Genomic DNA, 81,813 nt, shown 5'->3' with positions numbered 1-81,813 from the left:
GGGAAAGGTCGGGGAGGGAGCGGATGTCTGCGGCTGGCCGGGGGGTGCGGAGAACGCGAGTGTCAGCGCGACGAAGGACGCCGTGATCGCTGCGGCAGCGATCGACCCGATGCGGGTCGTACGGCGGGCCATCCACGGAGCTCGTTCCGATACGAGTTTCTTCATGCGATGTTCCTCCAGGTTGTGTGGAGCGACGCATACGCGGCCGGTAGCAAACCCCTCCCGACCCGACCGTGAGCCTGCAATGGCAGGTCAGGAGCGCAGCGGGTGACCGGCCGTGGGTTCACAGCATACGTCCGGGTACGCGTCGTATCCGGTAGCGACAGCCCGGCGGGGCACCGGATCTTCTCGTCTCGGACCGGTCGCTGATCGCGCCGAGACAGATTCCACATCCGCCTTTGTTCCGGGAGGACGAATTTCGGGCGGAACGCCGGTCGAGGTGGGCGTTCGGGGCCTACCGTCCGTGGTGTGACGAAGGCGCACGACGGTGAGGTCGGTTCGGGAGAATATGTGGCCCGGATCGCCGCGCGGATGAATGAGCAGGTGACCGGGGTCAGCTCGCTCATCAAGGATGCGCTCGAACAGCTCATACCGGAGTTGCGGGGGGATGCGCGGACGGTGGAGTTGCTGGGGGCGAGTGTCGAGGGGAATGTCGACACGATTCTGCATGCGCTGCGGCACGGCATCGCGGTGGAGCGGATCACCGCGCCGACCGCCGCGCTGGAATACGCCCGGCGGCTCGCGCAGCACGGGGTTCCGGTGAACGCGCTGGTGCGGGCGTATCGGCTGGGGCAGCGGCGGTTGACCGAGCTGGTCTTCGCGGAGTTGCACGCCATAGATATGGAGCCGACCACCCGGATCGCGGTGATCGAGGAGATCACCGACGTGCTGTTCGCCTACATCGACTGGATCTCACAGCAGGTCGTCGCGGTCTACGAGGAGGAACGCGAGCGGTGGCTGGAGAACCGGAACAGCGTGCGCGCCATGCGAGTCCGCGAGATGCTGGCCCAGGACACGGCCGTCGACGTGGACGACGCCACCGCCGCGATCCGGTATCCGTTGCGCCGGCATCACGTGGCGATGGTGCTCTGGTACCCGGACGCCGACTCCGACAGCGACGACCTGGCCCGGTTGCAGCGGTTCGTCCGTGAACTGGCCGGTGCCGTCGATGCCGCCGCCGCTCCGCTGTTCGCCGCGGCCGACCGCACCAGCGGGTGGGTCTGGTTGCCGTTCACCTCGGATCCCGGCGATCCGGCCGAGCAGATCCGCCGGTTCGCCCTCGGCCGGCCCGATACTCCGCACATCGCGATCGGGGCGGTGGGGGTGGGAGTCGACGGGTTCCGCCGGTCCCACCGCCAGGCCCAGCAGGCCCGCGCCGTGGCGGCACGGCGCGGGCCCGAGGACAAGATCGTGGCGTCCACCGATCCCGGATTGATGGCGGTCGCCTTACTCGGCGGGAATCCGGCCGCGGTCCGGGACTGGGTGGCCGACGTTCTCGGTCCACTGGCCACCGACACCGCGAGCGATGCGCGGCTGCGCGACACCCTGCGGGTATTTCTCCGGACCGGGTCCAGTTACAAGGCGGCCGCGCAGGAACTGGATCTGCACTACAACTCGGTGAAATACCGGGTGGGCCGGGCCGTGTCGCGGCGTGGCCGGCCCATCGCCGACGCCCGGCTCGACGTGGAACTCGCACTGCTGGTGTGCCACTGGTACGGCAAGACGGTCCTCACTCGCTGACCATCGAACGCGCTCCGAGGTCTCGGCGCGTGATCTTTGTCTCGCAGAGACAAGACTTCGGCAGTAATTCGTCCACGGACGACGGTGTGGTCCAGCTCACTGATTCCTAGCGTTGACGTATCCGTTCGACACCGAGGATTCAGGACCCGTCCATGCACCTTTCCGAGTTGCCCGACCTTCGAAGCCGCCACGATCCCGGCGCACCCTGTGTGGCCGACGATCAGGTCGAGTTGACCAACGCCGAATTCGCCGACGCGGTGCGGCGGGCCGCCACCGCGTTTGCCGCACAGGGAGTTTCGCCCGGTGACGTGGTCGCGGTGATGCTGCCGAACACCGTGACGCTGGTGGTATCCCTGTTCGCCGCATGGCGTCTGGGCGCCGCGGTGACGCCGGTCAATCCGTCGCTCGTTCCGGCCGAGGTCGGCTTTCAGGGCGCCGACGCCGGCGCCAAGGTCCTGGTCACCGATCGGCCGATGGATATCGGGATCACCGTGCTCACCCCGGCCGAGCTCACCGCGACCCCGCCCGCCGATACCACCGCCGAAGTCCGCGACGACGCGCTGGCCCTGCTGGTCTACACCAGCGGGACCACCGGGCGGCCCAAGGGCGTGATGCTCGACCACGCGAATCTGAACGCCATGTGCGCCATGGTGATCGGCGCCTTCGAACTCACGGCCGCCGACCACAGCCTCCTGATCCTGCCGCTGTTCCACGTCAACGGGATCGTGGTGAGCACCCTCGCCCCGCTGCTCGCCGGTGGGCGCACCACGATCGCGGGCCGGTTCGCCCCCGGCACGTTCTTCGCCCGGCTCGAACGCAGTGGCGCCACCTACTTCTCCGCGGTGCCGACCATCTACACGATGCTGGCCGACCTGCCGCCGGAGGTCACCCCCGATACCTCGGCGGTGCGTTTCGCGGTGTGTGGCGCGGCGCCTGCCAGTGCCGAACTGCTGCGGAAGTTCGAAAGCCGTTACGGCATATCGATCGTCGAGGGTTACGGATTGTCCGAGGGCACCTGTGCGAGCGTGGTCAACCCGCTGCGTGGCCGCCGCAAGCCGGGCACGGTCGGTCTCCCGCTGCCCGGCCAGTCCATCCGCATCGCCGACCCGGACGGCACACCGGTCGCCGACGGCGCCGCGGGCGAGGTCCTGATCCAGGGCCCGAATGTCATGCGTGGCTACCTGAATCGGCCGGAGGACACGGCTCGCACAGTTGTCGACGGCTGGCTGCGCACCGGCGATATCGGCCGGATCGACGAGGACGGCTATCTCGTCCTGGTGGACCGCGCCAAGGACATGATCATCCGGGGCGGCGAGAACATCTATCCCAAGGAGATCGAGAGCGTCGTCTACCAGCTGCCCGAGGTCGCCGAGGCCGCGGTGGTCGGCCGGGCCAGCGAGCTCTACGGCGAGGAGCCGGTGCTGTTCCTCGCCCTGAATTCCGGCGCCACTCTCACCGCCGAACAGGTGCTCGCCCATACCCGGCGCAATTTGTCGAAATACAAACTGCCCGTGGCGATCACTTTCCTCGACGACCTGCCCAAGAACGCCGTCGGCAAACTCGACAAACCGTCGCTGCGCCGCGTGCCGACCGCCTGATCCGCCCCCACGAGAAGGAGATATTCCGATGGGATTCACCAAGCCGGATCTGCCGGCCGTCGATCCGGACACATTCCTGCAGCAACCGCTGATGGAGCGCATGCGCATCCTCGGCGCCGATTGGGCCGAGAACGGCTTCGGCTCACCGAAAATGGTGCATTGCGTCTACATCCTCAAGCTGATCGTGCTCTACGCGATCGGCGGAATCACCGTGGCCACACTGACTTCCGGCCTGCCGGCGTTCTGGCATGTCGCCGAATGGTGGAATCAGCCGATCGTCTATCAGAAGGCCGTCGTCTGGACGGTGCTGCTGGAGGTTCTCGGCCTCGCCGGTTCCTGGGGGCCGTTGGCCGGCAAGGTCAAACCGATGACCGGCGGCATCCTCTTCTGGGCCCGACCCGGCACGATCCGGCAACGCCCGTGGGCGTGGATGCCCGGCACCGGCGGTGATCGCCGCACCTGGTTCGACGTCACCCTGTATCTGGCCCTGCTCGCGAGTTTGGTGATCGCGCTGATTCTGCCCGGCGCGCACAGTGATTCGCTCGCGGCGGTACTTCCGGACAACACCTCCGGGCTCATCGCGCCCGCCGCGCTGACGGCGCCGATCGTGCTGCTGATCCTCAACGGCCTGCGCGACAAGGTCGTCTTCCTCGGCGCCCGCGGCGAGCAATATCTGCCGGCGCTGATCGCGTTCACGGTGTTCCCGTTCGTGAACATGATCGTCGCGTTGAAACTGCTGATCGTGGTCGTCTGGGTGTGCGCCGGCTTCTCCAAACTCGGCAAGCATTTCTCCAACGTGGTGCCGCCGATGGTGTCCAACAGCCCGTCGGTGCCGTTCAAATCGGTGAAACGCGCGCACTACAAGGATTTCCCGCGCGATATGCGTCCCTCCGGCATCGCGCATTTCATGGCCCACGTCAACGGCACCTGCGTGGAGATGCTGGTTCCGCTGGTGCTGTTGTTCTCCACGAACAAGTGGGTGACCCTGGTCGCGGTGCTGATCATGGTGATCTTCCACCTCTTCATCGTGTCCACCTTCCCGCTGGCGGTGCCGTTGGAATGGAACGTGCTGTTCGCCTACGCCACCGTCTTCCTGTTCCTGGGCTTCCCCGCCTGGAACGGATACGCCGTGTGGGACATGTCGCCGGTGTGGCTGGTCGTTCCGGTGGTCGCCGCGCTGCTGTTCTTCCCGGTGCTCGGCAATCTGCGGCCCGACAAGGTCTCGTTCCTGCCGTCGATGCGGCAGTACGCGGGCAACTGGGCCTCGGCGGTGTGGACGTTCACCCCGGGCGCCGAGGAGAAGTTGAACCGGGTGACCCGCTCGGCCCGCAATCAGATCGATCAGTTCATCGAATTCGGTTACGAACCGCAGTGGGCGGAGATCACCTTGCAGAAGACGATTGCCTGGCGCACCCTGCACAGCCAGGGGCGGGGCCTGTTCTCGCTGCTGATCTCACGGCTGCCCGATATCGATTCGCGCACGGTCCGGGAGGGGGAGTTCCTCTGCAACTCGATCGTGGGGTTCAATTTCGGTGACGGCCACTTCCACGACGAGGAGATGATCCGCGCGGTGCAGGACGAGGCTCGCTTCGAACCCGGCGAATGTGTGATCGCCTGGGTGGAGTCGGAGGCGTTCGGCAGCGGCGTGCAGCACTACAAGCTGATCGACGCCGCGCTGGGCGTGATCGAACGCGGCACCTGGAATGTCGCCGATGCCGTCGCCGAGCAGCCGTGGCTGCCCAACGGTCCGATTCCGTTGCGGCCCATCTGGGTTCGCCCGGTGCAGACCGAGCCCAGCCAGGACGATTTCGGAGTGGTGGCGTGACAACCGCACTGGTGGTCGGCGGCGGGCCCAACGGGCTCGCCGCCGCCGTCGCCCTCGCCTCCGAAGGTGTCGAGGTCACCGTGCTCGAGGCTGCCGAGCAGATCGGCGGCGGTACGCGCAGCAGCGAGGCCATCGTTCCCGGTCTGCTGCACGATCACTGCTCGGCCATCCACCCGATGGCCGTCGGGTCACCGTTCCTCGCCGGCCTGGGGCTCGACCGCTACGGACTGACCTGGCGGTTGCCCGAGATCGATTGTGTGCATCCGCTCGACGACGGCAGCGCCGGGGTGCTGTACCGCTCGGTCGAGCAGACCGCGGCCGGCCTCGGTCGCGACGGCTCGCGCTGGCGACTGGCATTCGACCGCCCGGTGCGCCGCTACGACGCGCTGAGCGAGGACATCATGCGCCCGCTGCTGCGCGTACCGCATCACCCGCTGACGTTGGCTCGCTTCGGGATACCGACGCTGCTGCCCGGTTCGGCCTTCGCCCGAGTGTTCCGCACCGAGCAGGCGCGGGCACTGTTCGGAGGCGTTGCGGTCCATGCCTTCCGGCCGCTGCACCATCCGCTCACATCGGCCGTCGGCCTCGGCATCCTCACCGCCGGTCATCGGCACGGCTGGGCGGTGGCCGAAGGCGGATCACAGGCGATTGCGGATGCGCTGGCGGCGCTGCTGGCGGAGCTGGGCGGAAAGATCGAGACCGGGGTGCGGGTCGAGTCGGCGGCACAGTTGCCGCCGGCCGACATCACCATGTTCGATCTGGCGCCCGATGCCGTCGCTCGTATTCTCGGCGATCGGTTACCGCGACGAGTTCGGCACGCGTTCGCCCGTTTCCGGCGCGGGCCCGGGGCCTACAAGGTCGACTTCGCGGTCGCCGGTGGGGTGCCGTGGACCGCTCCGCACGCGCACCGGGCGGGGACCGTGCACCTCGGCGGGACCTACGCGGAGGTGGCCGCCGGTGAACGCGAGATCCACGCTGGCCGGATGCCCGAGCGTCCTTTCGTACTGGTCGGGCAGCAGTATCTGGCCGATCCACAACGTTCGGCCGGTGACATTCACCCGGTGTGGAGTTACGCCCATGTGCCCAACGGCTATTCGGGCGATGCGACCGAGGCGATCATCGCGCAGATCGAGCGGTTCGCCCCCGGCTTCCGGGAACGCATTGTGGGACAGGCGGTTCGCTCGACCACCGAGATGGCCGTGTACAACCCGAACTATGTCGGCGGCGACATCATGACCGGCGCCAAGGACATTCGCCAGCTGATGTTCGGACCGCGAACCACGTTGTCGCCCTATAGCCTCGGCGTTCGCGGCATGTACATCTGCTCGGCAGCGACCCCGCCCGGACCGGGCGCCCACGGCATGTGCGGCGCCAATGCCGCCCGGCTCGCGGTGGCCGAACTGGTGGACCGGTAGGCGAGCCGCTCCGGCGGCTCGGAAAACTCCGGGCCGTCCTCACTTCAAGACGTTGACCGCCCGCGCGATGACCAGTGCCGCGGTGATCAGCGACAACGCGGATTCGGCCATCATCAGCGTCTTGGCCCAGCGCGTCATCGGCATCACATCGGTGGGGCTGAACGCGGTGGCATTGGTGAACGACAGGTAGAGGTAGTCGAGGAATTCCGGCTCCCAGTCGGCGGGGGAGAGCTCGGGATTCTGCATCTGGACGAACAGGAAATCGGGTAGCTGTTCGCGGGCGTGCGCCCGTGCGGCCGGGCCGCCGCGATCGAGTTCCCAGAACCAGAGCGCGAATACGGTGACGTTGGTCAGCCAGATCGCCGCGCCGGAACCGAGCAGGACCGGCGGATCGTTGCTGAGCGTGCCGTTGATCAGGCCGGCCACCAGCCGGAACACCGACCAGGCGGTGGCGATGCCGAGCAGCGCCGACAACCCCAGGCTGCACCAACGCAGCCAGATCTCCTCACGGTCCAAGCGCACCGGGCTACTCGCCACCAGCACGATCAGCAGCACCGTTTCCAGCATCGGCAGCAGCCAGACCGGGCGCAGCTGAAAGTGATCGGGTAGCAGCACTTGCAGGACGATGATGCCCACCATCGCGGCCGTCGCCGCCCAGCGTGATTCGCCGGCCGTGCGGCGTGCCCACGCCGGAACGTCGTCGGTGTCGTTCTCGGAACCGCTCACCCGTGCAGTATTGCCCGCTGCGTGCCCGTCGGCAGCATGGCACGCGCTCGGGTCGCTACCGGTCGGTGGCCGCCACGTCGCCCACCGCGAAGACGTCGTCGAACCCACGACGCGCAGGGTCGGCAGCACCCCCGATGACGACCCGAGGTCCGGTCATGCCGCTCGTTTCCGCGGCGGCAGGGGAACGAATACCGAAACCCTGTGCACCACATCCCGATACGCCGGCCGCCGCTGCAGGCTGCGCTGTTCCATCATCGGAATGCTGACGCCCACGAACATCGCCACCATGGTCACCACCCCCGCGAGAACCCACCAGCTGCCCGGGGCGGCCGCGAGCCCGAACAGGCCGAACGAGAGCCAGACGCCGCACTCGCCGAAATAGTTCGGATGCCGCGACCACGCCCACACCCCGCGGTCCATGACCTGGCCCGGCGATGTGGTGGCGGCGAAGCGATGCATCTGCAGGTCGGCGACGGTTTCCAAGGCAACCGCACCCGCACCGATCACGACGGCGACGATATCGAGCGCACCGAACGGTTCGCCGGCGCGCGTCGCCACCACGTACACCGGAATCAGCCCGGCGAACACCTGCAGCGTCGGAAAGACGTGGATTCCGAACAGATCCGCGACGAAGGCGAACCTGCCCGCTCGTTCGCGCACCATCGGATAGCGCCAATCCTCATGGTGCATACCGGGAAAGGTCGTCACCCAGTTGGCGGTGAGCCGCACCGCCCACACCAGCATGACGGCCATCATCAGCCACCAGCGGGTCGTATTCGACGGCTCGTCGCTGCGAATCCACCAGTAGAAGGCCAGCAGGGGCGGGATCACGCTCCAGTACGGGTCGTAGAAGCTGGAATTCCGGTAGATCCGGCTGAATACGAAGATCACAACCGTGGCGATCAAGTCGGCGATCAGGCCGTTCAACCACAGCTGTCCGGTATCCGGCCCCCACAGCAGCCAGGCGAGCCCCGCGACGACGGCTACGACATAGGCCAGCGCGACTCGAACCAGGGCGCCCACTCTGCTCATGAGCGCACTCTAGGCATCGCGCGGCCGAGCGGAGCCGGATTCGGACAACAGCCGCAGCTCCGCCGAATCGACGCACGAGAAATTCGCCCTAGCGGGAAACGAATCGATCCAAGCGGCGCCCGGTTTCCTCGGTGTGGATGAGTGCCCCGATTTCGGTGCGCTCCAAGCCGTACCCGTCTCCGGTGCCCGCCGCGTCGATACACCGTTTGGCGGCGGTGTAGGCATCCGCGGGAAGATCGGCCAGGCGTTCGGCTAGCGTCATCGCCGTGGCCGCCGCATCGTCGACGGCCCAGTGCACGAGGCCGAGCCGCTCGGCCGTCGTCGCGTCGATCAGCTCCGCGCCGAGAATCAGCCGGTACGCGGTGGCCGGTCCGACCAGGCGGGTAAGCCGCTGAGTGCCACCGGCTCCCGGCAGCAAACCGATTCCGACCTCGGGCAACCCGATCTTCGCGGTAGCGCGCGCGACCCGGAAATCGCAGGCGAGGGCGAGTTCGAATCCGCCGCCGGTGGCCGCACCGCCGATCTCGGCGATCGTGGGTTTTTCCAGTGCCGCCAGGGCCGCGAACGCATCCTGCAGCAGCAGGCAGAACTTCTCCAGCCGCACGCCCCGGTCGGGCAGTTCCCGCCACGAATCCATCATGGCGATATCGGCACCCGCGCAGAACACCTTCGCCGCACTGCGCACCACGACCGCACGCACCGCCGGATCGGCGCCGAATTCGGCTACCGCGGTGGCGAATTCACCGGCCTGTTCCTCATCGAAGGCATTGACCGGCGGGCGGTCGAGGGTGAGGACGCCGACGGCGCCGGTACGAGACAGCGTGACCGACAAGATATTTCACTCCATGAGATGTCGATAGCGCTCGGCGACTCCGGGGGCGAGCACGGTGGGCAGCACGAAACGCACCTGTGCCCGGATGTACTGCTCGACGGTGTAGCGCGGCGCGAAATGCCAATGTTTGAGGGCCCAGGCGTGGGCGAGCATCATCAGGTTGAAGACGACGAGATCCGGATCGAGGTCGTTCATCAGACCCGCCGCGATACCCGCCTCGACGGCGGCCCGCAGCGGGGCGGAGGTTTCGACCTCGAGCTCCTTGATCCGTTCGCGGCCCTCCGGATCGAGGGTCCGGCTCTCCCGATAGGTCAGGACCACGGCGTCGAGATTCTCGTCGACGATTTCCACGTAGTGCCGGAAACCGGAGACGAGCCGCTCCACCGGATCGTCGCCGACCGCGTCCATGGCCGGAGCCAATTCGTCCCGGAAGGCGTCGAGAATATCGACGATCGCCGCGAGCAGCAGGTCTTCCTTACCGCCGAAATACTTGTAGATGAGTCCGACGCTCACATCGGCCTGATCCGCGAGCGCCTGCATCGACATCTGATGAAAGCCCGTGGTCTGCATGACGGCGACGGCCGCGTTGAGGAGTTGGCGCCGGCGCGAGCTGGTTCGCACCGCGCGCACCGCCTCCTCGAGTTCCATCGGTGCGGATCGCTTCGCCATCGGGCATACCCTTCCGTATCTGCGCAGTCGAATGAACGACGGTTCACTCAACTCTAGAGTGGTCCACCGAAAATCAGATGCCCAGCTCCTTCGCGATGATCGTCTTCATGATCTCGGTGGTGCCGCCGTAGATGCTCTGAATACGCGCGTCGACGAAGGCCCGCGAGACCGCGTATTCGCGCATATACCCGTAGCCGCCGTGCAACTGCAGGCAGCGGTCGGCCACTCGCATCTGTAATTCGGTGGTCCACCATTTCAGCCGGGCGGCGCGGGCCGCGGTGAGGCCGCCGGAAATGTGTTCGGCAAGGCAGTCGTCGAGGAAGGTCCGCGCGATATCGAGTTCGGTCGCCAATTCCGCCAGCACGAATTGCGTGTTCTGGAAGCTCGCGATCGAGGCGCCGAAGGCCTTGCGTTCGCGCACGTAGTCCAGGGTGTGCGCGAGCACTCCCTCGGCCGCCGCGACCGCGCCGACCGAGAGCGACAACCGCTCCTGCGGCAGATTCCGCACCAGCTGATAGAAGCCCTCGCCGTCGGCGCCGAGCCGGTTCGCCACCGGCACCCGCATCTCGGTGAAGGTGAGTTCGCTGGTGTCCTGGGCGTGCAGGCCGATCTTCTCCAGGTTGCGGCCGCGGCCGAATCCCGGTGTGTCGGCCTCGACGACCAGCAGCGTCAGCCCCTTGTGCTTGTCCTCGCCGGTGCGGACCGCGACCACGAACAGGTCACCGTTCTGCCCGTTCGAGATGAAGGTCTTGCTGCCGTCGACCACGTAATACTCGCCGTCGCGTACGGCGGTGGTGCGAATGCCGGTGAGATCGCTGCCCGTACCCGGTTCGGTCATGGCGATCCCCAGGACGGTCTCACCGGTGACGACGCCGGGCAGCCAGCGGGCCTTCTGCTCCTCGTCGGTGAGATCGGTCAGATAGGGAAGCACCACATCGTTCTGCAGGGAGAACGCGATACCCGCCGCGGCCGCACCCGCCCGCGTGATCTCCTCGATCACGATGGCGTGGTAGCGGAAATCCTCGACTCCCGGCCCACCGAAACGCTCCGGGACCGGGAAGCCGAGCAGTCCCAGCTTGCCCGCCTCGGTGAACAGCGATCGGTCCAGCCGGCCGGCGTGTTCCCAGTCCTCGTGGGCGGGCGCGACCGTCTGCCGGACGAAATCGCGGACCACGGAACGGAATTGGCGGTGTTCGGAGTCGTACTCCAGTCGTGCGTTCATGGGACCTCTTGTCAGCGGAAGGCGTTCTGGCCGGTGAAGGCCTGGCCGAGCACGAGTTGATGCATCTCCGGCGTCCCCTCGTAGGTGAGGACGGATTCGAGATTCACCATGTGCCGGATGATCGGATATTCGAGCGAAATACCGTTGCCGCCCAAAATGGTTCGCGCGGTGCGGCAGATCTCGATCGCCTCGCGGGTGTTGTTGAGTTTGCCGAAGCTCACCTGTTCGGGCCGCAGTCCCACCGAATCCTTGAGCCGGCCCAGATGCAGCGAAAGCAGTTGGCCCTTGTGCAGTTCGACGGCCATATCGGTGAGTTTGGCCTGGGTCAGCTGAAATCCGGCGATCGGACGTCCGAACTGATTGCGCTGCATCGAATAATCGCGAGCCGCTTGCCAGGCCGAGCGCGCCGCGCCCATCGAACCCCAGATGATGCCGTAGCGCGCCTCGGACAGACTCGACAGCGGCGCCTTGACGCCGCGGCCCTCGGGCATCATCGCCTCGGCGGGCAGGCGCACGTCGTCGAGGACCAGTTCGCTGGTGATCGAGGCGCGCAGCGACAGTTTGTGTTTGATGGTGTGTGCGCTGAAACCCTGGGTGTCGGTGGGGACGATGAAACCGCGGATGCCCTCGTCGGTGTTGGCCCACACCACCGCGACATCGGCGATCGAGCCGTTGGTGATCCACATCTTGCGCCCGTTGAGGATCCAGTCGTCACCGTCGCGCTTGGCGCGGGTCTGCATGGCCGCCGGATCGCTGCCCACATCCGGTTCGGTGAGGCCGAAGCAGCCGATGATCTCGCCCGTGGCCATACCCGGCAGCCACCGCTGCTTCTGTTCCTCCGAACCGTTGTTCCAGATGGAGAACATGGCCAGCGAGCCCTGCACCGAGACCAGCGAGCGGATACCGGAATCGCAGGCCTCGAGTTCCAGGCAGGCCAGACCGTAGTGCACGGCCGAGGCGCCGCTGCATCCGTAACCCTCGAGATGCATGCCGAGTACACCGAGCCTGCCGAATTCGCGGGCCAGATCGCGCGCGCCGGGCAGATCGCCGGCTTCGAACCAGTCGGCGATATGCGGGGTGATGTGCTCGGCGCAGAAGCCGCGCACACTGTCGCGCACGGCCCGTTCGTCCTCGGACAGCAGCGAATCGATGGCCAGCGGGTCGAGTGCGTCGAAGGCGGGGGGACGTTTCGCGCTCATGCGTCTTCCTTGTCCGGATAGGTGAACAGGCCGGCCGCGGCATCGTCGCGGGCCTGTTCGGTGAGTTTGTAATGCAATTTCTTGCCGGTGGCCGACACCGGCAGCGAATCCACGAAGCGGTAGGCGCGCGGGCGTTTGAACGCCGAGAGCATGGGATGGGTGCGGCAGTGCCGGTCCAGTTCCGCCACGCCCACTCCGGGCTCGGCGGCGACCACATAGGCCACCACCACCTGCCCCCAGCGCTCGTCGGGTATGCCCACCACCAGGCAATCGTCTACGCCGGGATGTTCGTTGAGCGCCTCCTCGACCTGGACGGGATGGACGTTCTCGCCGCCGGACAGCAGCATGTCGTCCTTGCGTCCGACGATGGTGACGAATTCCTCCTCGTCCCAGGTGGCGAGGTCACCGATATACAACCAGCCGCGATGGAACTTGCGGGCCTCCTGATCGGGCGAGTCGACGTAGGCATTGGCGCCCTTCGGTGAGCGGACGATGACCTCGCCCACTTCCGTGCCGTCCTTGGCGACGGTCTCCTCCGGCTCGGCCAGCCGGTCGTCGAGTACCCGGACCACCGCCACGTCGTCGTCGATGCACGCGCGCCCGGCGGTTCCGGCCATGGCCGGCAGATCGGACGGGCGCAGGAAGGTGTTCCAGAATCCCTCGGTACTGCCGTATCCGTTGAAGATGTTGGGATTCAACACCTTCTGATAGCGCAGCGCCGCCTCGCGTTCCAGCGGAGCGCCCATCGTCACGATGCCGCGCAGGCTCGACAGGTCGCGGCGCCGGGCCTCCTGTGCGTGGGCGAGCATGGCCAGATTGGTCGGCGCGCCGATGAGGAAGGTCAGGCCGTAGCGCTGCACATGATCCAGGGTGGTGTCGGCGTCGAAGGCGCGCATCGGTACCAGGGAGGAGCCCAAGTAGAACGTGGGATTCGGTCCGGCGCAATACAATCCGCCGCGATGGAACCACGGGGTCATGTTCAGCGTCTTGTCCTCGGGCGACATCGGGAAATGCATGATGACGTCGTGTGCGCTGAAGATCTCCACCAGGCTGTTGAGCGGCACGCCCTTCGGCATCCCGGTGGTGCCGGAGGTGTACAGGCGGGTGGTCTCGTCCCACACCGTGCGATCCGGCTGGAGCGCCCGCGCCGTCGCCGCGACCAGGTCGTCGAAGCGGACCGCGCCCGGTAGCGGCTCACCCGGTCCCACCGCCACCAGCAGACCGGGCCGGAACTCACTGCGCTCCAACGCGTCTCGCACCATCGGCGTGAGGTCGGTGTCGTAGACGAAGACCCGCGGACGGTTCGAAGCGAGGATGTAGGACGTCTCACCGGCGGCGAGCCGGAAGTTCATCGGCGAGCCGACCGCTCCGGCGGCCTGCGTCGCCAGATAGAGCTCGGCGAACTCGACCCCGTTGAACAGCTGATATGCCACGACGTCACCCGTCTCGACACCGGCGTCGGCGAGGCCGGTGGCCAGCCGGTCGACGCGGTCGCCCAGTTCGGCGTAGGTGACGGTCGTCCCGGTCGCCGGATCCTCGATCGCCGGGTGCTGGGCGTAGCGGTGGACGTTGCGCCGGAAACCGTTGAGGTAGGTGAAATCGTGTTCGAAGTACTGCCGGTAGGCATGGGCGTCGTACATCTGGTCCTCCGAAGTCGGCGCGGCGCTCAGCCGGCCATGGTGAGTCCGCCGCTGACGCTGAGCACCTGACCGGTGATGAACGACGCGTCGGGGGAGGCGAAGAACAGAGCCGGGGCGGCGACCTCCTCCGGCCGGGCGAGGCGGCGGAACGGAATCGCCTTGATCAGCGCCTCTTTCAGCTTCTCGTCCTGGGCCTGGAACAGCGGGGTGTCGGTCGGCCCGGGGCAGACGCAGTTGACGGTGATCGAGTAGCGGGCCATCTCGCGCGCCAGCGATTTGGTCAGGGCGATCACTCCGCCCTTGGCGCCGGCGTAGATGGTTTCCCCGGAGCTGCCGACGCGCCCGGCGTCGCTGGCCAGGTTGACCACCCGACCGCCGCCGGCCTCCACCATGCCCGGCAGGAACGCGCTGCACATGTGCACCGGCCCCAGGTAGTTGATCGCGACCACCTTCTGCGCGAATTCCGGTGTGGCGTTGAGGAATTTGTCGGTGCGGTCCCAGCCGGCGGCATTGACCAGGATGTTCGGCACCCCGACCTCGGCGTGCACCCGATCGCGCAGGGCCTGCACCTGCTCGGCGTCGGCGATGTCGACCTGCATGGCGAAGATGTGGTCGGACTGCTGTTCGGCGGTGCGCTTGGCGGCGTCGAGATCCAGATCGGCGGCCACGACCCGGTCGCCGCGGGCGGCCAGGGCCAGGGTGATCGCCCGGCCGATACCCGAACCGGCTCCGGTGACTACCGCAATGGTGTTGTCGCTCATCGTGTTCGGCTCCTCAGTTACCGGTGACCGCGCGGGCGGAGGGGAAGTTGGGGGCGCGCTTCTCGCGCAGGGCGGTATAGCCCTCGGTGACATCCGGGCCCATGAAGCAGAGCATTTCGTAGGCGGCGGACTGGTCGAAGATGGGACCGGCCTGCTTGAGCCAGTTGTTGAGCGCCTTCTTCGTCCACCGGATGGCCAGCTGGGAACCGCCGGCGAGCTTGCCCGCGACCGCGAGCGCGTCGTCGAGCACCTGTTCGCGCGGCACCGCGCTGGTGACCATGCCGATGCGCTCGGCCTCGGCGCCGACGACCATCTCGCCGGTCAGCAGGTAGTACTTGGCCTTGGCCATACCGGACAGCAGCGGCCACAGGATCGCCGCGTGATCGCCCGCGGCCACGCCGAGCTTCACGTGCCCGTCGCCCAGCTTGGCGTCCTCGGCGCAGATCGAGATATCGGAGAGCAGCGCCACCACCAGCCCGGCGCCGACCGCGACGCCGTTGATCGCGGCGACGACCGGCTTCTCGCAGTTGATCATGTTGTAGACCAGGTCGCTCATCTCCTGCAGCATGTTCGCCACCCGCTCGTGGTTACCGGCCATGCGCTCGACCATCGCCAGGTCACCGCCCGCGGAGAACGCTTTGCCGGCGCCGGTGATGACCGCGACCCGGGTTTCGGGATCGCCGGAGACATCCGTCCAGACCCGGGCCAGCTCGGCGTGCATCTGCTCGTCGGCGGCGTTGTATTTCTCCGGCCGGTCGATGGTGATCAGCAGGACGCCGTCGTCCAGGCGTTTGAACGTGAGCTGGGAGTAGGTCGAGAAATCCATTGCGCTTCCTTCTGCTCCGACGAGTCGGCGAGCGGACCACCGCCGAATGAGTGAACTAGCATTTGTTGTGAATGAACGTACATTCACCACGCGAGTGTGTCAAGGGCCACACTCGTCGGTGGATGCCCGCCGGGCGGCCCGACGTGCGGATTCACCGGTTGCCTGACAGGGCGGGCGCCGGGTGCGACGATGATCGGCATGGGCGATTCCGACGATCAGTGGTACTACTGTCTCAAGCATCACCGCGCCGAACAGAGCAAGCGGTGCTGGTTCGCCGACCGGATGGGGCCGTATCCGGACCGTGCCACCGCCGAGCGGGCGCTCGAGATCGTGCGCGAACGCAATGCCCGCGAGGATGCCCGCGACGGGAGAGACTGAGCCGCTCGTGCCCTCTCAGGTGGGTGGGCTACGGTTCTCCAGAGCACGTCGTGCCCGGATCCGGGCACGCGCAGTCAGGTCGAATCGAGTGGAGGGCGACTTGTGAAGGTGACCGTGGTGGTGCCGACCTACAACGAGCGGGAGAACCTGCCGGTGGCGGTGGAGCGGCTGACCGCACTACCGGTCGCCGATCTGCACGTTCTGGTGGTCGACGACAACTCCCCGGACGGTACCGGTGAGGTCGCGGACAAACTGGCCGCCGAGCTGCCGTCCGTGGTGGGTGTGCTGCACCGGACCGAGAAGGACGGCCTCGGCCGTGCCTACATCGCCGGCATCACCGCGGCGCTCGACCAGGGCGCCGACGTGGTCATCCAGATGGACGCCGACCTCTCCCACCCGGCCGAGGTGATTCCGGCCATGTTGGAGAAGCTCGAGACCTCCGATGCCGGTGTGGTCCTGGGATCGCGCTACGTCGAGGGCGGCTCGACCGCGGCGGAGTGGAAGTGGTATCGCAAGGCCCTGTCGGCCTGGGCGAACTTTTACGTCAACGCGATCCTGCGGCTCGGCGTCAAGGACGCGACCGCCGGATTCAAGGCGTGGAAGGCGGAGACGCTGCGGGCCATCGATGTGGCCTCGATCCACAGCAACGGTTATTCGTTCCAGGTCGAGATGAACTACCGCACGATCAAGCAGGGTATTTCGATCGCCGAGGTGCCGATCCGCTTCGAGGAGCGCACCAAGGGCGCGTCGAAGATGAGCCTGAAGGTGCAGCTGGAATCGGCGCTGATGCCGTGGAAGCTGCTGTTCGGCCGTCGCGTCTAGCGGCTGGGGCGTTAGGGGGCTGGGGGCGTCCGGCACCTAGGGCACTGCCTCCACGGCCGCATCGTCCGGCCAGTCCAGCAGCGTGTCGATGAACAGCTGCCGCACGCGCGCGATGTCGGCGTCCATGTGCTGCGGATCCCAGCCGCTCACATCGATCGGTGCCAGGACCGCCACATCCACCGTGCCCTTGCGCACGATCGCCGAATTCCGCCAGGCGATTTCGCCGGAGTTGCGGATGACGAGCGGAATGATCGGCACCCCGGCCTCGATCGCGATATGGAAGGCGCCCTTCTTGAAGGGGCCGATCCGCGGCGTCATCGAGCGTGTGCCCTCCGGCGCCACCACGAGCGAGAGCCCGCCACGCAGGGTGTCGACGACCGGTTCCAACGCCGCCTTCGCACTCGTGGTGTCGGAGCGATCGATGAAGGTGGCCTCGGCGAATCGCAACAGCGGGCCGAAGACCGGGTTGGTGGTGACCTCCTTCTTCACCACCGCGGTGAATCCCGAACGCAGCACCGCGGCCAGCACCACCATGTCGAACTGGCTCTGGTGATTGAACAGGAAGACGGCCGGACGCGGCTGCCGGGCATGCTCGGCGCCCACCACCCGCACCCGTACGCCCGTGGTGCGCAGGGTGGTGTCGGCGGCGGTGGCGATCATGGCGTCGGCCATCGCCCGGTGGCGGCGGGTGGCGGCGCGGGAGGCGACCCCGAAGGCGGCGCCGCTGAGCAGCCCGGTGAAACCGACCGCGGTACGGGCGAAGTCGGTGACGCGGGCCGGTTCCCGCGGCTTGAAGGTGAGGGTCGGCCAGTCGCGTTCACCGGCGGTCATGGACATGCGCGGTCCCGGATTGACCGCGACCGGGTGGCCGACGGTTTCCAGCAGTGGGATATCGGGGGCCGCGTCGGCATAGGCGTAGCTGTCGGCGGGATCGATATCGTGTTCGGTGGCGAAGCGCCGTACCGCCGCGGCCTTCTCGTTGCGCCACAGCGGTTTTCCCTCGGTGAAGCCGGTGAGGACGCCGTCGGCGGTGGCCATCGCGGTGTAGAGCGCGTGGTCCACCCCGAGTTCCCGGGCCACCGGTAGCAGCTGGAAACGGGTGAGGCTGGTGACCATCACCACCGTGTGCCCGGCCCCCTCGTGCTCCCGGACGAGTTGCCACGCTTCGGGATACACGTGCCCGTAGACGGTGCTGCGGAACAGTTGTTCGCCGAGTTCGGTGAGCTCTTCCTCGGTACGGCCCGCCCACACTCGGGCGAGGCGCTGCAGGAAGCGCTCGTACTCACCCTCGGTCCGCGAACCGCGAATGCTGTACAGCAGCGTGTCGGTCAGTGCCCGGCGCGAGTCGCGTCCGCGCAGCAGGCGCAGCGGTGCGGCGGCGGGAGCGAAGCCCGCGACCACCGTTCCGCCGAAGTCGAATACGGCCGCCACTCGCGGGCCCTGCGGCCCGGTCCGGATGGCGGAAATCGCTTCGGAAAGGTTCACACTGTCCCCTGCGGTGCGCGGCTGGACGGATCGAGAGCGGCCGCACGGGAGATGCGAGCGCCGATGGTGCGCAGTTCGTCGGCCAGCTCGCGGCGACGCCGCGCGAGATCCGGTGTGCCCGGATCGAGCAGACCGTAGTTCTCGGCGAGTTTCACCGCACTGGAGAACAATTCGGACGATACCGATTCGGTGCTGTGCAGCCGCTGCTGCAGCAGCATCTGGCGTCCGACGGCCAGGCATTCGTCGATGAACTGTTTGCGGTCCAGCGGTGCGGCCGGATCGGCGGCGGCCAGGCGCTCGGCCACCACGAGCTGGGCATCGAAGAACGAGCGCACCACGCGGTGCGCCATGATGAATCCCGAATCGGCCAGCGCGCAGACCAGTTCCGCGGCACTGCCGCGCTGCTCCCAATCGCGGTCCACCAGGAGCATCTCCGCGCTCATCTCGGCCGCGAATTCGATCCGGTCGGGGAAGAAGAACTCGAATTTGAGCAGATCGCGCAGCCGGTAGGCGGCATCCCAGATGGCCTCGATACCGGGTGCGGCGCCGGCCTGCTGGTCGGCCACCTCCAGAATCGCCAATTCCAGAATCGCCCGGTTCACGAACCAGTGCACGGCACTGTTGCGATAGAACGCGGCTTCCAGATGGGCGCCGGCCTCGATCGAATACACCGGTTCCAGCCCGCCCCGGTACACCGTCACCACCTTGGCCAGCGACAGCTGTTCCAGAACCACCGCCAGACCCTGATCGTCGCGCAGCGTATCCAACTCGCCGGTCGGCAGCGCGCGGCGTGAGATGTAACCACGGACCGGCTCCAGCGTCTGGCGCACCTCGCCGAGGGTGAGTGCGCGCTCGTGCACACCGAGCAGGGCCAGCGTCACCAGCGCGTTGACCGTGACCGGAGTGACCGCGTTGATGCCGACCGCCACCTCGAAAGCCAAGCGCTGCACGGCTTTGCGCTGCCGGTCCGACACTTCTTCCGGATCCGGAGCGAGCGATTCCGCGATCGGCTGCATCGGATCGCCGTGGGCGGCCAGCCGGTCGCGCGCCGAGAGCGGCGCGCCGAAACGGACGTAGACGCGCCCGGCGGAATGTTGCTGGCTGCGGATGTAGCGGGCCAGCCAGGTCAGCCCCTCGGGCTTCTTGGCGCCGCCGACCTGTTCGGTCGCAATGGATCCCAACTCGTTGAGCCGTTCGTAGGTGATCGACACCGGCACCAGCATCACATCATCGATGCGCCGCGAACGGATGGCCGAGGCCAGGTAGTTCAGCAGTCCGAACCGGGGCGGGCGCAACTTCCCGGTACGGGTGCGCCCACCCTCGAAGTACCACTCCAGATTGAAGCGTTTGGCGAGCAGATAGGCGAAGTACTCCTCGACCACGGCCTTGTAGATCTCGTCGTCGCCGAAGCTGCGGCGAATGAAGACGGTGCCGGTGCGACGCGCGATCGGCCCCATCGGCCAGAAACCGAGATTGGCGCCGCCGATCACGTGGTTGGGAGGAAAGTCGTTGCGCGCCAGCGCGTCACCGAGGACGAAGGCATCGACATAGGAACGATGCGAGGGCAGGAACACCAGCGGGTAGTTGCGATTGAGGCGCCGCAGTGCCGCGAGCCCGGACCGGTCGCAGTCGATCCTCCAGGCCGAGGCGTGCACCGGCCGCATCGCCTGGGTGAACAGATCCGAGATCAGCCGGCTCTGCGCGGCCACGAGTTCGCGCAGCGCCTTCTCGGCCCGGCGGTACACCTCGCGCGGTTCGGTTCCGGTTTCGGTGGCGATCGTGTCGAGGCGGCGCAGGAAGTCTGGGGAGTCGAGAATCTCCTCGACCACCATCCGGGGAACCTTGTACCGGTCGCCGATCACCGATCGTTCGGCGCGTTCCAGCGCCACCGTGCCCGCACGGACGATCGCCCGCGCGAACGGTTCCGAACTTTCGGCGGCCCCGGGGTTGTTCGTACGCAGATCGCTGAGCCGTGCGGGCTGTCCGGTGAGAATGAGATGCCGGTCGGGCGCCTTGTCCACCAGCCGGCGCTGCAGCAGCCGGTGGGGCCGGCGCGGATTGCTCAGCAGCGCCAGATCGGCGAAGGTGGTGCGTCGCACGCCGTCTCGTTCGGGCGGCAGCCACAGCACCCGGATCGGGATCACCAGCGGGTCGTCGCGGCGGCCGACGAGCCGGGCGGCGATAGCGGCGGCGTCCAGGTCGATCTGCGTGACGGGAGCGTCGATTCCGAGTTCGGCGGCGATCCCGCCCTCGGCGAGCCAGCCGCCGATCAATTCGCGTTCCACCGGCGACACCGCGTCGACCAGGGCGACGGCCGAGCGCGGCAGATCCTTCGCGGTACTCGGAGCCGGATTGCCGGCAGCGTGATCGATCATGGCGGGCCCCTCCTCGACGGCGCTCCACCATTCAAGCTCGCGGAAGCATATTCGCGCAGGAAGTTGACCATGACGCTCGCAAAGCGATTCCGATGTGTGCTCCGGCACAATACCGAAAAGGACAGGTAATGCTAACCTCACCTCTTGTAGTTAGGTAAGCATAACCTTGGAGGAACGGTGTCGACCACGGACGAGCGGGTGCGAAACGGTTACGGGGACGATCCGGGGGCGACGGGGCAGCTGGCAACGGGGGCGGAGGTGACGGGCACGGCGTCGGCGATCGCACCCGCCGACGCCATGGCGGCGCTCGCCGCGGCCGACCGATTCGGCGAGTACGTCGGTTACGAGGGGCCCGACGGCTGGGTGTTCGCCGCCGATCCGATCGGCAGCATCGAATTGGACTCCGGCGAACTGCGTGTCGAATGGGAGGGCCGGTCCACCGTCGAACCGTGGCAGGGCCGCCCGGCCGCGGTGATCGAGGCGGCGCTGGCCACGCTGCCGCTGTGGGGTCGCAACGCCTACGGCTGGATCGGATTCGAATTCTGCGCCTGGGCGCTGGGCGCCGATGCGCACGTTCCGGCCCGAACCACCCTCGCGCAGCTGATGATTCCGCGCATCGAGGTGCGCATCGACGCCTCCGGCGTGCGGGTGTCCGGTGCGACGCCCCGCGAGACCGCGGAGATCCACGAACTGATCGCGCAGGCGAGTGCGACACCTCCGGCGTCGGCGCGGCCGGTGGATGTCACCATCGATCCCACCGACTATCGCGGCCGGGTCCTCGAGGCGGTCGACGAGATCCGGGACGGGCGGTATCAGAAGGTGATCCTGTCGCGAAAGGTGGATCTGCCCTTCCCCGTGGACGTTCCGCAGACCTATCGGCTCGGGCGCGCCAACAACACGCCCGCGCGCTCGTTCCTGTTGCGACTGGGCGGCCTGGAGGCGGCCGGATTCAGTCCCGAGCTGGTGGCCTCGGTCGACCGCCACCGGGTCGTGACCACCGAGCCGCTGGCCGGCACCCGCGCCTTCGGTCGCGGCGAGACGGCCGATGTCGCCGCGCGCGAAGAGCTGGTGGGTGATCCGAAAGAAATTGTCGAGCACGCCATTTCGGTGCAGACCTCGTTCGGCGAGATCGCCGCGGTGGCCGAGCCGGGCAGCACCGCCGTCTCCGATTTCATGGCGGTGCGCGAACGCGGGAGTGTGCAACATCTGGCCTCCACCGTGCGAGGCACCCTCGCCGAGGGCAAGAGCGCCTGGGATGCGCTGGAAATGCTGTTCCCCTCGGTGACCGCCTCCGGTATCCCCAAGCGCACCGGCGTGGACGCGGTGTTCCGTCTCGACCACGACGCCCGCGGCCTTTATTCCGGTGCGGTGGTGACCGTTTCGCCGGGCGGCGCGCTGGAGGCCACGCTGGTGCTGCGGGCGATCTACCAGACCGCGGAGGGCGCTTGGCTGCGCGCCGGAGCCGGCATCGTCTCCCAGTCGCGCCCGGAGCGCGAATTCACCGAGACCTGCGAAAAGCTGGGCAGCGTAGCGCCTTACGTCGTCGAAGCCCGATAGAACGAGCCCGGCGGGACCTACCGCCGGGCTTTCTCGTACCGGAGGGGCCGTGGGACGAGAGTTCGGTACGGCGGTCAGGCTCGGTTCGGCGCGGTCGCGGTCTGCGTGTCGTAGCGGGCCCGCAGCACCTTCTTGTCGATCTTGCCGACGGCGGTGAACGGCAGCGCGTCGGCCTGTTCGAGAAGGTCGGGCAGTTTGTAGGTCGCCAGGCCGCGAGCGGTGAGGAACTCCTTGATCTCGGCCAGGCTCGGCATCTCGCCGTCGATCACCAGGACGGCACAGACCTTTTCGCCGAGGGCCGCGTCGGGCAGTCCGACCGCGGCCGCGTGCCGGACCGCGGGATGGGCCAGCAGGTGTTCCTCGAGTTCGTCGCAGGAGACGTTCTCGCCGCCGCGATTGATCACATCCTTGATCCGGCCCGAGACGATCAGATGCCCGCTCGGCAGTTGCCGCACCAGATCACCGCTGCGGTAGTAGCCGTCGGGGGTGATGGCGCGGGAATTGTGTTCCGGCGCACGGTAATAGCCGCGAATGGTGTACGGACCACGGGTGAGCAGTTCGCCCTCCTCGCCGGGTGCGACGTCGTTACCCTCGCCGTCGACCACGCGGACCTCGTCGGCGGGGGAGAGCGGGCGGCCCTGGGAGATCAGAATCGTTTCCTCGGCATCGTCGAGGCGGGTGTAGTTGATCAGTCCCTCGGCCATGCCGAACACCTGCTGCAGGGTCGCGCCCAGGGCCGGAGTCACCTCGCGGGCATTGACCTCGGCCAATTTCGCGCCACCGACCTGCAGCAGCCGTAGGCTGGACAGGTCGGCCTCCTCCCATTCCACCGCGGCACACCACAATTGGGCCAGCGGCGGGACCACCGCCGTCACGGTGACGCCGTGGCGTTCGATGGTCGCGAACGCGTTCTCCGGGCTCGGGTCGGCCAGCATGACGACCGACGCGCCCGCGGCGACCGCGCCCAGAATGCCCGGGCAGGAGAGCGGAAAGTTGTGTGCGGCGGGCAGTGTCGCCATGTACACGTCGTCGGAGCTCAGTGCGCAGATTTCGGCGCCGGCGCGGGCGTTGTAGTGGTAGTCGTCGTGGGTGCGGGCGATGAGTTTCGGCAGGCCGGTGGTGCCGCCGGAAACGAGCATCACCGCGATACCGGACGCATCGACTTCCGGCAGCGAATCGCCTTCGCGCGCAATCGTTCGCAGATCGACGTAGTCGCCGGGATCGCCGAGTACGAAGATCGTGCGCAACGACGGCACCCGCGCGGCCACCGCGGCCGCCAGTTCGCGGTAGTCGAAGTCGCCGGCCTTGTCGGCGACGATGTAGCCGGCGGCCCCCGACAGCCGGGTCAGATGTTCGATCTCGGCCTGCCGATGCGCCGGCAGGGCCAGTACGGGCACGATCCCGGCGCGCAGCAGCCCGAACAGCACCTCCACGAATTCGGTCACATTGGGCAGTTGAACCACTACGCGGTCGCCGGGCTCGAGTCCGAAGGCGAGTAGCCCGTGGGCCGCGCGATCGGCGCGGCGATCGAGTTCGGCATAGTCGATCGGCCCGCTCTCGGTGTGCAGGGCGGGACGCCGGGGCCCGCGGCGGGCGGCGTCGCGCAGCAGCTCGCCCAGCGGTTCGCCGCGCCAGTAGCCCGCGGCCCGATAAGTTTCGGCGAGTTCGGCCGGATACGGTACGTAACCGTCGAGCAGGTCCTGCTGAGCGGGGGATATCGAAGTCACGGGTAACGCCTCACCGGTCGAGCTGCGCAGTGTCGAGCTGCCTTAGATAGGTTAGGCAACCCTATATCAGGTGAGGTCGTGTCGCGTCACGGGCGACCCGAAACGCCACGGCCCGGCTCGCGACAACAGCGCGGAGCGGCCGGTGCCCGCCTAGACTCGTGCGGGTGAGCGGTTGGAACATCTCCGATATTCCGGACCAGAGCGGTCGCACGATCATCGTGACCGGCGCGAACAGCGGACTGGGCGCGGCCACCACCAGGGCCCTGGCGCAGGCCGGTGCGCAGGTGATCATGGCCTGCCGCGACGAGGTGAAGGCCCGGGCGGTCGCCGACACCATCGGCGAACGGGTGCAGGTGCGCAGGCTCGACCTGGCCGACCTGTCCTCGATTCGCGAATTCGCGCGCACGATCGAGGGCGCCGATGTGCTGATCAACAACGCCGGCGTGATGGCCCTGCCGCTGCGCCGCACCGCCGACGGCTTCGAAATGCAGTTCGGCACCAACCATCTCGGCCATTTCGCGCTGACCGGACTGCTGCTCGACAAGATCTCCGATCGCGTCGTCACGGTATCCAGCGGCGCCCATATGATCGGCCGCATCGACCTCGCCGATCCGAACTACCAGCATCGGCGCTACGAACGCTGGCGTGCCTACGGTCAGTCGAAACTGGCGAATCTGATGTTCGCCTACGAACTCCAGCGCCGCCTGTCCGCGGCCGGTTCGCCGAAGGTCTCGGTCGCGGCCCATCCCGGCTACGCCAGCACCGAACTGCAATCGCATACGGAGTCGTTCCTGGACGCGATCATGGCCCTGGGCAACCGGATTCTCGCCCAGTCGGCCGAAATGGGCGCGCTACCAAGCCTTTACGCCGCCACTGCGAAGGTCGAACCCGGCGCCTTCTACGGCCCGACCCACCTGGGCGGCCTGCGTGGTTATCCCGAGCGCTGCGGCTCCTCGGCCGCCTCCCGCGACGAGGTCACCGCCCGCCGCCTCTGGGACCTGTCCGAACAACTCACCGACGTGACCTACTCGTTCGCCCGCCGCTGAGCCGCTTCGAATCGGTGTGATCGGCATCACTTCCGCGGATGTCACACCGGGTGGGTGCTGCGCCGTCATCTCTGTGTAGCGACGCCGCGAAGCGCGGCTCACTGTGTACAGGAGGATGGTCATGGAACCCCGTTTCGCTCTGTTCAGCAACGAGATCGCCGCCAAGTTCGTCAAGCGGATCGGTAACGCCGGCCAGGTCGTGGACAACTCGCCGCTGCCCAAGGCGACGCAGGAACTGGTCAAGCTGCGCGCCAGCCAGATCAACGGCTGCGGCTTCTGCACCGATATGCATTCCAAGGATGCGGCCGCCGCGGGCGAGACCTCGGTGCGGCTCAACCTGGTCGCCGCGTGGCGAGAGGCGATCGTGTTCACCGATGCCGAGCGGGCCGCGCTCGCGCTGACCGAGGAAGGCACCCGCCTCGCCGATGTCCACCGCGGCATCAGCGAGGAGACCTGGCAGCAGGTGCGCAAGCACTACGACGACGAGCAGATCGGCGCCCTGATCTCGCTGATCGCGCTGATCAACGCCTACAACCGGCTCAACGTCATCGCGGGCACCCCGGCGGGCACCTATGAGCCCGGCATGTTCTGACCGCCGCACGCGAATTCGGGCCCGGCACAGGATCGTTCGATCCCGGCCGGGCCCCGTCGCGTCCGCCGCGCCTGTGGGGACCGTCACGTCCGGCCACCCGGTCGAATCCACTCCCGCCGCGCCCCTGGTACAGTCACCCTCGTGCAGCGCGCGTATTTCTGGTTTACCAAGCCGGCCCCGGGTGGGTCGGTCGGTGACCCGCGCTGACCTTCTCCCACCCCGAGCCGGATTGCAGACCGGCTCCACGGGATCTCGTTCGGTGGGTCGGCCTGAGAAAAGGAACCCATCATGACCACCGCAGCCGATGTCGATGCCTCACACAGTGACCTCGACGATCAGCGCACGCTGAGTATCAGTCCCCTGCTCTCGCCCGCCGAGGTTCGCCGCGAGCATCCGATCGACGATGCGCTCGCCGACACCGTGCGGGCCGGCCGCGCCGCCACCGTGAAAGTCCTCGACGGCGCCGACGACCGCCTGATGGTCGTCGTCGGTCCGTGTTCGGTGCACGACCCCGAGGCCGCTCTCGACTACGCGCGCCGCCTGGCCGCCAAGGGCGCCGAACTCTCCGATCGTCTGCACATCGTGATGCGGGTCTACTTCGAGAAGCCGCGGACCACGCTCGGGTGGAAGGGCCTGATCAACGATCCGCATCTGGACGGTTCGTTCGACGTCAACACCGGTCTCGGACTGGGGCGGCGGCTGCTGGTCGACATCACCGGTCTCGGACTGCCGGTGGCCTGCGAATTCCTCGATCCGATCACGCCGCAGTACATCGCGGACTTGGTCTCCTACGGTGCGATCGGCGCGCGCACCGCGGCCAGCCAGGTGCACCGGCAGCTCTCCAGCGCGCTGTCGATGCCGGTCGGGATCAAGAACGGCACCGACGGTGATGTGCAGGTGGCCGTGGACGGGGTGCGCGCGGCCGGGGCCAGCCACGTCTTCCCCGGCACCGACCTCGACGGTCGCTCGGCGCTGATCCGCACCAGCGGCAACCCGGACTGCCACGTGATCCTGCGCGGCGGGAGCGCCGGCACGAACTACGACGCCGCCTCCGTCGCCGAGGCCTGCCTGCGCCTGGAGAAGGCCGGGCTGCCGCAGCGAGTGGTCGTCGACGCCAGCCACGGCAACAGCAACAAGGACCACAACAAGCAGGTCGACGTGGTCACCGATATCGCCGAGCGCATCGCCGCGGGTGACCGCGCGGTGGTGGGTGTGATGATGGAGAGCTTCCTGGTCGCCGGCCGTCAGGACCTCACCCTCGGCCACGCCGACGATCTGACCTACGGCCAGTCGATCACCGACGCCTGCCTGGACTGGGAGACCACGGCGGCGCAGCTGGACCGCCTCGCCGACGCGGTGGCCCGGCGCCGCGGCTGAGACAGGCTCGCGGTCACCTTCGTTCGCGGCTCGGGGCGAAGGTGACCGCTCGATCGTGCGCCGCGCCGATCACACGTGGGCCGCGTGCAGACGGCGGACCGCCTCGTCGAGTGTGTCGTCCCGCTTGCAGAATGCGAAGCGCACCAGGCGGTTCCACGATTCGCGGTCGTCGGCGAACACCTCGATCGGGACCGCGACGACGCCGAGCCGCTGCGGCAGCTCCCGGCAGAAGACCAGTGCGTCGGCCGAACTCAACGGGCTGATATCGGCGCAGACGAAATAGGTCGCATCGCTGCGCTTGACCCGGAATCCGGCATCGGCCAGTGCCTCCGAGAGCCGAATGCGCTTGTCGGACAGGCTGTCACGGAGATCGGCGACCCACTGCTGCTCGTGTTCGAGGGCGTAGGCGACCGCCGGCTGGAACGGCCCGCCACCGACGAAGCTCATGAACTGCTTGGCGGCCAGCAACCCGTCGATCAGTGGTGCCGGGCCGCACGCCCAGCCGATCTTCCAGCCGGTGACGCTGAAAGTCTTGGCCGCACTGGAGATCACAATCGTGCGCTCGACCATGCCGGGCAGCGTCGAGATGCTGATGTGGGTGTTGCCGTCGTAGACGAGATGTTCGTACACCTCGTCGGAGACCACGATCAGGTCGTGCTCGCGAGCCAGCTCCGCGATCGCCTCGAGGTCGGCCCGGGACAGGATCGCGCCGGTCGGGTTGTGTGGCGAATTCAGCAGCAGCATGCGGGTTTTCGGCGTGATCGCCGCGCGCAGGCTGTCCAGGTCGAGGACGAATCCGTTGCCGTCCGGCACCAGCCGCGCGGTGCGGCGGGTGGCGCCGGCCAGGGCGACCACCGCGGCGTAGGAGTCGTAGTACGGCTCGATCAGCACCACCTCCTCGTCGGCCTCCACCAGGCCCAGCACCGCCGCCGCGATCGCCTCGGTGGCGCCGACGGTGACCACGACCTGCGATTCGACGTCGTAGTCCACCCCGTAGCGGCGCTTCCGGTCCGCCGCGATCGCCCAGCGCAGCACGGGCATCCCGCGCCCGGGTGGGTACTGGTTCAGTCCGTCGGCGATGGCGGTGCGGGCCACCTCCAGCATCGCGGCCGGGCCGTCCGAATCGGGGAATCCCTGGCCGAGGTTGATCGCGTCGTGGCGCACGGCCAGCTCGGTCATCTCCGCGAAGATCGTGGCGCGGAACGGGCGCAGGCGGGCGACGGTGGGGATGGCTGGCATGGTCCCAACGTAGCGATACCGCCGTCGTGCCCGCGGCGCACACCCCGGGCCGGGGATCGGGGCGATGCTTGCCGCCCGTTCGCTACGGTTGCGGTGCGATAGCGAAAGGCTATGTTTCACATTTCATTCGGGCTTCTGACCTGCATGGTTGTGCGGTTTCCTGGTGACAGCTAGCCTCCCCGTGTTCTATCTCACAACCACTTCGGTGGTGGCTCGAAAGGGGCGATGTATGGCCTCCTATCTCGACCTTCTGCTGCATCCGGCGGCGGGAACGGTCCTCGGATACATCAACGACACCCTGCACAACATCTTCAGCAACGATTGGGGCTGGGGATCCTCGACGCCGAACTGGGGTACCGGATCGTCCACGGGCAACTGGGGACTCGGTTCGAGCACCCCGGACATGTGGACCGGTTCGTCCACTCCGTAGTCACGAGCCGCCGGGACGCTCGATGCGTTCCGGCGGCTACGCCGGATCCCGGGGCAGGCGAATGCCGCCGAGCTTCGCGGGATTGGCGACATCGTAAGTGCCCCAGACCAATCCGTCGCGGACGGTGAAGCCGACCACGCGCGGTGGTGATCCCGGCGCACCGTTGCGCGGAGCGCGCTCGTGCAGCAGCAACCCGAGTTGGCCGTTGACGCCGACGAATTCGAATCGATCGGAACCGGTGGGCGAGAGTTCGGCCTGTTCCACCTGATACATCCGGATGAGCCCGAGGACGAACCGCGCGATCTTGTCCGCGCCGACGATCGCCCGCGCCGCCGTCTTCGCGGTGCCGCCGGTATCGCCGATGAACACCGAATCCGGATGCAGGGCCGCGACGACCGCCGCCACATCGCCGGAATACAGCGCCTCGAGCAGTCGCTGGACGGCGGCCAGATGTTCGGTGTCCGATACCGGTTCCGGGGCCGCGGCCAGGGATTTCCGGGCCCGGACCGCGAGCTGGCGGGCCGCCTCGGGCGTCACCTCGAGCAGTTCGGCGATCTCGTCGAACGGCACCGAGAACCCGTCGTGCAATACGAATGCCACCCGCTGCGGCGGCGTCAGGGTGTCGAGGACCACCAGCGCGGCGAAACGGCAATCCTGCTTGCGCACCACCGATTCCAGCGGATCCGGCAGGCTGGAGGGCGTCACGCGGGTCACGATCGGCTCCGGAAGCCATTGTCCCACATAGCTTTCCCGCCGGAAGGCGGCGCTGCGCAGCCGATCCAGGCAGATCCGGCTGACCACGGTCGTCAGCCAGGCGCGCAGGTCCTCGATCTCGGACTGATGGGTGGTGGCCAGCCGCAGCCAGCTTTCCTGCACCGCGTCCTCGGCGTCGGCCACGCTGCCGGTCAGCCGATAGCCCACCGAGAGCAGATGCGCCCGATGAGATTCGAACAAATCGGCGAGCAACGCGGCAACCATTGGTCCGATTCTACGGTCGCCGGAAATCCGCTGGGCCACCGCTGGGTTGCGTGCCAGCATGAAGCCGTGGAGGACTGTGAACTGACCGACGGGACGGTGTGGTTGTCGCGCCCGGCCGAGGCCGATATCGACGCGATCGTCGCGTGCTGCCGGCAGCCGTCGATCCCGGAGTGGACGACGGTGCCGGTGCCGTATCGGCGGGCCGACGCGGTGGGATTCCTGACCGATATCGTCGCGCCCGGGTGGGCGGCCCGCAGTCCGGTCTGGGCCGTGCGCACGGCAGCGCAGGGGCCGGTGGCCGGCATGGTCGGCCTCGAGGCCGGGCCGCAGCCCGGGGCCGCCGAGATCGGCTTCTGGCTCAGCGACGCGGTGCGCGGGCGCGGGTTGATGACCCGCAGCGTCCGGCTGGTCTGTGATTTCGCTTTCGCCGCCGAGGGGCTCGGCCTGGCCCGCATCGAGTGGCGGGCGTTCGTCGGCAACCTCGCCTCCGCCGCGGTGGTGCGGCGGACCGGCTTCCACTACGAAGGGCTGCTGCGTGGGGCGGCTGTGCAGCGCGGCGTGCGCAGGGATTCCTGGGTCGCCGGGCGGCTGGCCGGCGACCCGCCGGAGCCGGCCACCGACTGGCCGCCCCTGCGCGGGTCCGGATCGGCGCTCTGACGCGTCCGGCTGCGAGTGCACTCACAGCGAACATCTGCCCAGCTCGCGTAGGGTTGATGAAGGTTTGTCGGGGGTCCCGGCAACAATGTGGGACGTATTCCTCGTGCGCAGGGGGCGCAGGGGGCCGGCCCGAGAATCTGGAGGAGGTGCCGTGACGGACGGACCGCTCATCGTGCAGAGCGACAAGACCCTGCTGCTCGAGGTCGACCATGAGCAGGCCGATGCGGCCCGGCAGGCGATCGCGCCGTTCGCCGAACTCGAACGCGCACCCGAGCACGTGCACACCTACCGGGTCACGCCGCTGGCGCTGTGGAACGCGCGGGCGGCGGGGCACGACGCCGAACAGGTCGTCGACGCGCTGGTCAGCTATTCGCGTTATGCGGTGCCGCAGCCGCTGCTGGTCGACGTGGTCGAGACCATGGCCCGCTACGGGCGGTTGCAGCTGGTCAAGCATCCCGCCCACGGCCTGGTGCTGGTGAGCCTGGATCGCGCCGTGCTGGAAGAAGTGTTGCGGCACAAGAAGATTCAGCCTATGCTCGGCGCCCGCATCGACGACGACACGGTCGTCGTGCACCCGTCCGAGCGTGGGCGGATCAAACAGATGCTGTTGAAGATCGGCTGGCCCGCCGAGGACCTCGCCGGCTACGTCGACGGCGAGGCGCATCGCATCGATCTGGACTTCGCCACGCACGAATGGCATCTGCGCGACTATCAGGAGCTGGCCGCCGACTCGTTCTGGGCCGGTGGTTCCGGTGTGGTGGTGCTGCCCTGCGGGGCGGGCAAGACCATGGTGGGCGCCGCCGCGATGGCCAAGGCCCAGGCGACGACGTTGATCCTGGTCACCAACACCGTGGCAGGTAGGCAGTGGAAGCGAGAACTGCTCGCCCGCACCTCGCTGACCGAGGAAGAGATCGGGGAGTACTCCGGCGAGCGCAAGGAGATCCGCCCGGTCACCATCGCGACCTATCAGGTGATCACCCGCAAGACCAAGGGCGAATACAAGCACCTGGAACTGTTCGACAGCCGCGACTGGGGCCTGGTCATCTACGACGAGGTCCACCTGCTGCCCGCCCCGGTGTTCCGGATGACCGCCGACCTGCAGTCGCGGCGCCGGCTCGGGCTCACCGCGACGCTGGTGCGCGAGGACGGCCGCGAGGGCGACGTGTTCTCGCTGATCGGTCCGAAGCGCTACGACGCGCCGTGGAAGGACATCGAGGCCCAGGGCTGGATCGCGCCGGCCGACTGCATCGAGGTACGGGTCACCCTCACCGAAGCCGAACGCATGGCCTACGCCACCGCGGAACCGGAGGAACGCTACAAGCTCTGCTCCACCGCGCGCACCAAACTCCCCGTCGTCGAATCCATCCTGGCCCGGCACCGCGACGCGCCCAGCCTGGTGATCGGGGCCTATCTCGATCAGCTCGACGAACTCGGCGAACACCTCAACGCTCCGGTCATTCAGGGTTCGACCCGCACCAAGGAGCGTGAGGCGCTGTTCGACGCTTTCCGCAACGGTGAAATCCCGGTCCTCGTGGTCAGCAAGGTCGCGAACTTCTCCATCGATCTGCCGGAAGCGTCCGTGGCCGTGCAGGTTTCGGGCACCTTCGGTTCCCGTCAGGAGGAGGCCCAGCGTCTGGGCCGGCTGCTGCGCCCGAAGTCCGACGGTGGTCAGGCGCATTTCTACTCGGTGGTGGCACGTGACACGCTGGATGCCGAATACGCGGCCCACCGCCAGCGTTTCCTTGCCGAACAGGGGTATGCCTATCGCATCACCGATGCGGACGATCTGCTGGGCCCGGCGATCGGGTAGGGCAGCCGATCGGGCCGCGGTGGGCGCGCCGCTGGGTTACCGCTGCCGGACAGATGTGAGGATTTGACACGTGCGACGCTTCGAATTCGCGGTCGACCGCGAACATGCCCGGGCGGTGAACGAAGTCGTCCGCGATATCCGGCGGCTGCGGATCCTGGCCTTCACCGCGGCCATCGTGCTCGGCCTCGGTACCGCGGGGCTGATCTGGCTCAATCACCCGTATTCGTTCCTCCTGGCGGTGGCCTTCGCATTGGCGACCATCACCGCGCTGTTCGTGGCGCTGTGGACGCCGTACCGCTCGCGCATCGAGAAGTTGTACGCCGAGGGCGAGCTGGTCCCGGCCGTGGTGTCGGGACGGCACCCGAAGGGGATCACGCTGCTCGCGCTGGTGAACCTCGCCAAACCCGGCGCCGTGCCGCGCTACGCGCTGATCACCCGCGTCGTACGTGCCCTGCCGGGGCACGACACCGACGCGGGGGAGCAGGTTCCGGCGGTGACCGTGCGGGCTGATCGCGCGCCGCGGTCGGTCGGCGATCTGCGCCAAGCGGTGAGCGCCATGCCGATCGCCTGGGGCACCCGCGACCTGGGCGTGATCGAGCGCGCCCGGACCGCGATCAGCGATGTGGAATGGAAATTGCTGGCCGACAATCTCGGCCTCGCCGAGAAAGTGGGCCGCGTCGATTCCCAACGGCTGCTGCTGGATCCGCAGCAACTGCCCGAGGAACTGCGCGGGTGACGTGTGTGGCGGTTCCGGCGCGCAGCGGGGCCGACTAGCATCGGCTGATGGTCGGCACACCGTGCCGCGAAAGGGGTGGAGGGTCGATGAAGTCGCATGCCTGGGCACGGTGTCTCACGGCGGGAGCGTTGTGCGGGGTGGCGCTGGTGCTCCCCGGCCAGGTGCAACCGATCCCGGTGCTGGCCCAGACCGCCGCCGATCCGTTCACCGGATCGCCCGGCCTCGGCGACCCCTACTATCCCGACGACGGCAACGGCGGCTACGACGTGCAGCACTACGACGTCGCCATCGATTACGACCCGCCGAGCAGGCATCTCGCCGGTACGGCGCGGATCGACGCGGTGTCGACGCAGCCGCTGCGCGCGTTCAACCTCGACTACGCCGGGCCCGCGGTGTCCAAGGTGTCGGTGAACAACCTGCCTGCGGGCTTCACCACCGGCGGTGAACACGAACTGACCGTCACACCGGCGCTGCCGGTGCTGCCCGGGCTGCCGTTCACGGTGACGGTCGACTATGCGGGTAACGAATCCGACGACCCCGATTCCGGCTGGACCATCTCACCGAGCGGTGGTGCCTTCGCCGCCGGTGAGCCGCATTCGGCGACCACCTGGTACCCGCTCAACGACACACCCTTGGACAAGGCGACTTTCGACTTGCGGGTGACGATTCCGCAAGAGTGGCAAGCGGTTTCGAACGGACTGCGAATCAGCGATACCGTCGCCGGCGACAAGCGGACCGTGACGTGGAGTTCGAAACATCCCTCGATCGGCTATCTCACCACCGTCGCGATCGACCACTTCGATTTCCTCGAACAGCGCCGCGCGAACGGCACTCCGCTGATCAGCGCCTTCGCGCCGGGTGCGGACAAGGGCAAGGCACTCGAGCAGCGGCTGCCGGAGGTGCTCGATTTCCTCGAATCCCTCTACGGCCCGTATCCGTTCGAAAGCGGCGGCGGTATCTACGTCGACACCGACCTGCACTTCTCGCTGGAGACCCAGACCCGGCCCATCTACGCGCCGTGGACCGATTTCAACACCGTCGTCCACGAGAACACCCACCAGTGGTGGGGCGATTCGATGTCGGTGCGGAACTGGTCGGATGTGTGCCTCAACGAATGCTTCGCCAGCTATACCGCCGATTATCTGTGGCCGGAACGGAAAGAGGGTAAGGATGTCGACGCCCTCTACCGCCGCACGATCGCCAAAACCCTCGACAAGCCCGCCTACTGGGAGATTCCGCTGCAGAATCCCGGCGCCGGAAACGAATTCACCACGGTGTATTCGCGCGGACCGTTGTTCCTGCACGCCCTGCGCCACGAACTCGGTGACGACGTGTTCTTTCCCGCCGTAGCGCAATTCGTGCGGTCCCATGCCTACGGTAACGCTTCCATGCCGGAATTCCGCAGCTTCATCCAAACGAAGACCACGACGGATCTCAGCGGATTCTTCACCGCCTGGCTCGACACCACCACGCCGCCGCCGGACGAGTACCTGTACCCGGGTTCGCTGCGCGGCTGATCCGCTGTTGCCGCCGAAGATGATCGGCGGCAACCTGTTTCGCGGTTACCGGTCCAGGTCGTCCACGCGCTGCTGCGCCTGCTCCAGTTCGGTATCGGCTCGTCGCAACGCCGCTTCGGCGGATGTCACCCCGGCGGCGGCGAATCGGCGGGATTCCTCGGCCTGCGCGAGTTCGTCGCGCAACGCGGTGATCCGCTCGTCCAGGGCGGCCACGTCGGAGCGCTGCCGTTCGAGGTCGTCCGCCGTCGAATCACGTTCCGCCCGAGCGGATTCCAGCGCTTCCCGGGCGGCGGCCAGCTCCTCGGCGCCGATGTCGGCCGGTTCCTCGGACCGCTCGTCGGGAACGGCGGCCAAGGCGGGCCCGGCCGGGCCGAAACCGGCGTAGTCGACCGCGGCGGTCAGCACGCCGGCACGGACCTGGTCGGTGACCTCCGGATCCGCCAGTGCCGCATTGAGGGTCTGCGCGACCTCACGCAACACCGGCTCGGTGAGCTTCTTCCCCGCGTCCGAGGCGAGGCGAGCGGCCTTGTCCGTCAACGCGTTCACCGCTTTGCGGCGTTGGTCGGCGAGGGTGCGCATCCGGTCGGCGGACAGGGTGCGCTGCGCCTCGCGCAACGCCTCGCCGAGATCCAGCAGTGCCCCCAATTCCTGGGTTGCCTTGTGCGCCAGCAGATTCACCGACCACGCCGCGACGGTCGGACGCCGCAGCCGCGATATCGCCGTGGCCAGCTGTTTATCGCCGTTCGCGCGCGCGGTGCGGGCCGCTTCGTCGCGAGCGGCCACGAATTCGGCGGGGTCGAGGGCATAGAGCTCTGCGGTCGTCTGCTCGAGCTTCATGCTGCAGAGCGTAACGATTCGGGCGAGGATATCGACTACAGATCGCGCGTGTGCGGCTGCGCTCGCGGATATTCGAAAGGTGTATCGGATCGTGAATTATTTCGGGCTCCTGCTTCTCAACCACCTGCTGCCCAGCATCGTCAACTATTCGCTGATGGGTATGTACGGCCTGCACTCGCTGCATATGTGAGGCGGGACCCGCCCGGCAGGGCGGGCGGGTATCCTCCCCACCACGTTCGCCATTGGTGAACGGCTCGGCGAGAAAGGTTTTCGTAGGTGAAGTTCGCAGGACCGAGACCGCTCAAGGGTCTCGTGCTGGCGCTCATGGCGGTCGCCGCCCTGACTGTGACCGGCTGTTCGATGTTTTCCGATGCGGCAAAATCCGACACCGCCCGCGCGAAGGTCGGTGACTGCATCAACGTGCTGGAGGGATCGCCCGCAGATTCCAAGACCGAGCCGGTGGATTGCTCCTCGGCCAAGGCCGTCTACACGGTGAAATCGACCTCCGACAAGAAGCAGGACTGCGGGGCCGAATACTCCTCGTACGAGGAGACCTTCAACGGCGGTACCACCGCATTCCTGTGCCTGGCGCCCAACCTCAAACAGGGCAGCTGCTATCACGAGGACAAGACGACCGGATACTCCTACGCCGACTGCGACTCGGCGGACGCGACGGTCAAGGTCGTCAAGCGGGTCGACGGTCAGAACGACGAATTCCTCTGCGATGCGAATTCGACCTTCCTGACGCTCTCGGAGCCCAAGACCACGTTCTGTCTGGCCAACCCCAAGAGCTGAGGCCGCTACGAGCCGCGGTTCACGGCTCGACCAGGGCCACCGACGCGATCCGGTGCAAGGTGAAGTGCCGGATCGCGCCGGTGTCCGGATCGGTGGCATCCAGCTGGCCACCGGCCACCCGCACCGGTTCCACGATGCGCTGGGTGGCCACGCCCTGGGCGTCGACGTAACCGATATGCACCGGGCGGCGCACCCGCACCGCCAGTTGCAGCAGCGCCAGTGTGGCCGCGGTACTCGTGCGGGTGCCGTCGCTACGCACCCGCTGCCCGGACCGGCTGCGGGCGGCCTTCTCCCCGGCGCGCAGTTCGCCCACCAGAAGCCGCAGCTGTTCGGCACTGGGCGGGGTGGGCCGCCAGGCGTGGCGTTCGTTCGGCCGGGTGGACAGCCGCGCCCCGCGCGGGCGCAGATCCACGATCGCCCCCGACGAATCCTCACCGGCCGGACTGAACCCCGCCGCGCGCAGCTGCTCGAGCACCTCGCCCAGCGGCGCCTGCGAGATCGCCACCGTCGGCGCGACGGCTCGCAATGCCAGCTGTCCCGCCACGGGTGCCGCCAGCACCTCGGCCAGCAACGCCGGATCCTCACTGCGCACGAACGATTGCGCCATCCCGACGCGCAAGCGCCCGTGCCTGCGTGCCACGTCGTCGATCAGGTACGTCAGCGATTGCGGGACGGGGGTGCGCGAATGGGCGGTGAACAGCTGATGCAGTTCGGCGGCGGTCATGCCGGCGTCGAGCGCGCGCCGCACCGACCCTTCGCCGATGCGGTAGACGGTTGCCGCGCCCGCGGATTCGATATCGGCGACCAGGGCGATGCGCTCCCGCAGTTCCGGCACGAGCGGCCCCGGGGCGACCACGGTCAGATCGGCTTGCACCAGCACGTGATCGACCGGTTCGGGCAGGGCCGCGTCCATTTCGGCCTCGGCGTCGGCGACGGTGCCGTGCAGCAGCGCCCGGCCCGCGGAGGTGAGCGCGCCGCGGCCGACCACCCCCAGCGCCGCCGCTTCCGACAGCGTGCGCTCGACCGCCTCGATGCGGAAATGCCTGCGCCGCCGCGGCATTCGCCAGCTCAGCACCCGCGCCACATCGGCGGCCGTGATCGCCGTACCCGGCGGGAACTCCGCGGTCACCGCCAGGATCGCACGCCGATCGGGGACCGCGTGCGCGGTGCGCAGCTCCGCCGAGAGGGCGGCCAGCGGCTTGTCGTTCACATCGCGCAGGCCGATCATCCACGGGAAGCGGTCCAAATCGAGCCAGGCGTGCGCGAGCACCGCCCACCGGCGCGCCGCCGGGCCCTCCAGCCAGCCGTCCGAGGCGATCGTGGGGGCCCAGAAATCCTCACCGGCGTCGTTGTCCGGCGGCGGCTCGGGAATTCCCTTGTCCAGCAGCCGGGCCGCGGCCAGCACCTCCACGAGCAGCCCTACCCGCGTCTCGTCGAGCCCGGTCTGTTTGGCGATGCGCCGCAGTTCTCGCACCCCCAGGCCGCCCGCCCGCAGCACCGGCGCCGGCACCTGGGAGACAACCTCGAGGATGTCGCCGGCGTGGCGCAGCAACTCGCCGACCTCACCGGCCGCCGCGGCGTTCACGTCGGCGGCGGAGTGCTCGCGGGTCTGTGGCTGCGGGGGCGTGAGCACGTGGGGATCGGTGACCGGTTCGCGCCGCAGCACTTGGCCGACGGCCGGAGGGAGTTCGACGGTCTCGTCGTCGATCCAGATCAGCAGCCGGCGGGCCAGTAGCCGCTGGATGGGCCGCTCCGCATCTGTGCCGGGCGCGGCGTCGCGGGTGCGGCCGCGGGGGCCGGTGGTCGCGAGCTTGTCCAGCAGAGCGCGTTCGGCGCCGCCGATCTCGCGCAGCGCCGTCTCGATCTCAGGCTCTGTCAGTGCGTCGGGGAGTTCCGTGGTGGCCCCCATCGGCCACGGCAGGGCCTCCGGCGCGGCGGGCACGACGAACAGTTCCTCGGTGCCCCACACCACCGCGCGCTCGATCAGGCGCGCGAGCGCGGCGTCGACAGCGACGGCGGATACCCGATCGGCGAGCAATTCGTGCAGGCGCCGGCGCGGCAGCGGGCGCTCCTGGCGGCCGCCGCCGAATGCGTTGTGCGCGGCGAGAGTTTCGATTACGGCGAACTCGAGTGTGTTCAGATCGTCGGCGGCACGCAGCACCGACGCCCGCTGTTCCGCGCGGGCGGCCAGTACGGTCATCGAACCGGGCAACGGCACGGCGAGGTCGGGGCGCAAACCCAGCAGCCGGACCAGATCGTCGTCGCTGCGGGAGCTCAGCCAGTCGGTGAGTGTGCCGAGCTCGGCGGGTCCGGCGTCGGCCCCGGAATGCGTCCCGGCGCCGTCGTCGGAGGCTCGGGCATCGGTCGTGGTCATCCAATCCAGACTACGGCGAGCGAACATGCCAGAATGAGGCCGTGGTGAACAAATCGAAGAAACCCTACGTCGACAACGGCTGGCCCGAGGTGGACCACGGTGACCACGCGGTTACCGAATTGTCGTCGACCCGTTCCGGTGGCCTCTCGCCCTACGGTGAGGACACCGAGTTTCCGGTGCCGGCTGACACCCTGCCCTACGTGCATCCGCACACGGTGGTCAACCGCTGACGCGAACACGAAGAAGACCCGCGTTCCTGTAATAGGAAGGCGGGTCTTTTTCGTATCCGGGGTCCCGTATCCAGGCGTCCTATCCGGGCGGACATCGCCGCGCTCGCGTCGCAGGCAGGCCGTCGGCGGGCATACACGCTTCATGCTCCCCGGAAACGCAGGGAAGGCCCGCATCGCGAGATGCGGGCCTTCCCTGCAGGGGGAAACTATGTGAGCGGTCTAGTTGGGCAGCAGGCCCTTGTTCGCCTCGTAGAAGTTCACGATCGACGGATCGAGTTTGGCGCCACTGGCTTTGAAGGCGTTGTACGCGTCGAGCGCCGGTTGCGGCAGCTGCACGCCCTGCGCCTGTGCGGCGGTGACGGCCTTGTCGACGGCGGAGAACACCTGCTGGTTGCCATCGGCAGGGGCCTGGGTCGAGGCTTCGCTCTCGGCGGCACCCGGCTGCCAGCGCGGGGACTGAGCGGGAGAAGCGGGCACCTCGCGCTGAGTGGCGCTGCCGTGCAGGCCGAGGCTGGAGGAGCAGGAAGGCCACGCGCCCCAACCCTGGGTCGCGAGCACCTTCTCGGCGACCGCGATCTGCTGGTCGCGGCTGGCCTGGTTGGCGGAGGGGGCGTACTGCGTGCCGCCGTGAGCGGCCCACGTCGACTGCGAGAACTGCAAACCGCCCTGGTAGCCGTTGCCGGTGTTGATGCCCCAGTTACCACCGGATTCACACTGTGCGAGGCGGTCCCACTCCGAATCGGGAGCCGCGGCGGCGTGTCCAGCGAGAGCCACACCCGCGCCACCCATGATCGCGGTGGAGACAGCGACCTTGGCGACGGTGCGACCGGTGTTGGTCTGCTTGCGATGGCGTCCACTCATATCGGGTCGTCTTCCTCTCGTACGCGCCTGCGAGGTGAGCTGTCGGGTTCGGACTGAGAGGCCGTCCGGTCCCGGCTCGCCGGGACTTCACCCCAAGGGATCGGTCGTTGCCGGCCGTTCCCGCTTCCTGCGGAGGCTTCGAAACTCGGTTGAGCTCCGAAAACCTCTGTGGGAACGTGGGTTCCCCGCCCTCGCCCCTGGTTCCGTCGGGGTCCGTACCCGCGGGGCGAGGCTCGGTGCGGCGGGCCGGTGGTGCCGGGATGTCCCGGCTGCGATAGACGGTACGACGATCCGGCTGAAAAATCACTATTTGGTAACCGGCGTGTATGGCCGGTCGCGCTGTGCCGCAAGACCTTCCGAATCGGCGTCTGTGCAGGTGAGTACGGCGTGTCTCCGCCGAGTGCGGGTCGTGACCGCGGCGTTATCGCGTCGTTATGTGACGAAGGTCACACGTGTAATTGCCCGGCGTGTTGGGGAAACAGTCAGCGGGCGCGTCGCCCCGACCACAGCGCGAACGCGATCGCGAGCAGCAGGCCGAGCGGGGTCGCCGCCATCGCCACCAGATACAGCCACAGCGGCGGGTCGGCGTCGGTCAGGATCGGCGTGAGGAAAATGGCGACGATCGCGAGCACGCCGACCGCGAACAGGCCCACGGCCACGCGCAACAGCACGTCGCTGGAGCCCCGGGGCGCGCGGGGCGAGGAGGAGTCCGGCATGGGTGCACCGTAAAACGGATGTGCTCGCCCTATCCCCACCGGGGTAGACTCGAACCAATCGCGTCCTGCATAGCTGTGTGGGGCGCGTTCTTTTCGCACAGAGATAGGTTCCGGCGTTTCGCCGGAACCTACGTCCGTGTCCGGGTTCGTTCGTGACCCCGCTGGATTCGGACGGACCGGACAACGATGACGAACGGGTGAGCGCAGTGCCGACCGGCAAGGTGAAGTGGTACGACGTCGACAAGGGCTTCGGCTTCCTTTCCCAGGATGAGGGTGAGGACGTCTACGTTCGGTCGTCCGCCTTGCCCAAGGGTGTCGAGGCGCTCAAGCCCGGCCAGCGCGTGGAGTTCGGAATGGCCGCCGGTCGCCGCGGCCCGCAGGCGCTGAGCCTGAAGCTGCTCGATCCGCTGCCCTCGGTGCGCAATGCGCAGGGCCGCAACGACCGGGTGCGCAAGGAAGCTCCGGCCCATCCGCGCAAGGCGCCCGACGACCTGCACGGGATGATCGAGGACATGATCACCCTGCTGGAGGCGACGGTGCAGCCGGAGCTGCGCAAGGGTAAGTACCCCGATCGCAAGACCGCGCAGCGCATCGCCGAAGTGGTGCGCGGGGTGGCCCGCGAACTCGATCACTGAGTTCGCGAGCGCCTGATTCGCGAGGAAACCGCGGTCACGCCGCCCTGATCGACCACGCCTGATACGGCGAGAACGCTTCGTTGCCGGCCTCGTCACGCACGAGCAGCAGCAGTTGCACCTCGACGCCGATCAGGCGCAGGTTCGGTTCGGGATGACTGTCCACCGTCACGGCCAGGGTGCCTTGCGGGTAGTCGCGGTAGGATGCCAGGTGCTGCACGGTCTTGCCCGGATTGTCGATCTGCTGGTACTCCAGCACCATCACCCAGGGCGCGTCGGCGATGTGCCGGGGGAGCGACAGCTGCACCGGATAGCCCAGCGGCGGATTCAGTTCCGCGGTGATCTCGGTGCGCCTACAGTCCGGGGAGACGCGGCCGTGCGGATCCGGTTCGCCGATCGTGCAGTACAGATAGGGCGGAACCGTGACGGTCTTGCCGTGCGCATAGGCGGTGACCGTGGGATCGGCCTCGTGCGCGTTGTGCACCGCCACCGCCACGATGCCGGCGACGGCCGCGGCGACGACCAGAACTGCCGCCAGGGCCAGCGCGAGGATCGTGCGGGTGCTGGGCTTGGTCACTGTGGCTGTTTTCCTGTCGCTAGGGGGACTTCCTGTTTGACGTGCTGCGGACGGTTACCGCCCAATCCGGGGAGCAGCGAATGCCCACGGTAGCTCACGAAGGTTTGCGCCAATCCGAGCGCCAGGACCGCGGTGACCACCGCGAAGCCCTCCCAGTACACGGTCGGCAGCAGCACGCCGCCGGCGCCGCCGACCACCCAGGACAGCTGCAGCACCGTTTCCGAGCGCCCGAATCCGGAGGCGATCGATTCCGGCGGCAGATCGTCCTGGATCGAGGCGTCCAGCGAGACCTTGGCCAGCGCGCTGGCACAGGCCGCCACCAGCGCCGCGACCGCGGCGCCGACCAGGTTGTCGAGCAGCATCGCGACGACGGCGACGGCGGTACACGCCGCGGTGCACTCCACCACGATCAGCGAGGGCCGGCCCAGTTTCAGCCGGGCGCCGGTCGCATTGCCGACGAAGTTGCCGATCGCCGCGGCCGCGCCGACCAGTCCGAGCATCGCGGCCTGCTGCACCGGGCGGTGTTCGGTCGATTTCGCGACGAAGGCCACATAGAAGGTGAGGAAGCCGGTCAGCACCCGGATCGCGCTGTTGCCCCACAGTCCGGTGACCACCGACCGGCCCAGCGGCTGCCGGCGCCGACCGGGTTTCACCGCGGACTTCTCACCGCGGTCCAGCACCTCGGTGCCGTTGCGGCTGTGGTAGCCGAGGGTCGCCGGCACCTCGCCCTCGGTGACCTCGACCCAGGACGGAATCCGCAGACTCAGATAGGCCCCGGCCGCCGCGATCAGCGCCGCGAACATCAGCGCGCCGACGGATCCGGCCACCGCGGCGACCGCTCCGGCCACCGCGCCCGCACCGAGCGTCCCGCCGACCAGGCCGAATACGGTGAGCCGGGAATTGGTGCGGACCAGATCGATACCGGGCGGCAGCACCCGTGGCGTCACCGCGCTCTTGAGGACCGCGAACGATTTACTCGAGATCATCATGCACAGCGCCAGCGGATACAGCGCCCAGCTGTCGAAATTGAAGATCAGCAGGATCGCGAAGACCACCCGGATCGCGAACGAGGTCGACAGCGCGAGTCTGCGCCCGCGTTGCAGCCGGTCCAGCAGCGGGCCGATCAGCGGCGCGATTACCGCGAACGGCGCGATCGTGATCAGCAGATACAGCGCCACTTTGGTCTTGGATTCCGCGGTGGCACTGGCGAAGAACAGCGTATTGGCCAGCGCCACCGCGATCGCGGCGTCGAGGGCGAAGTTGGCCATGGTCGCGTAAACGAGTGCGGTGAGCCCGGATTCGCCCGCGCCGTCGGCTCGCGCCGCGCGCTGGAAGGTGTGGAAACCCTTCTCGGTGAGGTGCCTGGTGCGCATCGCCATCACGCGCGTCACCGTCATCTTGCGAGGGACACGTTGGCGTTCGGCGATTCTCGCGTCCTTGGGTCGGGGGCGCTCGGCTGCACTCGGTGCCTCGGGGGCCTCGGGGGCCTCGCCGGAGCGGTCGTCGCTGTGCGATCCGCGCGGCGGAAGGGCCCGCGGTGGCTCACCCGTCGCCATGCGCCGGGTCACGAATTCGGGCACGTCCGGTTCACCGCCGCGGCGCGGCAGCGGAGGCAGGGGCGCGGACGACGGGGCGTGCGACGACGGGGTGTTCGGCGGCGGGTAACGGTCGTAGCCGGGATGCCGCCGGGTAGCGGGATACTCCTCGCCGTCCCACGGACCGGGTTCGGTGCCGGAGGGTTCGCGGGAGGCAGTCACATGTCGATTCTCTCGCACTCGGTCGGCGCGTGGACATCGGCCGGGCTGTGATCCGATGCGTGTCGGCCGCCGTCGTGGTGACCGCCGCGCTCACATCGGGACGAATCGGACCTCGAACATGGTCGGCCAGTACTTTCCGGTGATCAGGAAGTGGTCGGTGCCGGGGAGCTGGGCGATGCCGTTGAGGACGTCTGCTCCGGTGCGCTCGGTGGGGCGCAACAGGCCGCCGGCCTCGATCTCGGCGAGTACCGCGCCGCCGACCGGGTCGATGTGCAGGATCTGATCGGTCGGCCAGACGTTGGCGTAGATCGAACCGTCTGCGGCGCAATCGAGTTCGTTGAGCCGGGCGTCGTGATGGCTGGTGAGCCGGATCGTGCCGGTGGTCGCGAAGGTGGCCGGATCGCGGAAGGTGAGGGTGTCGCTGCCGTCGCTCATCACCAGGCGGTCGCCGCGGGTGCACAGGCCCCAGCCTTCGCCGTCGTAGTGGACGCGGCGGCGTTCGGTGAGCGTTCGCGGATCGCGGGCGAAGGCGGTCTCGTTCTTCCAGGTGAGTTGCCAGACGGTGTCCCCGGCGCGGGTGATGCCCTCGCCGAAGTAGGCATCGGAGAGTTTCGCGGTGGCGATCGGCGCGCCGGTGGTGAGGTCGGTCGCCCGCACTCCGGAGTCGCCTTCCATCCCGGTGCTCTCGTAGAGAACCGGGCCGTCGACCTCGAGCCCCTCGGTGAACGCGGTGCGGTCGTGCGGGCGGGTGGCGACCACCTCGACCCGCAGGCGCGGTGTGTTGTCGTCGCGCTCACAGGCCGCGGCGGACAGCATTGTGGACGCCGCGATCAGCACTGCTGCGGCCGCCGCACGGCGTTGGCATTTCATACGGCAAAATGTAGGACGTGAGCGCAGTGTCTGTTTCGGAGTCCGGCGTGCGACCGATCCTGGCGGGGGCGGTCGACCTGGCTCGCCGTGCGCTCCTGGAGTTGCAGCCCACGGGTGTGGGCGAACATCTGGGCGTCACCGGCGAGAACGAGTGTGCGGCGACCCATCACTTCGCGGCGACCCTGCCGGGGTACCGCGGCTGGCGGTGGGAGGTCGTGGTCGCGGCCGCGCCCGATGCCGAATACGCGACGGTCAGCGAATCCGCGCTGCTACCCGGGCCGGACGCACTGGTGGCGCCGGAATTCGTGCCGTGGGACCAGCGCATCCGCCCCGGCGATCTCGCGCCCGGCGATCTGCTCGCCCCGCGCGTCGACGATCCGCGCCTGGTGCCCGGATATCTGGAGACCGGCGACCCGGTGGTCGACGAGGTGTGTGAGGAGGTCGGCCTCGGCCGCCGCCAGGTCCTCAGCCGTGAGGGGCGCGTGGAGGCCGCCGAGCGCTGGTACTCCGAATTCGGCCCCGACACCGAGATGGCGCGTTCGGCCCCCGGAACGTGCGGAGTGTGCGGATTCTTCGTGCCCCTCGCCGGTGCGCTGCGTGCCGCCTTCGGCGTCTGCGCCAACGCGATGGGCGCCGACGGCCGGGTGGTCCACGTCGAATACGGCTGCGGCGCCCACTCCGACACCGAATTGCCCACCGGTGCCGGCTCCCCGCTCTACGAGGCCTACGACGATGCGGCGATCGAGGTCGTCCCGGCGGAGGAACTGAACGCGCGGGACGGGGCCGCCGAGGCCGCGGCGCCGTCGACCATCGCTCCGGAGGCGTCGACGGACCTCGCCGCGACGGAGCCCGATACGGCCGCCGCTGAAGACACCGCCGCCGAGAGCGCGCCGGAAGCCGTCGAGGGCGACGAGGCGTCGGAAGCCGGAAACAACCAGCCTTCGGATGTAGCGGACAGTGTGGGCGACTCCGGACACGTCTCCGCTGCCGTACCGGAAGCCGTTGCCGCCGAGGGTATTTCGAGCACCGTCGAATCGCAGTCGGACGCCGCGAACGACGTCTCCGCGACCGGCGCCGGCGGGGCCGCGCCCGAGGTATCGACTGCCGATGCGGCCGCCCACAAGACGTCCGCGGCCGACGCCGCTCCGGAAACCTCTGCGGCCGAGGAACCTTCGAACGCAGCTGTCGCCGAGCCCGCCGAATTCGGTGCCGTTCCCGCTGCTGATACCGCTGAGGGTGCGCCTGCGGACCCCGCCGGCGCGGTCGACGGTGAGGCCGAGAGTCCCTCCGCGACCGGCGATTCGGCGGCCGCGGCCACGACCGGCGAGGTGGGCGCTGCCGCCGACCGCCCCGCCGCCGAAGCTGTCGAGAGCGCCGGCACCGAGACCGGCGGAAACGCAGCGGCCGGGGACGATGGCACCGGGCACGCAGGCGCGGAGGCCGACGCCGGGAGCGCGGACAACGCGGGAGAGGCCGCGCCGCGCGGTGATTCCGGTGACGCGACTTCCGGTGTCACGCGTTACAGCGATGCCTGGGCGGTGTCCGCGGTGCGGGTGCAGCCGGGTGAGACCGGGGCGGCGGAGGAGAACTGACCAGCGCGAGCGGGGGAGCCGTAGGGGTGACACAGGATCCGTTCGGCACCGCGGACTTGCGTGCGGGAGTACTCACCGCATGGCGGAATTCGCCGACTCGGCTGCGCGAGGACGCCGCCACCGAGGCGGATCTGGTCCGGGCCGGATATCGCGATCGGCTGCTCACCGAGCTGGCGCAGAACGCCGCCGACGCCGCGGTCAAGGCCGGGGTCTCCGGCCGGGTGTCGGTGCGGCTGCGCGGCCGCGCCCTGCATATCGCCAATACGGGTGCCCCGCTGGATCTTTCCGGTGTGCACGCGCTGACGGCCCTGCGGGCGTCGGGCAAGACGGGTACTTCGGTCGGCCGGTTCGGTGTCGGGTTCACGGCGATGCTCTCCGCCGGTGACGAGGTGGAATTTCGCTCGACCACCGGGTCTGTGCGATTCTCTCGTGCGCAGACTCTGATCGAACTGCGCGACAACGGTATCGACATCCCCGCCGGTGCCGACGGACCCGCCGTCCCGGTATTGCGCTTGGCCTGGTCGGTGGCGGTCGCCCCGGAAACCGGTTTCGACACCGAGATCGTGGTCTGGTTGCGCGAGGACGTCGACGCCGCGGAACTGCTCGCGGCCATGCGGGCCGAGGCGGTGGATCTGCTGCTGGAACTGCCGGGCCTGCATTCCATCCGGGTCGAGGACGACGAATCCTGGCGTGCGGTGGAGGATGCGGGCAACGGCCTGCAGCAGGTGAGCATCACCGCCCCGTCCGGCGAGGACTTCCGGTGGTGGCAGTACACCACCGCGCGGGCGCGCTGGCTGCTCCCGCTGCGTGACGGCCGGGCCGTTGCCGCGACCGCCGATGTGCTGCGGGCACCGACCCGCACCGACGAGGAACTCTCCCTGCCCGCCCTGGTGATCGCCGATATCGCCCTGCAACCGGATCGGCGCCGCCTGATGCCCGGCGCCCGGGTGGCCGAACTGGCCGAGGGCTATGCGGATTTCGCCCGCGCCCTGCCACCGCAGGACCGCCTGGTGCTGGTTCCGGCGCCCGGTTTCGCCCGCAGCGAGGCCGACGGTCTGCTGCGCGAGGCCCTCGTGAACGAGTTGCGCGAACATCCCTGGCTGCCGGTGCTCACCGATCTCCACAGTGCGCCCGCCGATGTCGACGCGGCGATCACGCCGCCGGATATCGATGATGTGATGCGTACCGGTGTGGCGCCGCCGCCTGCCGACGTGGCCGAGCTGTCGACCACTGGCGGGCCGCGCCGCGCCGACGCGGCGCCGAATCGCGCCAGCGTATTCCTCGGCGTCACAACCGAACTGGCGGGTCTGCTGGCAGGTCTGCTCGGCCCGCTGGTGATCCCGGAGCTGTCCGGACGTGCCTGCGCCGAACTGCTGGGTGTGCTGGACGTACATCGCATCGGCCTGGCTCGCGTGGCCGAACTGACCGGAAGTGTGCAGCGCCCGCCGCAGTGGTGGTATTCGCTCTACGACGCGCTGGAACCGTTCGTGACCGATCCGCTCGCTGCCGAGGAACTGGGCGCGCTGGCCGTGCCGCTCTCCGACGGCCGCCTGGTCACCGGCCCGCGCACGGTGGTGCTCGACGATCAGCTCGAGGAAGCGGTCGCGGTGCCGTGGGCGCGGCTGGTCCACCCGGAGGCCGCGCACGAACTGCTCGGCCGGCTCGGCGCGCAGCAGGCCGGGGTCGAGGATCTGCTGACCGATACCGCGCTGCGCGCCGAACTGGACTATCGCTCCGACGACGAGGAACTGCGCGAGGCGGTGCTCGGCCTGGCCGCCCACCTGCCGCCGGACACCACCCTTCCGACCTGGCTCGGCGCCCTCGAATTGCCCGACGAGACCGGCGAATTGCGCCCGGCCGACGAACTTCTGCTCCCGGATGCCCCGCTGGCCGAGGTGCTGATCACGGATTCTCCGTTCGGCACGCTCGACACCGCGATCGCGCAGCGGCATCCGGCGGCGGCCCTGCGCGCGATCGGCGTCGGCTGGGGTTTCACCGTCGTCACCGAAACCGATCCGACCGGTCCCGACCACGACCTCGACGACGAGGACCGCTGGTGGCAGGGGTTGCCGGAGGATCCGCCGGAGTTCGCTGCGGTCCGGGATCTGGATCTGGTCGCCGACGACGCCTGGCCGCGGGCACTGCGACTGCTGCTGGCCGAACCGGCCACCCGCCGTCTACTCGCCGACCGTGACGGCTACACCGTCTGGTGGTTGCGCCGCCACGCGCGGGTCGGCGATCGCCCACTCGGCGTGTATCAGGCCGGATCGGATCCGGTGTTCGCCGACCTGCTGCCCGAACTCCCGGGCTTCACGGCGGCCGATTCGGCAGCCCTCGACGCCGTGCTCGCCGACCCCGCGAACATCACCGCCGACTTGGCCGTGGCCCTGCTCGACGCACTGGCCGATCCTGCGAAAAAGCCCACCCCGGAAGCGGTTTCGCAAACCCATCGCCGGCTCGCCGCGGCCGTGCCGCATCTGGATCTCGACGAGATCGGCGTGCCGGAGCGAGTGCGTGCGCTCTCCGGAGCGGTGATCGATCCGGATCGCGCGCTGGTTCTGGACCGGCCCTGGCTCGGTCTGGCGCTACCGGCGGATCGCCTGGTCGCCGGCGATATCGAGCATGCGGGCGAACTGGCCACGCTGCTCGACGTGGCCGCTGCCTCCGAGGCGGTACATGCCGAGGTGCTCGGCACTGGAAAACGCACGACCTGGGCGGACGAACCGCTGGGTGTGCTGTTGCGGCTGCAGTTCGGCCTGCCGCCGCTGGCGGGTGAGCTGGTCCTGCACGATCGGCTGGAGGTCCGGCTCACCGGCGCCTACGAGGCGACCGTGGGCGTTCCTTGGTGGCGCGCGGGCGACACCACCCACGTGCAGCGGCAGCCGAGTTCGTGATACGCGGCGCGGCTATTTCGCGTAGGTGGTGATCATTTCCGCGAGCACGTCGAGCTGGGTGCGGACCGCCGCGCTGTCGTCGTCGACGAGCCAGCGCAAAACGATTCCGTCGATGACGTTCAGGGTGAATCGGCTCAAGGTCTGAACCGGAATTCGCCATTCGGTTCCGGTGGCCACGCGCCCGTGCTCGAGCACATCGGCGACGGTGGCGTCGTTGAACAGATACTGTTCGCGCGCGATCGCGAGTTTCGCTGGGGTCTGCTCACTTTCACGCAGAGCGTAGGTGGTGGTTTCGTAGGTGAGCAGTTGCCGTTGCGGTGTGGATTCGATGTTCAGCCAGAGCAGTTCCAGGCTGGCGCGAACCAAATTTTGAAGGGATTCTTTTCCACTTCCGACTTCCTGCCAGACCGTTTCATTGGTCTCGACGGAATCGCGCAATTCCATCGCCAATGCTTTGACCAGTTCGGTCATCAGCGCATCTTTGTTCTCGAAACAGTAATGCACCACACCGAGCGATACCCCGGCCGCCTGCGCGACATCGCGTGTAGTTACCCCGGCGACGCCCTTTTTCTCCGCGAGGCCGATGGCGGCCTCGATGAGGTGGGCTCGTCGTTCTTCGACGCTCAATCGGGAGGACACGGAAGCGAGTTAAGCCGCCGGGACGCGATGAGTCAATTCGCACACTGTAAAGTCGGCGCGCTCGGCGTGGCGCGGGCCGGCGGGTGTCACAGCCCTTTCTGCGCGCCTTTGTCACCCCTGCGGGCGCCGCGGCGCTGAATGACGAAAATGCTGTAGCCGAGCAGTCCGACTCCCAGTCCCATCAAACAGATCGGCCGTGCGTCGGCCCAGCTGTCGTTGCACCAGACCACGACGGTCGCCACCAGCCACACCAGCGAGCCGACGGCCAGAACGGGACGCGGATCGGTCAGCCGCGGCGGGATCTCGGGCACCTCGGGGGTCACGAAGTCAACGATAGCGGCGGGAACGGCGGACCACATATGTGGTGTCACGTATCGTTTTGCTCTGTGACAACGCCATCCGATATCCGTGCGCTCGCCGGTGAACTGTCCCTGGCGGTCGTGCGGCTGACGCGCCATCTGCGCGGCCGTCGTGCCGAAGCGCAGATTTCGCTCACCCAACTGTCGGCTCTGGCGACCCTGGCCAGAGACGGGGCGATGACTCCCGGCGTACTCGCCGCCAAGGAACGGGTGCAGCCACCGTCGATGACCCGAGTGATCGCCTCGCTCTCGGAGTTGCAGCTGGTCAAGCGCGATCCGCATCCCACCGACGGCCGGCAGGTCATCGTCTCGCTCTCGGACGCCGGCAAGGCGCTGATCCAGGACGAGAACAACGCCCGCGAGGCCTGGATGTTCGATCAGCTGTCCGGCCTGACCCCCGATCAGCTGCGGGTGCTCGACGACGCGGTCGCGATCATGAAGCAGTTGGTCGCCGACTCGGAGTAGAACGTCCGGCGCTCAGGCCACGAAAGCGTGCTCGCTGGAGACGATTTCGCGCCCCAGCGGCATCAGCGAGACGGGGATGAGCTTCAGGTTCGCCCAGCCGAACGGAATCCCGATGATGGAGACGAACAGCGGAATGCTGGTGACCAGGTGCCCGATCGCCAGCCAGAACCCCGCGAAGATCACCCAGATGATGTTGCCGATCAGCGAGGGAGCCCCCGCGCCCGGCTTGGCCACCACCTCCCGGCCGAACGGCCACAGCACGTAGGCCCCGATCCGGAACGACGCGATCCCGAACGGGATGGTGATGATCAGGATGCAGCAGAGGATTCCGGCCAGAAAATAGCCCACCGCCAGCCAGAACCCGGCGAAAATCAACCAGAGCACATTCAGTACGAACCGGATGAGGGTCACGTATCCAGCATGCCAGGGCGGTGCCGTACCCACCAGATGTGAACTGAGCGCGTGTGGACGAGCCGCTCAGAAGAACCAGCCGAGCACGGGTTCACGCTCGGCCCGGAAAGCGCGGTCCACATCCGCGACGATCCGGGAGCTCTTCGCACGCACTCGGTTCGCGACGGCGAAGGTGCGGGCTGAGTAGGCGCCGAGGTAGAGGCTGCCCAGGACGTCGATGCCGAGTTCGAGGTCGGGGGTGCGGGTGGTGGGTTCGCATTCGGCCCGCCCGTCGCGCACGCGCAGGGCGAAGGTGCCTCCGGCGTGGCGGAACGGGTCGTCCACGGCGACAACGACATCCAGATCCGTTTCGTAGTCGCGGGCGGACAGGGCGGCGGGGACGTCCATCGGCCGTGCCCACAGGCCGTCGTGACGGCTGACGGTGCGGACCAGGCGGGAGTCGGTGAGCAGGTGGGGCAGCGGGTCGTCGTCGCCGATGGTGGCGGTGACCGTGTCCACCAGGTCCAGACCGAGCAGGGCACGCCACAGCGCCGCATGCGCCTCGGTGGTGACCGCGCGCAGTTCCACCACCTCGGCGGTGAGTCTGCGCGGCTCGGAGTTGTCGTAGCGGTAGAGCGCGTACCCGTCGGGATGGGTGAGCGCGAACAGGGCGGCCTGGCCCCCGCTGCCGACCAGCTGGATCAACCACGCCGAATGCGGGCGCGCCTGGGCGCCGGGCACCAGCCGCCGCCAGCGGTCGTAGATGCCGGGCACCACGGTGATCGCATCGTCGAGCGAGCTCAGTGTCACGCCACCGGGATCGGGCGCGGTGGGCCGGAATTCGGCGAAGCGGCGGTCGATGGTGACGCGGTTCTCCACGACACACGGCCCGTACCCGAATCGTCCGTAGATGGTGGCGCGGCTGGCGGTGAAGATGGTCAGCGGCAGCCCCGCGGCCTCGGTACGCTCGTGCAGTTCGGTGTACATCGCGCGCAGAATGCCGCGACGGCGATGGGTCGGCGCCACCGCGACACCTGCCACGCCGCAGACCTCGACGGGATGCGGACCGGGCACCGTGAGCGTCATCGTGGTGTCCCGGGTGTGGCCGACGACGCGGTCGCCCTCCACGGCGACGAGCGCACGCTCGAGCGGGAACAGCTTCAGCCGCTGTGCGGTGACGACCGGATCCTCCCGGGGCGACGCGCCGAAAGCATTCGACAACAGCAGCCCGATACCGGGGAGGTCGTCCTCGGTCGCGGGCCTGAGCGTGACCTCTGCTGCGATCGCCATACCTCGACCATCGCACGCCGGCAGGACCCTGCGCACCCGGATTTTCCCGACGGGCCATACCAGGCTGTAGCCGCAAGTACCGCTACCGCTCGAGTCGTACCGAACAGTGCTGAACCTCCTCCGCGAGGGTGCACCCTGAGGGTTTCGGCCCAGGGGGCCGAAACCCCGCCGAAGCGAAGCGAAGGCAGAAATTGCGAATCCGGGCCTGCCGTCCCCTCCGAGGCAGGCCCGGATTCCGGCGGCCCGGTGTCGCCTCCGCGCCACGACGATGATGGTGCCGGGCGGCGCTAACGAGTCGCTCAACGTGCGCTTGTAAGGGGCCGCGAATTGCGGTGCCGCACAGTCTCTCCAGTGCGGAGCACGTGAAACCCTCTGCGGCGCACAGGCCCCCGATATGCACGAAGCCCGCCTCCCTCGGAAGGGGGCGGGCTTCGGATCAGCTACTTCAGCGACCGGCGATATCGCCGTAATCGCGCGCACCGTAGCCGGTGTAGATCTGGCGCGGGCGGCCGATCTTCAAAGGCTCGCTGTGCATTTCGCGCCAGTGCGCGATCCAGCCGGGCAGCCGGCCCATCGCGAACAGCACGGTGAACATGCGGGTCGGGAAGCCCATCGCCCGGTAGATGACGCCGGTGTAGAAGTCGACGTTCGGGTACAGGCGGCGATCGACGAAGTAGCTGTCGGTCAGCGCGGCCTCTTCCAGCGCCTTGGCGATATCGAGCAGCGGGTCCTGCACGCCCAGCTTGCCGAGGATCTGGTCGGCGGTCTTCTTGACGATCGTCGCGCGCGGGTCGTAGTTGCGGTAGACGCGGTGTCCGAAGCCCATGAGCTTCACCCCGTCTTCCTTGTTCTTGACCTTGCGGATGAAGTCTTTGACCGCGGCATCGACGGTGCCGCCGTTGATATTCGCCTTGATGTCGTCCAGCATCTCCAGCACGGCCTGGTTGGCGCCGCCGTGCAGGGGACCCCACAGCGCGTTGATGCCGCCGGATACCGAGGTGAACAGGTTGGCGTCGGAGGAACCGACCAGGCGCACGGTCGAGGTGGAGCAGTTCTGCTCGTGGTCGGCGTGCAGGATCAGCAGCATGTCCAGCGCGGCGGCGACCTCGGGGTCGACCTCGTAGGGCTCGGCCGGGAAGCCGAAGGTCATGCGCAGGAAGTTCTCCACCAGGCTCAGCGAGTTGTCCGGGTAGAGGAACGGCTGGCCGACCGACTTCTTGTAGGAGTAGGCCGCGATGGTGGGCAGCTTGGCCAGCAGGCGGATGGTCGACAGCTCGACCTGCTCGGGATCGCGCGGGTCCAGCGAGTCCTGGTAGTAGGCCGAGAGCGCGTTGACCGCCGAGGACAGCACCGGCATCGGGTGCGCGTTGCGCGGGAAGCCGTCGAAGAAGCGCTTGAGGTCCTCGTGCAGCAGCGTGTGGCGGCGGATCCGGTCGGTGAAGTCTTCCAGCTGTGCCTGGGTCGGCAGCTCGCCGTAGATGAGCAGGTAGCTGACCTCGATGAAGTTCGAGCTCGCGGCGAGCTGCTCGATCGGGTAGCCGCGGTAGCGCAGGATGCCGGCCTCACCGTCGATGTAGGTGATCGCCGACTTGGTGGGCGCGGTGTTGGTGAAGCCCGGGTCGTAGGTGACGTACCCGGTGCTGGCCAGCAGCTTGCCCAGATCGATTCCGTCGTTGCCCTCGACGGCCTGGGCGACAGTCATGGCGTATTCGCCGCCAGGGTAGGAAAGTACCGGCTTGGCGTCGCCTGCGCCGTTGGCGTCCGAAGGCGTTTGCGCGACTTTGATGTTCTCAGCGGGCACGGAAGGATCCCTCTCAGGCTAGAACCGTAGGCGACGGGCGCGGTCGGCGTCCGGCGCACTTACCTCAACGCTAGCCGCTCACCGGTAGCGTCGATCCGTGAGGGTCGTCATCTGCTACCTCACGGTCACATGTGTGCGATGTGAGCTCGCGGGCCCGATCGTGCTAGGGGCTCGCGCGGGTGCTCACGAGTGCTGTTCGGCCGGAATCTCGGCGTGGACGCGGGGAACGCGGTAGCGGACGAAGGCGGGGAAGACGGCCGCGGCGATCAGCACGCCGATCACCACCAGGACCCCACCACCGGCCGCCGCCACGGCAGTACCCATGGCCGCGGCCGTGAAACCGTGGGCAACATCACCGATCCGGGGCCCACCTGCGACGACCACGGTGAACACGCCCTGCAGCCGCCCGCGCATGTCGTCGGTGGCCACCTCCTGCAACATGCTGGTCCGCAGCGCCGCGGAGAACATGTCGACCGCACCGCCGAAGGCCAAGCACGCCAAGGCGATCCACAGGCCGACCCCGATGCTCAACCGGTGGCCGGTCGCGCCGACGGCGAGTCCGAAGCCGATCATCGCCGCACCCCACAGCGCGATGCACACCACCACGGCCATGCCTTGGCGCCGTACGTGGCCGAGCCATCCGGAGAACACGCCGCCGGCGACCGCACCGGCCGACATCGCGGCGAAGAGCAGGCCCAGGGCCACACCGCCGGTCACCGGATCGCCGAAGGTGTCGTGCGCCATCTGCGGGAACAGAGCGCGCGGCATGCCGAAGACCATCGCGATGATGTCGACGGCGAAGGAGGCCAGCAGGATCGGCTGGGTGGACAGGTAGCTGAAACCCTCGACGACGGTGCCCAATCCGGCCTTCCGGGCGACTCCGGTCGGCGGGACGGCGGGCAGTCGCCACACCGCCCACAGCGTGGCCAGCAGGGCGACCGAGTCGATCAGATACAGCATCGACAGTCCGGTCACCGGGATCAGCGCACCCGCGAGCACCGGCCCGGCGATGGCGCCGAACTGCATGACGGTCATGTTCAGCGAGTTGGCCGCCGGCAACAGGTCACCCGGCAGCAGTCGCGGAATGATGGCCGCGCGGGTCGGCTGATTCATCGCGAAGAAGGCCTGCTGCACCGAAAAGAGCCCGAGCACCAGCCAGACGTTGTTCACCCCGGCGGCGGCCTGCAACCAGAACGCCACGGAGGTCAGCCCGGTGCCGACGCTGGTGATCAGCAGGAGGGTGCGCCGGTCCATGACGTCGGCGACCGCCCCGCCCCACAGGCCGAAGACGATCAGCGGCACCAGGCCGAAGACGCCGGCCAGCCCGACATATCCGGAGCTGCCGGTGATTTGGTAGATCTGCTGCGGAACCGCGACCACCGAGAGCTGGGCTCCGATGACGGTGACGATATTGGTGACCCACAGCCGCCGGAAATCGATGTCGCGCAGCGGTGCGACATCGGCGAGCACTTTCACCATGGCCGAGCTTTCACCATGGCGCGGCGCCGGTCCGCGTGGACGATGCGGCCGGCGGCCGTCTTCCAGAAATCATCCCATGAATATAGCCGGTAGCGGCCGATCCGCGACTCGGGCATATCGCCCGTCGTGGCGGGGATTCCGGGTCAGGGTTGCAGGCGTTCGATGCGGGCCGAGCCCATCGCGGCCGGTCCGTCCGGCAGCGTCACCCGGATGCGGTTGTGCAACCGGCTGCGCCGGCCCTGCCAGAATTCGATCTGTTCCGGACGCAGGATGTAGCCGCCCCAATTGGCCGGGACCGGAATCTGTTCCACGCCGTCGAAACGGTCCGTGACGTCGGCCAATGCCCGATCCAGATCCTCCCGCGAGGCCACCGGGCGGGATTGGTGCGACGCCCATGCCCCCAGTTGCGAATTGCGCGGACGCGAGCGCCAGTACGCCGTGGTCACCTCCGAGGAGACCTGGTCCACCCGGCCGCGCAGCGTCACCTGCCGGCCCACCTTCGGCCAGGCGAAGGTGGCCGACGCATACGGCACCGCGTGGAGTTGATCACCCTTCGCGGAGTCGTAATTCGTGTAGAAAGTCACACCCTCGGCGGACACTCCCTTGCACAGGACCGTGCGCGACGCGGGACGCGGGCCGGCGTCGGTGAGCTCGACCGTCGCCAGCACCATGGCATTGGGTTCGGTGATGCCGGCGTTGGTGGCGAGCTCGATCCAGTTGCGCAGCAACGGTTCCCAGCCGTCGGCCAGCCAGCTCTCGGTCAGGTCCGGATCGCCGCCGTATTCGGCCCGCATCGCGGCGATGTCGACATCGACGCGCGGGACGGCGCCGAAGCGATCCGGCAAAGTCGATGAATTCGCGGTCGCAAGACCCGTTTCGCCCCCCGCTGAGCCCGGTGAATTCTGCTCCTCGCGCATGGTCCAAACGTTACTCCCCAGTACTGGGGGGATAAGGTTGCAGGTGATCGGCCGGAGTGGCATACGGCCGCACAGCACCGGCCCGGCCGAGCCGGGAAAGCACCACCCGGCCGAGCCGGGAAAGCACCATCGCGTGGCCGCCCACAGATCGTGCGGCCCGATTTGCAAGGAGAGTCACAACATGACTACCAGCGCTGCGGCTCCTACTGGTCCGGCCGTGCCCCCCGATTTCGTCAGTGGCCTGGAAGGCGTGGTGGCGTTCACCACCGATATCGCCGAGCCCGACAAGGACGGCGGCGCGCTGCGCTACCGGGGTGTCGACATCGAGGACCTGGTCGGTAACCACGTCACCTTCGGTGACGTCTGGGCGCTGCTGGTCGACGGCCGCTTCGGACAGGGACTGCCGCCCGCCGAGCCGTTCCCGCTGCCGGTGCACACCGGCGATGTGCGCGTCGACGTGCAGGCCGGTCTGGCGATGCTCGCCCCGATCTGGGGCTACCAGCCGCTGCTGGACATCGACGACGCCACCGCCCGCGAGAACCTCGCGCGCGCGTCGGTGATGGCCCTGTCCTATGTCGCGCAGTCCGCGCGCGGCATCTACCAGCCGGCCGTGCCGCAGAAGGAGATCGACGAGGCGAGCACGATCACCGAACGCTTCATGAAGCGGTGGAAGGGTGACCCGGATCCGCGCCACGTCGAGGCCATCGACGCCTACTGGGTGTCGGCCGCCGAGCACGGTATGAACGCCTCCACGTTCACCGCGCGCGTCATCGCCTCGACCGGCGCCGACGTGGCCGCCAGCCTGTCCGGCGCGATCGGCGCCATGTCCGGCCCGCTGCACGGCGGCGCCCCCGCGCGGGTGCTGCCGATGATCGAAGAGGTCGAAAAGACCGGCGACGCACGCGCTCTGGTGAAGGGCATCCTCGATCGCAAGGAGAAGCTCATGGGCTTCGGCCACCGGGTCTACCGGGCCGAGGACCCGCGCGCCCGGGTGCTGCGTGCCACCGCGAAGCGGCTGGACGCGCCGCGCTACGAGGTCGCCGCGGCGCTCGAGCAGGCCGCGCTGGCCGAACTGCGCGAGCGTCGCCCCGATCGCGCCATCGAGACCAACGTCGAGTTCTGGGCCGCGGTGATCCTGGACTTCGCCGAGGTGCCCGCGCACATGATGCCGGCGATGTTCACCTGTGGCCGCACCGCGGGCTGGTGCGCGCACATCCTCGAACAGAAGCAGCTGGGCAAGCTGGTGCGCCCTGCCGCGATCTACACCGGACCGGCGCCGCGCAGCGCGGAATCCGTGCCGGGTTGGGAGACCGTCGTCCGGTAGTCCGGGCCCGTCGCCGTTCGAGCGCCTTCGCAGTTTTCGCTGCGGAGGCGCTCGTCGCTTCTCTGCCGTAGCATCTGCTCGCGTGGTTGGAGCAGAACTGTCGCGACGTCGGCTTCTGGCAGTGGGCGCGGCGGTAGCCGCGGGTTTCGCCGCCTCGGGATGCGCTACGGCCGAAGGGAATTCGCCGGTCAAGACGATCATCTCCACGGCGCCGCCCGCACCGGCCCGCACATCGGTTCCGTCGGTGGCGAGTCCGGCATCGGCGTCGCTACCGGCACAGCCGGATCCGGCGGCCGTGGCCGCGCGCTATGCCGGTCGGCAGCCCGCCGGATGGGGAATGGACCTGCCCGGCATCATCACCTCGATCCCCGCGCAGGGTAAGCAGATGGCGCTGACCTTCGATGCCTGCGGCGGGCCGGACAACGACGAGATCAACACCGAGTTGATGAATTACCTCGTCGCCCACAACATTCCGGCGACGCTGTTTCTCAACAAGCGCTGGATCGATGCCGACCCGGGCAGGGCCGAGCAGCTGGCCGCCAATCCGCTGTTCGAACTCGCCAACCACGGCACCCGGCACTGTCCGCTCTCGGTCACCGGCCACGCCGCCTACGGCATCGCCGGCACCTCGTCCCCGCAGCAGGCGATCGACGAGGTGTGGGGCAATCACGAGCGGCTCACCCGGCTGCTCGGACATCCGCCGCGGTTCTTCCGCGCGGGCACCGCACACTACGACGACGTGTCGGTCGCGATCGTGCGGGATCTGGGGGAGACTCCGGTCGGTTTCAGCATCAACGCCGATGCCGGGGCGACCTTCACGGCCGCGCAGGTGCGCACCGCGATGTCGGCGGCACAGCCCGGGTCGATCTCGATCGCCCATATGCACCGCCCGAAGTCGGGTACCGCCGAGGGGATGTCGGTGGTGTTGCCGGTATTGCGTTCGCGCGGTTTCGAATTCGTCAAACTGCCCTGAGCGGGCCTTTCGAACCGGATTCAGAGTTCGGCCGAGGCCTCCCAGTCCACCGCCACCGACTCGCCGCGATCCACGGCGAAGAACGCGACCTCGAGATGCCGGCCCAGATCGACCAGTTCGATCGCCGGCAACGGCACCGGCTGCACGATCCGTACGCGCCACGGCCGCGGTTCGTCCCAGGCGCGCAGTTCCAGATCCAGCCGTAGCACCGGATCGTCGCGACCCGAGTAGTCGGCGGCGATCGGCGTGGCCGCCAGCACCGTCGCGTCGGCGCGGCGGCCCGCGGACAGAATCTTCGCGATGCTCACCCGCGTCGCCTCCGCGACGCCGGGCACGTACAGCACCAGTCGCTCGCGATCACCCGGATCGACGCGGCAGCCGACCACGTCGCCCGGTTGCATCGACTCCCGCTCGGCGTCGCTCACTCGTTGCCGCATCCGGGTCTCGTACGGCGGTACGCCGTCGAGTTGGATGCGGACCCAGAAGCGACAGCCGGGTTCGACCCGGCCCGCGGCATCCGCCCGCTTCCGCAGGCCGTCGACGCGGGAGGCCGCGGAGGCGGAAGTGCGGCAGGGGCGGACCCCGAGAATCGTCGCCGTTCCCGGCAGGCCGCGCAGCAGCAACTCGTGCCGTGCTCCCTCGGAGAGCATGCCGGTACGCAGCATGTTCCCGGCCCGCTCGAGCCGTGTGGCCAGGCGTGCGCGCAGACCGTAGCGGCCGCTGGCGGACCGGGCCGATCCGGCTGCGCCGGCCGAGGGGACCGCGGTCGATCCGGGTGCCGCGGATGCGGCGGAGATGCCCGTCGAGTCCGGTATCTCCCGCCCTGCCATACTCATTGCCCAACGGTAACGGTCCGCCGGGCGCCGACATGGTGATACGGACATATGCGCGGTTTCGGCAAGCCTGTCGCATCCGTCCGCGCAACCCCGACCCACCCACGCGCGAGACCCACATCACGCTCTAGGCTTGAGCCCATGACCGCTGCCTTTCCGAGCATCCCCGACGATCTGAAGCCCGCCGACGGACGGTTCGGCTGCGGCCCGTCCAAGGTCCGTCCCGAACAGCTGCGCTCCCTCGTCGAGGTCGGCGCCGCCGTGATGGGCACCAGCCACCGTCAGAAGCCGGTCAAGGACGTCGTCGCGCGCGTCCGCACGGGCCTGCGCGAGCTGTTCTCGCTGCCCGAGGGCTACGAGGTCGTGCTCGGCAACGGCGGCACCACCGCGTTCTGGGACGCCGCGGCCTTCGGCCTGATCCGGGACCGTTCGCTGCACCTGACCTACGGTGAGTTCTCCTCGAAGTTCGCCGCGGTGGCCAAGCGCAACCCGTTCATCGGCGATCCGATCGTGGTGTCCTCGGACCCGGGCACCGCGCCCGAGCCGGTCTCCGACCCGGTCGCCGATGTGATCGCGTGGGCGCACAACGAGACCTCCACCGGTGTGGCGGTTCCGGTGCAGCGGCCCGCCGGCTCGGACAACGCGCTCATCGCCATCGACGCCACCTCCGGCGCGGGCGGTCTGCCGGTGAATATCGCCGACGCCGATGTGTACTACTTCGCGCCGCAGAAATGCTTCGCCTCCGACGGTGGCCTGTGGGTCGCGCTGATGAGCCCGAAGGCTCTGGAGCGAGTCTCCGAAATCAAGGATTCGGGTCGTTACACTCCCGAATTCCTCTCGCTGCCGATCGCGATCGACAACAGCACCAAGGATCAGACCTACAACACCCCGGCGCTGGCCACGCTGCTGTTGTTCGCCGATCAGATCGAGTGGATGAACAACAACGGCGGTCTGGACTGGACCGTCAAGCGGACCCTCGATTCCTCGTCGCGGCTGTATTCCTGGGCCGAGTCCAGCGAATTCGCCACGCCGTTCGTCGCGGAGCCGGCGCACCGCTCGCAGGTGGTCGGCACCATCGACTTCGACCCGTCGGTGGATGCGGCGCAGGTCGCAAAGGTGTTGCGCGCCAACGGCATCGTCGACACCGAGCCCTACCGCAAGCTGGGCCGCAACCAGCTGCGCGTCGGCATGTTCCCGGCGATCGACCCCGAGGACGTGTCGCAGCTGACCCGCTGCATCGACTGGGTGGTGCAGCAGATCAGCGCCTGATCACGACAGCGCTCGGATAAAAGCTCGCGAAAGTCGCGGAATTTCGTCACCGAAATCCGCGGCTTTCGCGTTTACGCTGTTGTGGTGCGCGCCAACCGAAATCGTGCCGGAAGTTTGCCGGGGCGTGGGCCGGTGAGCGTGGAAACAGAGCAGATTAGTCGTCCCCGGTACCGCGGCGGTAGATTTCAGGCCGCGTGTCTTGCCACACGAATCTCAGAAGTGCACTACTGTTCCAGAACGTGGGCGGTGTCGCGAGCTAGTTGGTGCTCGGCGCAGCTGTGATCGACGCAGCGATAAGGAGGTAACGGTGCGTGAACTTCGAGTGATCGGATTGACGCCCGATTCCGCGCACATCGTGTGCGTCGATGCCGAGACCGGGCAGAAGTACCGGCTCGCCGCCGACGAGAAGCTGCGTGCCGCCGCGCGTGGAGACCTTGCCCGATTCGGCCAGATCGAGATCGAAACGGAGGCGACCATGCGTCCTCGCGATATCCAGGCTCGGATCCGTGCCGGTGCGTCGGTGGAGCAGGTCACCGAGGAGTCCGGCATGCCGGCCAGCCGGGTGGAGCGTTTCGCCTACCCCGTGCTGCTCGAGCGTGCGCGCGCGGCAGAGCTGGCGCAGAAGGCGCATCCGGTGCGCAAGGACGGTCCGGCGGTGGAGACGCTGATCGAGATCGTCTCGGCCGCCTTCGCCGAGCGTGGGCACAACATCGATATCGCGGAATGGGACGCCTGGAAGGACGAGAAGAACTACTGGGTCGCCCAATTGCAGTGGCAGGCGGGCCGTTCGGTGATCGCCGCGCACTGGCGTTACCAGCCGGACGCGCACGGCGGCTCGGTGGTGCCACTCGACGATCCGGCCTCGGACCTGATCGATCCCGATTTCGGTCGCGCCCTGCGCGGCCTGGCCACCATCCTGCCGGAGCCGACCCCCGAGCCCGCGCCGGTGGTGGAACCGGTGCCGGCCGGGCCCGTCCAGACCACCGCGGTGGCCGAGACCGGCCAGGCCGGTCTCGACGAGTACTTCGAACAGCGGGCCGCCGTGGGCGGCACCGCGGTTCCGGTCAGTGCCAAGAGCACCGTGGCGGCGAATCCGTCGAGCACGACGCCCGCGGCCACCACCCCGGCGCTGCCGGCGGCACCGGCCGCCGCCGCACCGACCGCCCCGGCCGAGCCGTCCGAACCCGCCGCTCCCACCGCGGATCCGGAGCCTGCCGCCCCCGCGGAGCCGGCGCCGGCGCCGGCTCCGGCGGCGAAGTCCACCCCTGCGGCAGCGAGCGCCAAGCCGGAAGCCGCCAAGCCCGCCGCGCAGAAGCAGGCCCGGGCCAAGCGGGGTAAGGCGCCGATGCCGTCCTGGGAGGATGTGCTGCTCGGCGTCCGTAGCTCCGGGCACTGAGCCCTCCGGGCGCCGAATCCGCGGCCGGGCACCGAATCCCGGGCAACCACGTCGAATTCGCGGCGGAGGCCACCGGTCTCCGCCGCGAAGTTCGTCTGCCGGTTCGCTGCTTACCCTCGTTCGGGCGTGTCGCCGCCGGAATGTGTGAAACGGGGGTTGACACGCGCGGCAGAAGTCAGAAGCGCCGATGTTTCCGCTGTTGGGGGAGTAGATTTTTCGTATGCGCCCGATTTCGTCGAGCGCGCAGCGAGCAGGCCGCGGCGGCGGATGTGCTTCGGCTCCGGTGTTTGCTCGGGAGTAACCACGCTTACCCGTCCGAGCTCGGGAGGTGTCGCAGGTGCCATCCACAGCCTCGTCGATCTGGTACGTCGACGACCCCGACCCGGCGGCGGTCCTGCGCTCACACCCCGATCCCGATCCGGAGGCCGCCCTCGCCCTGGCCAAACAGCTCAATCCCGGCCACGATGTGGTGCCCGCCGCCTCCGGCACCCTGAAGGTCTGGGCCGGGCCGGATCCCGGCTCGATGTACATCGGCTGCTATCCGGGGGTCACCGTGGTCTGCACCGTCCAGGCGGCGCGCAGCCATCCGACCCGGCTGCCGGAACTGCTGATCCGGCCGCTGGCCTCCGAGCACACCTACCTGGTGTCCTACGACGTCCCACTGGGCTGGGGTGCGTTCGCGCATTGGGAGCGCGGGGAATTCCGTCGCGCCTTCAGCGCCACGCGGGTGAACATCGTCGAGGACGAAGGGCTGCCGCTGGTGTGGGAGCGGTCGTACTGGGCCGGCGACCATCCGGTCCGGCTGCGGCCCGGTGATTTTCCCGATCCCCAGATCCTTCCGTTCGACCCGCCGGAATTCGCCGACGCCGCGAACGAGGAGTGGCTCGGATTCCGTTATCGGGCGGGGTCTTCCGACGAGGCCCTGCATCCGGACCGGATCGAGGTGTGTGGCTTCAGCCTCTACCCCGCGGGGCAGGCGCCCGCACCGGCGACGCGGGCGACGTCGGTGACGATTCCGGCGAGTAAGCGCTGGTTCGGCTGGTTGCGTGGCCGCGACCGCGTGTTGTGATCGCGAAATCCGTCGAGGCTTCAGGACGCGAGGCGTCAGGACGCGGCATCGATCAGTAGAACGACCCAGCCGATCAGTACCCCGGCGCCGAGTCCGGCGAGCACCCAGCGGGTGACCGGGGTGTAGCGCCAGCGCCACGCGGTCGGTGCGGTACCGGCGACGGCGATCACGTTCACCGCCACCGCGAGCGTCCAATGAACATGTGCCAGTGCGACACCGAACGAATACACCCCGGCGGCGGTCAGCGCGGCGACGAAGACCGACACCGCGATCCCCGCCGCCCACGGCGTGGGTTCGCTGTCCGGGCGGCCGAGCGGTCGATTCACGATGTCCGCACCCTTTCGTAGAAGGCCATCGCGGCCGCGGTCGCGACATTGAGCGAATCCGTGCCGGGGGTCATCGGAATCCGAGCGCGGATATCGGTGGCGCGCATCGCCGCCTCGGTCAGGCCGGGGCCTTCGGCGCCGAGCAGCAGTGCCACCCGGTCGCCGGTCATCGCGGTCGCCAGATTCACCGCCTCGGGATTCGGCGTCAGCGCGATGATCCGAAAACCCAGCTCGCGCAAGGTGTGCAGGCCGTCGGGCCAGGTCGGCAGCGAGGCGAAGGGCACCCGCAGCACGTGGCCCATCGACACCCGCACCGCGCGCCGATACAGCGGATCGGCGCAGCGGTCGCCGAACAACACCGCGTCGGCGCCGAGTCCGGCCGCATTGCGGAAGATCGAGCCGATGTTCTCGTGATCGTTGACGCCCTCGAGCACCGCGACCGTGCGCGCGGTCCGCAAGATCTCCTCGGGCAGCAATTCCGGCGGACGGTAGGCGGCGGCAAGTACGCCGCGATTGAGATGAAATCCGACGATTTCGGCCATCACCTCGGCGCCGACGCGGTAGTAAGGGATGTCCACACCGGCGAGGTCGGGGGCGAGCTGATCGAAGCGGCGGCCCACCCCGAGCAGGGCGAACGGCTGGAAACGCGAGGCCAGCATGCGCTGGACGACCACCACGCCCTCGGCCACGACCAGGCCTTTTCCGCCCGGGAGGTCGGGACGCCGGTCGGCCGAGTTGAGGTCGCGGAAGTCGGCGACCCGAGGGTCGCCGGGGTCGACGATATCGATCACGTGGGCCACGGCAACCTATCCTGCACCCTGGCTCCGAATTCGGCCGATCCAACTGTCGTGTGGAACACGGTTTGGCAAGCAACGCTATGGTGAACTCTTTATTGGTTTAGCCGCAGAACGATTTATCCATCGCAACGGAAGAGGACGCATGACCAAGCCGGAAGTCGAGTTCCAGGAAGGCCCCGCGCCCACCACGCTGGAAGTGCACGATCTGGTCGAGGGCGAGGGCGCCGAGGCCGTACCCGGCGGCACCGTCGAGGTGCACTACGTGGGCGTCACCTACGACACCGGCGAGGAATTCGATTCGTCCTGGAACCGTGGCGAATCCATCACCTTCCCGCTGCGCGGCCTGATCCAGGGCTGGCAGGAAGGTATTCCGGGGATGAAGGTCGGCGGCCGCCGCCAGCTGACCATCCCGCCGGAGCTGGCCTACGGTCCCGAGGGCTCGGGCCACCCGCTGTCGGGCAAGACGCTGATCTTCGTCATCGATCTGCTGAACGTCGTCGAGTAGTACGCCGATCACTGCCGGACGATCTCGACCGGATCGGACAGATTCGTCGCCAGGACGGACTGCTGGGATGTGCTGTGCGCCGGTAACGCGGTGAGGGCCTTGCCGGTTTGATCGGTCAGATTCGTCGATATCTGCTGCATCTGGGTGACCCCGCCGGTCACCGCCTGCAGCGCACCCTGCAGTTGCGCGGTCGCCTGATCGGCGAGCTGCGGAATCTGTCCGGCCAGGGCGGCGCCTTGGTCCAGCTGGGCGGCGGCGGAGGTCAGCCGGTTCGCGGCATCGCGCAGGATGGTGCCGAGACCGGTGTTCGGATCGGTACTGCTACCGGTCAGCCGGGCCACGCCCGCCAGCTGGGTATCGGTCTGGCCGGCGATCGAGCGCAGCGCCTCCAGCTTTCCGACGATGTCGGTGACCTGGGGATCCGCCGCGAACGGCAGCGCGCGCAGCAGCGGCAGCACCTGGTCGAGTCCGCCGCTCATCGCCTTCGCACCGGAGCTGATCTGCCCGATGGTCAGCCCGGTGGCATCGAAGGCGCCGGCCATGTTCTCGGCCTGATTCGTCGCCTGACCCAGGGTGTCGTGTACCTGGCCGAGCTGCGAAGTCAGCGTGGCCGCACCGGATTTCGCGGAATCCAGGAAGCCCAGCATCTGCTGGGCGCCGCCGGTGAACTGTCCGGCGGCGTCGGAGGCCGTCCGCACGCCCGCGTCGAGCAGCTGAGAGGTGAAGGCGGCCTGCTGCATCGAACCGCGCGCGTTCGCGACCGCGGCCAGGGTTTGATCCACGCCCGCGGCCGCGATTCGCCGCGTCACCGCCGCGACCGCATCGTCGACCGCGGCGGTGTCCGCGTGCTCGTCGGCGGCCACGGTCAGCTGCGCCCGATGCGGCTGCGCCGTGGCGAGGGTGCCCAGCGACGCACTGAGGTCGGCGGGCAGGGTGATCACCGCGGCGTGGTCGGCGGTGCGCGCGCCGGGTTCGGCCACGGTCCAGGTGTCGCTCTCGGCTTGGAGTGCCTTGACGATGCGGGCCCCGGCGGGACCGGTATCCGCGTTGACGATCGCGATATCGGTCGGCGCGGCGCCACCGTGGGTGGCGGCGATCACCCCACCCGTCACCGCACCGGCGACCACCAGGGTCACCACACCGAGCACTGTCCAGCGAAAACGTCTACCTGCCACGCCGTTCGACGGTAGCGGCGGTGAATGCGCAAGTACTGGCGGATATCTGAGGGTTCTGTGAGGGATCGCGGACGATTCAGTTCTGCGGCGGTGGCGCCGCCCGCATCGGACGGGCCGGCAATTCCAGCACCAGGCGTACGCCGCCCAGGGTGCCGTCGTCGAAATAGGCTCGGCCGCCGTGCAATTGGGCCTGCTGCGCGACCAGTGCCAGGCCCAGGCCGGAGCCGCCCTTGGTGGCGTTGGCGCCGCGAATGAAGCGGTCGAAGACACTGCGCCGTTCCTCGGCCGGGATGCCCGCACCGTTGTCGTCGACCGAGATCACGATCCAGCCGTCGGGGCGGCGATGGGCGGATACCAGCGCCTGCGTCGCGCCGCCGTGACGGGCGGAATTCGTGAGCGCGTTGTCGACGGCCAAGCGCAGTCCGGTCGGCAGGCCACGGGTGACGAGTTCGGGATCGGTCTCGATGCGGACGGTGAGTTCCGGGAAGTGGCGCATCGCGTCGTGGGCGGCGTGGTCGACCAGATCACCGACATCGGTTTCGACATGGTCGCGCTCGTCGGTCAGCTCGCCCGCGGCCAGCCGTTCCAGCGCGGCCAGCGTGGCCTCCACCCGGCCCTGACTGCGCTGGAGGTCGTCGAGGATCTCCGCGCGCTGCTGCTCGTCGAGGTCCAGGGTGCGCAGCACCTCGAGGTCGGTGCGCATCGCGGTGAGCGGGGTGCGCAGTTCGTGCGCGGAGACGGCGGCGAAATCGCGGGCCGTCTCGAGTGCCGCGGCGGTTTCGGCCTGGGCGGACTGCACCCGCTCCAACAGCGAATTCACTGCCTCGGAAAGCTTTTCGGCCTCGAAGACCCCGGATCCGTCCACCCGGACCTCGGCCGTGCTGGTGCCACTGCGCGCACTGACCTGCCGGGTGAGATCCCGGATCGGGCGCACCGCGCCGCCACCGAACACCCAGCCCAGCCCGGCCGCCGCGGCCACCGCCAGGCCGGCCGCGAACAGCACCCAGCGCCGCTGCTCGGACATGGTGTGATAGGCGTCGGTCAGCGGGATCGCGATCGATACGGTCCGCCCCTCGGGCTGATTCTCGGTCGTGGTCAGCACCCGGAAAGGGGTGCCCTCCATCGTGACCGTATGCGAACCCGGGTCCTCGGCCGGCAGACGCACGCTGGTGGAGGCGATGATCTCACCGTGGTCGCGGACCGTCACCGCAATATCCTTGTTCGGGGTCACCAGCGACAGCACCCCGACCGCGATGAGCGGCTGCATCAGCACGATGCGCGAGGCGATGGCCAGTTCCTGGTCGGCCTGGGCGAGATTGTTGCGGCCCAGTGCCACCACCGACACCCAGCTCAAGACCGCGGTGATGATGATCGCGCCCAATGCCGCCGCCCCGGCGACCCTGGTGCGCAGCGAATAGGAGTGACGCAGCCCGAAGCGTCGCCGTTGCGGTCCGGTCATCCCGCACCGGCACGGATCGATTCGGCGTGGGCGCCGGTCATTTCGGCATCCGCAGTACGAAGCCGACGCCGCGAATGGTGTGCAGCAGCCGGGGCGTGCCGTCGGCCTCCAGTTTGCGGCGCAGATAGCCGACGAAGACGTCCACCACATTGGTGTCGGCGGCGAAGTCGTAACCCCACACCAGCTCCAGCAGTCGTTCCCGGCTCAACACCACTCCGGCATTGCGGGCCAGCGTGGACAGCAGTTCGAATTCCCTTTTGGTGAGCTCGATTTCGTTACCGTGCAGCAGGGCGCGATAACCGGCCACATCGATTTCCAAGGGACCCACGGTGATCGAGCCCGGCGCCGCGGCGGGTGCGGTATCGGTGCGCCGGCGCAGCAGCGCCCGGATCCGCGCCACCAATTCGGCGAGGACGAACGGTTTCACGAGATAGTCGTCCGCCCCGGATTCCAGTCCGGCGATCCGATCGCCGACCGAACTGCGTGCCGAGAGCACACAGATCGGCACTTCGTTGCCCATCGCCCGCAGCGCGGTCACCACGCCGGCGCCGTCGAGCACCGGCATGTTCATATCGAGGACGATCGCGTCGGGCGCCTGTTCGGCCACGCTGCGCAACGCCGCGGCCCCGTCGCGGGCGATGACCACCCGGAATCCGGACAGTCGCAAGCCGCGTTCCACCGAGGACAGCACATCCTCGTCGTCGTCGACCACCAGCACCGTCGGATTCTCGCTGCTCGCCACGGTGTGCAGTGTAATTTGACCGCGCGGCCCCGGGGGTGGCCCGAGGCTCGCGCGAGTTGCCGATCCGGTGGCCGGATCAGTAGTTGTGGCAGGAATCGGCGACTTCCTGGATCGTCGAGCTCAGGCCGGCGGCCCGCGGGTCCTGCTGGGCGCGCTGTGCCTCGTCCGGGTGCTGAGCCAGGTACTGCTGGAATTCGGCGCGGCGCTGTTCCACCGGCTGATCGAATTTGGCCTTCAGCTCGGCCTTCTGGTCCGGGTTGTTGTCCAGGATCGAGGCCAGCTGCGGCGCCTTGTCGTGCAACGCGGCGTCGACCTGGGCGAAGCTGCAGGTCGAATTCAGCAGCGGCGCAACCAGTTCGGTCGGGCCCGCCGATGCGGTGGCGGGGACCAGCAGGGCGGCCCCGGCGGCCAGGCCCGCAGCGGTGAGGGTGGTTGCGGCAAATCCGCGAATGCGCATGATTCTCTCTCCCTGTGCGTCGGCACGTACGTGTCCGGCACGGTATCGCCGGAGTCTGGGGCGCAGGTGAACCGATTCTGAGAAGACTCTGAACCGGCTGCTCGGACCGCGCGCCCCGGTCCGGGTGGCCCGATCAGGAACCGATACTCGAGCCGTTCGTGGTCGCCGCCGGATCGGTTGTGTTCTCGGCCGCCGTGTCGGCGGTCGGATCGGTCCCGGCGAGCAGCTGATCCTCCAGCGCGATCAGCACCGCCGGATCCTCGATGGTGGCCGGCATCTCCCAGTTCTCGCCGGAGGCGATCTGGCGGATGGTGCGGCGCAGGATCTTCCCGGATCGGGTCTTGGGCAAGGCCCGTACCACTGTCACATCGTGCAGCGTCGCAATCGCGCCGATCTGCTCCCGGACGCGGGCGATGATCTCGGCGCGCAACTGCGCCAGCTCGATGTCGACCCCGTTCTTGAGCACCACGTAGGCGATCGGAAGCTGACCCTTCAGTTCGTCGGGCACGCCGATCACCGCGGTTTCCGCGACCGCCGAATGTCCCGAGATCGCGCCCTCGATGCCGCCGGCCGAGAGCCGATGCCCGGCCATATTGATCACATCGTCGCTGCGGCCGAGCACGTACAGATAACCGTCCTCGTCGAAATAGCCGGAGTCGCCGGTGAGGTAGTGCCCGGGGTAGGCCGAGAGATAGGAGCGGGCGAAGCGCTCGTCGTCGCGCCACAGGCCGGTCAGTGAGCCGGGCGGCAGCGGCAGGCCGATCACGATGTTGCCCTCCGCGCCCGTCGCCACGGCATCGCCTTCGTAGTCGAGGACGCGCAGCCGATAGCCGGGCACCGGAACCGAGGCCGAGCCGGGTTTGATCGGCAGCTCCTGCAAACCGAGCGGGTTCGCGCACACCGGCCAGCCGGTTTCGGTCTGCCACCAGTGGTCCACGACCGGGCAGTCGGGCAGATCGGCCAGCACCGTCTCCCGGGTCCACTCGTAGGTGGCGGGGTCGAGCCGTTCGCCGGCGCAGAACAGCGCGCGCAGCGAGGACAGATCGTGGCGGCGGGCGAGCGCGGCCTCGGGATCGGCGCGGCGGATCGCGCGCAGTGCGGTGGGGGCGGTGAACATCACGTGCACCCCGTACTGCTCGACCAGCCGCCAGTAGGTGCCGGAGTCCGGCGTGCCGATCGGTTTGCCTTCGAACAGGACGGTCGTCGCGCCGACCAGCAGCGGGGCGTAGACGATATAGGAATGGCCGACCACCCAGCCGATATCGGAGGTGGTCAACATCACCTGACCGGGGGAGACGTCGTAGATGTTGCGCATCGACCAGGCCAGCGCCACCGCGTGGCCACCGTTGTCGCGCACCACGCCCTTGGGTTTTCCGGTGGTGCCGGAGGTGTAGAGGATGTACAGCGGATCGGTCGCGGCCACCGGCACCGGATCGGCCGGTTCCGCGTCGCGGACCATGTCCTCCCAGTCCAGCCAGCGGGCCGCGACGGTGGCGGTGGAATCGGGCAGGGTGTCGGTGGCCGGCTGCGGGGCGGCGAACCGGATGGTCGCAAAGCCCTCGCGCTGCTTCACGACCACGTTCCGGGGCGCGGTGGTCTGCACCTGGTCGAGCGCCTGCAGCACGATCGGCGGGTATTCGATCCGCTTGTTCGGTTCCAGGCCGCCGGAGGCGGTGACGATCAGAACGGGTTCGGCGTCGTCGATGCGCGCGGCCAGTTCATGGGCGGCGAATCCGCCGAAGACCACCGAATGCACGGCGCCGATCCGCGCGCAGGCCAACATCGCGATCACGGCCTCGGGGATCATCGGCATGTAGATCACGACTCGATCGCCGGTGCGCACCCCGAGCCGGAGCATGGCGCCGGCGAACCGGGCGACCTCCGCCAGCAACTCGGCATAGGTATAGACGGCTGTGGCGCCCGTCATAGCGGAGTCATATATTAATGCGGGCTGGTTCGCGCGACCGCCCGTTTTTTCGGAAATGCCCGTTTCGGCGGCGGTATCGGTATCGTCGTCCGTCGAGGCGGGTTCCGCTGTGAGATCGCGCACATGCCGATCGAGGGCGTTGTAGGAGGTGTTGAGGCGAGCATCGGGAAACCACCGAGCCGTCGGTCGTGCCGTGGTGTCGAGAATCTGTTCGGGCGCAACGTCCCAGCTGATCGCCTCGGCCGCGCTGCGCCAGAAGTCCGACGGGTCGACCAGGCTGGTCTGGTAGGTGGGCCGGTACTCCTGCTTCGCGTTCAACCGTATGACTCCCTGCCTCGCATCGATGCCCGCCTCGATAGATCAGCCTGATTGTGGCAGACTTCACGCGACGTCCGGGCGGCCGCCGCGACCTTTGATTTTGGCTGGAACAGCCAGGTCAACGGCTGGTGGTTGCCAAGAGGTCACACAAGAAGTTATTGATCCGTTAGAATCGCATGTCACCTATTTCGGCCGTCATGGACGCAATTTCTCGGCCAGCCGCAGTTCCCGGCCCGTTCTGCTTATCGAGCCGCGCGTGCGATCGTGGAGGCTCGCCGATGGCGCGTGGCTGGGGCCAGTTTGGAAAGTGAGTTGGAGATGCGTGACGCCGCTAGGCCCGTTGGGAAGCGCTGGGCGCTCGGCAACTGGGACCTGCGCTGGAAGGTTACGGCCGTGCTGGCCGTGCCGCTGCTCGTCGCGGTGGTGCTCGGTGCTTCCAGGATCGCGTCCGAGTTCAGTGACTCGAGCCACCTGGATCAGGCGGTCGAGCACGTCGAGGCGATTCCGGCCGTCACCGGCCTGAGTGGTGCCGCGGCCACCGTCGCCGGTGGCCAGATGGCCGCGATCAGCCCGACACAGTCGCTGGTTCAGGACGCGGACCTGACACGACTGGACGGCGCCATCCAGACCGCGCAGAAGGCCACGGCCAAGCTGGACGGTGTTCCGGGTGCGCGCGATGCGATCGAGCAGATGATCAGGGGCGCCCAGGCGGTGCGCGATCAGGGCACCAAGCCCTCGCCGGTCCTCGCCGACGCGATCGCCCAGGAAGAGGCGATCCGCCAGAACAGCGTCCGCACGGTCGAGGAGATCGTCTCGACCATCTCCGACCCGGGCGTCGACGCGGCGAAGCTGCGCCTGGTCGACTCGCTGAACACCCGCGCGGTGATGGTCCAGGAGATCGCGGCCTCGGCCAAGACCCTGACCGGTGACGCCAAGGGCGGCCTGCACGACTTCCAGGTCGCGGGCAACACCGAGAAGTACATGCTGGACCTGCTGGCCAAGCGTCTGCCCGAGAACGATCCGACGATCGCCGAGCTGAACGGCTTGTTGCAGAACCGGATCGCCATGACCAGCGGCCCGAACGTCGACGTCGGTCAGCTGCCGCTGATGGATATCAAGCAGTCGCTGGTCGACAGCCTGAACGGTTACACCAAGATCGTCGGTTCCTCGACTCAGGACATCACGTCCCGAGTGAACGACCTGGCCGGTAACGCCCGGGCCGGCGCGATCCAGTACGCGGTCATCGTCGTCCTGACGATCCTGGCCGCGCTGATCTTCGCCGTGCTGGTCGCGCGGGCCATGATCGTGCCGCTGCGCAAGCTGCGCCTGGCCGCGCTGCGCGTCGCCGAACACGATCTCGGTTACGAGGTCTCGCGCCTGCGTGACGGCGCCAGCCCCGAGGATGTGCCGCTCGAGCCGATGCCGGTGCACACCGAGGAAGAGGTCGGCCAGCTCGCTCGCGCGGTCGACGACATCCACGGTCAGGCCCTGCGCCTGGCGGCCGACCAGGCGTCCATGCGTACCCAGGTCAACGATATGTTCGAGACCCTGGCGCGGCGGTCGAAGTCGCTGGTCGACCATCAGCTCTCGCTGATCGAGGCGATGGAGTACGACGAGAAGGACCCGCGCCTGCTGGAGAACCTCTTCCGGCTCGACCACCTCGCCGCCCGTATGCGCCGAAACGGCGACAACCTGCTGATTCTGGCCGGTACCCGGCAGCGGCGCAGCAAGTCCGCGCCGGTCGAGATCGCCGACGTGCTGCGTGCCGCGATCTCCGAGGTCGAGGACTACGAGCGCGTGAAGCTGGGCGCCACCCCGCGCGGCGCCATCACCGAACCGGCCGCCTCCGACCTGGCGCACCTGTTCGCCGAGCTGCTCGACAACGCGCTACGCGCCTCGCCGCCGGAGACCGACGTCAAGTTCACCTTCGCCCAAGCCCACGATCAGGGTCTGCTGATCGAGGTCGCCGACCGCGGTATCGGTATGCCGCCCGCCGAGATGGCATCGATCAACCGGCGCCTGGAGACGACCGCCGAGGTCGGTGCGGACACCGCACGCCACATGGGTCTGTTCGTCGTCGGCCGGCTGGCCGAGCGGCACGGCCTCAACGTGCGCCTGCGCCCGACCTTCGACACCGCCCGCGACCCGGGCGTCACCGTCACCGTGCATGTGCCCAAGGCGATCATCGTGGCGCCCTCGGGTGGAACGGTCTCGCTGCCGGACCAGTCCGGTGAGCAGATGTCGGTGCCGACCCAGCGGCCGTCGGCGGCGTCGTCGATGCAGATGCGCGGCGTCACCCGCACTCCGAGCGGCAACATGATGGTCACCGTGGACCCGGGAGTGAGCGGGCCGATCCCGATCACGCCGGCCGCGGATGCCGGAGACGATCGCACCGTGCGCACCAACGGCGCCGCCGCCGCGGCGAACGGTTCGGCCGCGGGTGGACTCCCGCAGCGCCAGCCGGGCGGTGCGGCTCCGGGCGGGCTGCCGCAGCGGCAGCCGGGCGCCAACGGGCCGACCGCGCGTCATCCGCTCGCCGATGCCGAGCCGGGCACGGGCTTGCCGCAGCGTGAGCCGGGTGTCAACGGACCGCAGTCGCCCAAGGCGCAGCCGAACGCGAATCTGCCCCAGCGTGGCGGCGCCGCTCCGGCGCAGCCGACCTCGGGGCTGGCCGCCAATATGCTCAAGCGTCAGCCGGGTGCGGCGGGTCAGCCGCCGCGACCGGGCCGTCCCACCGGACTGCCGCAGCGGCCGCCGGGCGGCGGTAACGGCCTGCCGCCGCGCGAAGGTGGTCTGCCGCAGCGTGATTCGGGCTCGAGCCTGCCGCAGCGGGAGGGTGGTCTGCCGCAGCGCGGCGGGTCCGGCCTGCCGCAGCGTGGGCCTGCCGGTGAGGACCGGCCCGCGGCAAGCCTGCCGGCGCGGGAACTCGGCGCCAACGGCCTGCCGCAGCGGACGCCGGGCACCAACGGTGCCCCGTCGCGCGAGGGTGGCCTGCCGCAGCGGGAGTCCGCGAACGGTGGTCTGCCGCAGCGGGAATCGTCCAACGGCGAGCCGCCGCAGCGCGGTGCCGGAGGCCTGCCGCAGCGGACTCCGGGTTCCAACGGCGCGCCGTCGCGCGAGGGTGCGCCCACCGGTCTGCAGCGCGATGGCGGCAGCGGGCTCCCGCAGCGGGACGCCGGCGCCGGTCTGCCGCAGCGGGACGCGGGTAGTGGCCTCCCGCAACGGGATTCGGGCAGTGGTCTGCCGCAGCGCGGTGGCGGTCTGCCGCAGCGCGAGGGCATCGGCGGTCTGCCCCAGCGCGATGCCGGTACCGGCCTGCCGCAACGAGAGTCGAATGAGGGTCTGCCGCAGCGTGCCCCGGCCGCGGGCGGCCTGCCACAGCGGCAGCCGGGCGCCGGTCTGCCGCCGCGGCCGGAACCCACCCCGGGCCTGAGCCTGCCCGGACGTCATGCGCCGCAGCGGGACAGCTCCGCCGCGGACGCGAATGCGGAATCCGGTGAAGGTCGCGAACGCGGCCGCCACAGCTACCGGTCGAATCCGCAGAAGACGGCATCGTTCTTCCAGACCCGGCTGCAACCCGCAGCCGACCCCGGTCCGTCGGAAGGGGGAAGTCCGATCTTCGCCGAGATGATGTCGGCGTGGCTCGCGGACCCCAACCCGGACCGGTCCCAAGTCGCCGCCTCCTTCGAATCCCCAGGTGACGAAGGTTGGCAGGCTGCCCGACGAGCGGTGGAAACCTCGTCGGAGAAGCGGACGGCAGCCGGATTGCCGCAGCGTGATCCCGGCAATCGGCTGGTACCCGGTGGTGTCATCGGGCGCGCCGACCGGGCGCCGAGCCGCGACCCAGAGTCGATCAGGTCAAGTCTGAGTCGTCACCAGCAGGGCGTCCGGGATGGCCGCGCAATGGGAGCAATGAACCTAACCGGAGATAAAGGAGACCGATGAACCCCGATCTAGGTGGTACGAACCGTCAGCTGGATTGGCTGGTTTCGAACTTCGCCAACGAGGTCCCGGGCGTCGCTCATGCCGTGCTGGTTTCGGCGGACGGCCTGTTGATGGCCGCGAGCGCTCAATTGCCCGTCGACCGAGCCGAACAGCTGTCCGCCGTGACCGCAGGTTTGGCCAGCCTCTCTGTCGGCGTTTCGAACCTGTTCGAAGGCGGCACGGTACTGCAGTCCGTGGTCGAGATGGAACACGGTTACCTACTGCTCATGGCAGTCGGTGACGGGTCCTATCTGGCCGTGCTGACGAACACGTCCTGCGATATCGGCCAGGTGGGCTACGAGATGGCTCTGCTGGTCGAGCGGGTGGGCCAGACAGTCCAGGCCACACCTCGCGTCACGATGGGTTCCTGATGGTGGGATGGACATAGACAACCAGCACGTGGGGAGCGCCGAGCCCAGCCTCGTCCGTCCGTACTCGCTGACCGCCGGTCGTACGCGGCCGACGGTGGAGTTGGCATTGGAGGCGCTCGTCGCATCGCATCCGGTCGCCCTGGAGCGGCAGTTCGAACTGACCAACATCGAGACGTCAATCGTGGAGTTGTGCAGAGAATCGCCATCTGTCGCGGAACTGGCTGCCCGACTGGGTATTCCGATCGGGGTGGCTCGAGTGCTCGTCGCCGACCTCATCGAGGCGGGACATGTTCGAGTTTCGGCGACTTTGAAAGACGATTCGAGCGACGATGAACGTCGCGAGCTGATCGAAAGGGTTCTCAGTGGACTCCGGCGTATTTGATTCGACGGCCCAGGTCGATACCCGCAACGCCAAGCCGACCTCCGCGAAGATCGTGGTGGCCGGTGGCTTCGGTGTGGGTAAGACGACCTTGGTCGGTGCTGTATCGGAGATCGTTCCGCTGCGCACCGAGGCCTTGGTGACCAACGCCAGTGTGGGTGTTGACAGCCTGACCGCCGTGCCGACGAAGGCCACCACCACGGTGGCCATGGACTTCGGCAGGATCAGCCTCGCCGACGATTTGGTGCTTTATCTGTTCGGCACACCCGGCCAGTACCGCTTCTGGTTCATGTGGGACGACCTGATTCGCGGCGCCATCGGGGCGGTAGTGCTGATCGACACCAGACGGCTGGAGGATTCCTTCGCCGCCGTCGACTACTTCGAGGCTCGTGGGCTGCCGTTCCTGGTGGCCATCAACGAGTTCGACGACGCACCGCGGTACCCCCTGGAGGACATCCGCCAGGCGCTGGCCGTCCCGGCGGACGTGCCGATCATGTCGATCGACGCGCGCCGCCGCGAGCCGGTGAAGCAGGCGCTGGTCTCGGTCACCGAGTACGCGCTGCGCAAAGTGGTTCAGGGTTACTGATACGCCGACGACCGGCCGCACGACGCGGCCGCGTCGGCGCGCGGCGGCACCACGACCGCCGATCGCCCGGTCCGGCGCGGTTACGCTCGGAGCGTGAAGATCTCGGCGCGTGAGTTTTTCGACGGTGTGCTCGATCCCGGTTCGTATCGCAGCTGGGATCGAGAACCGATCGAGGTCGCCACGTCGTCGGCGTATCGCGCGGAACTGACCGCCGCGGTCGAACGCAGCGGCACCGACGAATCGGTGCTGACCGGTGAGGGACGGTTGCGCGGGCGGCGCGTCGCGGTGATCGCGTGTGAATTCGGCTTTCTGGCCGGATCGATCGGCGTGGCGGCCGCCGAGCGCATCGTCACCGCCGTCGAACGCGCCACCGAGCTGGGGCTGCCCCTGCTCGCCTCGCCCACCTCCGGCGGAACGCGGATGCAGGAGGGCACGGTCGCCTTCGTACAGATGGTGAAGATCGCCGGCGCGGTGGCCGCCCACAAATCGGCCGGCCACCCCTATCTGGTGTATCTGCGCAATCCCACGATGGGCGGCGTATTCGCGTCCTGGGGTTCGCTGGGGCACATGACCTTCGCCGAACCCGGGGCACTGATCGGATTCCTGGGACCCCGGGTCTACGAGGCCCTGTACGACCGGCCGTTTCCGGAAGGCGTGCAGACCGCCGAGAATCTGTATCGCAACGGGGTCATCGACGGGGTCGTGCCGGTCCGGTTCTTCCGCCGGATCGCGCACCGGGTGTTGAATGTGACGACTTCGGTTGCGGGACAGTCTGATTCGCTATCCATTGCTTCGTCAACGCGGGATTTGCCGGTGGTGCAGCCCGGCGACGGCGGCATTGCCGGAGGTTCGGCCGATACCGCTGATTCACCGGACGCCGACATAACCACTTCGTCGGCCTGGGAGTCGGTGCTGATCTCCCGCGACCCGCGGCGTCCCGGCATCCGGGAGCTGTTGCGGCAGGCGACCGATCGGGTGCCGTTGAGCGGCACCGGCCAAGGCGAATCCGACCGCACCGTCGTGCACGCCCTGGCCCGGCTGCGCGGCGAACCGTGCGTGATCTTCGGCCACGACCGGGCCGGCCAGACCGGCGAGAACACCATGGGCCCGGCCGCACTGCGCGAGGCCCGCCGCAGTATGCACCTGGCCGCCGAACTCCGCCTCCCGCTGGTCCTGGTCATCGATACCGCGGGTGCCGCGCTGTCCCAGGAGGCCGAGGAGCGTGGCCTCGCGCCCGAAATCGCCCGCTGCCTAGCGGATTTGGTCACCCTGGACACGCCGACCGTGTCGGTACTGCTGGGCCAGGGCACCGGCGGAGGGGCATTGGCCCTCCTGCCCGCCGACCGTGTCCTCGCCGCGACGCACGCCTGGCTGGCGCCACTCCCGCCGGAAGGCGCCAGCGCCATCGTCTTTCGCGATACGAACCATGCGCCGGAGCTGGCCGCCGCCCAACGAGTCGGCGCGGCCGACCTGCGCACCGACGGCGTCGTCGACCGCATCGTCCCGGAGTGCCCCGACGCAGCCCACGAACCGATCGACTTCTCCCGCCGCATGGTCGCCGCCGTCGCCGGGGAACTGGCGAGCCTCCGGACCCGACCGACAGCCGATCTGCGCGCCCTTCGCCGCCGCCGCTACCGTCGGCTGGGCGTTCCCGGGTGAGTGTGCGGTTCCGTGCTCCGGCCGCCTCGTCGTGCGGGTCCACCCGTCCCCCCGATTGCGAGGAACGCGACCGCAGTACGCGCACACCGGCATCCACCACGATCGGCTACGAGTGCGCGTCGCGTACGAGATCGACCTCCACCTCGGACGGGCAACCGAGCGCTGAGGTCCGAGGTTCCGCCTGGTAGGCGCACAGGATCCGAACACGCAGGTGCGCGTCGTTGACGGCTCGGCAAACCGCTTCTACGGTCGGAACGGTGACCTTTCGCAGCGAGAGCAGCACAGTACCGTCGGTGATTCTCAACGACGGCCATCTGATTCCGAGGCTGGGCTTCGGGGTTTTCCAGGTGCCGGAGGGACAGACCTTCGACACGGTGACCGCCGCGCTCGAGGCGGGGTATCGCAGCATCGACACCGCGGCGGCCTACGGGAACGAGGCCGAGGTGGGGCGGGCGATCGCCGAATCGGGGCTGGCGCGCGACGAGGTCTTCATCACCACCAAGCTGTGGAATGCCGACCAGGGGTACGACTCGACCCTGCGCGCGTTCGACGCGAGTATGGAGCGGCTGGGGTTCGAGTATCTCGATCTGTATCTCATCCACTGGCCGGTCGCGAGCGCGGATCGTTACGTGGACACGTTCCGTGCGTTCCAGTCGCTGAAGACGCAGGGCCGCATCGGCTCGATCGGTGTCTCCAATTTCCAGCCGGAACACCTGCGACGAGTGATCGGGGAGACCGGTGAGGTGCCGGCGGTGAACCAGGTGGAGCTGCATCCGGCGCTCGCGCAGAACACGCTGCGTGCCTTCCACGCCGAGCACGGCATCGCCACCGAGGCGTGGAGTCCACTCGGCCAGGGCGCGGAACTGAAGGATCCCACCGTGGGCGCGGTCGCCGAACAGGTCGGCCGCACGCCCGCCCAGGTTCTGATCCGGTGGCACCTGCAGCTGGGCAATATCGTCATTCCGAAGTCGGTGAATCCCGAGCGCATCCGGGAGAACTTCGATGTGTTCACTTTCGAACTCGACGTCGAGCAGATGACCACCCTCAATGCGCTCGACACCGGCAGCCGCGTCGGCCCCGATCCCGACACGTTCGCGATGGGGCTCGACTGACGCGTTGCCGGGCCCCTATCGCAGACCCAGGTAGCTCGTGAGCTCGACCGCTGCGGCGCGCCCTGCCCGATTCGCGCCGATGGTGCTGGCCGACGGCCCGTAACCGATCAAATGGATGCGCGGGTCGGCGGCTACCTGGGTAGCGAGCCGGCCCGCCATCGCGATGCCGCCGCCGGGTCCGCGCAGCCGCAGCGGCGCCAGGTGGTCGAGCGCGCTCCGGAAGCCGGTGGCCCAGAGGATCACGTCGGCGGCCTGAAAGCTGCCGTCGGGCCAGCGCACGCCGTCCGGTTCGATGCGGGCGAACATCGGATGCCAGGTCAGCGCGCCGCGCGCACGGGCGGCGCGAATCCGGTCGTCGACCGGCAGCCCGGTTACCGACACCACCGATCGCGGCGGTAAGCCGCGACGCACCCGGTCCTCGACCATCGCGACCGCCCGGCGGCCCTCGTCGGGACCGAACGGCCCCTCCCGCCAGCGCGGCTCCGTCCGCGACACCCACGTCGTGCCGGTGACCCGGGAAATCTCGTCCAGCAGTTGGACCGCGGAAATTCCCGCGCCGACCACCACGACGTGCTGACCGGCGAACTCCGCCGCGCTGCGGTAGTCATGAGCGTGCAATTGCCGTCCGGCGAAGGTTTCGGCGCCCGGATAGTACGGAATGAACGGTTTTTCCCAGGTGCCGGTCGCATTGATCACTCCGCGCACCCGGAGGGTCCGGTCGCCGGCACCCGGTAACTCGGGCGGTGCGACGACGGAAACCTCTGCGGCCGAGAGGTTTTCGCCGACCACGGTCTCGACGTGCAACAGCCCGTCCACCAACGTCCCCGGACATGTTGCGGTGGTTGCCCGATCACATACCACCCGTACCGACACCGGCCGGCGAACACGCAGGTCGAAACGCTTCTCGTACAGCTCGAAATAGTGCGGCACCGCGGTCGCGGCTGGTACGGAATCCGAGCCGGGCGGCAGAGTTTCGGTGAACGACATCCCCGGCAGGTCGTGCACCCGATTCACGGTGCTCAAAGTCAGTGAGGGCCAGCGGAATTGCCATGCCCCGCCGGGACCGGGGGAGTGGTCGACGATGAGGAAGTCGGTTCCCGGTGTCAATCCGAGCCGCCGCAGGTGATAGCCGACCGACAGTCCGGCCTGGCCGGCGCCGATCACCACAATCTCGAAATCGGGTGCGGTCACCGCCGTCACAGTACGCGTCGGGTGCGCTGCGGTAACTGTCCGCCGCATACAGTGGAGTCGATACCGACCGGCGGGTGCGGTGAGGTGTGCCCCCGGAAGAGAAACCGCGCGAATGGGGAGAGGTCAGATGCTCGCAGTGAGCCGGGATGGTGACGTGGTCACCATCGAATTACAGCGCCCGCAGCGGCGCAACGCCCTCAACAACGAGTTGGTGGCAGCGTTGCGCGAGGCCGTCACGACCGCGGCGGCCGACGCGCGGGTGATCGTGCTGACCGGTCAGGGGCCGATTTTCAGCGCCGGAGCCGATTTGTCCGGCGTCTACTCGTCGGATTTCCTCGACGGACTGCTCGCTCTGTTGCACACCATCGAAACGGTCCCGGTGCCGGTGATCTCCGCCATCAACGGCGGCGCGCTCGGAGCCGGGGTGCAGCTGGCGCTGGCCTCCGACCTGCGGGTGATGAGTCCGGATTCCTATATCGCCATTCCGGCCGCGAAGCTGGGCATCTCGGTGGATCGCTGGACGGTGCGCCGCCTGGTCTCGCTGATCGGTGGCGGCCCGGCGCGGACCGTGCTGATGGGCGCCGAGAGCGTATCCGCTTCCGACGCATACACTTTCGGCTTCGCCAACCGCCTCGGCACGCTGGCCGACGCGCAGGAGTGGGCCAAGTCGATCGCCCAGCTCGCCCCGCTCTCACTGCGCCACCTCAAGCTGGTGTTCAACGACGACGGCACCCGCGGCGAGGACACCCCCGAGCAGCGCGCCGCCTTGGAGGCCGCCTGGCGCAGCGCCGACGCCGAGGAGGCGCGGCTGGCGCGGGAACAGAAGCGCGCGGCGAAGTTCGTGGGGCGCTGATGGCCGGCACCGAGATCGTCGCGGCCGCCCGCAGAGCGGCCCTGGCCGCGGCCGGGCTGGTCGGATTGCGCTGGGTGGCCCGCGCGGCATGGCGGATTCCCGCCGAAATGGGGGCTTCCGCGGCCGCCATCGCACCGCTGGCGACGCGGTCGGCGAGCTACCGCGACCGGCAGTTCCACAACACCGAACCCAGCAGTCAGATCACGCCCGGATCCGGCGCATCCCTGCTGCTGTCGGCGCTGACCCGGCGCGATGTGGGGCGGCCACCGGCGGAAATCCCGCTGGCGAGCACCGAACATCCGGAGCTGGCGGCAGATCTGGCCGTGACCTGGTTCGGCCACGCCACCGCCCTGATCGAGGTCGACGGCTACCGCATCCTCACCGATCCGGTCTGGAGCGAGCGGGTCTCGCCGTCGCCGCTGATCGGGCCGGCCCGGCTGCATCCGGTCCCGGCACCGCTGTCCTCGCTGCCGGCGCTGGACGCGGTGGTCATCTCGCACGATCACTACGACCACCTGGATCGCGAGACCGTGCGCGCGCTGGTGGCCGGTCAGGACGCCCCGTTCGTGGTGCCGATCGGGATCGGCGCCCATCTGCGCAAATGGCAGGTGCCGGAGGCCCGCATCATCGAATTGGATTGGAATACGTCCACTTCCATCACCCGCCCCGGACTGGGTGAGCTCACCGTAACCTGCACCGAGGCGCGGCACTTCTCCGGGCGCGGCCTCACCCGCAACACCACGCTCTGGGCGTCGTGGGTGTTCGCGGGGCCGCGGCGGCGGGCCTACTTCGGCGGTGACAGCGGGTACACGAAGGCGTTCGCCGAAATCGGCGCGACGCACGGTCCGTTCGATCTCACGCTGCTGCCGATCGGTGCCTACGACGTGCATTGGCCCGATGTGCACATGAACCCCGAGGAGGCGGTGCGCGCCCACGCCGACGTGTGTGTCGGGGAAGCCGAATACGGCATGTTGGTGCCGATTCACTGGGCCACGTTCAACCTGGCTTTCCACGGCTGGTCCGAGCCGGTCCACAGACTTGTTGCGGCGGCGCGTGCAGCGGGTACCCGGGTAGCGGTGCCGCTTCCCGGCGGGCGGATCGATACCAATGCGGTATCACCGCAGGTCTCCTGGTGGGAGGATGTGCGCTAGAAACGCAGTCGACGAGTGAAGGAGTGGGCTTCATGAGTTTGATGGATACGCTCAAGGGGTTGGTGGGTAAGGGCCGCGACGTGGCCTCGCAGAACGCGGAGAAGGTCCACGGCGCTGTCGACAAGGCCGGTGGCTTCGTCAAAGAGAAGACCGGTGGCAAGTACTCCGATCACATCGACAAGGGCACCGAGGCCATCAAGAAGAACATCCCCCAGCAGGGCGGCAAGACCCCGCCGCCGGCTCCCGAGCCGCCCGCCGCGCCCCCGCAGAC

General features: G+C 68.5%; 73 protein-coding genes and 1 riboswitch. Of the genes, 36 read left to right on the top strand and 37 right to left on the bottom strand.

Annotated elements, in window-relative coordinates; all coding sequences use genetic code 11:
* Positions 1-468: 468 nt before the first annotated feature.
* The 4 genes from A5789_RS21755 (at position 469) to A5789_RS21740 (ending at position 6,578) form a co-directional block, all read left to right on the top strand.
* The gene (locus tag A5789_RS21755; RefSeq protein ID WP_064904067.1) at positions 469-1,740 is read left to right on the top strand and encodes a CdaR family transcriptional regulator; all 1,272 of its coding nucleotides are present in this window, start codon (positions 469-471) and stop codon (positions 1,738-1,740) included.
* A gap of 152 nt (positions 1,741-1,892) precedes the next feature.
* Positions 1,893-3,338, top strand: a complete 1,446-nt coding sequence (locus A5789_RS21750; RefSeq protein WP_064904065.1) for a class I adenylate-forming enzyme family protein — start codon at positions 1,893-1,895, stop codon at positions 3,336-3,338.
* A 28-nt stretch (positions 3,339-3,366) separates the two neighbouring features.
* Positions 3,367-5,163 carry a DUF3556 domain-containing protein gene (locus tag A5789_RS21745; RefSeq protein WP_064904063.1) on the top strand — a complete coding sequence of 599 codons (1,797 nt, stop codon included), beginning with the start codon at positions 3,367-3,369 and terminating at the stop codon, positions 5,161-5,163.
* Entirely contained in the window at positions 5,160-6,578 is a 1,419-nt protein-coding gene (locus A5789_RS21740; protein ID WP_064904061.1) for an NAD(P)/FAD-dependent oxidoreductase, read from the top strand. The genes A5789_RS21745 and A5789_RS21740 overlap by 4 nt, the downstream gene beginning before the upstream one ends.
* 39 nt (positions 6,579-6,617) lie before the next feature.
* Here the strand turns inward: A5789_RS21740 and A5789_RS21735 are convergent, their stop codons facing one another.
* The 9 genes from A5789_RS21735 to A5789_RS21695 all read right to left on the bottom strand — a co-directional run bounded on the left by A5789_RS21735 (position 6,618) and on the right by A5789_RS21695 (position 15,485).
* On the bottom strand, positions 6,618-7,304 hold the full coding sequence (locus tag A5789_RS21735) for a DUF1345 domain-containing protein (protein WP_030517465.1): 687 nt from the start codon (positions 7,302-7,304) through the stop codon (positions 6,618-6,620).
* Positions 7,305-7,457: 153 nt separating this feature from the next.
* On the bottom strand, positions 7,458-8,336 hold the full coding sequence (locus A5789_RS21730) for a DUF1295 domain-containing protein (protein WP_063017036.1): 879 nt from the start codon (positions 8,334-8,336) through the stop codon (positions 7,458-7,460).
* 88 nt (positions 8,337-8,424) lie between these two features.
* Positions 8,425-9,168, bottom strand: coding sequence for an enoyl-CoA hydratase/isomerase family protein (locus A5789_RS21725; protein WP_064904058.1), 744 nt, complete (start codon positions 9,166-9,168; stop codon positions 8,425-8,427).
* 6 nt (positions 9,169-9,174) lie between these two features.
* Complete coding sequence (locus A5789_RS21720; RefSeq protein ID WP_063017043.1) at positions 9,175-9,837, bottom strand: TetR/AcrR family transcriptional regulator; 663 nt, start codon at positions 9,835-9,837, stop codon at positions 9,175-9,177.
* A 73-nt stretch (positions 9,838-9,910) separates the two neighbouring features.
* Complete coding sequence (locus A5789_RS21715; RefSeq protein WP_063017045.1) at positions 9,911-11,059, bottom strand: acyl-CoA dehydrogenase family protein; 1,149 nt, start codon at positions 11,057-11,059, stop codon at positions 9,911-9,913.
* An 11-nt stretch (positions 11,060-11,070) separates the two neighbouring features.
* Positions 11,071-12,258: an acyl-CoA dehydrogenase gene (locus tag A5789_RS21710; RefSeq protein ID WP_030517470.1), complete on the bottom strand. Its 1,188-nt coding sequence runs from the start codon at positions 12,256-12,258 to the stop codon at positions 11,071-11,073.
* Complete coding sequence (locus A5789_RS21705; protein ID WP_064904056.1) at positions 12,255-13,898, bottom strand: class I adenylate-forming enzyme family protein; 1,644 nt, start codon at positions 13,896-13,898, stop codon at positions 12,255-12,257. Before A5789_RS21705 ends, A5789_RS21710 begins: the two co-directional genes overlap by 4 nt.
* A 26-nt stretch (positions 13,899-13,924) precedes the next feature.
* Positions 13,925-14,659 carry an SDR family NAD(P)-dependent oxidoreductase gene (locus A5789_RS21700; protein WP_064904054.1) on the bottom strand — a complete coding sequence of 245 codons (735 nt, stop codon included), beginning with the start codon at positions 14,657-14,659 and terminating at the stop codon, positions 13,925-13,927.
* Between the two features lie 13 nt (positions 14,660-14,672).
* Positions 14,673-15,485 carry an enoyl-CoA hydratase/isomerase family protein gene (locus A5789_RS21695; protein WP_063017050.1) on the bottom strand — a complete coding sequence of 271 codons (813 nt, stop codon included), beginning with the start codon at positions 15,483-15,485 and terminating at the stop codon, positions 14,673-14,675.
* Positions 15,486-15,683: 198 nt separating this feature from the next.
* Here A5789_RS21695 and A5789_RS21690 point away from each other — a divergent pair, with 198 nt between their 5' ends.
* Entirely contained in the window at positions 15,684-15,863 is a 180-nt protein-coding gene (locus A5789_RS21690; RefSeq protein WP_030517474.1) for a hypothetical protein, read from the top strand.
* A gap of 120 nt (positions 15,864-15,983) precedes the next feature.
* The gene (locus A5789_RS21685; protein WP_036525684.1) at positions 15,984-16,685 is read left to right on the top strand and encodes a polyprenol monophosphomannose synthase; all 702 of its coding nucleotides are present in this window, start codon (positions 15,984-15,986) and stop codon (positions 16,683-16,685) included.
* Positions 16,686-16,721: 36 nt separating this feature from the next.
* Here the strand turns inward: A5789_RS21685 and A5789_RS21680 are convergent, their stop codons facing one another.
* Both A5789_RS21680 and A5789_RS21675 read right to left on the bottom strand, forming a co-directional pair.
* On the bottom strand, positions 16,722-18,170 hold the full coding sequence (locus A5789_RS21680; protein WP_064923329.1) for an HAD-IB family hydrolase: 1,449 nt from the start codon (positions 18,168-18,170) through the stop codon (positions 16,722-16,724).
* Complete coding sequence (locus tag A5789_RS21675; protein ID WP_082940867.1) at positions 18,167-20,545, bottom strand: glycerol-3-phosphate 1-O-acyltransferase; 2,379 nt, start codon at positions 20,543-20,545, stop codon at positions 18,167-18,169. Before A5789_RS21675 ends, A5789_RS21680 begins: the two co-directional genes overlap by 4 nt.
* 177 nt (positions 20,546-20,722) lie before the next feature.
* Between A5789_RS21675 and A5789_RS21670 the strand changes: the two genes are divergently transcribed.
* Positions 20,723-22,102: a salicylate synthase gene (locus A5789_RS21670; protein WP_064905292.1), complete on the top strand. Its 1,380-nt coding sequence runs from the start codon at positions 20,723-20,725 to the stop codon at positions 22,100-22,102.
* 74 nt (positions 22,103-22,176) lie between these two features.
* On the opposite strand, the gene A5789_RS21665 is transcribed toward A5789_RS21670, so the two are convergent.
* Complete coding sequence (locus tag A5789_RS21665) at positions 22,177-23,829, bottom strand: (2,3-dihydroxybenzoyl)adenylate synthase (protein ID WP_064905289.1); 1,653 nt, start codon at positions 23,827-23,829, stop codon at positions 22,177-22,179.
* A 164-nt stretch (positions 23,830-23,993) separates the two neighbouring features.
* On the opposite strand from A5789_RS21665, the gene A5789_RS21660 reads away from it, so the two are divergent.
* From A5789_RS21660 to A5789_RS21650, 3 genes are all read left to right on the top strand, one after another.
* On the top strand, positions 23,994-24,875 hold the full coding sequence (locus A5789_RS21660) for an oxidoreductase (protein WP_030517480.1): 882 nt from the start codon (positions 23,994-23,996) through the stop codon (positions 24,873-24,875).
* A gap of 121 nt (positions 24,876-24,996) precedes the next feature.
* Positions 24,997-25,467, top strand: a complete 471-nt coding sequence (locus tag A5789_RS21655) for a carboxymuconolactone decarboxylase family protein (RefSeq protein WP_030513251.1) — start codon at positions 24,997-24,999, stop codon at positions 25,465-25,467.
* 288 nt (positions 25,468-25,755) lie between these two features.
* Positions 25,756-26,844 carry a 3-deoxy-7-phosphoheptulonate synthase gene (locus tag A5789_RS21650; protein WP_064905287.1) on the top strand — a complete coding sequence of 363 codons (1,089 nt, stop codon included), beginning with the start codon at positions 25,756-25,758 and terminating at the stop codon, positions 26,842-26,844.
* A gap of 69 nt (positions 26,845-26,913) precedes the next feature.
* On the opposite strand, the gene A5789_RS21645 is transcribed toward A5789_RS21650, so the two are convergent.
* Positions 26,914-28,083 carry a pyridoxal phosphate-dependent aminotransferase gene (locus A5789_RS21645; RefSeq protein ID WP_064905285.1) on the bottom strand — a complete coding sequence of 390 codons (1,170 nt, stop codon included), beginning with the start codon at positions 28,081-28,083 and terminating at the stop codon, positions 26,914-26,916.
* A 229-nt stretch (positions 28,084-28,312) separates the two neighbouring features.
* Between A5789_RS21645 and A5789_RS21640 the strand changes: the two genes are divergently transcribed.
* Complete coding sequence (locus A5789_RS21640; RefSeq protein WP_030513254.1) at positions 28,313-28,513, top strand: hypothetical protein; 201 nt, start codon at positions 28,313-28,315, stop codon at positions 28,511-28,513.
* A gap of 36 nt (positions 28,514-28,549) precedes the next feature.
* Here A5789_RS21640 and A5789_RS21635 read toward each other — a convergent pair whose 3' ends face one another.
* Positions 28,550-29,491 (bottom strand): sigma-70 family RNA polymerase sigma factor, encoded by a 942-nt coding sequence (locus A5789_RS21635; RefSeq protein WP_063017060.1) that lies wholly within the window; start codon positions 29,489-29,491, stop codon positions 28,550-28,552.
* Positions 29,492-29,557: 66 nt separating this feature from the next.
* Here A5789_RS21635 and A5789_RS21630 point away from each other — a divergent pair, with 66 nt between their 5' ends.
* From A5789_RS21630 to A5789_RS21615, 4 genes are all read left to right on the top strand, one after another.
* Positions 29,558-30,148: a GNAT family N-acetyltransferase gene (locus A5789_RS21630; RefSeq protein WP_063017062.1), complete on the top strand. Its 591-nt coding sequence runs from the start codon at positions 29,558-29,560 to the stop codon at positions 30,146-30,148.
* A gap of 151 nt (positions 30,149-30,299) precedes the next feature.
* Positions 30,300-31,958, top strand: coding sequence for a DNA repair helicase XPB (locus A5789_RS21625; RefSeq protein WP_063017064.1), 1,659 nt, complete (start codon positions 30,300-30,302; stop codon positions 31,956-31,958).
* 70 nt (positions 31,959-32,028) lie between these two features.
* Positions 32,029-32,694: a DUF3239 domain-containing protein gene (locus tag A5789_RS21620; protein ID WP_063017066.1), complete on the top strand. Its 666-nt coding sequence runs from the start codon at positions 32,029-32,031 to the stop codon at positions 32,692-32,694.
* 86 nt (positions 32,695-32,780) lie between these two features.
* Entirely contained in the window at positions 32,781-34,211 is a 1,431-nt protein-coding gene (locus A5789_RS21615) for a M1 family metallopeptidase (RefSeq protein ID WP_082940866.1), read from the top strand.
* 45 nt (positions 34,212-34,256) lie between these two features.
* On the opposite strand, the gene A5789_RS21610 is transcribed toward A5789_RS21615, so the two are convergent.
* Positions 34,257-35,048, bottom strand: a complete 792-nt coding sequence (locus A5789_RS21610; protein WP_064905283.1) for a hypothetical protein — start codon at positions 35,046-35,048, stop codon at positions 34,257-34,259.
* A 276-nt stretch (positions 35,049-35,324) separates the two neighbouring features.
* On the opposite strand from A5789_RS21610, the gene A5789_RS21605 reads away from it, so the two are divergent.
* The gene (locus A5789_RS21605; protein ID WP_104363257.1) at positions 35,325-35,843 is read left to right on the top strand and encodes a hypothetical protein; all 519 of its coding nucleotides are present in this window, start codon (positions 35,325-35,327) and stop codon (positions 35,841-35,843) included.
* A 19-nt stretch (positions 35,844-35,862) separates the two neighbouring features.
* On the opposite strand, the gene A5789_RS21600 is transcribed toward A5789_RS21605, so the two are convergent.
* Positions 35,863-38,217, bottom strand: coding sequence for a helicase-associated domain-containing protein (locus A5789_RS21600; protein ID WP_064905302.1), 2,355 nt, complete (start codon positions 38,215-38,217; stop codon positions 35,863-35,865).
* 41 nt (positions 38,218-38,258) lie between these two features.
* Here A5789_RS21600 and A5789_RS21595 point away from each other — a divergent pair, with 41 nt between their 5' ends.
* Positions 38,259-38,447, top strand: coding sequence for a hypothetical protein (locus tag A5789_RS21595; RefSeq protein WP_063017070.1), 189 nt, complete (start codon positions 38,259-38,261; stop codon positions 38,445-38,447).
* A 219-nt stretch (positions 38,448-38,666) separates the two neighbouring features.
* On the opposite strand, the gene A5789_RS21590 is transcribed toward A5789_RS21595, so the two are convergent.
* Together A5789_RS21590 and A5789_RS21585 are read right to left on the bottom strand one after the other, a co-directional pair.
* Positions 38,667-39,308: a resuscitation-promoting factor Rpf1 domain-containing protein gene (locus A5789_RS21590; RefSeq protein WP_030513264.1), complete on the bottom strand. Its 642-nt coding sequence runs from the start codon at positions 39,306-39,308 to the stop codon at positions 38,667-38,669.
* Between the two features lie 9 nt (positions 39,309-39,317).
* Positions 39,318-39,527, bottom strand: a riboswitch (cyclic di-AMP (ydaO/yuaA leader).
* Between the two features lie 263 nt (positions 39,528-39,790).
* Positions 39,791-40,024, bottom strand: a complete 234-nt coding sequence (locus A5789_RS21585; RefSeq protein WP_030513265.1) for a hypothetical protein — start codon at positions 40,022-40,024, stop codon at positions 39,791-39,793.
* 206 nt (positions 40,025-40,230) lie between these two features.
* Here A5789_RS21585 and A5789_RS21580 point away from each other — a divergent pair, with 206 nt between their 5' ends.
* Entirely contained in the window at positions 40,231-40,659 is a 429-nt protein-coding gene (locus A5789_RS21580) for a cold-shock protein (protein ID WP_174553987.1), read from the top strand.
* Positions 40,660-40,693: 34 nt separating this feature from the next.
* Here A5789_RS21580 and A5789_RS21575 read toward each other — a convergent pair whose 3' ends face one another.
* The 3 genes from A5789_RS21575 to A5789_RS21565 form a co-directional block, all read right to left on the bottom strand.
* Positions 40,694-41,233, bottom strand: coding sequence for a DUF2771 domain-containing protein (locus tag A5789_RS21575; RefSeq protein ID WP_063017072.1), 540 nt, complete (start codon positions 41,231-41,233; stop codon positions 40,694-40,696).
* Positions 41,230-42,990: an MFS transporter gene (locus tag A5789_RS21570; RefSeq protein WP_064905281.1), complete on the bottom strand. Its 1,761-nt coding sequence runs from the start codon at positions 42,988-42,990 to the stop codon at positions 41,230-41,232. Before A5789_RS21570 ends, A5789_RS21575 begins: the two co-directional genes overlap by 4 nt.
* Before the next feature lie 90 nt (positions 42,991-43,080).
* Positions 43,081-43,860 carry a glutaminyl-peptide cyclotransferase gene (locus tag A5789_RS21565; protein ID WP_064905279.1) on the bottom strand — a complete coding sequence of 260 codons (780 nt, stop codon included), beginning with the start codon at positions 43,858-43,860 and terminating at the stop codon, positions 43,081-43,083.
* A gap of 17 nt (positions 43,861-43,877) precedes the next feature.
* Here A5789_RS21565 and A5789_RS21560 point away from each other — a divergent pair, with 17 nt between their 5' ends.
* Together A5789_RS21560 and A5789_RS21555 are read left to right on the top strand one after the other, a co-directional pair.
* Positions 43,878-45,452, top strand: coding sequence for a DUF3027 domain-containing protein (locus tag A5789_RS21560; protein ID WP_181064076.1), 1,575 nt, complete (start codon positions 43,878-43,880; stop codon positions 45,450-45,452).
* Positions 45,453-45,478: 26 nt separating this feature from the next.
* On the top strand, positions 45,479-48,346 hold the full coding sequence (locus A5789_RS21555; RefSeq protein ID WP_064905276.1) for a sacsin N-terminal ATP-binding-like domain-containing protein: 2,868 nt from the start codon (positions 45,479-45,481) through the stop codon (positions 48,344-48,346).
* 12 nt (positions 48,347-48,358) lie between these two features.
* Here the strand turns inward: A5789_RS21555 and A5789_RS21550 are convergent, their stop codons facing one another.
* Complete coding sequence (locus tag A5789_RS21550; RefSeq protein WP_030513272.1) at positions 48,359-48,985, bottom strand: TetR/AcrR family transcriptional regulator; 627 nt, start codon at positions 48,983-48,985, stop codon at positions 48,359-48,361.
* Positions 48,986-49,071: 86 nt separating this feature from the next.
* On the bottom strand, positions 49,072-49,308 hold the full coding sequence (locus A5789_RS21545) for a DUF2530 domain-containing protein (protein WP_030513273.1): 237 nt from the start codon (positions 49,306-49,308) through the stop codon (positions 49,072-49,074).
* Positions 49,309-49,344: 36 nt separating this feature from the next.
* On the opposite strand from A5789_RS21545, the gene A5789_RS21540 reads away from it, so the two are divergent.
* The gene (locus A5789_RS21540; RefSeq protein ID WP_051755246.1) at positions 49,345-49,809 is read left to right on the top strand and encodes a MarR family winged helix-turn-helix transcriptional regulator; all 465 of its coding nucleotides are present in this window, start codon (positions 49,345-49,347) and stop codon (positions 49,807-49,809) included.
* A 12-nt stretch (positions 49,810-49,821) separates the two neighbouring features.
* Here the strand turns inward: A5789_RS21540 and A5789_RS21535 are convergent, their stop codons facing one another.
* From A5789_RS21535 to pdxH, 5 genes are all read right to left on the bottom strand, one after another.
* A complete protein-coding gene (locus A5789_RS21535) occupies positions 49,822-50,211 on the bottom strand; it encodes a YccF domain-containing protein (RefSeq protein ID WP_169812471.1) in 390 nt (129 codons plus the stop codon).
* Positions 50,212-50,286: 75 nt separating this feature from the next.
* Entirely contained in the window at positions 50,287-51,489 is a 1,203-nt protein-coding gene (locus tag A5789_RS21530) for a GNAT family N-acetyltransferase (protein ID WP_063018343.1), read from the bottom strand.
* 445 nt (positions 51,490-51,934) lie between these two features.
* On the bottom strand, positions 51,935-53,290 hold the full coding sequence (locus A5789_RS21525; protein WP_081879230.1) for a citrate synthase: 1,356 nt from the start codon (positions 53,288-53,290) through the stop codon (positions 51,935-51,937).
* 183 nt (positions 53,291-53,473) lie between these two features.
* Complete coding sequence (locus A5789_RS21520; protein WP_063018345.1) at positions 53,474-54,769, bottom strand: MFS transporter; 1,296 nt, start codon at positions 54,767-54,769, stop codon at positions 53,474-53,476.
* A 143-nt stretch (positions 54,770-54,912) separates the two neighbouring features.
* Positions 54,913-55,563, bottom strand: coding sequence for a pyridoxamine 5'-phosphate oxidase (gene pdxH / locus A5789_RS21515; protein WP_064905300.1), 651 nt, complete (start codon positions 55,561-55,563; stop codon positions 54,913-54,915).
* A 304-nt stretch (positions 55,564-55,867) separates the two neighbouring features.
* Here pdxH and A5789_RS21510 point away from each other — a divergent pair, with 304 nt between their 5' ends.
* Together A5789_RS21510 and A5789_RS21505 are read left to right on the top strand one after the other, a co-directional pair.
* On the top strand, positions 55,868-57,010 hold the full coding sequence (locus A5789_RS21510; protein WP_063018347.1) for a citrate synthase 2: 1,143 nt from the start codon (positions 55,868-55,870) through the stop codon (positions 57,008-57,010).
* 82 nt (positions 57,011-57,092) lie between these two features.
* Positions 57,093-57,983, top strand: coding sequence for a polysaccharide deacetylase family protein (locus A5789_RS21505; RefSeq protein WP_227463038.1), 891 nt, complete (start codon positions 57,093-57,095; stop codon positions 57,981-57,983).
* A gap of 20 nt (positions 57,984-58,003) precedes the next feature.
* Here A5789_RS21505 and A5789_RS21500 read toward each other — a convergent pair whose 3' ends face one another.
* The gene (locus tag A5789_RS21500) at positions 58,004-58,819 is read right to left on the bottom strand and encodes a hypothetical protein (protein ID WP_227463039.1); all 816 of its coding nucleotides are present in this window, start codon (positions 58,817-58,819) and stop codon (positions 58,004-58,006) included.
* A 138-nt stretch (positions 58,820-58,957) separates the two neighbouring features.
* Here A5789_RS21500 and serC point away from each other — a divergent pair, with 138 nt between their 5' ends.
* The 3 genes from serC to A5789_RS21485 all read left to right on the top strand — a co-directional run bounded on the left by serC (position 58,958) and on the right by A5789_RS21485 (position 62,550).
* Positions 58,958-60,085: a phosphoserine transaminase gene (serC, locus tag A5789_RS21495; RefSeq protein ID WP_063030739.1), complete on the top strand. Its 1,128-nt coding sequence runs from the start codon at positions 58,958-58,960 to the stop codon at positions 60,083-60,085.
* 307 nt (positions 60,086-60,392) lie between these two features.
* The gene (gene sepH, locus A5789_RS21490) at positions 60,393-61,481 is read left to right on the top strand and encodes a septation protein SepH (RefSeq protein WP_064905274.1); all 1,089 of its coding nucleotides are present in this window, start codon (positions 60,393-60,395) and stop codon (positions 61,479-61,481) included.
* A gap of 337 nt (positions 61,482-61,818) precedes the next feature.
* On the top strand, positions 61,819-62,550 hold the full coding sequence (locus tag A5789_RS21485; protein WP_063910927.1) for a hypothetical protein: 732 nt from the start codon (positions 61,819-61,821) through the stop codon (positions 62,548-62,550).
* Positions 62,551-62,585: 35 nt separating this feature from the next.
* Here the strand turns inward: A5789_RS21485 and A5789_RS21480 are convergent, their stop codons facing one another.
* Both A5789_RS21480 and A5789_RS21475 read right to left on the bottom strand, forming a co-directional pair.
* Positions 62,586-62,876, bottom strand: coding sequence for a DUF2537 domain-containing protein (locus A5789_RS21480; RefSeq protein ID WP_030513286.1), 291 nt, complete (start codon positions 62,874-62,876; stop codon positions 62,586-62,588).
* Positions 62,873-63,676 (bottom strand): RNA methyltransferase, encoded by an 804-nt coding sequence (locus A5789_RS21475; protein WP_063018355.1) that lies wholly within the window; start codon positions 63,674-63,676, stop codon positions 62,873-62,875. Before A5789_RS21475 ends, A5789_RS21480 begins: the two co-directional genes overlap by 4 nt.
* Before the next feature lie 139 nt (positions 63,677-63,815).
* Here A5789_RS21475 and A5789_RS21470 point away from each other — a divergent pair, with 139 nt between their 5' ends.
* Entirely contained in the window at positions 63,816-64,178 is a 363-nt protein-coding gene (locus A5789_RS21470; protein WP_030513288.1) for an FKBP-type peptidyl-prolyl cis-trans isomerase, read from the top strand.
* A gap of 8 nt (positions 64,179-64,186) precedes the next feature.
* Here A5789_RS21470 and A5789_RS21465 read toward each other — a convergent pair whose 3' ends face one another.
* From A5789_RS21465 to A5789_RS21445, 5 genes are all read right to left on the bottom strand, one after another.
* Positions 64,187-65,353 (bottom strand): hypothetical protein, encoded by a 1,167-nt coding sequence (locus A5789_RS21465; protein ID WP_064905272.1) that lies wholly within the window; start codon positions 65,351-65,353, stop codon positions 64,187-64,189.
* 76 nt (positions 65,354-65,429) lie between these two features.
* On the bottom strand, positions 65,430-66,812 hold the full coding sequence (locus A5789_RS21460; RefSeq protein WP_064905270.1) for a sensor histidine kinase KdpD: 1,383 nt from the start codon (positions 66,810-66,812) through the stop codon (positions 65,430-65,432).
* 37 nt (positions 66,813-66,849) lie between these two features.
* A complete protein-coding gene (locus A5789_RS21455; RefSeq protein ID WP_036523064.1) occupies positions 66,850-67,554 on the bottom strand; it encodes a DNA-binding response regulator in 705 nt (234 codons plus the stop codon).
* A 76-nt stretch (positions 67,555-67,630) separates the two neighbouring features.
* Entirely contained in the window at positions 67,631-68,011 is a 381-nt protein-coding gene (locus A5789_RS21450; RefSeq protein ID WP_030513292.1) for a hemophore-related protein, read from the bottom strand.
* Positions 68,012-68,144: 133 nt separating this feature from the next.
* Positions 68,145-70,256, bottom strand: a complete 2,112-nt coding sequence (locus tag A5789_RS21445; protein ID WP_064905268.1) for an AMP-binding protein — start codon at positions 70,254-70,256, stop codon at positions 68,145-68,147.
* A 318-nt stretch (positions 70,257-70,574) separates the two neighbouring features.
* Between A5789_RS21445 and A5789_RS21440 the strand changes: the two genes are divergently transcribed.
* The 6 genes from A5789_RS21440 to A5789_RS21415 all read left to right on the top strand — a co-directional run bounded on the left by A5789_RS21440 (position 70,575) and on the right by A5789_RS21415 (position 78,347).
* Positions 70,575-74,201 carry a HAMP domain-containing sensor histidine kinase gene (locus A5789_RS21440; protein WP_082940868.1) on the top strand — a complete coding sequence of 1,209 codons (3,627 nt, stop codon included), beginning with the start codon at positions 70,575-70,577 and terminating at the stop codon, positions 74,199-74,201.
* Positions 74,198-74,611, top strand: a complete 414-nt coding sequence (locus A5789_RS21435; protein WP_011207200.1) for a roadblock/LC7 domain-containing protein — start codon at positions 74,198-74,200, stop codon at positions 74,609-74,611. The genes A5789_RS21440 and A5789_RS21435 overlap by 4 nt, the downstream gene beginning before the upstream one ends.
* Before the next feature lie 7 nt (positions 74,612-74,618).
* On the top strand, positions 74,619-74,993 hold the full coding sequence (locus tag A5789_RS21430) for a DUF742 domain-containing protein (protein WP_025347064.1): 375 nt from the start codon (positions 74,619-74,621) through the stop codon (positions 74,991-74,993).
* Positions 74,974-75,576, top strand: a complete 603-nt coding sequence (locus A5789_RS21425) for an ATP/GTP-binding protein (RefSeq protein ID WP_174553921.1) — start codon at positions 74,974-74,976, stop codon at positions 75,574-75,576. Before A5789_RS21430 ends, A5789_RS21425 begins: the two co-directional genes overlap by 20 nt.
* A 93-nt stretch (positions 75,577-75,669) precedes the next feature.
* Positions 75,670-77,235, top strand: a complete 1,566-nt coding sequence (locus A5789_RS21420; RefSeq protein ID WP_064905266.1) for a carboxyl transferase domain-containing protein — start codon at positions 75,670-75,672, stop codon at positions 77,233-77,235.
* Positions 77,236-77,492: 257 nt separating this feature from the next.
* Entirely contained in the window at positions 77,493-78,347 is an 855-nt protein-coding gene (locus A5789_RS21415; RefSeq protein WP_030513297.1) for an aldo/keto reductase, read from the top strand.
* 15 nt (positions 78,348-78,362) lie between these two features.
* Here the strand turns inward: A5789_RS21415 and A5789_RS21410 are convergent, their stop codons facing one another.
* Positions 78,363-79,586: an NAD(P)-binding domain-containing protein gene (locus A5789_RS21410; protein WP_064905264.1), complete on the bottom strand. Its 1,224-nt coding sequence runs from the start codon at positions 79,584-79,586 to the stop codon at positions 78,363-78,365.
* A 79-nt stretch (positions 79,587-79,665) separates the two neighbouring features.
* Between A5789_RS21410 and A5789_RS21405 the strand changes: the two genes are divergently transcribed.
* From A5789_RS21405 to A5789_RS21395, 3 genes are all read left to right on the top strand, one after another.
* Entirely contained in the window at positions 79,666-80,391 is a 726-nt protein-coding gene (locus tag A5789_RS21405) for an enoyl-CoA hydratase (RefSeq protein ID WP_063019353.1), read from the top strand.
* On the top strand, positions 80,391-81,542 hold the full coding sequence (locus A5789_RS21400; RefSeq protein WP_063019351.1) for an MBL fold metallo-hydrolase: 1,152 nt from the start codon (positions 80,391-80,393) through the stop codon (positions 81,540-81,542). The genes A5789_RS21405 and A5789_RS21400 overlap by 1 nt, the downstream gene beginning before the upstream one ends.
* Positions 81,543-81,574: 32 nt before the next feature.
* Positions 81,575-81,813 (top strand): antitoxin (locus A5789_RS21395; protein WP_156773024.1); only part of this gene is annotated, 239 nt, incomplete at its 3' end.

This window comes from Nocardia sp. 852002-51101_SCH5132738 (genome assembly GCF_001665695.1).
In the GTDB taxonomy this organism is placed as follows: Bacteria; Actinomycetota; Actinomycetes; order Mycobacteriales; family Mycobacteriaceae; genus Nocardia; species Nocardia nova.
This window is presented reverse-complemented; position numbering and strand designations above follow the sequence as displayed.

Bases quoted from the DNA above. Each gene is read 5' to 3' on its own strand.
- A5789_RS21750 (WP_064904065.1), top strand. From the start codon at position 1,893: ATGCACCTTTCCGAGTTGCCCGACCTTCGAAGCCGCCACGATCCCGGC.
- A5789_RS21745 (WP_064904063.1), top strand. From the start codon at position 3,367: ATGGGATTCACCAAGCCGGATCTGCCGGCCGTCGATCCGGACACATTC.
- A5789_RS21730 (WP_063017036.1), bottom strand. From the start codon at position 8,336: ATGAGCAGAGTGGGCGCCCTGGTTCGAGTCGCGCTGGCCTATGTCGTA.
- A5789_RS21720 (WP_063017043.1), bottom strand. From the start codon at position 9,837: ATGGCGAAGCGATCCGCACCGATGGAACTCGAGGAGGCGGTGCGCGCG.
- A5789_RS21715 (WP_063017045.1), bottom strand. From the start codon at position 11,059: ATGAACGCACGACTGGAGTACGACTCCGAACACCGCCAATTCCGTTCC.
- A5789_RS21710 (WP_030517470.1), bottom strand. From the start codon at position 12,258: ATGAGCGCGAAACGTCCCCCCGCCTTCGACGCACTCGACCCGCTGGCC.
- A5789_RS21705 (WP_064904056.1), bottom strand. From the start codon at position 13,898: ATGTACGACGCCCATGCCTACCGGCAGTACTTCGAACACGATTTCACC.
- A5789_RS21700 (WP_064904054.1), bottom strand. From the start codon at position 14,659: ATGAGCGACAACACCATTGCGGTAGTCACCGGAGCCGGTTCGGGTATC.
- A5789_RS21695 (WP_063017050.1), bottom strand. From the start codon at position 15,485: ATGGATTTCTCGACCTACTCCCAGCTCACGTTCAAACGCCTGGACGAC.
- A5789_RS21690 (WP_030517474.1), top strand. From the start codon at position 15,684: ATGGGCGATTCCGACGATCAGTGGTACTACTGTCTCAAGCATCACCGC.
- A5789_RS21675 (WP_082940867.1), bottom strand. From the start codon at position 20,545: ATGATCGATCACGCTGCCGGCAATCCGGCTCCGAGTACCGCGAAGGAT.
- A5789_RS21655 (WP_030513251.1), top strand. From the start codon at position 24,997: ATGGAACCCCGTTTCGCTCTGTTCAGCAACGAGATCGCCGCCAAGTTC.
- A5789_RS21650 (WP_064905287.1), top strand. From the start codon at position 25,756: ATGACCACCGCAGCCGATGTCGATGCCTCACACAGTGACCTCGACGAT.
- A5789_RS21645 (WP_064905285.1), bottom strand. From the start codon at position 28,083: ATGCCAGCCATCCCCACCGTCGCCCGCCTGCGCCCGTTCCGCGCCACG.
- A5789_RS21640 (WP_030513254.1), top strand. From the start codon at position 28,313: ATGGCCTCCTATCTCGACCTTCTGCTGCATCCGGCGGCGGGAACGGTC.
- A5789_RS21635 (WP_063017060.1), bottom strand. From the start codon at position 29,491: ATGGTTGCCGCGTTGCTCGCCGATTTGTTCGAATCTCATCGGGCGCAT.
- A5789_RS21615 (WP_082940866.1), top strand. From the start codon at position 32,781: ATGAAGTCGCATGCCTGGGCACGGTGTCTCACGGCGGGAGCGTTGTGC.
- A5789_RS21610 (WP_064905283.1), bottom strand. From the start codon at position 35,048: ATGAAGCTCGAGCAGACGACCGCAGAGCTCTATGCCCTCGACCCCGCC.
- A5789_RS21600 (WP_064905302.1), bottom strand. From the start codon at position 38,217: ATGACCACGACCGATGCCCGAGCCTCCGACGACGGCGCCGGGACGCAT.
- A5789_RS21590 (WP_030513264.1), bottom strand. From the start codon at position 39,308: ATGAGTGGACGCCATCGCAAGCAGACCAACACCGGTCGCACCGTCGCC.
- A5789_RS21585 (WP_030513265.1), bottom strand. From the start codon at position 40,024: ATGCCGGACTCCTCCTCGCCCCGCGCGCCCCGGGGCTCCAGCGACGTG.
- A5789_RS21565 (WP_064905279.1), bottom strand. From the start codon at position 43,860: ATGAAATGCCAACGCCGTGCGGCGGCCGCAGCAGTGCTGATCGCGGCG.
- A5789_RS21540 (WP_051755246.1), top strand. From the start codon at position 49,345: ATGTGGTGTCACGTATCGTTTTGCTCTGTGACAACGCCATCCGATATC.
- A5789_RS21530 (WP_063018343.1), bottom strand. From the start codon at position 51,489: ATGGCGATCGCAGCAGAGGTCACGCTCAGGCCCGCGACCGAGGACGAC.
- A5789_RS21520 (WP_063018345.1), bottom strand. From the start codon at position 54,769: ATGGTGAAAGTGCTCGCCGATGTCGCACCGCTGCGCGACATCGATTTC.
- pdxH (WP_064905300.1), bottom strand. From the start codon at position 55,563: ATGCGGGCCGAATACGGCGGCGATCCGGACCTGACCGAGAGCTGGCTG.
- A5789_RS21510 (WP_063018347.1), top strand. From the start codon at position 55,868: ATGACTACCAGCGCTGCGGCTCCTACTGGTCCGGCCGTGCCCCCCGAT.
- A5789_RS21500 (WP_227463039.1), bottom strand. From the start codon at position 58,819: ATGAGTATGGCAGGGCGGGAGATACCGGACTCGACGGGCATCTCCGCC.
- serC (WP_063030739.1), top strand. From the start codon at position 58,958: ATGACCGCTGCCTTTCCGAGCATCCCCGACGATCTGAAGCCCGCCGAC.
- A5789_RS21470 (WP_030513288.1), top strand. From the start codon at position 63,816: ATGACCAAGCCGGAAGTCGAGTTCCAGGAAGGCCCCGCGCCCACCACG.
- A5789_RS21460 (WP_064905270.1), bottom strand. From the start codon at position 66,812: ATGACCGGACCGCAACGGCGACGCTTCGGGCTGCGTCACTCCTATTCG.
- A5789_RS21450 (WP_030513292.1), bottom strand. From the start codon at position 68,011: ATGCGCATTCGCGGATTTGCCGCAACCACCCTCACCGCTGCGGGCCTG.
- A5789_RS21440 (WP_082940868.1), top strand. From the start codon at position 70,575: ATGCGTGACGCCGCTAGGCCCGTTGGGAAGCGCTGGGCGCTCGGCAAC.
- A5789_RS21435 (WP_011207200.1), top strand. From the start codon at position 74,198: ATGAACCCCGATCTAGGTGGTACGAACCGTCAGCTGGATTGGCTGGTT.
- A5789_RS21430 (WP_025347064.1), top strand. From the start codon at position 74,619: ATGGACATAGACAACCAGCACGTGGGGAGCGCCGAGCCCAGCCTCGTC.
- A5789_RS21410 (WP_064905264.1), bottom strand. From the start codon at position 79,586: ATGCGGCGGACAGTTACCGCAGCGCACCCGACGCGTACTGTGACGGCG.
- A5789_RS21405 (WP_063019353.1), top strand. From the start codon at position 79,666: ATGCTCGCAGTGAGCCGGGATGGTGACGTGGTCACCATCGAATTACAG.
- A5789_RS21400 (WP_063019351.1), top strand. From the start codon at position 80,391: ATGGCCGGCACCGAGATCGTCGCGGCCGCCCGCAGAGCGGCCCTGGCC.